The sequence below is a fragment of the Janthinobacterium pasteuri genome (genome assembly GCF_051380775.1).
In the GTDB taxonomy this organism is placed as follows: Bacteria; Pseudomonadota; Gammaproteobacteria; order Burkholderiales; family Burkholderiaceae_D; genus Janthinobacterium.
In genome coordinates this window covers 1-115,343 of record NZ_JBNYXS010000018.1, presented here as the reverse complement: position 1 = coordinate 115,343, position 115,343 = coordinate 1, and the positions used below count along the sequence as shown (strand labels likewise).

The following is a 115,343-nucleotide window of genomic DNA, read 5'->3' as shown; positions in this document are numbered from 1 at the left end:
CAGCTGAACGTACTGACCACCAAGACCAAGGATGCGTATTTGGGCGCGAACTGGGCTTTGGGCGATCATGAAGTCAAGTTTGGTGGCGACTACAGCAAGAACGATGTGTATAACCTGTTTGCCCAAAATATCTACGGCAACTACACATTCAATTGCACGAATAGCTCTGCGACCTATAAGTATTCGTTCGGCAGCGTGTCCTGTGGCGGTGCGACCGCTTCGTCGCCTGAGATTATCCAGCAAGCCATCCTGGAAAACTTCCGCCTTGGCCGTCCTAGCTCGTACCAGGTGCAAATTCCCGTCGCGGGCGGTACGCTTGACGGTGCCGCTGCCGATTTCAGCCTGAAAAATTATGGCTTGTTCCTGCAAGATGTGTGGTCCGTCAACAAACGCCTGACCGTTCAGTACGGCGTGCGCGTGGATAAAGCCGCCATTGGCGAGCGTCCTACGCGCAATGCAGCCGCATCGGCTGCGATGGTGGCAGGTGTGGCAACGGGCGGTCGCACCGGTTTGGGCGGTACTTCGCAAACCGGTGGTTTTGGACTGGACAATACCCAGACGATTGATGGCCAGACCTTGGTGCAGCCGCGTGTCGGCTTCAACTATAAGTTTGACAGTGCCCGTCCGACGCAAATCCGTGGCGGTGCCGGCCTGTTCCAGGGTGCGGCAGCGACCGTCTGGATGTCGAATCCATTTGCCAACTCCGGCATGGCTACCCGCGTCGTTGGTTGCGGTGGCAGCTTCAAACCATGTCCAACTGTAGGTGGTCTGTTTAGCACCGATCCTGACAAGCAGCCAACCAATCTGGGCGATGCCGCAGCCAACGTCGACTTCCTGGCGCCGAACCTGCGCCAGCCATCGATCTGGAAAGCCAACCTGGCATTCGAACATGAATTGCCATGGATGGGTTTGGTTTTCGGCGCCGAGTACCTGCGCACCAAGAACAAGGATGCGATTTACTATGAGCACCTGAACTTGGGCACGCCGACGGCAACTGGCACGGACGGACGTAATCTGTACTATTCGGCTAACGCCTACAATACGGCTTGCTGGACTGCCACGGGTTCGCTGAGCTCATCGGCCAGTCCTGTTTGCTCGGGCGCTGTGTCGCGTGCTTTGAAAAATACGGCTTACAACAACGTACTCGTTGCCAAGAAGACGGACAAGGGCGAAGGCAATCTCGTGACTCTGTCGCTGAGCCAGCCAATGACCAAAGGCTTCGGCTGGTCGGTTGCCTACACCTACACGGATGCAACGGAAGTGTCGCCACTGACGTCGTCGGTCTCGAACTCGAACTTCAACGCCCGCGGTATCTTCAATCCGAATGAAGAAGTGGCATCGAACTCGAGCTATCTGGTGAAAGACCGTTTCAACGCCATGATCAATTGGCAAAAACGCTTCTTCGGCACCTATAAAACAAGCTTCGGCCTGTTCTATGAAGGCCGCAAGGGCAAGCCTTACAGCTGGACCGTCAACAATGACTTGAACGGCGACGGCGTGCAGGGTAACGACCTGATGTACATTCCATCGAAACCAGGTTCGGGTGAAGTGGTGTTCCGTAATGACACCGCTACCAACCATGCAAATGAAGAGCGTTTCTGGGCCTTCGTCAACAGCAACCCGGATCTGAAAAAATCGGCTGGTGGCGTTGTCTCCCGTAATGGCAGTTTCGCGCCATGGACCAACAGCTTCGATATGCGTATCAGCCAGGAAGTACCAGGCTTCTTCAAAGGCAATAAAGGCGTGTTCACGATGGACTTCTTCAACGTCGGTAACATGATCAACCGCAAGTGGGGCCGTATCAATGAAATCGGCTTCCAATCGGGTGGTGGTCAGGCACGCAGCTTTGTTGATTTCGCAGGTCTCGATGCTCAAGGCCGTTACATCTACCAAGTCCGCGATAAAGTGGAAAACTATGATGTGCGTCAAAACAAGGGTGAGTCCCAATGGGCCATCCAGGCTACGGTCAAGTACGAGTTCTAATCTCGACGCTTGACTGACGTTCCGAACGGCTGGTGGCGACACCGGCCGTTTTTTCGTTTATGTTCTGCCTTCCTGTAATGCTCGGATGGGCTTGCGGCGCGCGGCGTCCCCCCCGGAAGAGATAGATTTTTTTTACAACGATAACTATGTGGGGACCATGAAACATCATCTGACACCACTCGCCGCCGCAGCGGCCCTGACCCTGCTGCTGGCAGCTTGCGCCACGCCTGCCGTGGCACCCGTCGATATCAACCTGGTTGCCCTGAACGACTTCCACGGCAACCTCGAACGCAGCAAATTTACCTACACGAGCGCTGCCGATGCCGAGCGCAAGACGGTGCAGGCGGGTGGCATCGATACCTTGTCCGGCGCTCTGACGGCATGGCGCCGCGAAGACGCGCAGCTGATTTTTGTCGGCAATGGCGACCTGGTCGGTGCCAGCCCCGCCATGTCGGCCCTGTGGGCGGACGAACCGAGCATCGTCGCCATGAATATGCTGGGCATGAAGGCCAGTTCAGTGGGCAACCATGAATTTGACCAGGGCAAGGCGGAATTGCTGCGCCAGCAGCGCGGCGGTTGCGAGTCCTCGCGCGCCGACAAGGCATGCAAGTTCACGCCCGACTTCAAGGGCGCCAGCTATTCCTATCTGGCCGCCAACGTGATCGACACGCAAACGGGCAAGTCCCTGCTGCCGGCCTACCGCATCGAAGAGGCACATGGCGTCAAGGTGGGCTTGATCGGCGCCGTGCTGAAAGATACGCCATCCGTGGTGACGGCCGCCGGTATCACCGGCTTGCAGTTCGGCGATGAAGCGGACGCCATCAACGCCACCTTGCCGCAGTTGCGCGCGCAGGGCGTGGGCGTGTTCGTCGTGCTGCTGCACCAGGGCGGCGAGACGAAGGAAGCCGTCGACCAGGCCGATTGCAGGCACCTGAAGGGCGAAGTGGTCGACGTGGTGAAACGCCTCGATCCGGCGATTCAACTGGTCATCAGCGGCCATTCGCACCAGGGTTATCTGTGCCGCGTCGATGGCCGGCTGGTGACGCAGGCACAGATGGGCGGGCATATGCTGACGCGCATCAAGCTCAAGGTAGATCCCGTCAAGAATGCGCTGATCAATGCCAGCGCGCAAAACGTCGTCATGCTGCCAGGCATGTATGAGCCGGACCCGGCCGTGGCGGCTTACCTGGAATCGGTGAAGCAGCGCAGTGCGGCGGAATTGTCGCGTCCCGTCGCCGCCATCGCCGTGCCCACCGTGGGCCGCAGCACCAAGGGCAGCGGCGCTTCCGCGCTGGGTGACCTGGTGGCCGACAGCACCCTGTTCGGCGCGCGCGCTGCAGGTGCGCAAATCGGCCTGATGAACAATGGTGGCATCCGCAAGGACCTGGAAGCGGGCGCCGACCTGATGACGAACGTGGGCCAGAACCAGGCAGTTGTACCATTCGGCAATACCCTGATCGTCGTCAGTCTTTCCGGCGCGCAAATCCGTACCTTGCTCGAACAGCAATGGCCGGGTGCCGAAGCGGAGGACAACAATCTGCTGCAGGTATCGGGAGGCTTCAGCTACCGCTGGGATAGCACGAAGCCGCAGGGCCAGCGTGTGCTGCCGGGCAGCATCATGCTCAATGGCAGCCCTATTGATGACAATCAACAATACCGTATCGCCGCCAATAGTTTCCTCGCTGGCGGAGGCGACCGTTTCACGGTGCTGGCAGCTGGCACGCGCCGCCTCGACACGGGCGTGCGCGACATCGACGCCTTCAGCAATTACCTGATAGCCCGCGCGCGCGCTGGCAAGCCGGCTGGCAGCGCTACGGCGGCCGGCCGCATCGTGCGTGTCAAATAATCTACAAGGAATAACCATGCGTCGTTTATCTGTTTCCCTGCTCGTCACTACCCTGTTCGCAGGCACGGCCCACGCCGATTTCACCATTCCCGGCTTTGAGCTCGTGCACACTTCGCCCGTGGAAACGAGCTTGACCAATCCCGACTTGCGCGAACCCGTCGCCGTGTGGAGCGAGCTGTTTGATTCGGCCAAGAAAGAGATCGTCATCGCCCAGTTTTATGCCGTCAGCAAGCCGGGCACGGCTTTTGAAAAGGTGCTGGCCAGTTTGACGGCGGCCGGCCAGCGTGGCGTGAAAATCCGCTTCCTGCTGGACCAGAAGGGCGTGGGCCTGTCGGACGCGGCGACCATCGCCCGGATCAAGGCGATTCCGAACCTGGACTTGCGCCTGATCGATTTCAATAAAATCACGGGCAATGGCATCGTGCACGCGAAATACCTGGCCGTCGATGGCCAGGTGGCGTACATCGGCAGCCAGAATTTCGACTGGCGCTCGTTCGAGCACATCCATGAGACGGGCTTGAAGATCACGGAGCCGGCCATGGTCAGCCAGGTGCAGGCGATTTTTGAACAGGATTGGCAAGCCCAGGCGCTGACGTCGCAAGGCGGCCGCGCCACGGTGCTCAACAGCAAGGTGGTGCCGGCCAACTACGCGCAAAACGCCTTTTTGCTGGCCAGCCCGAATGCGTATAACCCGGCCGGTGTGGGCGATTCGGAAACGGGTTTGCCCGCCTTGCTGGCGGAAGCGAAAAGCGAGGTGCGCATCCAGCTGCTCGATTACGCGCCGCTGTCGTATGGCCCGAACCGCACGCGTCCGTACTACGCCGTGATCGACAACGCCGTGCGCGCAGCCGCCCAGCGTGGCGTGAAGATCAAGCTGATGGTATCCGCCTGGAACACGGAAGCGCCTGCCATCGCTTACCTGAAAAGCCTGGCCCTGCTGCCGAACGTGGAAATTCGCATCGTGACAATTCCTGCCGCTTCGACCGGTTTCATTCCATTTGCGCGCGTGATTCACAGCAAGACCATGAGCATCGATGGCAAGCTGGCCTGGGTCGGCACGAGCAACTGGGCGGGCGGCTATTTCGACTTGTCGCGCAACCTGGAAGTGGTGCTGCGCAATGATGCCATGGCGCAGCGGATTGCCGCGCTGCATGAACAAACGTGGAGCTCGGTCTATGCACAGCCCATCGACATCAACAAGCAGTATCCAAAGCCGGCGAAGGCTACGCCGCAAGGCAAGGAGTAATGGCAAACATGAAAAAACTGTTGAGCGTGCTGGCGCTGGGCGCCGCTTTTGCTTCCGGCAATGTACTGGCCTGGGGCAACGACGGCCACCGCGCCGTGGGCGCCATCGCCGATCAATTGCTCAAGGGCAGCGCGGCGCAGGCGCACATCAGCCAATTGCTGTTGCCTGGCGAAAGCCTGGAAAAAATCGCCAACTGGCCCGATTGCGTGAAGGGCACGTATTGCGGTCCGCAATCGCCGGAAATGCTGACGTATGTGGCGGCAAACCCCAAGCATGGCCAATACCATTACACGAATGTGCCGTTCCAGAATACGCACTACCATGACCATGGCGTAGGCACGGCGGACGACGATATCGTGCAGACGCTCAAGCAGGCGATCCTGGTATTGCAGGGCAAGGCTGATGCGGCCAGTAATCCGCACGGCTTCAGCCAGCGCGAAGCGCTGATTTTGATCACGCACCTGGTGGGCGATATCCACCAGCCATTACACGTTGGCAATGCGTTTCTCGGCAAGGATGGCCAGTTTTTCGTGCCTGACACGCAGGGGCAGATCGACGACGTCGCCATTTTCAATGCGCGCGGCGGCAACGACTTGCTGCTCGACGATGCGAAGATGACGGCGCTGTCGGACGCCGTGATTCCCGCGCCGCTGCCGGTGGAAGAAGGCATGGCGAAAGCTCCCGCCTATCCGAAGTCGCCCACCAAGCCCCTGCATTCGTATTGGGATACGACCGTGGTCGATTACGCCATGCGCCGCCTGAGCACGCGCACGCCGCAGCAGTTCGCCAGGACGGTGATCGCCAGCGCGCCTGTGGTGAGCGGCAATAGCGGCGACCCCGTCAGCTGGCCGTATCAGTGGGCAGATGCCTCGCTGGCTGCATCAAAGATTGCTTTCACGGACGTGGTGGCCGGTCCGGCCACGCAGCAGACCAGCCGCAAGGGCGATGTCTATCATGTGTGGTCCTTGACGGTGCCGGACAATTATCCTGTGCCCAGCTCGGCGCTGGCAAAGCAGCAGCTGATTGAGGGAGGCTATCATCTGGCCGCCGTGCTGCGGGCGATTTGGCCACAGTAAAGATGTGATTCGAAAGCGGCCTGCGGGCCGCTTTTTTCATGCCAGGGTGATGTTAATTCCCATGTCGCGGTAGGGTGCGACCAGGGCGTCGTCCACGTCGCGGTGCACGATGATGTCGTTGACCTGGCTCAAGGGCGCGATTTGAAATGGCGAAGACGTGTTGAACTTTTCCGGCGAGGCCAGCACGACGGTGCGGTTTGACGCCTCGCTCAGCGCGCGTTTCACGCACGCCTCTTCGTAATCGCCGGTGGTGATGCCCGCTTGCGGATGCAGACTGGCCACGCCCATGAAATACAGGTCGGCGCGGATGCGGCCAATCGCTTCCACGGTGGCCGCACCGACACCCACGATCGAGTGCTTGTACAGGCGTCCGCCCAGCATCAGCACCTCGATGCCTGGGTGATTCACCAGTTCGACGGCAATCGACGGACTGTGCGTGACGATGGTGGCGCGCAAGTCCTGCGGCAGCTGGCGCGCCAGATGCACGGCGGTCGTGCCGCCATCGAGAAACACCACTTGTCCCGTTTGTATCATGGCGCCGGCCGCGCGGCCGATGGCAGGCTTGGCTTCGGGCGAAATCTGTTCGCGGGCCGAAAACGGCGCCAGCGCAGGCGAGCGGAACAGTAAGGGCAGGGCGCCGCCGTGCACGCGTTCCAATAGCCCTTCTTTTGCCAGCTCGCGCAGGTCGCGCCGTATCGTGTCTTCCGACAAGCCCAGGGCGTCGCTGACGGCCCTGGCGACGAGCTGCCCTTCGCGCTGGAGCAGGTCCAGCAGGTATTGTTTGCGTTGATGTGTGAGCATGGGTTTTCTTGAGTATTCTTATATTTTCTTGATGTTGCACGAGTTTGCATGATAAAGTCGACGAAGGCAAGTACATGCAAGCACAAGGGACACTATGCGCGAAGAAAATGCTGAGCAACAACGGGTACACATACAGGGCGTGGTAACCCTGTCGCACGACTGGTATTTATTGCAAAAGACTACGTTCGATTATCTGCGCCACGATGGCCAGTGGCAAACGCAGACGCGGGAAACCTATGACCGCGGCGATGGCGCCACCATCCTGCTGTACAACAAAGCCAAACGCACGGTGATCCTGATCCGCCAGTTCCGCTTTCCAACGTACCGCGAAGGCCACGATGGTTTCCTGATCGAATCAGCGGCCGGCTTGCTGGAAGAGGCCAGTGCGGAGCAGCGCATCCGCGCCGAAGTGGAAGAGGAAACCGGTTACCGGGTGGGGCAGATACAAAAGATCTTCCAGGCTTTCATGAGTCCGGGTTCCGTGACGGAGCGCTTGCATTTCTTCGTGGCCGAGTACGACCCTGCCAGCCGCATCGGCGACGGCGGCGGCCTGGCGCACGAGGGAGAAGACATTGAAGTGCTGGAATTGCCGCTGGCGCAAGCGCTGCAGATGGTGGCCGATGGCCGCATCTGCGATGGCAAGACCATCATGTTGCTGCAGCATGCACAATTGCACTTGATGCCGCGCAAACTTGGCCTGCAAATCCTCATTGCCGGCCCCTACCGTTCCGGTACGGGCGACGATCCCGTCTTGATGCAGCACAATGTGGCGACCATGGAAGCCGTCTGCCTGCCCCTGTATGCCAAGGGACACATGCCTGTGCTCGGTGAATGGCTGGCCTTGCCCATGCTGGCGCTGGCTGGTTCCACCCGGGTGGGCGATGCCGTGTATGAAGACCTGTTCCACGCGCACGCGACGCGCTTACTGAGCCATTGCGATGCCGTGCTACGGATAGGTGGTGCGTCTGGCGGAGCGGACCAGATGGTGACAGTAGCGCGCAGTCTGGGTTTGCCTGTGTATTGTTCGCTGGACGAGATTCCACAGGCATAAAAAAAGCGAAGCCCGCGGGCTTCGCTTTTTTGTCAGCGTAGGCTGAAACTAGCGCGATTTTACAAATGGGATACCAATAGCTTTCGGTGCGATGGATTTCGCCATCAAGCCTGCTAGCACGATCACGGTGACCACGTACGGCACCATCTGGATCAAGGAGCCGGGGATGCGGCCCACGACGGGTAAATCCACGCCTTCGATCTGGATCTGGATGGCGGCGAAGAAGCCGAACATCAGACAGCCGAGGAAAGTGTAGACGGGGCGCCAGTTGCCGAACACCATGGCCGTCAGGGCCAGGTAGCCGGCGCCGGCCGACATGTCGCGCAGGAAGAAGCCGCTTTGCACGATGGCCAGATAGGCGCCCGAGAACGAGCACAGGATGCCGGCCACCAGCATGGCCAGGTAGCGCGTCGCTTCCACGCTTACGCCGGCCGAGTCGGCCGCATGCGGGTTTTCGCCGCAGGCACGCAGGCGCAGGCCGAAACGCGTGTGGTAAAGCAGCCAGTGCACGAGCGGGATCAGCAGGAATGCCACATACACGAGGATGGAATGGCCGCCGATCAGGTGGGCATACACCCAGCCGATGAAGGGAATATGTTCCACATACTGCGTGCCCGGCAAGACGACGTCGAACAGGCGCGCTGAACCGAGGTCGGGCGTGCGGCCACCTTGCTGGAAGAAAAATTGCGCCAGCACAAAGGTCAGGCCGCTCATGGCGATATTGATGGCCATGCCGGCCACCAACTGGTTGCCCTTTTGCGTGATGCTGACATACGCTTGCAGCAGGGCCAGGGCGACGCAGACGAGCATGCCGGCAGCCATGCCGTAATACGGGTTTTGCGTCGTGTAGGCCACGGCGGCGGAAGCAAACGCGCTGGCCAGGATCTTGCCTTCCAGGCCGATATCGATCATGCCGCTGCGTTCGGCAAACAGGCCGGCCATGGCGGCAAAGATCAGGACGGGCGCATTGCGCACGGTCGATACCAGGATGCTGGCGAAATGAAAGTCGTCGAGTGTCATGGTTTAGCCTTTGGTGCGCTTGAGCAGGGCGGAAATGGCCGGAGCATAAAAGTTTTCCATGGCGCCGCAGAACAGGATGATCAAGCCCTGGATGAAAATGAAGGTTTCCGTCGGGATATTCGGTTTTTCCAGCGACAGGTCGAAGCCGCCCTGGATCAGCGCGCCGAACAGCACGGCTGACAAAAAGATGCCGACCGGATGCTGGCGGCCCATCAGGGCGATGGCGATGCCGATGAAGCCGGCGCCACCGACGAAATTGAGCGACAGGTAATGCGTCGAACCCATGATGGAATTGACGGAACCCAAGCCTGCCAGCGCGCCGGAAATCAGCATGACGATGATGATCATCTTGCTGATCGACACGCCCGCGTAGTGTGCCGCATGCTTGTTGAGGCCGGTGGCGCGCAGCTTGAAACCCCACGACGAACGCCAGACCATCACGCCGTAGATGACCAGTGCGGCGATTGCCAGCAGAAAACTGATGTTCAGCGGCGTATCGCCCAGCGACGGGAACCAGGTGGAGAGGCGCGGCATTTCGCCGCTTTCCGCAAACACGCGGCTGGCCGTGTTCTGTTCGCCTGGCGGAATCAGGTACTTCACGATGATGAAGTTCATCAGGCTGGCGGCGATGAAGTTGAACATGATGGTGGTCACCACGATGTGGCTGCCGCGCCTGGCTTGGAGGTAGCCGGGCAGCAAGCCCCACAGCGCGCCGAACAGGGCCGCACCGATCATGGCCGCGGGAATCAACAGCCAGGCGGGCAGGGTCTGGTCGAAGGCCAGCATGGCTACCGTCAAGCCCAGGCCGCCGATATACATCTGGCCTTCGGAACCGATATTGAACAGGCCGGCCTGCATCGCCACGGAAACCGACAGGCCCGTGAAAATGAAGGTGCTGGCGTAGAACAGGGTGTAGCTCAAGCCTTCCGGGTTAAGGATGGCGCTGTTGACGAGGATACCCAGCGATTCGGCCGGGTCTTCGCCCAGCATATAAATCACCAGGGCTGCGACCAGCAAGGCCGACAGCAGGTTTAACATGGGCATGACAAAAGCTGTCGCCCAGCGTGGCAAGTCGTTATTCATGATTTATGCATTCCCCCCATCAACAGACCGATGCGGGTGGTATCGAATTCTTCAATTTTCAGTTCGCCGGTGATGCGTCCGCCGCACATGACCAGAATGCGGTCGGCCAGCGCCCGCACTTCTTCCAGTTCGACGGACACCAGCAGGATCGCCACGCCTGCGTCGCGCAGGGCCAGCAATTGCGTATGGATGCTTTCGATGGTGCCGATATCGACGCCGCGCGTGGGCTGGCCCACCAGCATCAGCTTCGGCTTGGCCAGCACTTCGCGCGCGATCACCACCTTTTGCTGGTTACCGCCAGACAAGAGGCCAATGCGCAAGTCCGGATTGGCCGGGCGCACATCGAAGGTTTTCAGCAGTTGCGCACAGCGCGCGCCGATGGCCTTGAAGTTGAACAAGCCCCAGCGGTTTTTCAGGTGGTCCTGGTAGCCGAGGATGGTGTTTTGCATGACGGAGAAATTTTTCACCACGCCATCGCGCAAACGGTCTTCCGGAATGTGGGCGATGCCCAGCTCGCGGAAGGCCAGCGGCAAGCCATCGGCGTCAGTGCGCTTGGCAAACGGCAAGTCCTTGTCCAGGAAGCGCAGCTTGCCAGACGTCGGCAAGCGCATGCCGGACAGGATTTCCAGCAGCTCGCTCTGGCCATTGCCGGAAACGCCCGCGATGGCGACGATTTCGCCGGCGCGCAAGTTGAAGCCGATGTCGGCCAGCAGCTTGACCTGTTGCCCGTCGGCCAGTTGCAAACCGTCCACTTCCAGCACCGTGGCGCCCGGATTGTAGGGCGCGCGTGGCAAGTGGCTCTGGATGGGGCGGCCCACCATCATATTGGCCAGCTCCTCTTTCGACGTGCCGGCTGTCGCCACGGCGCCCACCACCGTGCCGCCGCGCATGACGGTGACGTTATCGGTGATTTCCAGGATTTCTTGCAGTTTGTGCGTGATCAGGATGATGGTCTTGCCCTGTTCCTTGAACAGGCGCAAGATTTCAAACAGCGAGGCCGTTTCCTGGGCCGTCAGCACGGCTGTCGGCTCGTCGAGGATCAGGATGTTGGCGCTGCGGTAAATCTGCTTGAGGATTTCCACGCGCTGCTGCGCGCCGACGGAGAGGTCTTCGATCTTCGCGAGCGGGTCAACGTCGAGGCGGTAGCGTGCGCAAATCTCGCGCAATTTGGCTTCCGCTTCGGCACGGTGGCTGGCCAGGCGAAAACCGCCTTCCGTGCCCAGCATGATATTGTCGAGGACGGTGAAGTTCTCGACCAGCATGAAATGCTGGTGCACCATGCCGATGCCGAGATTGATCGCTTCCTGGCTGTTGCGGATAGGCTGTACTTTTCCGTCGAGCAGGATTTCTCCGCCGTCGGCACGGTAATACCCGTACAGGATACTCATCAAGGTCGATTTGCCGGCGCCGTTTTCCCCCACCAGACCGTGGATACTGCCCTTGGCGATGGAGAAACTGACATTGGCGTTCGCCTTCACATGTCCAAACTGCTTGGAAATGCTGCGAAATTCTACTGCTGGCTGCATAGGTTCATAACTGGATAGTTTCATGGAAACGCGCCGCGCGGAGACAGGCCCCGGCGGCGCGCTAAAAGATACGGAGAAAAATTAAACCGGGCAGCTGCTGCCGACGCGGTAATCGATCACTTTGATCTTGCCATCGATAATGTCCTTACGCGCACCCAACACGCGCTTTTCGATTTCTGGCGTAATCAGCTTGCGGTTGTTCGCATCGAGCGCCCAATCCACGCCGCCTTCTTTCAAGCCTTTATAGCTGACGCCGCCCTTCCAGGTGCCGTTCTTGACTTCCATGAAGCTGTCATACACCGTGTTGTCGACGCGCTTGACCATCGAAGTCAGGATGCTGCCCGGGTACAAACCGTTCTGGTTCGAATCAACGCCGATGGCCAGCTTGCCTTTTTCCTTGGCCATTTGCAGCGTGCCCATGCCGCTGCCGCCAGCGACGGCGAAGACGACATCAACGCCGCGCTCGAATTGCGAGCGGGCCAGTTCGCCACCCTTGGCCGGGTCATTCCAGGCGCCGGACGTGGTGCCGACCATGTTTTGCGTGATTTCCGTCTTCGCATTGACGGCCTTGACGCCTTGCGCGTAGCCGCAGGCGAAGTTGCGGATCAGGGGAATATCGATGCCGCCGATGAAGCCGACCTTCTTGCTCTTGCTGGCCATGGCTGCAGCCACGCCCACCAGATAAGAGCCTTCTTCTTCCTTGAAGACGACGGAATTGACGTTGCTGCCGGCAGCCTGGCCGTCGATCAGCACGAATTTCACATTCGGGAATTCCTTGGCGACTTTTTGTACGGCTTGCGTTTGCGCAAAGCCGATGGCGGCGATCATGTCGAGTTTCTTGCGGGCCAGGCCGCGCATGACTTGCTCGGCTTGCGTATCGCTCGATGCCTGAACTTCGATGAAGGAAATGCCTGTGTCTTTTTTGAAGCGCGATGCGCCTTCGAAAGCGGATTGGTTGAACGACTTGTCGAACTTGCCGCCCGCGTCATACACGACACCCAGTTTTGGGGTAGCCGCGGACGCTTGAGCAGTCAGAAATATGGCTGCGATCGTCAAACTAAATTGTGTAAGTTTCATGAGTGGCTCCTGGAAGATCGATATTGTATATTTTTTATAGGTGAAACATCTAATTTGGGGCCGATTTAGCCTGTTTTTGATGCACGAGGTGATGATTCCTTATCAACATTACACTGTATTGCACAAGATCATTGCTGGCCTTGTCTGCTTTTATGTCGTCAGTGTGATGCTCATGCAACAGTCGCGCCCCGTCTCTTTTATAGTTACAACATCGAATAGGGCTGCCGGAGCGGACTGGGATGCGCCGTCAGTTGACGGGCAGGGCAGGCACGGAGCCGGCGCCACGATGGGCGTGCGGATCACTATGCATCATGCCAGATATGTATGACAAATACGTTTTTGTTTATGTATTTATATGCGGCGCATATAAATAGGTGGTGCTGCAGATTAGACGGCAGGGGGATTGATGATATTCAGGAAGGCCCGCACGACGGGCGCGTCGTCGAGCGTGGTGTAGCTGATATACAGGTTGGCCGACGGTGGATTGGTCTTGATCGGCAGGAAGACGACGCCGGGCCAGCCGATGCGGCTCGTCGTTTCCGGCACCAGGGTCACGCCCAGGCCTGCACCCACCATGGCCAGCAAGGTTTGCGGTTCGCTCGCTTCCTGGAAAATCACGGGTTCGAAACCGGCATTGATGCAGCATTGCACCAGGTAGCGGGGAAAGGCCGACTTGTCCAGGTTCAGCGTGAGCATGGGCTCGTGGGCGATGTCGATCAGCTCGATGGCCGTGTTTTTTGCCAGCGGATGGTGTTCGTTGACAGCCACGCACACGTTTTCGCGGAAGCATAGCTCCTGGCGTAAATTATCGTGACGCAAGTCGTCGTCGTTGAGTTTCGGTTCGCGCCAGAAACCCACGTCGATCTGCTTGGCACGCAAGGCTTCGTATTGCACCGTGGGACCAAATTCATGGATAGTCCAGCTGACGCGGGGAAATTTGGTCTGGAATTCTTCCAGCAGGCTGGGGATGGGACCCCACATTGCCGAGCCGACGATGCCCACGCGCAAGCGGCCCACTTCGCCGCGGTCGATCTGGCGGATGGTGTCGATGGTCATGCGCATCTTGGCCAACAGGTCGGCTGCCTCGTTCATCAGCGCTTTGCCTGCCACGGTCAGCTCGAAGGTGCGCGTGGTGCGCGCAAACAGACGCACGCCCAGTTCGCTTTCCAGTTTCATGATCTGCTGGCTCAGGGGCGGCTGCGAGATATGCAGGCGCTCGGCGGCGCGGCTGAAGCTTTTCTCCTCGGCAACGGCAAGAAAATACTTTAACTGTTTCAGATCGATGGACATGCTTTCCTTGGCGTTGCGTCTTGCTAGGCGATGGAACTGTGTGCGCACCGCTGGCAGTACGCACACTTCAATACAGCTGTCTTATTATCGTGCCACGACCGCTTGCATGGCAATGGCCAGCTCGGTTCCCACTTGCGCATTGTGCTTGACGAGGGCGATATTCGTCGCCAGGCTGCGCCCGTCTGTCAGTTGCTTGATGCGCGACAACAGGAATGGCGTGACTTGCTTGCCTTTCACGCCGCCCGCGTCCGCTTCCTGCAGCGCCTGCGTGGTGATCGCGTCGATTTCTTCCTTGGGCATGGCTTGCGCGGCCGGTACCGGGTTGCTGACGATCACGCCGCCTGTCAAGCCCAGCTGCCATTTGGTGCCGATGAAGGCAGCTTGTTCTGCAGCCGTATCGAGGCGGAAATCCGCGTTGAAGCCGCTTTCGCGCGTGAAGAAGGCAGGAAAACCTTCCTGGCCCACGCTGATGACGGGCACGCCGTGGGTTTCCAGGTATTCCAGGGTCAGGCCGATGTCGAGGATGGATTTGACGCCCGCGCAGACGACGGCCACCGAGGTTTGCGCCAGTTCCTGCAAGTCGGCGGAAATGTCGAAGCTGGTTTCCGCGCCCCGGTGCACGCCGCCGATGCCGCCCGTGACGAATACGGCGATGCCGGCCAGTTCCGCGCAAATCATGGTGGCGGCCACGGTGGTGGCGCCCAGTTTGCGCTGCGACAAGACGAACGGCAGGTCGCGGCGGCTGACTTTCATGGCGTCGGGCGAAGTGCCCAGCAATTCCAGTTGTTCGGGCGACAGGCCCACGCAGATCTTGCCGTCGATGATGGCGATGGTGGCCGGCACGGCGCCGCCGTCGCGGATGATCTGTTCCACTTCGCGCGCCATTTCCACGTTTTGCGGATACGGCATGCCGTGCGAAATGATGGTCGATTCCAGTGCCACGATGGCCTTGCCGGCGGCGCGCGCGGCTAGGACTTCTTGCGAGAACGAGAGGAAATTATTCAATTGCATCATGTTTCAATCCTGTTGAAAGAGGGTCGGGGGAGGGGGCGCCAGATCGGCGTCGTCGATGTCGTCGAGCGCGCCGGCCGAAATCAGGGGCGAGACGGTGGCGTCGGATTCCAGGGTCATGGCGGCCAGCTTCAGGCCACGCCGGCACGCCAGTTTCAAATCGCTGCTGTCGTGGTAGAGCGACCAGCAGACGGCGGCGGAAAACGCGTCGCCAGCGCCCGTCACGTCGACGGCGTCCACTTCGCGCGCGGCCAGATGCACGACAGGTGCATCCTGGCTGTTGCCATCCGTGAAATACACGCCTTCGCTGCCGCAGGTGACGATCACCTGGCGCGCACCCTGGCGCTGCACTTCGCGGCAGGCGGCACGCACATCAAACGCCGTCGGCAAGGCTCGCGCCACGCGCGTTTCCAGTTCGCCCCTGTTGAGGATCAGCAGATGCAAGCCTGTCAGGTCTTGCGGCAAGTGCGCCATCTTCGGCTGCGAGACGGCGACGATGACCAGCGGCGTGGCGTGGGCCGCGTCCTGGCGCGCGTCGGCCAGCAGTGCCTGCACGCTGTCGTGGCCCAGGTTCAGGTCGCAGACGGTGAGGGCGGCGGCAGCGCGCTGCGGCTGGCGGCTGTGCAAAAAGGCCGGGGTCAGCTGCTCGTAGAGTTGCATGTTGGCCATCGCCAGCAGCATTTCGCCATGTTCGTCGAGCACGGCTGTGTAGGTGCCGCTGCTGGTGTTACTCAGATGTAAGCTGCCGCGCATGTCGATGCCCGCGTCTTCCGCGTGCGCCTGCAGGGCATGGCCGGCCGCATCGTCGCCCAGCGCCGTCAGCAGGGCCACGGGGAGTGACAGGCGTGCCAGGTTTTCCGCGATGTTGCGGCCCACGCCGCCAAACACTTCTTCCGAGCGCACGGGATTCGAGGTGCCCATCTGCAGGGTTGCCAGGGTGCGCATCTTGCGGTCGAGGTTCGCGGCACCGATGCACAGCACGGGGCGGCTGTCGGGCAGCACATAGGCGCGTCCCAGCAGGCGCCGCTCCCGGATGAGGCCGGCGATATGGCCGGCGACGGCCGAGCGCGACAATCCCAGCTCGCTCGCCAGGTCTTGCTGCGAGATGAAGGGGTTGTTGCGGATCAGGGTGTACAGCTGATCTTTTTTATTGGTATCGGTCACAAGGTGTTCGCTGAAGATTTAAACATTTGTTCGGAACTGTAAACATTTGTCCTTATCGTGTCAAGCCGGTGTCCAGCGCATGTCAAAAACCTTCGTATGGAGCATGTATGCATGCATTTCTCAACCATGGCAGGCCTGGGCTAACCTCGACTATAATATCGGCCATTTATATTTGAATTGTATAAATGGGCAAGAAAAATGGTATTTGCCATACATATTCCGTTTGATGCATAGTGGCGGCAAATAGCAGCCATACGCATTTCGATAGTCCCGTAACAGCATACATACCCGATACCTGGGCCGCAGTCCCTCACCGGGCACCGCCGCGCAGGCAGCAACCATCATCATTAGTCAATCAGAGGATAACCATGTCGAACAACACCCCTTTCCACGCCGCCGAAATCATCCGTGCCCGCGCTCCTGAAAATTTCAAGCCGCGCGTGGCGATGATCCTCGGCTCCGGCCTGGGCGTGTTGGCCGAGCAGATGACGGACGCCGTCAGCATCAGCTTTGACGAATTGCCAGGTTTCCCGATCAGCACCGTGCACGGCCATGCCGGCGAACTGGTGGTCGGTACCCTGTCGGGCGTCGCCGTGGTCTGCATGAAGGGTCGTGGCCACTTCTATGAAGGCTATGGCATGGGCGTGATGACGAGCGCCATCCGCACCCTGAAACTGCTGGGCTGCGAAATGCTGTTCGTCACCAACGCCGCCGGTTCCCTGCGTCCGGAAGTGGACGCCGGCAGCCTGGTGGCCATCAGCGACCATATCAACCTGCTGCCAGGCACGCCGATGGTCGGCCCGAACGACGACCGCTTCGGCCCGCGCTTCTTCAGCATGGCCAACGCCTACGATGCGGACCTGCGCAACCTGGTCAAGGAGACGGCTGCCTCGAACGGCATCACCCTGCACGAGGGCGTGTTCGTCGCCTATCCTGGCCCGAACTTCGAGACGGCCGCGGAAATCCGCATGATGGCCCGCCTGGGCGCCGACACGGTCGGCATGTCCGTGGTGCCGGAAGTGGTCTCGGCCCGTCATTGCGACCTGAAAGTGGTGGGCGTGTCCGTCATCACCAACCTGGCCGAAGGCATGTCGCCATTCGCGCTGTCGCACGAGCAAACCCTGAAATACGCGGCCATCGGCGCGAAAGACCTGGTCAAGCTGATCCTGGCTTTCCTGGCGACCGTATCGGCTACGCCGCAAGCCTAAGCACCTTTTTACGCAGTAGCGGCGCGCCGGCCACCGGCGCTGCCGCGCGGCAGGCCGGGAAAATCCGGCCTACACTGTCCGCATCATTCCGCATCACTCCATAAAGCGAGCCTTATCATGTCACGCGCATTTATCCTCCTGCTTGATTCCTTCGGCCTTGGCGCGACGCCAGACGCCGCCAAGTATGGCGACGCAGGTGCCAATACCTTTGGCCACATTGCCAGCACTGTCGCCAAAAGCGGCAAGACCTTGAAACTCCCGAACATGGAACGCCTGGGACTGGGCGCTGCCGCGCACCTGGCTAGCGGCGAATGGGCCACGGGCTTCGACCAGCGCGACGGCTTTACCGGCGCCTACGGCGCGGCGCGCGAGCGCTCCACCGGCAAGGATACGCAGAGCGGCCACTGGGAAATCGCCGGCGTGCCCGTCGAATTCGACTGGGGCTACTTCCCCCGTACCACGCCGTCGTTCCCCGCCGACCTGACCGACAAGCTGAAAGCCATGTCCGGCGTACCCGGCTTCCTCGGTGACTGCCATGCCTCGGGCACGGACATCATCAACAAGCATGGCGATGAACACGTCGCCACCGGCAAGCTGATTATTTATACGTCGGGCGACTCGGTGATGCAGATCGCCGCGCACGAAGAATCGTTCGGCCTCGAACGCCTGTACGCGGTGTGCGAAATGGCCTTCAAGCTGGTGGAACCGTACAACATCGGCCGCGTCATCGCCCGCCCGTTCACCGGCAGCAATGGCAACTACACGCGCACCAGCAACCGCCACGACTACGCTGTCGCGCCACCCGCACCGACCCTGCTCGATCACGTGAAAAATGCTGGCGGCGAAGTCGTCGGCCTGGGCAAGATCAGCGACATTTTCGCCACCCAGGGCATCTCGCGCGTCGTCAAGGGCGTCGACAACATGGCGTTGTTCGAGGCGCTGTTGAAGACGGCCGATGAAGTACAGGACAAGTCGCTCACTTTTGTGAACTTCGTCGATTTCGACCAGGCTTTCGGCCACCGCCGCAACGTCGAGGGCTATGCCGATGCGCTGCGCGAAATGGATGCGCGCCTGCCGGAATTCATGGCCAAGCTCAAAGATGGCGACCTGGTCGTGATCACCGCCGACCATGGCTGCGACCCCACCTGGCACGGCTCCGACCATACCCGCGAACATATACCGATGATCTTCTTCGGCCCCGGCGTCGCCCCGCGCGCACTGGGCATTTCCGAGACCTTCTCCGATATTGGCCAAACCCTCGCCAAGCACCTTGGCGTACCACCACTTGCGAATGGAACCAGCTTGTTATGACACTCATGCACCCCGAATTCAAGCGTAACGAGGCCGTTGGCCTCGACCTGGGCTGGATCAACCAGATCCGCGTCAACCGCGCCGCGACAGACCGCCGCGCCGCCAGCCTGGCGAACCGCCGTACGGTGAAAAAGGAATACCAGGCAGCCTGGCTGGTCAAGGCCATCCAGATGATCGACCTGACCACCCTGGGCGGCGACGATACGCCGGGCCGCGTGGAACGCCTGTGCATGAAGGCCATGCGCCCGCTGCGCGCCGACCTGATGGAAGCCCTGGGCTTGACCGAGTTGAGCACCGGCGCCGTGTGCGTGTATCACGAGATGATTCAACCGGCCGTGAAAGTCATCCAGGGCCGCCTGCCCATCGCCGCCGTGTCGACGGGTTTCCCGGCCGGCCTGACGAGCATGGAAACGAAGCTGCGCGAGATCGAACTGTCGGTCGCCGCCGGTGCTTCCGAGATCGATATCGTCATCACGCGCCAGCACGTCCTGAACGGCAACTGGCAAGTGCTGTACGACGAAATGCTCGCTTACCGCAAGGCTTGCGGCGAAGCGCACGTGAAGGCGATTCTCGCCACGGGCGATTTGCTGACCATGGAAAACGTGGCCAAGGCGTCGTGGGTCTGCATGATGGCAGGCGCCGATTTCATCAAGACCTCCACTGGTAAAGAGGGCGTGAACGCCACCATTCCCGTGGCCCTGACGATGGTGCGCACGATCCGCGAATACCACGAGCAGACGGGCTTCCAGGTGGGCTTCAAGCCGGCCGGCGGCGTCAGTTCGGCCAAGAGCGCGCTGCAATACCTGACCCTGATGAAGGAAGAACTGGGCAACGAATGGCTGCAGCCGCATTTGTTCCGCATCGGCGCTTCCAGCCTGCTGACCGACATCGAGCGCCAGCTCGAGCACTACGTCACCGGCAGCTACTCGGCCAATCATCGTCACGCACAACCTTAAAGAACATTCGTCATGCCTACAATTAACGAGATTCTCACTACTATGGACTACGGCCCTGCTCCCGAAAGTCAAAAAGAAGCACAGGCGTGGCTCGACGGCCACCAGCGCAAATTCGGCCTGTTCATCGACAATGCCTGGAGCGAACCGGCCGAACTGTTCGCTTCGACCAATCCTGCCGACGGCACGCAGCTGGCCGAGCTGACGCAAGCCACTGACGCTGACGTGGAACGCGCCGTGGAAGCGGCACGTCGCGCGCTGCCCGTATGGCAGGGCATGGGCGGCCATGGCCGCGCGAAAGTCATGTACGCGCTGGCCCGTTTGCTGCAAAAGCATTCGCGCCTGTTCGCCGTGCTCGAAACCCTGGACAACGGCAAGACCATCCGCGAAACGCGCGATATCGACTTGCCGCTGGCCGCGCGCCACTTCTACCATCACGCTGGCTGGGCGCAACTGCAGTCGGAAGAATTCGCTGACTACCGCGCCGTCGGCGTGGTGGGCCAGATCGTGCCGTGGAATTTCCCCCTGCTGATGCTGTCGTGGAAAATCGCCCCGGCCCTGGCCGCCGGTAACACGGTGGTCTTCAAGCCGGCTGAATTCACGTCGCTGACCGCCATGCTGTTCGCCGAATTGTGCGTGCAGGCGGGCGTGCCGGCCGGCGTGGTCAATATCGTCACCGGCGATGGCCGCGTGGGCTCGGCCATCGTCAACCACCCTGGCGTCGACAAGATCGCGTTTACAGGTTCCACGGAAGTGGGCCGTTTGATTCGTGTAGCGACGGCCGGCAGCGGCAAGAAGCTCTCGCTGGAGCTGGGCGGCAAGTCGCCGTTCATCGTCTTCGAAGACGCGGACCTGGACGGCGCCGTGGAAGGCCTGGTCGACTCGATCTGGTTCAACCAGGGCCAGGTATGCTGCGCCGGTTCGCGCCTGCTGGTGCAGGAATCGATCCAGGAGCGCTTCCTGAACAAGGTACGCGCGCGCATGGAAAACCTGCGCCTTGGCTCGCCCCTGGATAAATCGATGGACGTGGGCGCGCTGGTCGACCCGGTACAGCGCCAGCGCATCGCCGCGCTGGTCGATTCGGCTAGAGCCGAAGGCTGCGACGTGTGGCAGCCCGCGTGCGAATTGCCGGCGGACGGCTCCTGGTTCCCGCCCACCCTGATCACGGGCGCATCGACGTCGGCTGCTGTGGCACAGGCTGAAATCTTCGGCCCCGTGCTGGTGGCCATGAGCTTCCGCACGCCGCCCGAAGCGGTGCAGCTGGCGAACAACACGGTGTACGGCCTGGCCGCCAGCGTGTGGACCGAGTCGATCAGCCTGGCGCTCGACATTGCTCCCGCCATCAAGGCTGGCGTGGTGTGGATCAATAGCGCGAACCAGTTCGACGCCGCGTGCGGCTTCGGCGGCTACCGCGAATCGGGCTTCGGCCGTGAAGGTGGCCGCGAAGGCATGCTGGAATACATGACGGCCCTGGCCGAAGATGCGCGCCCGGCCCTGCCGGTGGTGGAAGCCAAGGCTAAAGGCAACGCGAAACCGGCGGCAGCCGATCCGTTCGCCATCGACCGCACGGCCAAGATGTACATTGGCGGCAAGCAGGCGCGCCCTGACAGCGCCTACAGCGCACCCGTGTTCGGCGCCAATGGCACGCTGCTGGCCGAAGTGGGCGTGGGTAGCCGCAAAGATATCCGCAATGCCGTCGAAGCGGCCCATAAAGCGTCTGGCTGGACCAGCGCTACGGCGCACAACCGCGCGCAAGTGCTGTACTACATCGCCGAAAATCTGGCAGCGCGCGCCGACGAATTCGCCGCCCGCATCGCCGCCATGACGGGCAGTAAAAATCCGGAGAAGGAAGTGCAGGCATCGATCGAGCGCCTGTTCTACTACGCAGCCTGGGCCGACAAGTACGACGGCCTGGCGCACCAGCCGCCCACCAAGGGCATCACCGTGGCGCTGAATGAAGCGGTCGGCGTGATCGGCATCGTCTGCCCGAATGAAGCGCCGTTGCTCGGCTTCATTTCGCTGGTAGCGCCGGCCATCGCGCTGGGCAACCGCGTGGTGGTGGTACCGTCGGAAGCGCATCCGCTCTCCGCGCTGGACCTGTACCAGGTGTTCGACACGTCCGACTTGCCGGGCGGCGTCGTCAACATCATCAGCGGCAACGCCGATGAACTGGCGCGCACCCTGGCCACACACGCCGACATCGACGCCGTCTGGCGCCATGATGGTTCCGCCGAAGGTTGCGCGGAAGTCGAGCGCCTGTCGGCCGGTACCCTGAAGCGTACCTGGGTCGGTGGCGCCAAAGGCCGCGACTGGTACAGTGCCGCCCAAAGCGGTGGCCGTGCCGTGCTGGCGCATGCGTCGCAAGTGAAAAACGTGTGGATCCCTTACGGCGTCTAATCGATAAGTAGTGCTGGCAAAGCTGGGGTCAGAGCCGTCGGTTCTGACCCCAGATCTCATGATTGGAGTTATTCCATGTTGTTAACCCAAGAAATCATCCGCAAGAAGCGCGACAAGGGTGTTTTGAGCGCCGAGGAAATACAGTTTTTCGTGCGCGGCATCACTGACGGCAGCGTCAGCGAAGGCCAGATCGCGGCACTGGGCATGGCCGTCTTTTTCAACGACATGAACATGGACGAGCGCGTGGCGTTCACCCTGGCCATGCGCGATTCCGGCCACGTGCTGGACTGGCGCTCGCTGAACCTGCCGGGTCCCGTCGTCGACAAGCATTCGACGGGCGGCGTGGGCGACGTCGTCTCCCTGCTGCTCGGCCCCATGGTCGCCGCGTGCGGCGGCTACGTGCCGATGATCTCGGGCCGCGGCCTGGGCCATACCGGCGGCACCCTGGACAAGTTCGACGCCATTCCCGGCTATTACACGGTGCCGGACAATGAATTGTTCCGCAAAGTAGTCAATGAAGTTGGCGTGGCCATCATCGGCCAGACGGCGCAGCTGGCGCCGGCCGACAAGCGTTTTTACAGTATCCGCGACGTCACCGCCACCGTGGAATCGGTGGCCATGATCACCGGCTCCATCCTGTCGAAGAAACTGTCGGCGGGCCTGGACGCGCTAGTGATGGACGTGAAAGTGGGCACAGGCGCTTTCATGCCTACCTACGACAAGTCGGTGGAGCTGGCCGAGAGCATCGTTGCCGTCGGCAATGGCGCGGGCATGCAGACCTCGGCTATTTTGACGGACATGAATGAATCGCTGGCGCCGTACGCCGGCAATGCGCTGGAAGTGCGCGGTGCCATGGATTACCTGACGGGCCGTTCGCGTCCCGCGCGCCTGCACGAAGTGACCCTGGCGCTGTGCGCCGAGATGCTGGTGCTGGGCGGCCTGGCCGCCACCGAAGAGGAAGCGCGCGTCAAATTGATGGCGGCCCTCGATTCTGGCGAAGCGGCTGAACGCTTCTCGCGCATGGTGTCCGCCCTGGGCGGCCCGGCGGACCTGGTCGAAAATCCGGACAAGCATCTGGAACAGGCACCATTCGTCGTGCCGGCGCCAGCGCTCACCGCCGGTTTTGCCAATGTGCGCGATTGCCGCGGCATCGGCCTGGCCGTCGTCGCGCTTGGCGGTGGTCGTCGCCGTCCGACGGACAGCATCGATTTCGCCGTCGGCCTGACGGATCTGGTGGGCCTGGGCGAGCAAGTTGCCATTGGCCAGCCGCTGGCCATGGTGCACGCGCGCACGCAAGCGGCGGCGCAGCAAGCTGTCAAGGAAATCCAGGAAGCGTATGCCATCAGCGCGATCGCGTTGACGGCCAATCCGGTGATTTATCGTACCATTCGACCCTAAGGTTACACTGGTAACACTGGGGTCAGACCCCCGTTTGCGATAGCGCTGAGCTATGCGTCAGCGGCATTGAGGGTCTGACCCCGGCCTTAATGATTTCAAAGGTATTACAGAAAAAATGAACAACCAAGAACTGATCGCGGAAGCCAATGCCGGCCGTGAACTGGCCTACGCGCCGTATTCGCGTTTCAAGGTGGGCGCAGCATTGCTGTGCAAGGATGGCCGCGTCTTCCGTGGCTGTAACGTGGAAAACGCCGCGTATGGCCTGTGCAACTGCGCCGAGCGCACGGCGTTTTTCAGCGCCATCGCGCATGGCTGCAAACCGGGCGACTTCGCCAAGCTGGCCGTCACGGGCGATACGGCGGAACCGATCTCGCCATGCGGCGCCTGCCGCCAGGTGATATTCGAGATGGGCGGTGCCGACTTGCCGGTGATCCTGACGAACCTGAAAAACGATGTCATGGAAGTGACGGCGGGCTGGCTGCTGCCGCACGGCTTCGGCAATTCCGACCTGGACATGAAGTAACAGGATCCGCTTGAACAAGACGATCGACATCCAGGCGGCCGTGGCGATTGCCGCGGCCGAAGCCATGGCAGCCAAGACGCAAGGTACCTTTGGCGTGGGCGGCGTGCTGCTCGATGGCACTGGCAACGTGCTGCAATCGATGCACAACAATGTCGTGCGCCAAGGCCTGGTGTTCGACCCCACCGCGCATGGCGAGCGTCAGCTGGTGGACTGGTATTTCGCCGAGCGCGCCAAGGGCACGCCCTTGCCGTCGCCTGGCGAACTGACTATCGTCACTTCGCTCGACCCCTGCTGCATGTGCACGGGGGCGATTTTGGCGGCCGGTTTCAATGTGGTGGTGGCCGCGCCCGACGTCAAGGCAGGTATCAATTACGATGGCGCTGCCACGTTCACGGCCCTGCCGGCGCCGCTGCAGGCGCAGGCCGGCCGCAGCTTTTGCTATCCGGCCGTGCGCGGCGCCACCGAGTATGCGCGCCTGCCGTCCGGCGCCGCGCCCAAATCTTTTTTCATCGGCAAGAGCATCCACGAGGCGACGCAGGCACTGTGTTCGCTCGTGTTTGAAGCGACATCGGCGCAGGTGATGCAGCTGCTGAACGCCGGCGACGACGTGCACTTGCGCGATCCGGCCACCTTGCCGTCCGAGCATGCCGTGGTGCGCGCCTTGCGCCGCCGCTATCCCGACGCCCTGACTTACCGCTGCGCCCCGCATGCACCCGATGCCGGCCTGGCGCCATTCCTGCAAGCGGCCATGGAGCAAGATGTGCGCGATGGCGGCCAGGGCGACGCGGCCGCCTTGCTCGATTCCTTTGGCAACCTGCTGCTGTGCATGCCGGGGAAATTGGCGCAATCGGCCATCCGCACGCCGTTCATGGAATGCACGCGCCAGTACGCGCAATTGCGCTATGAATTGATGGCCGGCGCCAAGCCGGCGCTGCAGGAAGAAATCAAAAGCTATCTGGGCCACCCCAAGCACGGCACCTTCGTGCTGGCCATCGGCCCGGACGACAGCGCCGCCAGTTTCATGACCCTGGGTGCCTACGGTTCCACCATGGAAGGGGCGCTGCCGGAGAATAATCCGGCGCAATTCCAGTACGTGCGCCCGGCCATGGCGCAGGACGCGCTGCTGGCGCTGTGCGACGCGATGCCGCCGCTCTACCGCAAACTGATACGCATCCGGCCACACCAGGTGGCGGACCACGCCCTGGTCCAGGCGCTAGGCTAGTCTAGGCGTCATCGTCCGGCAGGTTTTTCAGTAAAAAATCGCGCACGTTTTCACCGGCCACGCGGCGGATTTGCGCTTCCGACAGGCCAGCATCGAGCAGCGCCTGCGTCAGGCGCGGCAGGCCGGCCGCGTCGATGGCGGTGGTGACGGCGCCGTCGAAGTCCGAGCCATAGGCCACGTGTTCGACGCCGATCAGTTTTACCGTGTACTTGATGGCGCGCGCGATGGACGCCACATCCTTGCCGCAGACGGCCGTATTCCAGAAACCGATGCCCACCAGGCCACCCTGGGCGGCGATGCGTTTCAATTGTGCGTCGCTGAGGTTGCGGCCGTTGGCGCAGGTGCCGCGCACGCCCGTGTGCGACACCATCACGGGGCGCTTCGCCATGGCTAATACGTCGTCGATGGTGGCTGGCGAGGCATGCGCCAGGTCGACGATCATCTTGCGCTGTTCCATGGCGCGCAACCAATGCTTGCCCAGCGGCGTCAGGCCGCCTTTTTTCAGGCCGTGCTGGGAACCGGACAGTTCTGTATCAAAGAAATGCGTGGGCGCGGCCATGCGGAAGCCCGCCTTGTACAAGGTATCAAGGTTGTCCAGCTTGCCTTCGAGCGCATGCGCGCCTTCCAGTGTCAGCCAGCCGGCCAGCAGGCCGGGCTCCTGTTCGCGCGCGTCGATGAAGCTGCGCAGCTGGGCGCGGCTGCCGATCACCCGGACCTTGCCATTGCTGCTGGCCACTTGCTGGCGCAATGCATCGGCCTGGTAAGTGGCGCGCGCCAGCAGGCTGTTCCAGGTGGCCGGTGGCAAGGCTTGTGCCATCACCAATGCCGTGATGTTGTCCGTGTCGCTGCCATTGCGCTCGATATTCATCTTGCGCGGCGTCTTGGTGACAACGGAAAAGGCTTGCAGTGCCACGTTGCCCCGCTGCAGGCGGGGAAAGTCGACATGGCCACGCTGGCTGTCGCGGTTCAGATTGCGTTGCCACAGCAGGCTGTCGGCGTGCAGGTCGGCGATCCACAGGCGCAGGTGCAGTGCCTGGGTAGTGGCCGTCGGCGCCTTGGCAGCTTGGGAATAGACTTGATTGATTTGCTGGTCGACCAGTCCGGGAGCGGACAGGAAGCCGCCGGCCAGCGCAAGGCTGGCGGCGGTGAGGGTGCTGATAATCATTGTTCTCCGTCTTACCATGGATCGTAGGTGCCCAGGCTCCAGATGTGGCCTTCCGGATCGCGGCAGGTAAAGCCCCGTCCGCCGTAGTCTTCATCCTTGATGTCGAGCACGATCTCGGCGCCGGCTTCGCGTGCGCTGTGATAGACGGCATCGGCATCGCTGACGACCAGGTAGCAGTTTTGCGTGTTGGCGCCGCCGATGTCGCCAGGCAGTTTCATCAGGCGGCCATAGTCGCTGTCGAGGGCCGGTGCCACCATGACCATGCCATTGCCAAAGCTCAGTTGCGCGTGGGCAACGCCACCGTTACCGTCAGGCACGATCAATTGTTTTTCAAAACCGAGTGCGGTACACAGCCATTCGATGGCTGCGGGGGCATCGCGGTAGCGCAGGCAGGGAATGGTCGTACCTGTTGTGGCTTTTGCTGTCGTGGTCATCAGAAAACTCCTATGGCAGATGGGGAGTAGCTTTGATCGATTATCTTGCGCGGCGTTCCGTCTCAAACCCCATCCATCGTGATGGGTTTGATGTCCGTCAGTGCCGCGCGCACTCATAGTGCCATAGAACAATCATTGCACTCTTGCCACGACGAAAATTGTTATTGCGGCGACTGCTGCGAGTCCGGCGTTTTCTCGTCTGCACCGGCATCGTCGCTGTTGCTTGCCCATTTCAGCAGCATGACGAGGGCAAACAGCATGATGGCAAGCGGCAAGATGGTGATCAGGAACGCCAGTCCCAGGCAGCATGCCAGCAGCATGGGCCAGGACATGGCGCGTAACGCGGCCATGCCCTGGCGCGTGTAAGCGCACAGCTCGCTCCAGAACGCGCTGAAGGAAGTGCTGCCCGGTGCCGAATTGATGTCTTTCATGCCGTTCTCCTGTCGTGTGGGTGCCGCCAGCCGTATGCATGCTGGCGATGAAACCACTATAGGCAAAACCTTGTTGCCGGGCATCGCGTATGCGACGAATGGCAGGAATGGCGGACCGAACGGTGACAGGCAAAGACAAACGGTTACTCGAAGACCTTGAGTTTCAGCTGGAAACTGAGGGCGCCATACAGGCGGTCCTTGTAGGAAGGCACGATGGCGATATTCACGCCCACGCGCTGGTATTCATAGCTGATGGTGGGAACCAGGGCCGGGAACCAGCCGCCATCGCGCATCTTCGGATAGCCGCTGAAGCCGCCAACGACGGCGCCGACGCGCAACGGGCCTACCTTGATGGGCTGGTAATACACGCCCACATAGTTCGAGTAGGCGCGGTCGCTATTGTAGAAGCGGCCGGCCGTGGCCGACGCGACCGTGGAAAAACGGTATTCGGCGCCCAGGCCCGGATTGCTGTCGTTCAGATTCTTGTCGCGCTGAAAGTGATACGAATAAAAGCCCGCGTTAAGCCAGGTTTCGCTCAGCGGCTGATTGTCTATCATGCCCACTGTCTGCGCCTGTGCCGTGGATGCCACTGCCAGCAGCGCCGCGCAGGCGGCCTTGCCCAGCAATGACGCGGTGCGCGCCGATGACCATTGTTTCATGCCTGTTCCTTATCCTGTCGATATGGCGTCGCTAGTGCAAACGCTCCAGCGCGTCATGCTATCACTGCCAGATTGTTCGTTGGAAATTTCATCATGTACCAAGCGCTGCCGCAGGCAGGGCGATGGCCGCTTGCACCATGTGGGTGAGCAGGATTTCGGCATCCTCGTAATCCTTGCGCGTGAGCTGCTTGCGTTCCAGCACCAGGGCCATCTGCGCCGAAAAATCCGCATACGATTGCGTCATGGCCCAGATGGCGAACATCAGGTGGGTGGCGTTGACGGGGGCGATCCGACCGGCGGCGATCCAGGCTTCGAAGACGGCGATATCCTTGCGCAGCAGCGGCACGACCCTGTCGCGTATCTGTGCGCCGTACAGGGGCGCGCCATTGATCACTTCGAGCGCATACACGCGCGAAGCCCATGGCTGTTCGCGCGAAAAACGCAGCTTGGCGCCGATGTACGCGCGCAGCACGTCGCCTGGCTCGTCGTGTTCATTGGCCAGCGAATCCATGCGCGCCAGCCAGTCGTCGAGCACGTCGTCGAGCACGCGTTGGTAGAGCTGCTGCTTGGACGGGAAGTAATACATCAGGTTTTGCTTCGACAGGCCGGCTCGCTCGGCGATGGTGGCGATCGACGCGCCCTCATAGCCGCTTTCGGCGAACGCGCGCACGGCTTGCTCGAGGATGTCCGCTTCCAGGCGGTCGCGGTTTTGCAGGCGCCGGCCGCCGGCATTTTTCACGGAAAGGGCAGGGGATTTGTCGCTGGCCATGGCGGATTCTTTAGCGTGGGCGTATCGATTGCAGGAATGCCTGCAGCACGGGGTTGTCGGTGTAGGCCACGTTGAAGCGGAACCACACCGTCTCGGGCGCGCGCAGCATGAAAAATTCGTTCGGCGACAGCAAAATGCCGGCCTTTAATGCCATGTCGGCGATGTTTTTGCCATTCCATTCCGGCGTCTGGATATCGGGCCAGCCGGCGCTGACGAACATGCCACCACGCGGACGCGCCACGGGCGACATGCCCGCCTGCGCCAGGCAGTCGATGCTGCGTTCGCGGGCCGCGTCGAGTTGTGCCACCAGCCGTTCCACCATGCGCTTGTAGGGCCGCGCGGAGATGGCGTGGTAGACGGCGCGCTCATTGATTTCCGACGTCGTCAGGCCCGCCAGCATTTTCACGCGCACCAATTCAGCCACCAGCGGGGGCGAGGCACAGATGGCGCCGACGCGCAGCACGGGCGACAAGGTCTTGGAAAAGCTGCCCACGCGGATCACGCGGCGCAAGCCATCCATTGCCGCCAGCGATGCGTCGCCGCGCGCCGCCAGTTCGCGGTAGATATCGTCTTCCACCAGCCAGAAATCGAATTGCTCGGCCAGCGCCAGCAGGCGGTGCGTCTGCGCCTGGCTCAATGAGGTACCGAGCGGATTTTGCAGCACCGTGTTGACGAACATCAGCTTGGGCTGGGTGCGCGCGGCCTCGCTGGCCAGTGCATCGAGGTCGAGTCCCGCCTCGCCACGCGCTATACCGACGGGGATGCAGCCGTGGTGGCGTATCAGCGACTGCAGATTGCTGTAGCCGGGGTCTTCCACCAACACCGTGTCGCCCGGCTTGGTCAGGCTGCGCAAGATCAAATCGAAGGCGTGCGTGGCGCCGTGCGTCAGCAGGACCTGGTCTGGCTCGACCTGGAACAGCTCTTCCGACAGGCTTGTTGCCAAGTGCTGGCGCAGCGATGCGAAGCCCAGCGGGTGGCCGTAGCCGCGCAGCCGGCTGGCCGGTATGCGCATGGCATGGCGCACGGCATCGAGCACGGTCGCTTCGCCATACATCTCGGGCGGCAGCCAGCCCGCGCCTACGGGCAGGGCATCGGACACGCCCGAATACAGGTCCGGCGTGAGGGCGTCGATGGCGGTGGGGCTGGCATGCAGGGCCAATTGCGGCGAGGCGGCGATATCGTGGCGCGCGACGAAATAGCCGGAGCCACGCCGCGACGACAGCAAGCCCAGGTTGACCAGGCGGTCATACGATTCGACGACGGTGAACGTCGACACGCCATTGCAGCGGGCGAACTGGCGCACGGACGGCATGCGCGTGCCGATGCGCAGGGCGCGGCTGCCCACCATGACGCTGATGGCGATGACGATCTGTTCGACGAGGCCGCCCTTTTTCTGGCGGTCGATGTCCAGCACCGGCCAGCCACTGGCGTTACCTTCGCCCTCGTCCTGCTTCACATTGTGCGTCACCGGTGGGTCCTTTGCTGCCTTGCACAAAACTGTATTGGTTTTTCGACCTGTACGGTTGGGATACTTTGCCGTTTGTGTATCTGTGCCATTGGGAATGTCCTGTCTATTATTACATCAGCTTTTTGCCAACTGGTAAATTATTTTACGCTTCGTCAAAAACGATCCTGGCCCCGCGCCAGCCCATCTCAAGGAGAAGGTCATGAACGAAACAAGGCCGGAATCGATGTCGGCATTCTGGATGCCGTTTACGAATAACCGTGATTTCAAGGCCAACCCTCGCTTGCTGGTGTCGGCCGAAGGCATGTATTACAAGGATGTCGACGGCAACGCCATCCTCGATGGCACGGCCGGCCTCTGGTGCGTGCCGTGCGGCCATGCGCAGCCGAAAATCGTCGGCGCCATCCGCGACATGGTGGGCCAGCTCGACTTCGCACCCACCTTCCAGATGGGTCATCCAGCCGCATTCGACCTGGCGGAAAAACTGATGGATTACACGGGCCACAAGTTCGGCCACGTCTTTTATACCAACTCCGGTTCCGAGGCCGTCGACACTGCCCTCAAGATTGCGCTGGCCTACCATCGCGCACGTGGCGAGGGCGCACGCACGCGCCTGATCGGCCGCGAACGCGGTTATCACGGCGTGGGCTTCGGCGGCATTTCCGTAGGCGGCATCGGCGGCAACCGCAAGACATTCGGCCCCTTGCTGCCCGGCGTGGACCACCTGCCGCACACGCACAACCTGGACAAGAACGCCTATACGGTGGGCGAACCCGAATACGGCACCCACCTGGCCGATGAACTGGAACGCATCGTCGCCCTGCACGACGCCTCGACGATTGCCGCCGTCATCGTCGAACCGGTGGCCGGCTCCACGGGCGTGCTGATCCCGCCGAAAGGCTATCTGAAACGCTTGCGCGAGCTGTGCACCAAGCATGGCATCCTGCTGATTTTCGATGAAGTCATCACCGGTTTTGGCCGCATGACGACGCCGTTTGCCGCTGATTATTTCGACGTCGAACCGGACCTGATGACGACGGCCAAGGGCTTGACCAACGGCATGGTGCCGATGGGCGCCGTGTTCAGCAAAAAGTATATCCACGATGCCTTCATGGATGCGCCACCCGGTATCGAACTGTTCCACGGCTACACGTATTCTGGCCACCCGCTGGCCTGCGCCGCTGCGCTGGCGACCCTGCAGGCGTTCGAGGAACAGGACATCCTCGGTCACGCTAAAGCGATGCAGGCGTATTGGAGCGACGCCGTGCATTCCCTGAAGGGGCTGCCGCACGTGATCGACTTGCGCAGCATCGGCCTGATCGCCGGCATCGAACTCGCCCCCATCGCTGGCAAACCCGGCGCGCGCGCCTTCAACGCCTTCAAGCAGGCCTTCGCCGACGGCGTGCTGATACGCACGACGGGCGATATCATCGCCCTGTCGCCGCCGCTGGTGCTGGAAAAACAGCATGTCGACGAGCTGTTTGGCAAGCTGGCGACGGTATTAAAAAATCTCGACTAAGGAACACCATGAACACTCTCGACACCATCACCCACTTCATCAACGGCGCCACAGCCGACACCAAAAGTGGCCGTTACGGCGACGTGTATAACCCGGCCCTGGGCGTACCCGTCGCCAGGGTCGCGCTGGGCACCGTGGAAGACGTCGACGCGGCCGTGCAGGCCGCCGCCGCCGCCTTTCCCGCATGGTCGGCCACGCCGCCGTTGACGCGCGCGCGCGTGCTGTTTCGCTACCTGCAGCTGTGCCAGCAGCACACGGATGAATTTGCCGCCATGCTCACGCGCGAGCATGGCAAGACCTTTGCCGATGCACAGGGCGAAGTGGCGCGCGGCATCGAGATGGTGGAATTTGCCGTCGGCATTCCACAGCTGTTGAAAGGTGAATTCACGGACCAGATTTCGCGCGGCATCGACGCCTGGTCCATGCGCCAGGCGCTGGGCGTGGTGGCCGGCATCACGCCATTCAATTTCCCCGTGATGGTGCCGATGTGGATGTTCCCCGTCGCCATCGCCTGCGGCAATACCTTCGTCTTGAAACCGTCCGAGCGCGATCCGTCTGCCTCCTTGCTGCACGCGAAATTGCTGAAAGAAGCCGGTCTGCCCGACGGCGTTTTCAACGTGGTGCAGGGCGATAAAGTGACGGTCGATGCCTTGCTCGACCATCCTGTGGTGCAGGCGATCAGCTTTGTCGGCTCGACGCCGATTGCCGAATACATCTATGCGCGTGGCAGCGCCAGCGGCAAGCGCGTGCAAGCGCTGGGTGGCGCGAAGAATCATATGGTGGTGATGCCCGACGCGGACATGGACATGACGGTCGATGCGCTGATTGGCGCTGCCTATGGTTCGGCCGGCGAACGCTGCATGGCCATCTCGGTGGTGGTGGCCGTGGGCGACGCGGGCGACAAATTGATCGCTGCACTGGCAACGCGCACGGCCGCACTGAAAGTGCGCGACGGCATGGAGGATGGTGCGGAAATGGGACCCGTCGTCTCGCTGGCTGCCAAGCAGCGCATCGAAAAACTCATTGCCTCGGGCGTGGAGCAGGGCGCAACTTTGGTGGTCGATGGCCGCAACCATGTGGTGGCAGGTCGCGAGAATGGCTTCTTTGTCGGCGGTACTTTATTTGACCATGTGACGCGCGACATGAGCATCTACAAGGAAGAGATTTTCGGCCCCGTGCTGTGCGTGCTGCGCTGCCCTGACGTGGTGCATGCGGTGGAGCTGATCAACGCCAACGAGTATGGCAACGGCGTGGCCATCTACACGCGCGACGGCGGCGTGGCGCGCGAATTCGTGCGCCAGATCCAGGTCGGCATGGTGGGCGTCAACATTCCCTTGCCCGTGCCGATGGCCTTCAACAGTTTTGGCGGCTGGAAGCGCAGCATGTTTGGCGACCACCATGCCTATGGTCCCGAAGGCGTGCGTTTTTATACGCGCCACAAGGCCGTGATGCAGCGCTGGCCAAACACGGCAAGCGCTGGTGTGGAATTTGCTTTTCCCCAGATGAAGTGACCGTTTAAAACTAAAAGTCCACCGCAGGATCAACGAAGGAAAACGCGATGATCGAGTCTTTGAACTATTTGCCGCATCCCGCCCTGCCCAACGAGGAACTGGCGGGCCATTTCACGGACCTGGCGCCGCCTTTGAGCGCGCGCCAGGCAGCCATCGAAAGCGCCCGCTGCCTGTACTGCTACGATGCGCCGTGCAGCCGCATCTGTCCGTCGGAAATCGACGTGGCCAGCTTCATCCGCAACATCCACGACAAAAACATCAACGGTGCCGCCGCCGGCATTCTGAAACAGAACATCCTGGGCGGCAGCTGCGCCCGCGTCTGTCCCACGGAAATACTGTGTGAAGACGTCTGCGTGCGCAACCACGACGCGGAAGGCCAGCCCGTCAAGATCGGCCTGTTGCAGCGCTACGCCGTCGACCACATGCACTTTGCCAGCCACCCGTTCAGGCGGGCGGCCGCCACCGGCAAGACGATTGCCATCGTCGGCGCCGGGCCGGCCGGCCTGTCGTGCGCGCACCGCCTGGCCATGCTGGGGCATGACGTGGTGATCTTCGAGAAGGAAGGCAAGGCCGGTGGCTTGAATGAATACGGCATCGCCAAGTACAAGCTGACGGACGATTTCGCGCAAAAGGAAATCGACTTCCTGCTGCAGATAGGCGGCATCGAGATCCGATGTCGCCAGGTGTTGGGCGAGAACCTGCAGCTGCGCGACCTGCACGCGCAGTACGATGCCGTCTTTCTCGGCCTGGGCCTGGGGGCCAGCCGCAAGCTGGGCTTGACGGGCGAAGACGCTGCCGGCTTGCTGGCTGCCGTCGACTACATCGCCGCGCTGCGCCAGGCGGACGACCTGGCTGCGCTGCCCGTGCCGAAGCGGGCCATTGTGATTGGCGCCGGCAATACGGCCATCGACATGGCCGTGCAAATTCAGCGCCTGGGCGCGGAGGAAGTCACCCTCGTGTACCGGCGCGGCTTCGACGCCATGACGGCTACCCATCACGAACAGGAGATCGCCAAAGCTAACCAGGTACGCATGCTGACGTGGGCCCAGCCGCAGCAGGTGCTGCTCGACGCGACTGGCCATGTGGCCGGCATGCGTTTCGAGAAAACGCGGATGCAGGGCACGCGCCTGGCGGGCACCGGCGAAACGTTCGACGTGGCGGCCGACGCCATCTTCAAGGCTATCGGCCAGAGCCTGGACACTGACGTGCTGCATGACTCGATGGCGTCGCTGCTGCAGCGCGAAGGCGACAAGATCGCCGTCGATGCTGGCTTTCGCACGGTGCTGCCGGGCATCTACGCGGGCGGCGACTGCGTGGCGCCGGGGCAGGACTTGACGGTGCAAGCCGTCCAGCATGGCAAGCTGGCCGCACTGGCCATCCATTCCGATTTCCTGAATAAAGTGGAGGCTGCATAATGGCTGATCTCAGCATCGATTTTTGCGGCATCAAGGCGCCGAATCCTTTCTGGCTGGCTTCTGCGCCACCCACCGACAAGGCCTACAACGTGGTGCGCGCGTTCGAAGCGGGGTGGGGCGGCGTCGTGTGGAAAACGCTGGGTGAAGACCCGGCCGCCGTCAACGTCTCGTCGCGCTACTCCGCCCTGTACGGCAAGAACCGCGAAGTGGTGGGCTTCAATAATATCGAACTCATTACCGACCGTTCTCTGGAAATCAATCTGCGCGAAATCACGCAGGTGAAAAAGGACTGGCCCGACCGCGCCATGATCGTCTCCCTGATGCTGCCCTGCGAAGAGCACTATTGGGCCGACATTTTGCCGAAGGTGGAAGCGACAGGAGCGGACGGCATCGAACTCAATTTCGGCTGCCCGCACGGCATGCCGGAGCGCGGTATGGGTGCCGCCGTGGGGCAGGTGCCCGAGTATGTGCAGATGGTCACCGCGTGGTGCAAAAAGCACAGCCGCCTGCCCGTCATCGTCAAGCTCACGCCCAATATCACGGACGTGCGGATGCCGGCGCGCGCGGCCAAGGCAGGCGGCGCGGACGCCGTTTCGCTGATCAACACCATCAACTCGATCACTTCGCTGGACCTTGACCGCATGGTGGCCCTGCCCATCGTGGGCGGCGCCAGCACGCACGGTGGCTATTGCGGGTCTGCGGTGAAACCGATCGCCCTGAACATGGTGGCGGAAATCGCCCGCGATCCGCAGACGCGCGGCTTGCCCATTTCAGGCATCGGCGGCATCGGCAACTGGCGCGACGCGGCCGAATTCATCGCGCTGGGGGCTGGTTGCGTGCAGGTGTGCACGGCCGCCATGCTGCATGGTTTTCGCATCGTTGAAGAGATGAAGGATGGCCTGTCGCGCTGGATGGACGAGAAGGGCTACGAACGCATCAGCGATTTTTCCGGCAAGGCCGTGGCCAACACGACGGACTGGAAATACCTGGACATGAATTACCAGGTCATTGCGCACATCAACCAGGATGATTGCATCAAATGCGGCAAGTGCTACGTGGCTTGCGAAGACACCTCGCACCAGTCGATTGCGCAACTGATCGACGCTGCCGGCACGCGCACGTATGAGGTGATCAAGGAGGAATGCGTAGGTTGCAATCTGTGCGAAATCACCTGTCCGGTGCAGGGCTGCATCACGATGGTGCCGCAGGTCACGGACAAGCCATACATGAACTGGACGCAGGATCCGCGCAACCCGCATGCGTTGGTGGAGACGGCATAGGGCACGCATCAAGGCATGTATCTTGCGTGTGTTTATTTTGTAAACGGCAGCGGTCCTTTGCGGTAAGCTAGGCTGCCGCCGTTTCTATAATACCGATCCCCTCCCAACCGATGGAGCATACCTGTGAACCACGACTATTCAGGCAACACGCAACTCTGGAATGAAGACCTTGCGCCCACCACCGCGGTGCAGCGCACCTGGCGCTGGTATCACTTCGCCGCGCTGTGGGTCGGCATGGTGATGTGCATTCCCGCCTACACCCTGTCGGCCAGCCTGATCGACAGCGGCATGTCCGGCTACCAGGCAGTGCTCACGGTATTTCTCGCCAACGCCATCGTGCTTCTGCCGATGCTGCTGATCGGCCATGCGGGCACCAAGTACGGCATTCCGTACGCAGTACTGGCGCGCGCCTCGTTTGGCACCATGGGCGCGCGGCTGCCGGCCCTGATGCGCGCCATCGTCGCCTGCGGCTGGTATGGCATCCAGACGTGGTTTGGTGGCCAGATGATCTACACCCTGATGGGCGTGCTGATGGGGCATGAACTGGGTGGCGAGAAGATCGCGGGCCTGGGCATCAACGGCAGCCAGTTGCTGTGCTTCCTGGCTTTCTGGGCCATTCAGTTCTATTACATCCTGCATGGCATGGAATCGATCCGCAAGCTCGAAACCTATACGGCGCCCTTGAAAATTCTCATCTGCTTCGTGCTGCTGTACTGGGTGCACAGCAAGGCCGGCGGCGTGGCCAGTCTGCTGGACCAGCCATCGCAATTCATCCCCGGCGGTAAGAAGGCGGGCCAGTTCTGGAGCGTCTTCTGGCCATCGTTGACGGCCATGGTGGGTTTCTGGGCCACCCTGGCACTGAACATTCCCGACTTCACGCGCTTCGCCAAGACGCAGCGCGACCAGGTGATCGGCCAGTCCATCGGCTTGCCCGTGCCCATGGGATTGCTGGCCATGCTGGCCGTGATCGTCACGGCAGGCTCGGTGGTCATGTACGGCAAGGCCATCTGGGACCCGGTCGACCTGGCCAGCCGCATGACGGGCGCCGCCGTGCTGATCGCCCTGATCATCCTGCTGATCGACACGGTCAGCGTCAACCTGGCGGCCAACCTGGTGGGGCCCGCCTACGATTTTTCCTCGCTCGCACCCAAGCAGATTTCGTACAAGATGGGCGGCTATATCACGGCCTTCATCGCCATTGTCATGATGCCGTGGAAGGTGCTCGAATCGACGCAGGGCTACATCTTCACCTGGCTGATCGGCTACTCGGCTTTGCTGGGGCCCATTGCCGGCATCCTCATCGTCGACTACTACTTTGTGCGCAAGACGCAGCTCGACGTCAAGCAGCTGTACCGCGATGACGGCATCTACTCGTATGGCAATGGCTGGAACATGGCGGCGCTGATCGCCTTTGTCATCGCCGTGCTGCCGAATATTCCAGGCTTTTTGAACGCGGCCTTCCCCACGGCGTTTCCCGGCGTGGCCGAAGGCTTTAAAACCATCTACACCTACGCCTGGTTCGTGGGCGTGGCCATCGCCGCCGTCGTCTACGGCGTCATGATGAAGGGCAAGGCCGTGGCGCACGTGCAGCAGGCGCCGCAGTCGTAATCACAAAGGAGACAAGATGACTACACTGATACGTGGCGGTACCGTCGTCAACGCCGACCGCGCGTTTCGCGCCGATGTGCTGATCGAGGGCGACATGATCGCCGCCGTCGGCGAGAACCTGCCGGTGCCGTCTGGCGCCACCGTGATCGATGCAGGTGGCCTGTACGTGATGCCGGGCGGGATCGATACCCACACGCACATGAATCTGCCATTCATGGGTACCGTGACGTCGGACGATTTTTTCACGGGCACGGCGGCGGGATTGGCGGGCGGCACCACCACCATCATGGACTTCGTGATTCCCGCGCCGAAGCAGTCGCTGATCGAGGCGTATCATCAGTGGCGCGAGTGGTCGGCCAAGGCGGCCGGCGACTACACGTTCCACGTGGCGATCACCTGGTGGAGCGAGCAGGTACATGAAGAGATGGGAGTGCTGGTGCGTGAGCATGGCGTGAACAGTTTCAAGCATTTCATGGCGTATAAAAACGCCATCATGGCCGACGATGAAACCCTGGTAAAAAGCTTTACCCGCTCGCTGGAACTCGGGGCATTGCCGACTGTGCATGCGGAAAACGGCGAGCTGGTATTCCAGTTGCAGCAAGCGCTGCTTAAAAAGGGCATCACGGGGCCGCAGGCGCATCCCCTGTCGCGCCCGCCCGCCGTGGAAGCGGAAGCGGCCAACCGTGCCATCGCCATCGCCAATGTTCTCAACACGCCCGTGTACATCGTGCACGTCTCGTGCGCAGAGTCGCTCGACGCCATCACGCGCGCGCGCGCCAACGGCCAGCGCGTGTATGGTGAAGCGCTGGCGGGCCATCTGGTGATCGACGACAGCGTCTACCAGAGCGATGATTTCGACTACGTGGCGGGCCACGTCATGAGCCCACCGTTTCGCGGCAAGCACCATCAGGCGGCTCTGTGGCACGGCCTGCAAAGCGGCAACCTGCACACGACGGCCACCGACCACTGCACCTTCTGCGCCGAGCAGAAGGCGGCCGGCAAGCAGGACTTCACGCGCATCCCGAACGGCTGCGGCGGTGTCGAGGAACGCATGGCCGTCGTATGGGATGCTGGCGTCAATTCCGGCATGCTGACGCCCTCCGAATTCGTCAAGGTCTCGTCGACCAATGCGGCGCAGATCTTCAATATGTATCCACGCAAGGGTGTCATCGCCGCAGGCAGCGATGCCGACATCGTGCTGTGGGATCCGCAGGGCACGCGCACCATTTCCGCCGCGACGCAGTTCGCCAAGGGAGGTTTCAATGTCTTCGAGGGGCGCACCGTGCGCGGCATCCCCAGCACCACGATTGCCGCCGGCAAGGTGGTGTTCCACAAGGGCGAGCTGATGGCCGTCGAAGGGGCCGGACGCTATATCGAACGGCCCGCGTTTTCCGCCACCACCGCATAAGGAGTTGACGATGGATGAATTGCGTATCAATGGCGAGCGCCTGTGGGCGGCCCTGATGGAACTGGCGCAGATCGGCGCGACGGCGAAGGGCGGCGTCAAGCGCCTGGCCCTGACGGATCTGGATAAACAGGGCCGCGACCTGGTGGTGCGCTGGGGCCGCGAAGCTGGCATGAGCATTACCATCGACCAGATCGGCAATGTCTTCATGCGCCGCGACGGCACCAATAATAGCTTGCCGCCCGTGATGACGGGCAGCCATATCGACACGCAACCCACGGGCGGCAAGTTCGATGGCAATTACGGCGTGCTGGCGGGCCTGGAAGTGGTGCGCACCCTGAACGATTTGAAAATCAAGACGCAGGCACCCATTGAAGTGGCGTTCTGGACCAATGAAGAAGGCTCGCGCTTCGTGCCCGTGATGATGGGCTCCGGCGTCTTTTGCGGCGCGTTTTCGCTGGAGACGGCTTACGCGGCGAAAGACACGGAAGGGAAAACGGTGGGCGAAGAGCTGGCGCGCATCGGCTATCGTGGAGACCAGGTGCCGGGCGAGCATCCCATCGGCGCCTATTTTGAAACGCATATCGAGCAGGGCCCCGTGCTGGAAGACGCGGACAAGGTGATCGGCGTGGTACCTGCCGTGATGGGACTGTCGTGGTACGACTGCGTCGTGACGGGCATGGAAGCGCATGCGGGACCCACGCCCATGGGGCTGCGCAAGGACGCGCTGCAGGTGGCCACCAGCATCATGCAGGAAGTCGTCGCCATTGCCAACCGCTACCCGCCGTATGGGCGCGGCACGGTGGGCATGGTGCAGGTCTTCCCGAACAGCCGCAACGTGATCCCCGGTGAAGTCAAGTTCAGCATCGACCTGCGCAATGTGAACGATGAACTGCTCAACACCATGCATGGCGAGATCACGGCCTTTATCGACGCCACGCGCACCGGCACGGGACTGGATATATCTCTTGAACGGGTTTCCTATTACCCGCCATGCCCGTTCCACCCCGACTGCGTTGGCGCCGTGCGCAATGCCACAGCAAAGCTCGGTTATTCCGTGATGGACGTGGTGTCGGGCGCCGGTCACGATGCCATCTACGCGGCCAGGCTGGCGCCGGCCGGCATGATCTTCGTGCCGTGCAAGGACGGCATCAGCCACAATGAAATCGAGGATGCCAAGCCCGAGCACCTGGAAGCGGGCTGCAATGTGCTGCTGCACGCGATGCTGGAGCGGGCCGTGGCCGACTAGGTCAGCGGCCCACGTCCCCCACTCAGGGCTTGGGCTGGAAGTTGCGCAAGAACGCCAGCAGCGCGCGTGCCGCGATGTCGGCGTCGTCGGCCGTCATGGTTTCCAGCGGGTTGTGGCTGATGCCGCCATTGCCGCAGCGCGTAAACAGCATGGCCACTTCGGTGACGGCGGCCATGGCCATGGCGTCGTGGCCGGCGCCAGACAGCAAGGTGTATGGTTCGATGCCGACCGATTCCACGGCTTGCGCCAGCTGCGCCATCAGCCACGGCGCACACGGCGCTGCACGCGCCGACAGCAGCAGTTCCAGCTGATAGTCGATCTGGCGCCGCGCGCAGATGGCGGCGATGCCATCGAGGATGTCGTCGACGGCCGCCTGGCGTACGGTATCGCTGGCGGCGCGGATATCGAGCGACAGGGTGCAGGCGCCGGCGATCACGTTGACGGAACCGTTGGGCACCTGCAGCTGGCCCACGGTACCCACCAGCGCGTCGCCCTGGTTGCAGCGCTGTTCCACCAGCAGGATGATTTCGGCAGCCGCGCTGGCCGCATCCTTGCGCATGGTCATGGGCGTGGTGCCCGCATGGCTGGCCACGCCACTCAGGCTGACCAGGTAGCGCGAGCTGCCCGCAATCGCCGTGACAATCCCCAGCGGCAGGTCGCGCTCCAGCAGCACGGGGCCCTGCTCGATGTGCACTTCCACATAGCCGAGCAAGTCGGCCGGATCGCGCGCGATGGCGCCGATGGCGCTCGCCTCGTGGCCGGCGGCAGCCAGCGCCTCGCGCATGCTCACGCCATCCGCGTCAACTTGTTCCAGCAGCGACAAATCGAACTTGCCCGTCACGGCCGTGCTGCCCAGGAAGGTGCTCTTGAAGCGCACGCCTTCCTCTTCGGCGAAGCCGACGATCTCGAAATGAAACGGCAGCTTTTCGCCCCGTTCGTGCAGGTGGCGCACGACGGCGATCGGCAGCACGATGCCCAGCCGGCCATCGTATTTTCCGCCGTTGCGCACCGTGTCGTAATGCGATCCCGTCATCAGCGTCTTTGCGCCTGGCGCGTCGGACAGATAGCGGCCGACCACATTGCCGACGGCGTCGATGTGCACCTGCATGCCCGCCTCCCGCATCCAGTCGGCCAGTTGCGCGGCCGTCTTCTGGTGCGCTGGCGTCAGGTAGGCGCAGGTCAGGTTGTAATCGCTGTCGCTCCAGCCGGCCAGGGTTTCTGCCTGCTGCATGATGGCCGGGCCGAAGTCCAGGCGCACGTCGAACAGGTCGTTCAGGCGCAGCTCGGCGATGCGCTTGATCTGCCGCAGCGATTCGGCCAGTTCATCAGCAGGCCGGTTTTTCAGGCGCCGCGCAAACGTGGCGATGATATCCTGGCGCGTCAATCCTTCGCCCGTCGGGCCCTTCACGGCCAGGATGAAAGGAAAGCCGAACTTGGCGTTGTATTCGCTGTTGAGGCGCTGCAGGGTGGAAAATTCCTCGGGACTGCACAGGTTCAAGCCGGACTTGGCTTGCTCGCGCGTCGACTCCGCCGTCAGCTGCCCCGCGATGGCGGCCTTGCCAGCCAGCTCGGGATGGGCGCGGATCAGCCCCAGCTGCTCATCGGGGGAGGCCAGGGCCAGTACGCGCTGCAGCTCCGTCTTGAGGGCCGTCAGGCTGGCGAACGGCCGGGCGGGCGCCGCGCGCTGGGCGATCCAGGGCGAATGTTCATAGATACCATGCAGGTGGGCGATAAAATCGGCGTGGCTGTTGGCGTTCAGGTCTGAAAGGGTGGTCATGGTTTTCCGATCATGCAAGCGGTAATGATAGCGCCCCGTGCCTGTATCCATTATATGCGCGTGCTGATAGCGGCTATCGCTGCACCAGCGCCTTGGCCGCCGCGCTGACCTGGTCGCGCAGCCATTTGTGTTCGGGCGCCTGGTGCACGCGCTGATGCCACAGCTGGTAAAAGCGCATGGGCGGGAATTTCAATGGCACGGTATACGTTTTCAGCGGCAGGGTTTTTTCATAGAAGCGCATGAATTGCCGGCCCGTGGTGAGCACCAGGTCCGTCTGCGTCAGCATGTAGGGGATCAAGCCGAAATACGCCGATTCGACCACTACGTTGCGCTGCAGGTTTTGCCGTTCGAGGAAGGAATCGATCACGCCATGGTAGCCGGGCATCATCTGCGACGGCGCCACGTGGGGCAGACTCAGATAATCGTCGAGCGTCATGGCGTCGCTGGCCGTGCGCCGGGCATAGGCGTTTTCCGCATGCATGGCGCAGATGATGGGGTCTTCGAACAGCTTCGAGATGTGCAGATGGGCGGGTGGCTCGTCCCAGTTGGCGATGACCAGGTCCAGTCCTCCATCGGACAGTTGGCGGATATGGTCGATGCCCGGCCCCAGGCTGTGCAGCACCACGCGGCTCTTCGGCGAACCGCGGCGCAGCAGCGCCACCACGTTGGGCAAGAACTGGCTGTCCAGGTAGTCGGGCGCGGCGATATGGAAGGTGCGCGCCTCTTCCTGCGCCACGAACGGCGTTTTCTTGACGAACAGGCTTTCCGTCTGGTCGAGGATGCGCTTGGCAGGATTGAGCAGGCTTTCGCCATGCTGGGTGGGCACCATGCCGCGCGCACCGCGCACCAGCAGCGGGTCGCCCGTCAATTCGCGCAGCTTGCGCAAGGAGGCGGAAATCGAAGGCTGCGGCTGATTGAGTTTCAGCGCCACGCGCGAGACATTCTTTTCCACCAGCAGCAGGTAGAGGATGCGGATCAGGTGCAGGTCGAGGTGTTGCGGCAGGCTGGACATGGGGCGGCGGCTCTGTTGTATATCGATTTGAATATGTTAAATATACGATATTTTTCATGTGATGGGCGGTAAATCCGTTTATCTTGTGTAGATTGGCACGAATATAGCTTCGGTCTGACTAGAGGAAATTTATGGAAGTATTTGCCTACCTGATTCCGTACGGCCTTGAGTGGCTGAACCTGATCGTCCGCTGGCTGCACGTCATCACGGGCATCGCCTGGATCGGTGCTTCCTTTTATTTCGTCTGGCTCGACAACTCGATCCGTCCGCCCGCGCCTGGCTCCGAGCTGGCGAAGAAGGGCGTGTCGGGGCAATTGTGGGCCGTGCATGGCGGCGGCTTTTACAATCCGCAAAAATACCTGGTGGCGCCCGCCGAACTGCCAAAGGAACTGCACTGGTTCAAGTGGGAAGCGTATTCCACCTGGCTGTCCGGTTTCGCGCTGCTGACGATTGCCTACTACTTCAATGCCCAGGCCATGATGATCGACAAATCCGTGGCCGATATTTCCAGCGGCCAGGCCGTCGGCATCGGCATCGCCACCCTCGTCATCGGCTGGACCGTGTACGACCTGCTGTGCCGGTCCAAGCTGGCGCAATATGAACTGTGGTTTGGCGTGACGGTGTTTGCCCTGATCGTTGGCGCCGCATATGTGCTCACGCATTTGCTCAGCGGGCGCGCCGCCTACATTCACGTGGGCGCCATGATCGGCACCATCATGGTGGCCAATGTACTGATGCTGATCATTCCCGGCCAGCGCAAGATGGTCGAAGCCATGGCGGCCGGCAAGCTGCCCGACCCCAAGCACGGCATGAAAGCCAAGCAGCGCAGCGTGCATAACAATTATTTTACGTTGCCCGTGCTGTTCATCATGATCAGCAACCACTATGCGATGACCTACCGGAACGATCACGCCTGGCTGGTGCTGGCGCTGATCATGGCGGCCGGCGTCTTCATCCGCCACTTCTTCAACCTGCGCCACAAGGGAAGGGTGGAGTGGCGTTATCCGGCCCTCGGCGTGGCCCTGCTGATGGCAGTGGCAGTGGCCATTGCGCCGAAAGCGCCCGTGGCCGTGGCTGCCGCGCCGGCGGTGGACCCGGCCGCGCAGTTCAAGAGCGTGCATGCCATCATCGCCCAGCGCTGCGCCACCTGCCATTCGGCTCAGCCCACACAGCCCGGCTTCGCCACGGCGCCGGCCGGCATGATGCTGGATAATGAAACGGAAATCCGCCAGCATGCGGCGCAAATCTACAAGCAGGCCATCGAGCTGAAAGCCATGCCGATCGGGAACCTGACCAATATGACGGAAGCCGAGCGCAGTGAGCTGGGCGCCTGGCTACAACAGACCATGCAAGGAGCAAAATGACAACGCACGCGGAACGGATCACGGCCTGGATCGACGAACACTTCGACGAAGAAGTCGCATTTTTACAGCAGGTGGTGCAGCAGCCGACGGATACGCCGCCCGGCAACAACGCACCGCATGCGGAACTGGTGGCGCAGCTGCTGCAGGCGTATGGCTGGAACGTCGAAAAGCATGCGGTGCCTGCGGACCAGGTCGAGGCATATGGCATGCAAAGCATTACGAACCTGATCGTGCGCCGGCCGTATGCGGCGGGCGGGCCGACGGTGGCGCTGAATGCGCATGGCGACGTGGTGCCGCCCGGCGACAACTGGACTTATCCGCCGTATGGCGGCCAGATCGACGGCGGCTATATGTATGGCCGCGCGACGGCCGTCTCGAAGGGCGATTTCGCCACCTATGTGTTCGCCGCGCGCGCGCTCGAAGCGCTGGGCGTTCCATTAAAAGGCCAGCTGGAACTGCACTTCACGTATGACGAGGAATTCGGCGGCTTGCTGGGACCGGGCTGGCTGCTGGAGCAAAATCTGACGCAGCCCGATTTCGTCATCGCCGCCGGTTTCAGCTACGGCATCGTCACCGCGCACAACGCCTGCCTGCAGCTGGAAATCACCGTGCACGGCAAGTCGGGCCACGGTTCCATGCCGGAGACGGGGCATGACGCGCTGCAGGCGGCCAACAAGATCCTCAACGCCATCTATGGCCAGTTGCCTGAGCTGAAAAAGATCAAGTCCAAAGTGGCAGGCATCGATTCGCCGACCATGCTGGTGGGACGCATCGACGGCGGCACGAATACCAATGTGGTGCCAGGCAAGGTGGTCATGAAGATGGACCGCCGCATGATTCCGGAAGAAGATCCGGTGGCGGTGGAAGCGCAGGTGCGTGCGCTGATCGAAGACGCCGTGCGGAGCGAGCCTGGCATCCGCATCGATATCCGCCGTCTGTTGTTGTCGCATGCGCTGCGGCCATTGCCCGGCTCCGAGCAACTGGTCGGCAGCCTGCAAAAGAATGCGCAAGCCATTCTCGGCGAGACGATTCCCGCCGTCGGCACGCCGCTGTATGCAGATGCGCGCCTGTATGGCGAACGGGGCATCCCCGCCGTGCTGTATGGCGCCGGCCCGCGCACGGTGCCCGAGTCGAACGCGAAGAAGGCCGATGAGCGCCTGGCGCTGGACGACTTGCGCAAGGCCAGCAAGATCGTCGCACTGACCCTGCTCGACTTTCTGGCCGCCTGACAGGGCGGCGACTATGCCGCTTGCATCCGGTAAGATGCATGCCTGGAAAATCGAGGAGGCAGCATGGAGTTGACTGGCAGGACGACGATAAGGGAACTGGCGGCCGACCTCGCCGCCGGCCGCATCACCAGCGTGGAACTGACACAGCGCATGCTGGCACGCGCCGAGGCGCACCGGGCCCAGGGTGGCCATGCCTATGTCAGCCTCGATGGCGAACAGGCGCTGATGGAAGCGCGTGCCAGCGACGCTGCGCGCGCGGCCGGCTGGGTGCCTTCGCCACTGGCCGGCGTACCCATCTCGATCAAAGACCTGTTCGACGTCAGGGGGCAGGTCAGCAGCGCCGCCTCGCTGGCGCTGGCCGATGCGCCGCCCGCCGATGCCGATGCGGGTGCCGTGGCGCGCCTGCGCGCGGCCGGCGCGATCCTGCTGGGCCGCACCAACATGAGCGAATTTGCATTCTCCGGCCTGGGCTTGAATCCCCATTACGGCACGCCGCGCAACCCGCACGACCGCGCACGCGTGGCGGGCGGCTCCACCTCGGGCGGCGCCGTCACTGTGGCTTTGGCGATGGCGGCCGGCGCGCTGGGCACGGACACGGGCGGCTCGATTCGTATCCCGTCCGCTTTTTGCGGCCTGACCGGTTTCAAGCCGACGGCGGCTTCCGTATCGCTGGCTGGCACGGTACCGCTGTCGCGCTCCCTCGACTCGGCTGGTCCCATCGCCCACAGTGTCGATTGCTGCGCCATTCTGTATGCGGCCTTGTCCGGCCAAGATATCCCCGATTGCGCGCCAGCCCTGAAAGGCTTGCGCTTCGGTTTTACCTCCGATTACGTAGGGGCGATTGTCGAGCCTCCGGTACAGCAGGCTTTTGAGCGCGCGCTGGAGAAGTTGCGCGCGGCCGGCGCGCAGGTGGAACAGTTCGATTTCCCGGAATTGCTGGAGCTGCCGGCGATCAATGGCGGTGGGGGGCTTGTGGCGGCCGAAGCCTGGCACTGGCACAGGGTGTTGCTTGAAGAGACGGGTGCGCAGTACGACCAGCGCGTGGCGGCGCGCATCCGCCGCGGCCAGCAGCAGGGCGCGTCTGACTACATCGATTTGCTCGATGCACGCGCGCGCCTGATCTCCGTTGCAGAGCGGCGCCTGGCGCCATACGACGCCTGGCTGATGCCCAGCGTGGCTATTCTCGCACCGGAACTGGCGCCGCTGGAAGCCGATGACGCCACCTTCTTTGCCACGAATGGCCTGGTGCTGCGCAACGCCAGCGTGATCAACTTCCTCGATGGCTGCGCGCTGTCGCTGCCGTGCCACGCCGAGGGTGAGCTACCCGTGGGGCTGGGCATTTGCGCCCTGGCCGGCGCCGACGATAAAATGCTGCAAATCGGCCGCGCCGTAGAGACCCTGTTGCAGGGGAGTGGAAAAGAATAGTGCCGTAGTGCAGGAAAATGCCAACTCTGTCATGATGGCTGGCATTGACATGAGATAGTCGCGCTTGCGCGCCGGCAAACTTCAACTGTGCACCGATACGACCTGATTAGCTGTCATGACTGCGGCGTGCTGTATCGCAAACGTCCGCTGCGTCCGCGCGAGAAGGCGCGCTGCATCCGTTGCCGCTCGGTGCTGTACCGGGCCGCCTCGGGCCGGGGCGCGTCCGCTGCCTTGGACAAGGTGGTGGCGCTGACCCTGGGTGCCGCCTTGGTCTTCCTGATCGCCCAGTTTTTTCCCATCGTCGAACTCGACGTCAATGGACTGACCTCCAGCGCCACCTTGCTCGGCTCCATTCGCGTGCTGTGGTCCGAGCAGATGCACATCGTTGCGACGATGGTCTTCCTGTTTACCATTCTCTTCCCTGCGATCGAACTGGGCTCCCTGCTGTATGTGGCGCTGGGCCTGCGTGGCGGCGTCAAGGTCCCGGGTTTTAACCGCGTGCTGCGCGCCGTGCAGACGGCACGCGAGTGGGGCATGACAGAGGTGCTGATGATCGGCATCCTGATCACCGTCGTCAAGATGACCAGCCTTGCCACCGTGCTGCCGCAACCGGGGCTGTTCGCGTTTGGCGCGCTGACCCTGATGCTGGCCATCGTCGTTTCGTTCGATCCCAAGGCCCTGTGGAACCTGGGCGACGACCTGACCCGTCAAGCGCTGCCCGGCATCCGCTACAAGGCCTTCGCGCCCGGCGAGAAGGTAGTGCCTTGCCATGCCTGCGGCTTGGTGGCGCCGCCTCTGGGCAAGGGCAAATACTTGGCGTGCGTGCGCTGCGGCACAGCCCTGCACGTACGCAAACCGGACAGCATCAACCGCACCTGGGCCTTGCTGATCGCCGCCATGATCCTCTACATTCCCGCCAATCTGCTGCCCGTGATGGTCACGTACACGCTGTTTGGCGCGCAAAATGACACCATCATGAGCGGCGTGGTGCTGTTCTGGACCAGCGGCTCGAAGGGCCTGGCCATCATCATTTTCATCGCCAGCGTAGTCGTGCCCATGCTCAAGCTGGGCGTGCTGGCGCTGCTGGCATTTACGGCGCAGCGGCGTTCGCGCTGGCGGCCGCGCCAGCGCACCATCTTGTACCGCATGGTCGAATTCATCGGTCGCTGGTCCATGCTCGACATCTTTGTCGTTACCCTGACGGTGGCGCTGGTGCGTTTCAAGTCGCTGGCCGTGATCACGGCAGGTCCCGGCGCGCTGGCCTTTGGCGCCGTGGTGGTGCTGACCATGCTGGCGGCGATGCAGTTTGATCCGCGCCTGATCTGGGACCCCGTCGACGGGCAGGTGCCGGGAGAGGAAGAACCCGTGATGGTGACAAATACCGGAAACAATACAGTGATTGGAGAACAGCATGGCTGACAAAGAAGCAGGCGACCTTGCCGAAACGGGGGGCCGTCCATTGCCGGAACCCGATGTGGAACAGGGCAGCCGCTGGCTGCCATCGCTGGTATGGCTCATTCCGCTGCTGGCCGCGCTGATCGGGGCCGGCCTGGCCGCCAAGTCCATCCTCGACCAGGGCCCCACGGTAACGGTCAGCTTCAAGAGCGCCGAAGGCCTGGAGCCGGGCAAGACCAAGGTCAAGTACAAGGATGTCGACATCGGCCAGGTACGCGCCATTACCCTGGGCGACGACTTGAGCAAGGTGCTGGTAACGATCGACATGAGCAAGGAAGCGCGGCGCTTCGCTACGGCCGATTCGCGCTTCTGGGTAGTGCGCCCGCAGATCGGTGCCAGCGGCGTGACGGGGCTGGGCACCTTGCTGTCGGGCGCCTACATCGGCGTCGACACCGGCAAGTCGGAGCAGAAGAAGGAGAACTTCGTCGGCATGGAGAGCCCTCCCGCCGTGGCGGGTGACCAGAAGGGCAAGCTGTACACCCTGCATGCGGACAGCCTCGGCTCCGTCGACGTGGGTTCGCCCCTGTTCTTCCACCGCCTGCGCGTGGGCAAGGTGGTCAGCTTTGCGCTGGACAAGGATGGCAACGGCATCACCATGTCGGTCTTCGTGAACGCGCCATACGATCAGTTCGTCGGCAAGAATGCGCGCTGGTGGCATGCCAGCGGCGTCGACGTGCGCCTCGATTCCAACGGTTTCAAATTGAATACGCAGTCCTTGGCCGCCATGCTGGTGGGCGGCATTGCCTTCGAAGCGGAAAATGGCCGCAAGCCCCAAGAACCGGCGCCGGCCGGTACCAATTTCCGTTTGGCGGGCGACGAGGCCAGCGCCATGCGCGAGCCCGATGGGGAAGCCATTACCACCGTATTCTATTTCGACCAGTCCCTGCGCGGCTTGCAACCTGGCGCCACGGTGGACTTCCGTGGCATCGTGCTGGGTGAGGTGCGCTCGGTCGGCATCGAGTTCGACCCCGTGAAGAAGAACTTCCGCATGCCCGTCACTGTCAATCTGTATCCGGCGCGCCTGGGCATGCGCTTCAAGGCGGCCGTCGACGATGCGGAAGGCTCGGCCGGCCACCAGGTGCTCGAACGCATGGTCAGCCGCGGCTTGCGCGCCCAGCTACGCACGGGCAACCTGCTCACCAGCCAGCTGTATATCGCGCTGGACTTCTTCCCGAAAGCGCCGAAGGTGGCGCTGGACTTGAACAGGTATCCACTGGAAGTGCCCACCGTGCCGAATACCCTGGATGAGCTGCAGACGCAGATCGCCAGCATCGCCCGCAAGCTCGATCAGGTGCCGTACGCGGAGATCGGCAACAATTTGAACGCCACCATCAAGCAGGCCAATACCCTGTTCAAGCAGCTCGATGGCCAGGTGGTGCCGGAAATGCGCGATACCCTGACGGCGGCGAAACAGACCTTCGGCACGGCCGAACAGGTGCTGCAAAAGGATTCGCCGCTGCAGTCTGACGTGCGCCAGGCCTTGCAGCAGTTGACGCAAACCCTGCAATCGCTGAACGCGCTGTCCGATTACCTGGAACGGCATCCCGAGTCCCTGATCCGCGGTAAAAAAGGAGATGAAAAAAAATGATGAAAGCGATTTTTTCCGCGCTGCTGGCGGCCAGCCTGCTGGGCGCCTGCTCCACGCCCCAGCCCGAGCATTTCTATACGCTCAGTGGCGGTGCCGACGCGCAGCCGGCCAAACCCGTCAGATACTATGTCGAGGTGCTGGCCGTCAGCGTGCCGCAGCAGGTGAGCCGCAACCAGTTCGTCGTGACGGCACCATCGGGACGCATCGAATTGCTGGAGCAGCAGCGCTGGGCGGGACCGCTGGCTGGCGAGATCGGCCAGGCCCTGTCGACGGCCGTGACGAGCGACCTGGGCGCCATCGATGTGTTCCGCACGCCGCACCCCGACAACCTGCCCGTGTACCGCATCAGCACCAATGTGCAGCGCTTCGAGTCCGTGATGGGGCGGTATGCGCTGATCGATGCCGTGTGGAGCGTGCGCCAGCTTGCCAGCAACAAGGTGCTCACTTGCCGCACGGTCGCCAATGAAAAGGTGGGCGAAGGCTACGATGAACTGGTGCTCGGTCACCGCCGCGCCGTGCACCGCATCGCCGCCGATACGGCGAGTGTGGTGCGCGCTTTTGACAACGGCAACGCTGCCTGCCCGGCCGCCTGAACCGCTTTTCGCTACCCAGTCCCGGCGGCCGCTGGTAAAATGCGGCCATGGGAATGACCTCTTTCACACGCCGCTGCGCCGCCTGGATCGCCTGTTTCGCGATCTTGCTGGCGGCGCTCGCGCCGTCGATTTCCCAGGCCGTCGCCAATGCCAAGCAGGAGTCCGGCTCCGGCTGGGCCGAAATCTGCTCGGTGGCCGGCATCCGGTTTGTCCAGCTTGGCCAGGTCGATGATGGCGCCGCCGATGAAAAATCCGGCGGCAAGGCCATGCAGATGGAGCATTGCGCCTTTTGTTCCACGCATGCGGGTTCCGTGGGCTTGCCGCCCAGTCCCGTGCTGCCGCTGCTTGTGGCCAGCGGCACGGCCATTTTCCCGGCCCTGTACTACCAGTCGCCATCACCGCTCTTCATCTGGTCTACCGCGCAATCGCGCGCACCGCCCACCCTCATTTAAGTCTTTGCATGTTTAGTGCTTGCCCTGCGCGCCTTCCAGTGCGACGGGCGGCATCCGCACACTTAAACGAGAATCACATGAACAAGAAATTATTGGTGCTGGCCGTGGCCATCACCTTGGCCTACCCCTGCGCGCAGGCGCAGCAACTTGATCAAACCGACCACGCCATCGACACCGTCGTCGTTTCCGGCTCACGCGCGCAATCGTGGCTGTCCGAGACGCCGCAGGCCATCGGCGTTGTCAATGCCAACATGCTGGAACGCGACAAGCCCAAGACCATGGGCGATATCCTCAACCGCATCGCCGGCGTGTACTGGAATGACCTGGGCAACGAGCAGCACAGCATGAGCATCCGCCAGCCCATCGGTACGAATGCCGTCTACCAGTACCTGGAAGACGGCATCCCCATCCGTCCGCTGGGCGTCTTCAACCACAACTCGCTCAATGAAATGAACATGGCGGGGGCCAGCGGCGTGGAAGTGGTGAAGGGCGCTGCTTCCTCGCTGTACGGCAGCAATGCCGTGGGCGGCGCCGTCAATTTCCTGACGGCCGGCGCCAGCGCCACGCCGACGGCCAAGGTGGGCGTGCGGCGCGACAACGTGGGCGGCTTCACCCGCTACGACACCTCCGCCAGCGATACCTGGGGGGCGCTGGGACTGCGCTTTTCCCATTACAGTTCGCGCCGTTCACGCGACAACTGGCAAGAGTACAGCTATGGCGACAAGGATTCGTTCTCTCTGCGCGCCGACTATGCGCTCAGTCCCACCTCGCAACTGCGCGCCACCATCGTGCACACGGACCTCGATGCGGCCATGACGGGCAGCCTGTTTGAAGACGATTACCGCAATGCCCCGGGCAAGAGCCTGAACACTTTCACCTACCGCAAGGACAAGACCACGCGCATGAATCTGGCGTGGGAGGGCGCGACGACGGCCGATGGCACGAGCACCGTCACCGTGTTTATGCGCAAGAATGACCATGGACAGATTCCCGCGTATGCCATCGGCGGCTGTGCGGGCATGCTGTGCAAGGGTGTCATTAACAACAACCACGTCGATTCGCTGGGGCTGGACGTGAAACACCAGCAGGAATTCACCTGGCTGCGTTCGCGCCTGGTCGCCGGCGTGTACGTGGACAAGAGCGACAATCCCTTTGTCAGCGATAACCTGTCCATCGTGCGCGATGCCGCCACGGGCCGCTATCTGCGCTATACGCTGGCCAATGCCAGCAATCCCCAGGGCGTGCGCGACTACCAGACGGACATTCTGAACACGGCCGTCTTCGCGCAATGGGAATTTTCTCCACTGGCTGGCACGCGCGTGGTGCTGGGCGGACGCTCGGATGCCATCGGCTACGATTACCACAACAAGCTGGCGCCGGGCGGCAGCGTCAATTACGGCGCACCCGACGAGTCGCGCCGCTTTTCGCATGTGAGCCCGAAGCTGGGCGCCACCTACGCCATCGGCCAGGCGGGCAGCGCGTATGCGAACGTCAGCCAGGGCTTTACGCCGCCCGAGGTCAGCCAGCTGTATGGCAAGACGGGCATCGCCGACCTGCAGCCATCCGTCTACAACAACTATGAACTGGGCCTGCGCTGGGCCTTCCTGCAGGGCCGCTTGAAACTCGACACGGCCCTGTACCGTCTCGACGGGCGTGACACCATCGTCAGCTATACGCTCTCGCCGGGAAACAGCGAAAACCGCAATGCTGGCCGTACGCGCAGCGAAGGCCTGGAGCTGGGCCTGAACTACGACAGCGGCCCGTTCGACGCGCGCTTCGCCACGGCCATCGCGCGCCACCGCTACCTGCGCTACCAGGTGTCCGCAAGCCTCGATTACAGCGGACGGGCCATGCCGCAGGCGCCGCGCGACATCACTTCGTTCGAGATCGGTTACAAGCCCGTGGCCGGCGCCAGGGTGGCGCTCGAAGCCGTGCACCAGGGCCGCTACTGGATGAATAACGCCAATACGGTGGAGTACAAGGGCCACGCGCTGCTGAACCTGCGCGCCAGCTACCAGCTCGCGCGCGGGCTGGAAGCGTGGGCGCAGGTGCGCAACCTGGCCGATAAACGCTATGCCGATTCGGCCAGCAGCAGTTACGCCGGCACGGGCAGCTATGCGCCGAACAGCCAGAACCAGTACACGCCCGGTGCGCCGCGCAGCGTGATGCTGGGCCTGGGCTATACCTTCAACGCCCTGTGAGGATGGCCATGGACGATGCAAAATTTCTTGTTGCACGGCGTAAAAGCCTGTACTGGCGCATCCACTTCTGGGCCGCGCTGATCGCCTCACCGTTTGCCTTGGTGGCCACCCTGACGGGCATTTTGTACGTGTTCACGCCGCAGATCGAGGCAAGGCTGTACCAGCACCTGGATCATGTAGCGCCGCAGGCGTCGATGCTGCCGCTGGACGCCGCCGTGGCGGCAGCGGAACTGGCGGCACCGCGTGGCTGGACGGTGCAGCACGTGGTGCCGCCGTTTCAACAGGACGACGCGGTGCAGGTGGCGTTTGCACCGCCCGGTGGCGCGCAGGATGAACATGCGGGCCATGGCGGACATGCCGCGCCGCCCACGCCCGCCAGGCCGAAGTTCGGCCTGCCCGCGCAAGCCATCGTCGTGTATGTGAATCCGTATGACACGCGCGTGCTCGGCAGCCTGGCCGTTGCGGAGCGCTTCGGTAACTGGGCGAAGAAGCTGCATTCGCGCCTGCTGCAAAACGATGGCTGGCGCTGGATGATCGAGCTGGCGGCCAGCTGGCTGATGGTGATGTTGGTGACGGGTGTGGTGCTGTGGTGGCCGCGCGGCGCCCAATCGGGCTTGCCGAAGCGGGGTGCGCGGGGCCGCAATGGCTGGCGCCAGTGGCATGCCTTCCTGGGCGTGGCGCTCGGCGTCATCAGTTTGGTCATCCTGGCGACAGGGCTGACGTGGAGCCAGCAGGCGGGCGGGCGCATCCGCGCACTGCGCGACATCAGCGGCCAGGCGCCGCCGCCCGTGCCGCGTGGCCTGCACTCAATCGAGGAGGGGGCGGGCGGTCCGCTCGACTGGCAGGATGCCTGGCAGGTGGCGCGCAGCCATGCACCCGCCATCGCCGTGCAGCTGACGGCGCCGGCCAGCCAGGACGATGTGTGGCGCGCCACCATGGCCGACCGTAGCCAGCCCACCTTGCGCTTCGACCTGCAATTCGATGCCTACAGCGGCAAGCCGCTGTATTACGCGGGCTGGGATGCGCAGACGGCGTTCGGCAAGGCGACCGCCATCGGCATTCCGTTCCATCGGGGCGAATTCGGCTGGTGGAACCAGGCGCTGTTACTGCTGTTCGGCGCCAGCGTGCTGTTCTCGCTGGTATCGGGCTGGGTGATGTTTTTCAAGCGGCGCTTGCCTGGCTCGCTGGGCTTGCCCAAGCTGCTGCCGGGCGCCTGGACCTCGCCTTCCGCGCTGGCCTGGGGGCTTGCCGCCGCCATGTGCGCGCTGATGCCATTGCTGCTCATTTCCGCCTGCATGCTGATGCTGCTGGAGCTGGTCCTGGCAAGATGGGGTACGCGTATCGGCAGGATGCGTCTGCGCTAGAATAAGGGGCGCGGCCAGGCTCGTTGCCATGGGCCGCCCTTTTGCAATGGCTAAACCATGGTATTCATCAATTTCCCTGCCTTGTCCACGCTGGCCGCCGCTTCGGCCGGCGTTACTCAAAAATGCAGCTGCTGCACCGTGCCGCTGGACGCCTGGCAGCGTCTTCCCACTTCGCTGGAGCTGGACCGCTTCGAAGAAATTGGCACCCTGCGCGAAGATCCGTACGAGGAACCGACGTTTGCCGAATACCATCCGCACGGCACACGCTATGACAGCAGGGACGCGCCCATCGCACCGCGCTACTATCCCGCGAACCTGAGCCAGGTGGCGCGCTGCCTGAATTGCGGTCGCCACTATCTGCGCTACAACGAGGCGGGCGGCTATTTCACCGAGCTGCGCATCCGCGCGCTGCGTCCCGAATTACTGGCCGACGCTGCCCTCTAGCCGCTACAGGCTTTCCTTGACGTGTGCAATGCCGTGTTCATCGTAGATGGAATACACGGCGGCGAGGATTTTTTCCAGTTCCGGCGAGCGGTCCCTATGGCGCATGCTGAATAAAATGGGCGAGAACGCATGATGAAGGCCAGTGCTGCCAGAGCATCAGGAGAGACATCAGAGCGTACCCCCAGCGCTCTGAAAGTGTTCAAGTGTTTAGTTACACCTCGCGAAGATTCCTGGCCAGCAGGTCGGCGAATGTCACGCTGCGGCCCTTGGCATAGTCCACGAACAGACCGTTGCGACGTTTTAGTTCCAGGCGCTGTTTGATGTCGATAGACTCCTTTTCGCCAGGCGCATAGAGGCATTGGGGGGGCGACCTCGCGCACGCGGATGGCGAAGCCGTCGTCGGTGCGGCCCAGTTTGGATGCGGCATATTCAATATACGAGGTCTTCGCGATTTTGAACAGTGACGATGAAACGGGACCGGTTTTCAATAGATGCCATGAGGCTATGCTCCTAAGTTATGCAGCAAGGTTTAATGACTTCGGCTTATATTTTTCGCGGTCAAACCGCAATTTTTGGCACTAATTTGCCACTAATATGGGGCAAAAAATGTCAAATCATTGGTACCAAAAATTGAAAGCTCCTTGATTTATAGCAGCTGGAGGAGCGGGGCAAGCGCTTGTATCAAAGCTTATTTCTTTTCCTGCTGGGCCTTTTTGATCTGCGCTTCGCTGACTTTTTTTGCCGGTGCATTTGTCGCCGGCGAGGTGGGCGCCTTGCGCGTGGCGTTGGCTTGCGCCATGACGGCGGCGCAGTCCGTGTCGGGGGCTTTGTCGATATTGACCAGCGGCAGCAGGGCGGCCAGCGGCGTGACGATGGTGGCCAGCGCCACGGCGGCGCCGGCTTTCAGGGCCAGCGGGCCTTTTTGCGGGCCCACGTCCGGGTGCTTGAACGTGCCTTTCGCGTACAGCGGCGTGCGCAGGGTGATGATGCGGGCGCCCTTGGTGCGCGGGCGCACGTCGAGGTCCAGGGTTTCGTGCGCCAGGTTGACGTTGCCCGTGACATTCACCACGGCCGTGTCCGTGTCAAGCACGAAGCGGCGCACGTCGGCCTGGCCATTCGTGACGGCGAAATCGCTGGCCAGGCAGTTCAGGTGTACCTGCTTGTCGCCGAAGATTTTCACGAAGACGGCATTGGCCAGGTTCAGGCCGGCCAGTTCCAGCATGAACTGGCTGACGGAGCCTTCGCTGACGGTGGCCGCCAGTTCGCCATTCGCGCTGGCCAGCATGGCCGAGACGGAATTGCCGTGGCCCGTCAGCGCCGCGTCGCCATACACTTCGCCGAAGCTCGCTTGCATCGATTGCAGCTTGGGAAACAGTTCGCGAATTTTGAGGTGGCGCGCCGTCACCTTGGCTTGCGCTGCGATGGTCTTTTGACGGCCATCGAGCGTGATGTTCGAGGTGATGTCGCCACCGGCCATGCCGAAGTTGAGCGGCGTCAGACTCAGCACCTTGTCTTTCATGTGGATGTTGGCGACGACGTTTTTGAATGGAATGTCGTGCGTGCGCACCAGTTTCTTGCCGGTAAATTTCACATCGGCGTCAAGCGCATTCCAATTCGCCGTGTTGAACTGTTCCACGGGCAAGGCTTTGTTGTCGGGTTGCACGGGTGCCTTGCCGCGTGCCTGTTTCTGCGCATTGCTGTCCGCGCCGATGGTGGGGCCAAGGTCTTCCAGGCGCAGCTGCTGTGATGTTACTTCGCCGCGCAGCAAGGGACGGGGCTGGCGCGGCAAATACTGCAGGGTGCCGGCCAGGTCGCTCTGGCCCACCGTGCCCTTGAAATTCTGGTAAGTCCAGGTCCAGCTGGCGCCATCCTTCTTGCCCAGCAATCGACCCTTGGTGGCGTAGTCCGGCGTTTCCGGCAGCAGCACGCCCGTCAGCGGATACAGGTCGGCCATGCTGGCGCCGGCCACGCTTAGCTGTAAATCGATGCCGGACAGCGAGCGCGGGTCCGTCAGGGTGCCATCGATGCTGGCCTTGTTCTTGCCCAGCACGGCGTGCGCCTGCACGGGATAGACCGTATTGTTGTCGGTCAGGGAAAGCACGGCGCCCGCCTTGCCGCCGCCCGTCACGGGCGCCTTGCGGTAGCTGCCGCCCAGGGTGAAGGCGATGCCGTATTTTTCCACGGGCGCGCTGCCTGGCGCATCGCCTGGCGTGGCGTCGGGCGCCGTCGAGCTGACCCTGGCACGCAGGTCGAGGGCGATGCCATCGTCCAGGTAACGGATGGCGCCGTCGCCAAAGGCCATGCGCTGGATTTCCACCTCCCATGGCGAAGGGCCGTTATCCTTCAAGGTCCAGCTATTGCTGCCATCGGCGCGCCGCTGCAGGGCGATGTTTGGCGCGTCCAGGGCCAGGTCCGTCAGTACCACCTTGTGCTGCAGCAGGGGCAGTGGCTGGATGGCCACGTCGATGCGCCTGGCGCTGGCCAGCTGCGGCCCGGCCGTGGCCCAATCCGGGTTGCTCATGCGCACATCCTGCGCGCTGATGTGGGGGCGCGGCACATAGCGGCGCCAGCCCGGCTCCGTCTTCAAGCCTTGCCGCCATTGCACCTGCAGATCGCCGCCGATGACGAATTCGCGGCCCGTGCTTTCCGACACCTTCTGGTTGATGTAGGGGCGGGCGCGGTTCCAGTCGAAAGTCAGCACGAAGATGACCACGATGGCGATGAGGGCCAGCAGGGCGGCCAGGCTCCAGCCAAGGATTTTCAGGGGTGTCGAGCGTGTCATGGGAATGCCAATCGCAGTGATTTTTTCATCAAGGTAGACCGATAGATCATGACAGTCGGTGCGCTGGGTTACGTAAGATACGTAGGTAAGGCATGTCGCTTGAAATGATTCAATAATTCGACTATTATTGAAATATGGAAAATTCAGAGACAATAGCGAGCGGGGCGACGCCGCTGACGAGTGCTTCCGCCATCGTGGCCCTGGCGGCGCTGGCGCAGGAATCGCGGCTGGCCGTGTTCCGCCTGCTGGTGCAAGCGGGACCGCAAGGCATGGCTGCGACGAAAATCGCCGAGGCGCTGGCCATTGCGCCATCCTCGCTGTCGTTTCACTTGAAGGAATTGGCGCACGCCAATCTGGTGACGGCGAGCAAGGCGGGCCGCTCCATCATCTATGCCGCCAACTATGCGGGCATGAATGGCTTGCTGGCCTTTTTGACCGAGAACTGCTGCGCTGGCGCGCCTTGCTGCGTCAGCGAACCACATTTACTCAAGGAAACGACGACATGACGATCACGATCTATCACAACACGGCGTGCGGCACCTCGCGCAACACCCTGGCCCTGATCCGCAACACGGGCGTCGAGCCCGTCATCATCGATTACGTCAAGCACCCGCCTTCGCGTGAAAAACTGGTCGACCTGATTGCCCGCGCGGGCTTGTCCGTGCGCGCCGTCATGCGCGACAAGGGCGCCTTGTACGAGGAACTGGGCCTGGCCAATCCTGAGCTCAGCGATGCGGCCCTGCTGGACGCCATGCAAGCCCATCCTATTTTGATCAACCGTCCCATCGTCGTCACGGAACTTGGCGTGCGCCTGTGCCGGCCATCGGAAAAAGTGCTGGAGATCCTGCCGCTGCCGCAGCAAGGCGCATTTTCCAAGGAAGATGGCCAGGCTGTAGTGGGCGCCGACGGCAAGCCGGTGGCCTGAGATGGAAGAGCTGGCCAATGAGTTGCCGAACATCAGCGCCGCCCACCTGGATCTGCCGAGCCTGGATAAATTGGCGCCGGTCACGGTTTCCACCCATGCGCCGCGCATTTTGCTGCTGTATGGCTCGCTGCGCGAACGCTCGTATAGCAAGCTGCTGACCCTGGAAGCGGAGCGCATCCTGCGTCACTTCGGGGCCGAGACGCGCGTGTTCGACCCGCACGGCTTGCCCATGGTCGACAGTGTTTCGCCCGAGCACCCGAAGGTGCAGGAATTGCGCGCGCTGTCGCTATGGTCGGAAGGGCAAGTGTGGTGCAGCCCCGAACGGCATGGCGCCGTCACTGGCGTGTTCAAATCGCAGATCGACTGGCTGCCGCTGGAAACGGGCAGCGTGCGGCCCACGCAGGGCCGTACCCTGGCCGTGATGCAAGTGTCGGGTGGTTCGCAATCGTTCAATGCCGTCAATGGCTTGCGCGTGCTGGGACGCTGGATGCGCATGGTGACTATCCCGAACCAGTCTTCGGTGGCCAAGGCGTATCAGGAATTCGACGATGCGGGCCGCATGAAACCGTCGCCGTATTACGAGCGCCTGGTCGATGTGATGGAGGAATTGTACAAATTCACCCTGCTGGTACGCGACCGCCGCGATTACCTGGGCAGCCGCTACAGCGAACGGCTGGAAGCGGAGCCGGCCATCGTGCAGGCATTGGCGGGTGCGGCCATGGAGCATGAACGGCAGTAATAGAAACGGCGCCATCGGCGCCGTCGTGTTTGTTGTCGCGCAAACGGCAATCAGTGATTGCGGTCGACGGCAAACGAACACAGTTGCAGCATGGATTGCTTGTAGACGCTGTCGGGCCAACCGGCGATGGCATCGGCGGCGCGCTGGCCGGCGATTTCCGCCTGTTTGCGGGTGTAGTCGAGGGCGCCGCTGCTGGTGATGGCGGCCAGGATGGCGTCGAAATGCTGTTCGTCGCCCTGCTCGATGCAGCTGCGTACCAGTTCGCGTTGCTCTGGCGTACCGTTTTCCATCAGCCAGATCAGCGGCATGGTCGGTTTGCCTTCGCGCAAGTCGTCGCCCACGTTCTTGCCGATTTCGGCGGCGTCGCCTGCATAGTCGAGCACGTCGTCGATCAACTGGAAGGCCGTGCCCAGCGAGCGGCCGTATTCGGCAGCCGCTTCGATATCGTCTTCGCTGGCGCCGGCGATCAGGGCACCCAGTTGCGCCGACGCTTCGAACAGCTTGGCCGTCTTCGAGCGGATGACGTTCAGGTAGCTCTCTTGCGTCACGTCCGGGTCGTGCATGTTCAGCAATTGCAGCACTTCGCCTTCGGCGATCACGTTGGTGGCGTCGGAGAGGATTTGCATGACGCGCATATTGTTCAGCGACACCATCAGCTGGAACGAGCGCGAGTGCAGGAAGTCGCCCACCAGCACCGAGGCGGCATTGCCGAACAGGGCGTTGGCAGTCTGGCGTCCGCGGCGCATCGACGATTCGTCGACGACGTCGTCGTGCAGCAGAGTAGCGGTATGGATGAATTCGACCACGGCGGCCAGTTCATGGTGCGCCGTGCCGCGATAGGCGTGGGCATTGGCCACCAGCAAAATCAGCACGGGACGGATGCGTTTGCCGCCTGCGCTGATGATGTATTCAGCGATCTGGTTGATCAGAATCACATCGGAGTGCAGTTTTTGGCGGATCACCGTATTGACTGCATCCATATCGGCGGCAATCGTTTGCACGATGGTGTTTTGGTTAACGTGTTTGTTAGCGTCAGACAAGGCGAACCTGCATTAGATTGTGGGTGCGGCGATTATACGACAAGGCTTGCGCGCGCGTGATGTTTGCCTATGACTGTAGAGCAATTGTTTGACCTTGTTGGCACTGGCGCACGCTTTTCTGTCCGCCTGGCGCAAGCCTGACATGATGGTCAGGTTGTCGACATACCACGATCGTCAAGCTTTGTGAATAGTTTTTGACGCAATTTATCAGTCCGTGTATAATCGCTGGTTCCCCCTGTTGTGTACGGCTTGCTTTGCGTGACAGTGGGACAAATTCTTTCAACATTTGATGAGGTTTCAAATCATGTACGCGGTCATAAAAACCGGTGGCAAACAATACAAAGTTGTCGCTGGCGAAAAACTTAAAGTAGAACAGATACCGGCAGACATTGGTTCCGAAATCACCATCGATCAAGTGCTCGCAGTAGGCGCGGGCGACAGCATCAAGTTTGGTGCTCCATTGGTCGAAGGTGCAACGGTACTGGTTACGGTTGTGGCGCATGGTCGCCATGATAAGGTCAAAATTTTCAAGATGCGTCGTCGTAAGCATTACCAAAAGCATCAAGGCCATCGCCAGAATTTTACCGAAATCCAAATCGTTTCGATCAACGGCTAATCGCCGCTGTTTGAATTAATCAGCTATCAAGGAGTCTTAAATGGCACATAAAAAAGGCGGCGGCACAACGCGAAACGGCCGTGATTCAGAATCAAAACGTCTGGGCGTTAAAGTCTACGGCGGCCAAGCTATCAATGCTGGCGGCATCATCATTCGTCAACGCGGCACGCCAGTGCGCGCCGGCGAAGGCGTAGGCATGGGCAAAGACCACACCTTGTTCGCGCTGATCGCGGGCAAAGTGAAGTTCGTTGTCAAAGGTGCTGGCTCGAAGCAATTCGTGACCGTTGTACCTAACGCAGCAGTACCAGCGTAATTCATCGCGGAGCGCCAGTTCGCTCCGCTGTGATCGCATGATGTAAGGCGCAAGCCTTCAATCGAAAGGCTCTGCCCAAGGTAGAGCCTTTTTAGTTTTATGGCGGCAAAATTATGAAGTTTATCGACGAAGCAAAAATCGAAGTCATCGCGGGCGATGGCGGCAACGGCTGCGCCTCTTTCTGCCGTGAAAAATTCAGGCCTTTCGGCGGTCCCGATGGCGGCGATGGCGGCAAGGGCGGCACCATTTGGGCAGTCGCCGACCGCAATATCAACACGCTCGTCGATTTCCGCTTCTCCAAAATGCACAAGGCTCGCAATGGCGAGCCTGGCCGTGGCGCAGATTGCTATGGCAAGGGCGCGGATGACATCCACCTGCGCATGCCTGTGGGCACCTTGATCATCGACAACGCGAGCGGCGAAATTCTGGCCGATTTGACCGAACACGGCCAGATCGAAATGCTGGCCAAGGGCGGCGAAGGCGGCTGGGGTAATATCCACTTCAAGTCCTCGACCAACCGCGCGCCGCGCCAAAAAGGCGAGGGCAAGGAAGGCGAGCGCCGCGAACTGCGACTGGAACTGAAAGTACTGGCCGATGTGGGCCTGCTGGGCATGCCGAACGCCGGCAAGTCGACCTTCATTTCGGCCGTCTCGAACGCGCGCCCGAAAATTGCCGATTACCCATTTACCACCCTGCACCCGAACCTGGGCGTGGTGCGCGTGTCGCACGAGAAGAGCTTTGTGATCGCCGATATTCCGGGCTTGATCGAAGGCGCTTCCGAAGGCGCGGGCCTGGGCCATCAATTCCTGCGTCACTTGCAGCGTACGGGTCTGCTGTTGCACATCGTCGACCTGGCGCCGTTTGAAACCAACGTCGATCCTGTCAAGGAAGCCAAGGCGCTGGTCAAGGAACTGAAGAAATACGACGAGTCGCTGGTCGACAAGCCGCGCTGGCTGGTGTTGAACAAGCTCGACATGGTGCCGGAAGAAGAGCGCAAGAAGCTGGTGAAGGACTTCCTCAAGCGTTTCGCCTGGAAAGGTCCCGTCTTCGAGATTTCCGCGCTGAACCATCAGGGTTGCCCGGAACTGGTGAATGCAATTTATCAACATCTGGAAGCGAAGAAACACAGCGAAAGCCGTGCCGAAGAAACGCAGATGACCGAAGAAGCACGCGGTATCTCGTCGATCGACCCGGATGATCCGCGTTTCAAGATTATCGACTAAGGCTGTATCCTGATGTCAGTACAGGCGGTCGCTGTCGCGCCAGCGCGCAAGCAAGCGTGGCAGCGCCGTGTATTGCATCTGATCGCGTATGCTTACGGGCTGAGCGCGGTCGCCTGCCTGCTGTTCGCCGATGAGTTGGCGGCCGGCATGGGCATCTTCCTCAATGGCGTCAATGGCTACAGCCAGTTCTACGCCTCTCATGTCGGTGTCTGGGGCGCTACCGCGCTCCTGGCGCTGTTCGCAGCACGGCCGGGCGAACCGCCCATCCTCGGCGATATCACTGCAATGTTGGTCCTGGCGCAGCCCGCCGGCCGTTTGTACGCGGCCATCAGTTTCGGCTTGCCTCAGGGTTTTGTGTTGTTCATGTGCGCAATGGAGCTGACGGCGGGGCTGGCCTTGCTGCTGCTGCGTCCTGCGCGCTGACGTCTATTAAGTGAAGAGCGCCGCCCCATGGATTCCGTGATTCAAAAAGCTACCCGCATTATCATCAAAGTCGGCTCCTCGCTGGTCACCAATGATGGCCGCGGACTCGACCATGCCGCCATTGCCCGCTGGGCTGCGCAGATTTCCGGCTTGCGCGCTATGGGCAAGGAAGTCGTGCTGGTCAGCTCCGGCGCCATCGCCGAAGGCATGCTGCGCCTCGGTTTCGAGCAGCGCCCCACCGATATCCACGAATTGCAGGCCTGCGCCGCCGTCGGCCAGATGGGCCTGGCGCAAATCTATGAAAGCAGCTTCCGCGCCCACAGCCTCGGCACGGCGCAGGTGTTGCTGACGCACGCCGACCTGGCCGACCGCGAGCGCTACCTGAACGCCCGCTCCACCCTGACGACCCTGCTGCGCCTGGGCGTGGTGCCGATCATCAATGAAAACGACACCGTCGTCACCGATGAAATCAAGTTCGGCGACAACGATACCTTGGGCGCCCTGGTGGCGAACCTGATCGAGGCCGATGCCCTGGTCATCCTGACCGACCAGCACGGCCTGTTTTCGGCCGACCCGCGCAAGGACCCGAACGCTTACCTGATCACGCAGGGCATCGCCGGCGATCCCGCCCTGGAAGCGATGGCCGGCGGCGCCGGCAGCAGCCTGGGGCGTGGCGGCATGCTGACGAAAATCCTCGCTGCCAAGCGCGCCGCCAAGTCGGGTGCACACACCATCATCGCCTGGGGCCGCGACAGCGATGTGCTGAGCAGGCTGGCCAAGGGGGAAGCGATCGGCACGGAGTTGCTGGCACAAACAGGACAACTGACGGCGCGCAAGCAGTGGATGGCCGATCATCTGCACACGGCCGGCGCCGTCGTGCTGGACGCTGGCGCCGTGCAAAAGCTGCGCCAGGAAGGCAAGTCCCTGCTGCCGATCGGTGTGACGGGCGTGAATGGCGAATTCGGCCGCGGTGCCGTGATCACCTGTGTCGATGCTGCCGGCGTGCCTGTGGCGCGCGGCCTGTCCAACTACACGAGCGGCGAAGCGCGCCGCATCATGCGCAAGCCCTCCATCGAGATCGAGGCGATTCTCGGCTACATGGAAGGCCATGAGCTGATTCACCGCGACAATATGGTCTTGCTGTAAACACCAGCTTGCAGTGCGTGACCTATCAAAACGGCCATTGCGGGCCGTTTTTTTTGCTTTACACCACGGCCGGCATCGGCGACTTGTCCTTGTAATCGCACAAGTCGGCAATCATGCAGTTCCAGCATTGCGGTTTGCGCGCCGTGCACGTGTAGCGGCCGTGCAGGATGAGCCAGTGGTGGGCGTCGTGCAGGAATTCCTTGGGTATGAATTTCAACAGTTTTTGCTCGACGATATCGACATTCTTGCCCGGTGCGATGCCGGTGCGGTTCGAGACGCGGAAGATATGCGTGTCGACTGCCATGGTCGGTGCGCCAAACGCCGTGTTCATGACCACATTCGCCGTCTTGCGGCCCACGCCTGGCAAGGCTTCCAGCGAGGCACGGTCGCGCGGCACTTCGCCGCCGTGCTGCTCGAGCAGGATCTGGCAGGTGGCGATAACGTTCTTCGCCTTGGTGCGGAACAGGCCGATGGTGCGAATGTAGCTGGCAAGCTCGTCGACACCCAGTGCCAGTATCGTGGCCGGCGTATTGGCGACCGGATACAGCAAGCGGGTCGCCTTGTTGACGGACACGTCCGTCGCCTGCGCCGATAGCAGCACGGCGATCAGCAGCTCGAACGGCGTCGTGTATTCGAGTTCCGTTTTCGGCGAAGGATTGGCGGCGCGGAAGCGCGTAAAGATTTCCAGGCGTTTGGCAGCGTTCATGCGTCTTTTTTCGGGGTGGTGGGAGCTGGCTGGGCGGTGTCCGTGCTGGCGCCAGCGGCCTTGGCGCGCGCGCGCTCCATGGCGGCGGCGATGATGGCGCGTTTGCGTTCTTTTTCCGCCTGTTCATCGGGGGTGACGGGCACTTCTTGCGTCACTTCCTGCATCTTGGCGACCGCCTTGGCGGCCAGGCGCGCGTCGTTGGCTTCGGCTTCGCGGCGCAGCCGCTGCGTGCGGAAATCGTGGCGCGCACGCGCATCGTCGGCGTCCATCTGGCTCCAGGCATCCCAGCCGGTGGCGTCGCCGCTGACGGGATACATCACGATGCAGTCGACGGGGCAGGGCGCTACGCACAGGTCGCAGCCCGTGCACAGGCTGGTCGCCACCGTATGCATCTGCTTGGCGGCGCCGACGATGGCATCGACGGGACATGCCTGGATACACAGGGTGCAGCCGATACACAGCGATTCATCGATGTAGGCGACAGATCGCGGACGTTCGAGGCCATTGACGGGATTGAGCGGAACGACTTTTTTGCCCAGCAAGCCGGCCAGGCGCACGATGCCTTGCGCGCCGCCCGGTGGGCACTGGTTGATGTCGGCGCTGCCTGCGGCAATCGCTTCCGCATACGGGCGGCAGCCGTTGTAGCCGCATTTGGTGCATTGCGTTTGCGGCAGCAAGTCTTCGATCTGGTCGGCAAGTGAGGGAGGGGCAGGGTGCGGCACGGTCGTCTTCCACGGTAAAACGCCATTATCGGCCATCCGGCGCGCGCACAAGTAAAAACCTGTGTCGTGAAAGGGGGATACCGTACACTGTAGCCGACTGTTGCAGGCGCGTCGCAATCGTATTTTATTTCCCGCTGGAATGTCAAAGTGTAAATAAACAACTTTGCAATTTCTTTTTTTTGTGGGAGCATGATTTTTATCAAGCTTATGATCAAAAAAAGCCGACCGCCAGTCCTGTTACTGCGCTGCCTTGCAAGGCGTGCCAGGCCATAGGAGCAAAACATGCGTTTCCTCCGGACAGTTGGTTTGACCTTCTGTTTGTTCATGCACTCTGCGCTTGCCCTTGCGCACGGACAGGCCAGTTCCCCCATGGCGGCGCCGGGCGCTGCCAGCTCGCGCATCGTCCGCTTCGCGGCGGAAGACTGGCCGCCCTTCATTTCCTACAGCCTGCCTGCCGATGGCATGTCTGGCGCCATGGTCAGCGCTGTCTTCGAACGTCTCGGCTATACGGTCAGATATGAATATTTCCCCTGGAAGCGCGCCATGCAGTTTGGCCTCGCCAGTCCCCGCTACGCCGGCTTTCTGGCCGTCTGGCGCACGCCTGAACGGGAAAAACTCTGTCACTTTTCTGTTCCGGTTGGCAACACACAAGGGGTGCTTGCCTACCTGAAGGAGGATGGCGTGCCCGGTACTAGCCTGGCCGAACTGGGCCAGCTGCGCATCGGCACCGTGGCCGGCTATTCGAATGGCGAGCAGTTCGATGGCATGGTGGCGCGTGGCGAACTGAAGACGGAAGAGGGCTTGAACGACGCGACGAATCTGAAGAAACTGTTCATCAAGCGATATCGCGTGATCGTCATCGAGCGCCACGTTCTGCTGCACTTGCTGATGGGACGCAACTTCAGCAAGGCCGAGCGCGAGCGCATCGCCATCATCGATACCGTCTTCAAGGAGCGCCCCGTGCATGTGTGCTTCCAGCGCACCGCAGACGGCGCGCTGCAGCAAAAGCGCTTCAACGAAGCGGCGCGCGACATCGATACGGCCCGGCTGGAACGCGATTACTGGAAGCGGCTCGACCAGAGCCTGGCGACGGCTCCACCGCATCTCTGACCTGTCGCGCCACTGTTGTTCGTTGCCAAAACGAAATATCTAAATACGAAACCATTCGTTCTTGTTTGTTTGCCCATCCTTTAGTCTGCGACCACTATGTTGACGACTTTGAAAGGATGTTTTCGTATGCTGAAACTGATTCACAAGCACTACCCCGCACCCCACCTGCGGCCACTGGCGCACGCCGTCTCGGTGGCCGTGCTGGCGCTGTCAGCGCCCGGCGTGGCGCATGCGCAAGCCGCGCTGGCCGCCGCACCGCTCGACGCCGTCATCGTCACGGGCGCGCGCGGCACGGGCCGCACCGTAGCCAACAGCGCCGCGCCCATCGACGTGATCAGCGCGCAGCAATTGCTGGCCACGGGCAAGTTGAACTTGCTCGATGCGCTGGACACGGCCTTGCCGTCGTTTAACTTGCCGGCCCGCGTGCAGCCCGACCTGGGCAGCATCGTACGCGCCGGGCAGCTGCGCAACCTCGATCCATCGCACACCCTGGTGCTGCTCAATGGCAAGCGCCGCCATACGACGGCCATCGTCAATGAGGATGGTTTTCCCGGTTCTGTCGCCACCGACCTGGCCCTGATACCCACGGGTGCCATTGCCCGCGTGGAAATCCTGCGCGACGGTGCCTCGGCTATCTACGGTTCCGACGCCATTGCCGGCGTCATCAACATCATTCTGAAATCGGATGACAAGGGCAGCTTTGGCACGCAGCTCGGTTCCACCTACGATGGCGATGGCACGAACGGTTCCGTGCGCATCGATGGCGGCACGCGTCTGGGCGAACACGGCTTTGCCCACTTCGGCGCCGAAGTCCAGCGCCAGGGCATCGCCGTGCGCAATTTCGGCCTGAATTCCGCTTATCTGTCCTATCCAGCCGTGCGCAACAGCGATGGGCAACTGGTGAAATTGGGACCGAACAACAGCTTGCCGGCCGGTGCTTCGCCGAACCCGGCCGAAGCGGGCCGCAACAGCAATCCATGGCGCAATACGGGTGTGCCGCAAAGCACGACCGCCTCGCTCAGCGCCAACCTCGGCTATGACGTGTCGAATGAAGTGCAACTGTACGGCTTCGGCACGTATGCCCACCGCAATGCCCGCTCGGCGCAGAATTTCCGCCTGCCCAATACCATTTTCAATAACAACCGCGGCTTGCTGTCCGTGTATCCCGACGGATTCATGCCGTATGAAACGACGAGCGAAAACGATGTTGCACTGACGGGCGGCATCAAAGGCGAGACGGCCGGCTGGAGCTGGGATATCAGCAGTACCTACGGCCGCGACGATATCGACGTAGGCGTGGAAAACTCGGCCAACTACTCGCTGACTTATCCGGGTGGCAAGACCGACTTCAGCATCGGCAATCAGCGCTACAGCCGCTCGACCACCAACGCCGACGTGCGCCGCCCCGTGTTACTGGGCTTGAGCGAGCCGGCTGACCTCAGCGTCGGCCTCGAGTATTCGCATGAAACGCAGCAACGCAGCCCTGGCGAACCCGCTTCCTGGCAGGGCAGTGGCTCGTCGGCACTGGCTGGCTACCTGCCCGCCGATGCTTCCGACACGGCGCGCCACAGCTATGCGGCATATGTGGGCCTGGGTGCCAAACTGACGCCGCAATTGCTGCTCGACACGGCCCTGCGTGCCGAAAAGTATTCGGATTTCGGCCGCAAGACCACGGGCCGTCTGTCTTCCCGTTATGACGTCACGCCCGCCGTGGCTGTGCGCGGCACTATCAGCAATGGGTTCCACGCACCGAGCCTGGTGACGCAATCGTACTCGAACACTTCGGACCATGCGGGCGTGCCCTACACTCTGGCGCAGCCGAATTCGACCGCCGCGCGGGCCCTGGGCGCGCAAGCGTTGAAACCGGAGAAATCGACGAATCTGTCCGCCGGGCTGACCTTCAATCCTGCGCCTACCCTGCGCTTTGCCGTTGACGCATATCAAATCAAGGTCAGCGACCGCCTGGGTGTGTCGTCGAACATCGGCATCGACCGCAGCTCGGGCGTAGCGCTCGATGGTAGCGGTCGGCCGCTGACGGCGGCGCAAGTGAGTGTCATTGAAAACCTGCTGCGCTCGGCGGGCTTGGCGGTGGGCAATGGCCTGGTGGCGCATTATTTTGCCAACGTGGGCGACACGCGCACGCGCGGCATCGATTTCACGGCCGAGGATGTGCTGCGCGTGGCCGATGGCAAGCTGCGCTGGACGGCGGCCGCAAATATCAACCATACGAGCCTGGTGGGCAAGGCGGAACTTCCCGCCGTGCTGCAAGGCTTGCCGAATATCGGCACCCTGAGCAAAGCGGCCGAGTACGACTTGCTGTACCGCGCCCCGCGTGACAAGGAGATCGTCACGCTGGCGTATGAAAAATCCGGTTGGGTATTCAACGTGCGCGAGACGCGCTACGGCAAGCTCAAGCGCCTGAACGCCATCACGGGCGGCGATTATCAGTTGAAAGCCGCCTTCGTGACGGATGTCAGCGTCGGCTACGACATCGGCAAGCGCGTCAACGTGACGGTGGGTGCCAACAATGTCTTTGACCAGAAGCCAGGCCAGGTGCCGCGCGAAGCGCGCAGCGCATCGAATCTGGCGCAGTACACGGGCGCGTACGACAACTCGGGACCATTAGGCGTCCTTGGCGGTTACTACTACGCCCGCGCCACGATTCACTTTTGATCTGCCATCGCTATCTCCATACTTATAATCAAGAACAGGAAATTCTCTATGTCTGACAAAAATCAACACGCGGCCATGGATCTGGAATGGGCCAATCTCCTCTCTCCGCAACGCCGCACGGTCTTGCGTGGCGGTGGCCTGGTGGCGGCGCTGGCCGCTTCGGGCCTGGCTGGTTCGGCGCTGGCGCAGGATGGCGCAGTCAAGCGCGTGAAAGACGTAAAACCAGCGGCGCCCGGCAAGAGCCCGTGGGGCGAGCATACGGATACGGCACCCACGCCGCGCCCTGTCAGCGTGCGGCCCGGCGAGGAAGCCTTGCCGGGCAAGCCGCGCGCTTACACGGATATCGAGAGTTATCATGCACACATCTATTTTGATGAAGACAGCTATCAGAAAGCGGCGCTGATACGCAAGTGGGCGGCCGAGCGCTTCCAGATCGAACTGGGCGACTGGAACCTGGAGCCGCGCGGCCCGCACGTGACGCCCTCGTTCTATTTCGGCTTTACCAATGATTTGTTGCCCGTGATCGTGCCGTGGCTGCAGTTGAACAGCCTGGGCCTGACGATATTGATCCACCCGAATACGGAAGATCCCCGTGCAGACCATCTGTATTACGCGCTGTGGGTGAACCGTTCGCAGCCCGTGAATGGCTATGCGATGAAAAAGCCGGGGCCAGGCGAGCCGAGAGTCGAGCAAATCTTTGTCAATACGCGCCCGACAGTGAAAATCGAAACATCGCGCGCATGAGGTGGGCATAAAAGAAAACGGCACGCCAGGGTAGCCTGGCGTGCCGTTTTTGTTGAAACAAAGCCTATTAGCCGTGTTTCTGGATGAATTCGCCGATTTTCGGGCAAATGATCTCGCGCCAGCGGCGGCCCGAGAAGATGCCGTAGTGGCCGCATTTCGGCGCCACGAAGTCTTGCTGCATCTCGGCAGGGATGCCGGAACACAAATCATGCGCCGCCTGCGTCTGGCCTGCGCCGGATATGTCGTCCAGTTCGCCTTCTACGGTAAACAGCGCCACATTCGTGATGTCTTGCGGACGCACCAGTTGACCGCCCACTTTCCAGGTGCCCATCGGCAGGCTGAATTCCTGGAAGACCGTTTTGATGGTTTCCAGGTAGTACTCGGCCGGCATGTCCAGCACGGCGTTGTACTCGTTGTAGAACTGGCGGTGGCCTTCCGCCGGCTCGTCATCGCCCGTCACCAGGTGCATGTAGAACTCGCGGTGGCTTTGTGCGTGGCGGCCCGGGTTCATGGCGATGAAACCGGCGTGCTGCAGGAAGCCTGGATAGACCTTGCGGCCAAAGCCAGGGTAGTTCGGCGGTACCGCGTAGATCACAGTGTTTTCGAACCACGAGAATTTCTTTTCCGTCGCCAGGTTGTTGACTTGCGTGGGCGAGCGGCGCGGGTCGATGGGGCCGCCCATCATCGTCATGGTCTTCGGCATGTGGGGATCTTTTGCCGTCGCCATCAGCGAGATGGCAGCCAGCACGGGCACGGTCGGTTGACAGACGGAAATTACGTGCAAGTCAGGCGCCAGCAGGCGGATGAACTCTTGCACATAGTAAATGTAGTCGTCCAGGTGGAACGGGCCTTCCGTCAGCGGTACCATGCGCGCGTCCGTCCAGTCGGTGATGTAGACATCGTGCTCGGCCAGCAAGCCGCGCACGGTATCGCGCAGCAGGGTCGAGTGGTGACCGGACAGGGGGGCAACCAGCAAAACTTTGGGCTGTTGCAAACCAGTGGCTTCTTTTTTGAAGTGAATCAGGCGGCAAAACGGTTTTGTCACGACAACGTGTTCGCGGATGTCGACGCTCTCGCCCTGGACGAGCACGGATTGGATGTCGAATTGCGGTTTTTCGTAGTCTTTGCCAAGGCGGTACATCAGCTCGTAGCCGGCTGCGATGCGTTGCGAAAACGGAGTGTGGGCCAGTGGGGAAACCGGGTTGGTAAATAACTTGGAGGACATGTCTGCCCATTGCATCACCGGAGTGAGGAAAGAGCGTTGCAGTTCGTGCAGTTGGTAAAGCATATAGAGTCCTTGTTTAATTCCAAGCGCCAATATCGGCTCAAATATCATAATCCAATTCTACGATATTTGTTGAGGACAAAATGTGCTTTACAGCGCATAGGTCCATAGTTTGCGCATCGATGTGACAGCGTGCCACACTTGCGTGGATAGACCTGCAACGATGTTTTAAAAGCAAAAAAAGCAGCGTTTCCGCTGCTTTTGGTGCATTTATTTGCCGTCATGCCCCTGCGGGGAGGAATATTCCCGCCGGAAGGGCCGCCGCAACTGCCGTGTGCTTAGCGCACCAGCATGTCGAGTTTGTCCTTGACGTCCTTGTATTGCTCGGCTTCCGGCAAGGCAGCCTTCGTCTTGGTGATCGAAGGCCAGTTGCGGGCCAGATCGACGTTGATCTTGATGAAGGCTTGCTGGTCGCCCGGCACGTCTTCTTCCGCGAAAATCGCGTTCACCGGGCACTCTGCCACGCAGACGGCGCAGTCAATACATTCGTCCGGATCGATTGCCAGGAAGTTCGGGCCTTCCCGGAAACAATCTACCGGGCAGACATCGACGCAGTCTGTATAGCGACAGGCGATGCAGGATTCGGTGACAACGTGGGTCATAACAGTCCTATCAATTTTGGGGGGAGGTGCTGTAGCGCCTGCAGGAACCTCGGCGGCGCATACTAAAGCAAAGCATTGTATTTTAAGGCAATTCGCTATTTCTCACAAATCCCGCTTATATACAATACATATAAGCAAATTCATTTTTTCGCGTTGCCGTTGCCGCGCAGAGAGTGTAATTCAGCGACTATCCGGGACGTTGTCATGACGAACGCGGCAAGAAAGCGACAGTCGCCCGATGCTGCAGGCTGCAGGGCGGGCGGCGTGCTGTCTTGTCGTGTGGTGTTTTTGTTTTACTCAAATCAAGATCGATGCCAAATACGTGCCAGAAAAATCAGGCGCTGGCACGTATTTGCATCAGCAACTGTTGCCAACGTACATTTTCTGCACTGCCATCCTCGGCAAACGTGATGGTGCGGCGCGCGGTGGGCGCATCGACGGTGATCTGCCAGTGGGGGATATCGGCGCCCAACTGTTCGCCCGTGGCTTGCTGGTGCGTGAAAAAGCCGCTACTGGCCAAAGCCGCTTCCAGCCCGGGGCCAGCCGGATGGGCTTGCGTATCGATGTCATATTGTTCACTCAGGCCGGCAAAGCCGCCGCTGCTGCGGGCTGAAATTTTCATGGTGCTCCTTGTTGTCGATGGTGGTCGGCGCGCTATCGCCTGCCGGCAGTCCGGCAGGTTTGAGGCGGGCGTGCTGGTGCGCGGCGATCTAGTGGGCGCCGTAACTGCGGCACCAGGCGGCCAGCGCTTCGCGCTCCGCTTCGAGCAACTGGTCTGACTCGCTGTATTGCGCATGGTTCATGGTACCGCAGCAGGCGCGTCTGTCTTGTACGGCGCCGTCCCCGTCGACGACGTCGGGGGCAAAGGTCATCTGGCCATCTTCTGTCATGGCATTGGTCTTGAGCACTTCGCGCACGGTAAAGCTGTTGCGGATGAAGTCCAGGTAGGCGCCATTGCCATCGGCCTCGGTGATCGCGAGCATGTGGCCAGCCACGTCGGCATACGTGGCGGCTTGCTCGGGCGACGCCACCAGGGCGCGCAAGACCAGGCTGCGCAGGTAGTCGCCGCAGCGGTGCAGCACGGCCGCATCGTCTTCCAGCTGGGGCTGGCGTTCGTGGGCAAAGATGTCGGCCAGGATGTCGTAGATGGCGCCCGTAAACACTTGCGAGATGGCGTGCACTTCCGTGCCTGCTTCCGACAATTTGATGTCGTTGTCGGCATTGCGCAAGCCGTTTGGCCGGCCCAGGGCCAGGCCGAACTGCTCGGCCAGGTCGGCCAGAAACGTTTTGTCGTGCAGGTCGGACTTGGTCTGGGCAATCACCGCTTCTACCTGGTCCAGCTGCGACAGGGCGAGGAAGATGGCTGTCAGATCGCCGAACGATTCGTGCAAGCCGCCCGTTTGCGGTGGATTGCTACTGAGCAGCCAATTCGGCTTGAGGCCATCGAGCACGGCGTGCCCCGTTTCATGCGAGACGATGTCGAGCGAGCGGCAGGTGTAGACGCGCTCGGTGGCGCCGCTGGGGATGAAGTCGCCGAACTTGAGGGCCTTGTCGCTGCGGCTGTAATACGCATTCATGACATTGGGCAAGCCGTGCGGAAACACGCGCAGGGGCGTCGTATTGCTGGCGCTATTCCATTGCCAGGGCAGCGGCGGCGCCGTGTTGTTGCTGGCCAGCGCGCGCTGGTACATGGTGAGCGTCATGCGTACGATGGCAAAGGTGTGCACGGCATCGAACTGGTCTGTGTTGGGAGAGACGATGAAGTCGCCGAAGGCATTCGGGCTGACCTGCGCGATGCCCGGTTCGCCGAACGTGATACGCGCGTCGCGCGGGCCTTGCAGGGTCAGGCCGGGCAGGAAGGCCTTGCGCGTGCCCAGGTCGCTGACGGAGGGGTCTTGTTTCCAGATCAGCACGCGCGAACCGACGGGTACGGCGGCCAGGTTGCGGGCTGTTGCGTCGCTCAGGCGCGGCGGGCCCGGCTGAAGGGTCAGTTGCGCATTCTTGCGGTGCTGGCGGTACGGCGCCGATGGGGTAGGGACATAGCCCACCGGCAGGGACAGGCATTTGGTCAATACGGCTTCGACCGGCACGATGAATTTCTGGTCCATGGTAGCTCTCCAAGACACGCGCAACTGGAACTGGAATAGTCTTCCCGCTTCGGCGTGTCCTGTTTGATTCCGCGCAAACGAGATGCGGGACGGCGGGCGTTTTTTGCCAGGCCAGTGCCTGCCGCGGCCGTGCCTGCCGCATGGCGGCTGGTATGATGCTGGCCGTATTACCCCCGTTTTTATAATAAAAGGATCGTTTGATGGCGGATATAAATATAGTTCAGCAACATAAGCTGACAGCAGCAAAGGCGCGCGAAGCGGCGCAGCAAGTGGCCGACAAGCTGGCCCAGGAGTATGACCTGGCGTGCGCCTGGGATGGCGACGTGTTGCGCTTCGAGCGCAGCGGCGTCGATGGTTCGCTGACTCTGGAAAAAGAGCAGGCGCAACTGCAAATCAAGCTGGGCTTCATGCTCAGCGCCTTTGCCTCCACCATCGAAGGCAAGATTGCCGAGAAGATGCGCAAGGTGTTTACCGAGCAAGTTTGACGCCGGACAGGTACCTTGCCTGGCGCCATGTTTGGTGCTAGGGAGCGTGTCGCAGTGATGGGCGAAAAGACGATGAAAACACGTCGCTTTTCGCCTTTTTCACATCTGAATGTACGTTAGCGAACATTGCTAGCATATTTCTATTTGGAAAGCCATTGGACTTTAGTGTCTTTTTGCGTTATACTTGAGTCATATTTACAACAGCTACACCGCGTTTCACCTTCTGCTTCGCAGTACTCTCCGCTCGCTGAGTGGTGAATAATTCTTCGGGTTTTACACCCGCATCCAGTTAAAAGTAGCTTGATCGTTTTTTCGGTCAAATACATTTGGTGCCATGTATTTGCATGGCGCTAGCGTTGTTAAAAGTCCTGAACCACAGCCTCTTTTAGCACGCACACGGCACCCCGGCATCGGCTTTGGCCATCCGCCGGTAACACGCGTGTCACCCCCTGTTTCCTGTCGCTCCCGTGCGCTTGCTTTTGCGCCGTGGCGTAGCCGACGCAACAGGGTTTGCTGATTCCCGCCGCAAGCTAGCAGCTTGCTGGGTTTCATTCCATTCGTCAAATCGAGGGAGAACCACATCGTGGCAAAACAAATCATTATCGACCATGTGTTCAAAGTGTTCGGCGACAAGCCAGAAGAAGCACTTGAACTCGTCCGCAAGGGCGCCAGCAAGCAGGACATCCTGGCGCAGACCGACTGCACCATCGGCGTCTTCGACGCCACCTTTACCATCGAAGCGGGCGAAATCTTCGTCATCATGGGCTTGTCCGGTTCCGGCAAGTCGACCCTGGTACGCATGCTGAACCGCCTGATCGAGCCGACTGCGGGCCGCATCCTGATCGATGGCAACGACATCAATACCTTGCCGGACGCCCAGCTGCGTGCCCTGCGCCGCAAGGACATCAGCATGGTGTTCCAGTCGTTCGCGCTGCTGCCGCAAATTACCGTGCTCGACAACACTGCCTTCGGCATGGAACTGGCCGGCATGCCCAAGGCCGAGCGCCATGGGCTGGCCCAGCAAGCGCTGGAGCAGGTCGGCCTGGACGGCTACGGCGCCAGCTATCCCGACGAATTGTCGGGCGGCATGCAGCAGCGCGTGGGCCTGGCCCGTGCGCTCGCTTGCGATCCATCGATTTTGCTGATGGATGAAGCGTTTTCCGCGCTCGATCCGATTATCCGTACGGAAATGCAATCGGAACTGCTGCGTTTGCAGCAAATCAAGCGCCGCACCATCGTCTTCATTTCGCATGACCTCGACGAAGCCATGCGCATCGGCGACCGCGTTGCCATCATGAAAGACGGTCACGTGGTGCAAGTGGGCACGCCGGAAGAAATTCTGCGCAAGCCGGCCAATGATTACGTACGCAACTTCGTGCGCGGCGTCGATGCTGCGGCCGTCTTCAAGGCCAGCGATATTGCCCGCAAGAGCCAGATCGTGGTGTCGGAATCGCCGAGCCGCGGCTCGCGCGCCGCGCTGTCGATGCTGGAAGAGCAGGATCGCGCGTTTGCGTATGTCGTCAATCCGCAGCGCAAGTTCCTCGGCGTCGTCTCGGTCGATTCGCTGCGCAATGCGCTTGACGGCCATGTCGGTCCGCTGGGCCTGGCGCATGCGTATCTGCCCGACGTGCAGACCATCAATGCAGATGAGCCAGTCGCCGGCCTGTTCGGCCAGGTGGCGCAACTGCCATACGCCGTCCCTGTGGTGGCCAATGATGGCAGCTTCCGCGGCGCCATCAGCAAGACTACCTTGCTGAAGTTCCTTGACCGCGATACGCCAGCCATTGCCGAGCCACAACAACAGAAAGGACAAGCATGAACCCAAGCACCGTTTCCACAGTAGAACCTGTTGTTGAACAGGCCGCCCAGATCAATCCCTGGGCGCTGACGCCGCCCACCGACGCCAGCACCGCGTGGCTCGATGCCGCCGCGCCTGCCGTGCAGCCGGAACATGCGAGCGGCTTTCACCTGACACAGATTTTCGACGGCTCGCTGCCGCTGGAAAGCTGGATCAACCAGGGCCTGGGCTGGGTCGTGGCGCATTTCCGCCCCTTCTTCCAGGCTGTGCGCGCGCCGATCGACAGCGTGTTGTCCGGCGTGGAAGGCGTGCTGCTGGCCGCTCCGTCACTGACGGTGATCGCCATCATCGGTTTGCTGGCGTGGCAATTTACCAGCCGCACCCTGGCCATCGGCACCGTGCTGGCGCTGTTGCTCGTGTCGATGCTGGGCATCTGGCCGGAAGCCATGACGACCTTGTCGCTGGTACTCACCTCCCTGGCTTTCTGTCTGGCCATTGGTTTGCCGCTGGGCATTTTCCTTGCCAGCAGCGACCGCGCACAGAATATCCTGCGCCCCTTGCTGGACGCCATGCAGACGACGCCCGCTTTTGTTTATCTGGTGCCGGTGGTGATGCTGTTTGGTATCGGTAATGCGCCAGGCGTGATCGTGACGATCATCTTTGCCTTGCCGCCGCTGGTGCGCCTGACCAACCTCGGTATCCGCCAGGTGCGTCCTGACTTGATCGAAGCGGCCCGCGCGTATGGCGCCTCGCCGTGGCAGTTGCTGACCCGCGTGCAGTTTCCGCTGGCCATGCCGTCCATCATGGCCGGTATCAACCAGTCGCTGATGCTGTCGCTGTCGATGGTCGTGATTGCCTCGATGATCGCCGTTGGTGGTCTGGGTCAAATGGTACTGCGCGGTATTGGCCGCCTGGACATGGGCTTGGCCACCGTGGGTGGTCTGGGCATCGTGCTGCTGGCCATCACCCTGGACCGTCTGACGCAAGCGATGGGCCAGCCACGCCGTGGCGTGCGCCACTGGTATCAGACGGGCCCTGCCGGTTTCGTGCTGCGCCTGGTGCGCGGCAACACGGAGAAAAATAATGTTGAACAGCAAGCCACGCTGGCCAACGCACAATAAAGGAACCACATGCATCAAATTGATAATTTTAAAGTGACGCAAAAATCGCAACGCAAGTTCCAGCTGTTTTCCGCCCTGGCGCTCGCCGCCCTGGCCCTGACCACCAGCCTGGCCATGGCGCAGACGCCGGCCGGCCCCGCCGATGCGCTGCCCGGCAAGGGCGTCAAGGTGCAGGCGCTGCAAAGCTCGATCGCGGAAGAAACCTTCCAGACCATGCTGGTCGACAAAGCCCTGGAAAAGCTGGGCTATGAAGTGCAGCCGATCAAGGAAGTGGAGTACCCGACCGCGCATATCGCCATCGCCAATGGCGACGCCACTTTCATGGCCGTGCACTGGGACCCCATGCACAAGGATTTTTATAACAATGCAGGCGGCGACGCCAAGCTGTTGCGCACGGGCCAGTATGCCGGTCCTGCCGCACAGGGTTATCTGATCGACAAGGCAACGGCGGAGAAGTACAACATCACGAATATCGACCAGTTGCGCGATCCCACCCTGGCCAAGCTGTTCGACCATGATGGCGACGGCAAGGCCGACTTGACGGGTTGCAATCCGGGCTGGGGCTGCGAAGCGCTGATCGAGAAGCACATGGATGCGTACAAATTGCGCAAGACGGTGACGCACGTGCAGGGCAGCTATGCGGCCCTGATCGCCGATACCCTGGGCCGCTACAAGCGTGGCGAACCGATCCTGTACTACACCTGGACGCCGTACTGGGTCAGTGGCGTGCTGGTGCCGGGCAAGGACGTGGTCTGGCTGAAAGTGCCATTCTCGGCCAATCCGGACAAGGTGAATACCCGCCTCGACGATGGCAGCGATTACGGATTTGCCGTCAACACGGCGCGCATTGTGTCCAACAAGGCCTGGGCGGAGAAAAATCCGGCCGCAGCCAAGCTGTTCGAGGTGATGCAATTGCCGGTGGCCGATATCAATGCGCAGAACGAGCGCATGCGCCGCGGCGAAAACACGCAGGCCGATATCGCCCGCCATACGGCTGGCTGGATCAAGTACCACCAGCAGACGTTTGATGGCTGGATCGCGCAAGCGCTGGCGGCTGCCAAGAAGTAAATTTTAACGCCGTTCAGTATGTAAAAGTGGCTACCGATTCGGTAGCCACTTTGTCGTTAACGAGCTGTTTTGGTGGTTTTTTGTGAGTTTTTAGCCGTTTTTGGCTAGTTTCAGGTGCAAAATGGGGAAAGGCTTGCCGAACGGGTCGAGTCCCGAGCGGCTTTCCACGATAAAGCCCAGGTGCTGGTAAAAGCCATTTGCCTGCGTGTTGTGTTCGTTGACGTCGACGGCTGTGGCTTGAAGGCTGGCGAGGGCATGCTGCACCAGCGCGCGGCCGGCGCCGTTGCCGCGCTGCTCGGGATGCACGAACAGCATCTCGATCTTGGCGTGCTCGACGCACAGGAAGGCATAGGCGGCGCCGTCATCGGTGCGCAACACGTGCACCAGGCGTTCAGCCGTCACTCTGGCCAGTTCATCGCGCACGAAGGGTATCAGGAAGGCGATATCGCCATCGGCGAGAAAATCGTGGGTGGCGCGTACGGACAGGTGCCAGACGTCGAACAAACGGGGCAGGTCGGCGGCATGTGCCAGGGAAACTCTGGAATTTGGTGATAGTGTCATGCAGAAATTATACTGCCCCGGCAGGTGCCGGGGCAGGGGAGGGAAGATCAGTCCTTCAAGTCTTCGATCAAGTCGATGTATTGCTGTTGCGCCTCTTCTGTCGAGGTGCCGGCCAGGGCCGCCCAGGCGTCGAACTTGGCGCGGTTGACGAAGTCGGTCATGCCAGGACGCTCGCCCGTGGCGTCGCCGCTCGACGCTTGCTTGAATAAGGCGTAGATTTTCAACAAGGTCATATTGTCCGGACGCTCGGACAGGGTCTTGGAATCGAGCTGCGCTTGTTCGAATTGCTCTTGTAAACTCATGATGGCTCCTGTGTGCTGATGGAATCGCTGAAAAAGTGCGGCAGGCCCGGCGGAGTGGCCACCGTGCGTGCTGCAGTGCCTGACATCATAGTGAAAAAAGCGCGCCGTGCATTAGAGGAGATACTCAAAACAAAAGCGCCGCCGCTGAGTGAACAGGGGCGGCGCGTGGCGCAATCGCTTGAGCGCTGCAGAGTCTGTGCTTATACGCCCAGCAGTTCGACGTCGAAAATCAGGGTGGCGTTCGGTGGAATCGCGCCGCCGGCGCCGCGTGCGCCATAGCCCAGTGCTGCCGGGATGATCAACTGGCGCTTGCCGCCCACTTTCATGCCTTGCACGCCTTCGTCCCAGCCTTGAATGACGCGGCCTGCGCCCAGCGGGAATTCGAATGGGTCGTTGCGGTCTTTGCTCGAATCAAATTTCGAACCGGCGCTGCCGTCGTCGTTTTGCAGCCAGCCCGTGTAATGCACGACAACATTGTTGCCAGCTTGCGCTTCAGCGCCTTCGCCGACGACGGTGTCGATGTATTGCAGGCCGGAAGCGGTAGTGATGGTGGTCATGATAATCCTTGTGTAGGCGATGAAAGCTTCAGATTGTAGAGCAATGAGTTGCAAAGCGCCATTCCAGGCACGCGACAGGAAAAAAAGGGGAAATTACGGCGATGTGTGGCTGCCGCTTGCATTTAAGGGGGGATTTAATACAAAAAATACAGTGTTCCACGTAAAATGCCTGTTTTGTGTTTAACAGTGATTTCTTCCATGTTCCGCAGTCTACGCCGCCTTGTTTTTTCCTCGCTGTGCCTGGTTTCCGCAATGACTACGGCGCAAGCCGAAGTGGTGGTGGTGCTCAATTCCCGTGATGCTACGGTGCAACTGCTGGACCAGAAAACCTATGCTCCCTTGTCCACCTTTGCCGTCGGCAAGGAACCGCATCACCTGATGGAAACGCCGGACGGCAAGTCGCTGATCGTCGCCAGTTCCGTCGGTAACGAGTTGATCTTCCTCGACCCCGTGTCGGGCCAGATCCAGCGCCGCATCAGCAATATCCTCGACCCTTACCAGATCGGCTTTTCGCCGGATCAGAAGTGGTTCATCTCGAATTCGCTGCGCCTGGACCGCATCGACCTGTACCGCTACGATGGCAAGAACCTGACCCTGGCCAAGCGCATCGCGCTGCCAAAGCTGCCCAGCCACATGGCGTTCACGGCTGACAGTACCATGGCTTTCATTACGCAGCAGGGCAGCAACCAGGTCAGCGCCATCGATCTGGCCACGCAAACCGTCAAATGGACCATGCCCGTCGGTCCCGCGCCAGCCGGCATCACCATGACGCCTGACGGAAACTATTTGCTGGTGGGCATCATGGGCAGCGATTACGTGGAAGTGATCGACTGGCGCACGCAAAAGACCGTCAAGCGCATCAAGGCGGGCGCCGGCACGCACAATTTCCGCGCGCTCGGCGACAACCGCATGACGTTTGTGTCGAACCGTGTGTCGAACACCATCAACATCATCGACCAGAAGACGCTGGAAAACGTAGGCACCATCAATGTGCCAGGCGGCCCCGATTGCATGGAAATCACGCCCGATGGCAAGACCATGTGGGTAACCCTGCGCTGGATCAAGAAAGTGGCCGTGATCGATTTGACCACGCGCAAAGTGATCAAGACGATACCGGTGGGCCGCTCGCCGCATGGCGTGTATTTCGCCACCCACTCGCCGCGCATGTAATGATGCAGCGTCTTATTCTGACTGGCGGCTTGCCTGCCGTGCTGCTGTGCGCCAGCGCCATGCTGTCGCCCGCGCAGGCGGCGGCAGCGGCATCAGCCGAACCCGCCGCCTGCAAGGGCACCATCTACATGACCTTCGACACGGGCAGCCAGTCGCAAGCGCAGCTGATCGCCGACGTGCTGAATAAACGCCATGTGAAGGCGACCTTCTTCCTGGCCAACGAAAAGACGACGCGCGGCGACTATTCGCTCGACGCGTCGTGGGCGTCGTACTGGAAGGCCCGCGTCGCCGAAGGCCATGCGTTCGGCACGCATACGTTTGACCATGTGTACTGGAAGAAGGATCTGGCCAACGGCTTGATCCAGGTCAAGCCCCAGTTCGGCAAGGAGGGCGGCAAGCTGGCATCGTTGTCCGATCAACAGTTCTGCGAGCAATTGCGCCGGGTTGATACGCGCTTCCAGGAGTTGACCGGGCACAAGCTTGATCCGTTCTGGCGCGCGCCGGGCGGCTACACCTCGCCGCGCACCCTGGCGGCCGGCAGCGCCTGCGGCTACCAGCATGCGGCTTGGGCGCCGGCCGGCTACTCGGGCGACGAGCTGCCCAGCGACAAGTATCCGAATGCCATGCTGCTGAAAAAAGCGCTGGCAAACTTGCGCAGCGGCGACATTTTCATTTCGCACATGGGCATCTGGTCGCGCAAGGACCCGTGGGCGCCCGCCAACCTGGATGCCTTGATTTCTGGCTTGCAAGACAAGGGTTTCTGTTTTGCCACGCTGCGCGAGCATCCTGCCTACGCGCAAAAGAAGGGCCAGCCATGATCGCCGCCGACATCAGCGCCATCGTGCAACCGGCGATCGACGCCGTGGTCGATGCCTTCGGCGTGGCGCAAGGCTGGCTGTTCCAGACCATCGTCAACCCCCTTGTGTACCACCTGGGCTTTGGCGAATTCACGGAAGAGGCGTTCGAGGGCACGGAGTGGCTGCTGATCGGCTTGTGCGAGCTGGTGCTGCTGTTTCTTGTGCTGCGCCCACTCGAAGCCTTGATTCCCGCGCAAAAGATCACCGATGCGCGCGCCCGTTGGAACGACTTCATTTACACGGTGCTGCACCGCATCGGCCTGTTTTCCGTGCTGGTCTTCTTCACGCTCGATCCGCTGATGGATGCATTGGCGGGCGCCTTGCGTTTCGACAACATCCATCCGCTGAACCTGGAGTCGCTGTTGCCCGGCATCAGTCCCTTGCTCAGCTTTATCATTTATTTTGTGATACTGGACTTCGTCGACTATTGCTACCATCGGGCCTCGCACCATGTCGGCTGGTGGTGGGGCTTGCACAGCCTGCATCACAGCCAGCAAAACATGAACTTGTGGAGCGACGACCGCAATCACTTGCTCGATGACTTCTTGCGCGACGTAGTGATGGCCCTGGTGGCGCTCGGTATCGGCGTGCCGCCGGGCCAGTACGTGCTGCTGGTGTCGATTTCGCGCATTCTGCAAAGCTTGCAGCACGCGAATGTGAGGATACACTTCGGCCGCATCGGCGAGCGGCTGCTGATTTCACCCCGTTTCCACCGCACGCATCACGCGATCGGCGTGGGGCACGAGTCGAAAGGCAAGGGCAGCATGGGTGGTTGCAACTTCGGCGTGGTCTTGCCGATTTGGGATATGCTGCTGGGCACCGCGAATTTCTCGGCGGGCTATGCGCGCACGGGCGTGCGCGACCAGCTGGCCCGCATCGACAGCCATGGCGTGGGCCGGCCGGGACGCAACTATGGCCGCGGCTTCTGGCAGCAGCAATGGCTGGGCCTGCGCCGCATGGTGGAATTTGCAAGAATTAAACGAAAAGGACGCCGTTGATGCGTAATGTGTTGAATTCGTATGGCCGCGCCCTGCTGTCGCAATTGCACGGCAGGATATTGCTGCTGAGCGTCGCGCCATTCATCCTGTCGCTGATCCTGTGGGGCGGACTCCTGTATGTGGGCTTGCAGCCGCTGATCGACAGCCTGCATGCGCTGTTCACGCAGTACGACTTCTTCCGCACCAGCGGGCAGGTGCTGTCCACCTTTGGCCTGGGCGTGCTGAAAGCCGTGATCGTGCCCCTGATCGCCATGTTCATGCTGCTGCCGCTGATGATCTTGACGGCGCTGATCTTCATGGGCCTGTTCGCCATGCCGGCCATCGGCCGCCATATTGGCGGGCGCCACTTTCCGCAACTGGAAAAGAAACATGGCGGCAGCTTGGCTGGCAGCGTCGGCACCTCGCTGGCCACGTTCTTGCTTTTCATCGTCATATGGGTAGTCATGTTGCCCCTGTACGCGTTTCCGCCCGCCGCATTGCTGGGGCAAGCCGTGCTGTGGGGCTGGCTGACTTACCGCGTGATGGCGTATGACGCCATGGCCGACTATGCCAGCGTGGAAGAGCGCCACGCCATCATGCGCACGCAGCGCTGGCCCCTGCTGACCATCGGCATGGTTTCCGGCGCGGCCGGCGCCGTGCCGGGCATGCTGTGGATGGGCGGCGTAATGGCTGTGGTGTTCTTCCCCTTCCTGGCGGCGTTCGCCATCTGGCTGTATGTACTGATTTTTATCTTTACGGGTCTGTGGTTCCAGTATTATTGCCTGGAAGCACTGTCGCGTTTGCGGGGCGTACGCGGCATGACCGACGTGGCGCCGGCGGACGCCTGACCTTAGTGAATCCTGACCTTTAATCGAATCGAACGAGGAAGTTCCATGGCTATCGGATTGATCATCATCGGCGACGAAATCCTGTCGGGCAAGCGCACGGACCAGCATTTCCCGAAAGTAGTGAGCATGCTCAAACAGCGCGGCTTGCAGCTGAGCTGGGCGGAATACGTGGGCGACGAACCGGCTCGCCTGGTTGCCTTGCTCAAGCGCAGTTTTGCCAGCGGTGACATCGTTTTCAGCTTTGGCGGCATCGGCGCCACGCCGGACGACCATACGCGCCAGGCGGCGGCCGATGCGCTGGGCTTGCCACTGGTGCTGCATCCGCAGGGCAAGCGCAATATCGAGCAGCGCATCATGGAAATGGGCGATGAAACGGGCGTGCCGGCCGATTTGAACTCGCCGGAAAACCTGCACCGCCTGAAAATGGCGGAATTTGTCGAAGGTGCCGAGCTGATTCCGAATCCGTACAACAAGATTGCCGGCTTTGCCGTGCGCGAACATTATTTCGTGCCGGGCTTTCCCGTCATGTCCTGGCCCATGATCGAATGGGTGCTCGACACGCATTACAGCCATTTGTTCAACCAGGTGCCGCATGCGGAACATGCCTTGCTCGTGTATGAAACGGCCGAATCCCTGCTGACGCCGCTGATGGTGCGCCTGGAAGCAGAGTTTCCGCTGATCAAGGTGTTCAGCCTGCCCAGCGTGGGCGATGCGCAGACGCGCCGGCATATCGAACTGGGCGTCAAGGGCGAACCGGCGCAAGCCGCGGCCGCCTTTGCGGACATGCGCGCCGCGCTCGACGCCGTGCACGCGGAATACACCACCATCTGAGTTGCTGCCAGTCCGGCGCCGGCGGCTTTTTCGCTGGCGTCCAGCCCGCCGTGCATCCATGTACGCAAGCGACCGTTCCAGGACGTTGTTTTTTTGCGAAAATCTTCAATGAAGCAAGATTTTTGTGCGCGCTCGTCAGTCGTTTCCATGCCGATGTGGTGGAATGGTGAACAGGGGCCTTGCGTATCATTGCAGGGCCGCCTGCCTGTGCAGTAACGTGTTTTTTTGATTCACCGGTATGGACATCATGTTAAGCAAGCTTTGTTGTGACCGGCCCTGGCTGGCCCTCGTCTTATCCCGCGCGGAGCGGTATCGCTGCCGCATTTCCCGCGCCGTCCAAACCCAACTTTATCCCAGCATCCCATGAAAGACACAGGCGTCAACCTGGCCGCGCAAGAGCGGCCCCCCTCTGATCCAGCTGCCGAGGCGCCGCCGCCGGCGAGCCCGCCGAAGAAGCGCCGTTCGCGCATCTGGCCGATCTTTGCCATCATTGTGCTGGCGCTGATCGCCGGCGTGGCGTGGTTCGTCATGCGCGAAGTGCGCACGTCGTCCCTGCAGGCCGAGTTTTTCACGCGTCTGGACCGCCAACTGACGTTCAAGGTCGAGCCTGGCCCCGCACCGGCGGGCGCCATCCGCTATCCGCAGCATGGCCCGTATGACGAGCGGCTCGGCTATGCCAGTCTGCCGGACTTTATTAGCAAGCTGAACGCGCGCGACTATGCCGTCACGGCGCAGGCACGCATGTCGCCGAAGATGGTGCAACTGGTCGACCGGGGCATCTTTGCCACGTATCACGAGAACAACCGCGCCGGACTGACCATCCTCGATTGCCGCGCCGCACCCCTGTTCGCGGCCAGTTACCCCGAGCGCATGTTCGACAGCTTTGCCGAAGCGCCGCCCGCGCTGGTGCAAAGCCTGTTGTTCATCGAAAACCGCGAATTGCTCGACCCGGGCACGCCCGAGCGCAATCCGGCTGTGGAATGGGATCGTTTGAGCAAGGCCATTCTCGACAAGGCGCTGAACCTGTTTGGCGGCCACCGGGGCGGTGGCGGCAGCACCCTGGCCACGCAAATCGAAAAATACCGCCATTCGGAAGACGGGCGCACCAGTTCCATGCAGGACAAGCTGCTGCAGATGCTGTCGGCCAGCCTGCGCTCGTACCAGGATGGCGAAAACACCATGGAAACGCGACGCAAGATCGTCCTCAATTACCTCAATACCGTGCCGCTGTCGGCCAAAAGCGGTTTTGGCGAAGTCAACGGCATTGGCGATGGCATGTGGGTCTGGTATGGCCGGCCGTTTGCCGAGGTGAAGACCTTGCTCAAGGGTAATATGGACCAGCCGGACAGTGCGCTGGCCTACAAGCAGGCGCTGAGCCTGCTGATCGCTCAGCGCCGTCCTTCGCATTATCTGGTGGCCGGTGGCGCCGACCTGGAAGAATTGACCAACAGCCATCTGCGCCTGCTGGCGCAGGCGGGCGTGATTTCGCCCCAGCTGCGCAATGCGGCCATCGCCGAAAAGCTGCGTCCGTCGACGGCTTCGGGCGTGCAGTCGGAAGCATCGACCTCGTTCGTCACGCGCAAGGCGTCGAATGCCGTGCGCAACCACCTGGCCAGCATGCTCGGTGATCCGCGTTTGTACAACCTCGACCGCCTCGACCTGAAAGTGGTCAGTACGCTCGATGCGCAGGCGCAAAACGCCGTCACCAAGGTCTTGCGCGAGTTGCGCGACCCGGAAGTGGCGAAAGCGGCCGGCCTGACGGGCAAGGGCATGCTGGGCAATGGCGACCCTGCCAACGTGGTCTACAGCTTTACCTTGCTGCAAAAGGGCGAGCAAGCCAACTTGTTGCGCGTGCAAACGGATAACTTTGACCAGCCGCTGGACATCAACGAAGGCGCCAAGCTGGACCTCGGTTCGACGGCCAAGCTGCGCACCCTGGTCACCTACCTGGACATCATCGATCAGTTGCACCAGCGCTACAGCGGCATGGGCGCCGCCGAGCTGGGCAAGATCGCCGTCGATCCGAAGGACATGCTGTCGCAGTGGGCGATTGCCTATCTGAAACCATTGCCGCTCGGCGAGGCGCGCAACTTGCCCACCATGCTGGCGGCCGCCATGGAACGCAAATATTCGGGCAATCCTGGCGAAGGCTTCTTCACGGGCGGTGGCTTGCATCATTTCGGCAACTTCTCCAAGCTCGACGACAGCCGCATCATGACGCTGCAGCAGGCGCTGCGCCAGTCGACCAACCTGGTGTTCGTGCGCCTGATGCGCGATGTGGCCCGCTACTACATGTTCTCGCGCCCCGATTCCTCGGCCTCGCTGCTGGCGGACGCGGACGATCCGCGTCGGGCCCAGTACCTGAGCCGTTTTGCCGACAAGGAAGGGCGCGAGTTCCTGCACCGCTTCTATCAGAAGTACCGCGGCAAGAGTGTCGACGAGCAGGAAAAGATTTTGCTGGCCAGCATACGCCCGACCCCTGTGCGCCTGGCGAATATCTTCCGCACCGTCAATCCGAAGGGCACGGTGGCGGAGTTTGGCGATTTCCTCAACGCCAACTTGCCGTCGCAAAACGAAGTACCGCCCGAGCGCGTGGCCAGGATGTACCAGCAGTATGCGATGGAAAACTGGTCGCTGGCCGACCGCGGTTATCTCGCCAATGTGCATCCGCTGGAGCTGTGGATGGTGGCGTATCTGCGCCAGCACGAAGGCTCCACCCTGTCGCAGATGGTGGCGGCCAGCGAGAAAGAACGCCAGGAAGTCTATAAATGGCTGTTCAATACGCACCGTAAGCATGCACAGGACCGCCGCATCGCCAATTTGCTGGAAGTGGAAGGTTTCCTGGAAATCCACCGCCAGTGGAAAAAGATGGGCTACCCGTTCGATTCGCTGGTGCCTTCCTACGCGACCACTCTGGGCGCGTCGGCCGACCGTCCCGCCGCGCTGGCCGAGTTGATGGGGATCATCATCAACGATGGCGTGCGCAAACCGAGCGTGCGCATCGATTCCATGCATTTCGCCGCCAACACGCCGTATGACACCATGGTCAAGCGGGGCACGAAGGTGGAGGCGGAGCAAGTGCTGTCGCCGGACGTGGCCAAGGCCGTCGCCAAGGCCATCCGCGAAGTGGTGTCGGACGGTACGGCAAAGCGGGCGAAAACGGCATTCGTCGGCGCCGACGGCGTGCCGATCCCGATGGGCGGCAAGACGGGTACGGGTGACCAGCGCTTCGACGTGTATGGCGCCGGTGGCCGCCTGATCGAGTCGCGCTATGTGAACCGTTCGGCCACTTTTGTGTTCAATATCGGTGAGCGCTTCTATGGCAGCATGACGGCGTATGTGCGCGGACCGGAATCGAAGAACTACGATTTCACCAGCGCCCTGCCGGTGCAACTGCTGGTGTCGCTGGCGCCTAGCCTGATGCCGCTGATCGAGCCGCCTGCGCCGGCCGAGGGCGTGGCCAGGCAGTGCACGAATTAGCAGCTAGCAGCCAGTTGTAGCAAAACGCCGGCGTTCACGCCGGCGTTTTTTTAGCCGGCAAACACGGCGGTTTTATCTTCCAGGCGCGCATGGTAGGCGGCGATGGCAGGGTAGTCGGGGCGTTGCATCGGCGCCATCAGCCAGCGCTTGACGGACAGGCCCAGCACGATATCGGCCAGCGTGAATTGCTCGCCGCAGACGAAGGCGCCCGTGCGCTGCAGCTGCTGCTCGACGATGCCCATCATCTTGTTCCATCCGGCAATACCTGCCGCCAGCTGCGCCGCATCCTGGTGCGCGGGGCTGTGGCGCACCAGCGACATGAAGGCGTAGCGCCAGCTGTTGTTGAGGTCGCCCATTTGCCAATCCATCCATTTTTCCACTTCCGCGCGGGCACGGGGATTACTTGGCAACAAGTCTTCGCGGCCTGATTGCGCACACAGGTAGCGGCATATGGTGTTCGATTCCCACAGCACCAGGTCGCCATCGAGCAGTACGGGCACCATGGCGTTCGGATTCAGGGCCAGGAAGGCGGGGTCGTCGGTGGCGCGAAAGCCGCTGCCCCAGTCTTCGCGTTCATACGGCAGGTCGAGTTCCTCGCACGTCCACAAGACTTTGCGGACATTGATCGAGGCGGCTTTTCCAAGAATTTTCAGCATGCGGGGCTCCGTGGGGCAGGTGGTTGATCTGCCACTGTAGCGGATTTGGCCACGTCGCGCCTGTGAAAGTGCCTTGCATAGTTGCGCTTTTCTTGGCATCGTAGCCACCCATGAAACCTATGCGCCACCACATGTCCAAAATCCTCGCGTTCAGCCGCTTTTCCGTGCGCGATTTCCTCGCCACCGCCGGTCCCACCTTGTTGCTGGTGGGTGCGTTTTGCGCGCTCGCTTACTGGCTGGTCGACCCGGCACCGCCGCGGCAGGTGAGCCTGTCGACGGGGCAGGACAATAGCGCGTATGAAGAATTCGGCAAGAAATATGCGTCCACCCTGGCCAAGCACGGCATCAAGGTGAGCTTGCAGCCGTCGCTGGGGTCGCAGGAAAACCTGCAGCGTTTAAATAGCGGCAAGACCGATATCGCCTTCGTGCAAAGCGGCTCGACGGAGCACGCCGATGCCGAGCGCCATGGCTTGATTTCGCTGGGAAGCCTGTTTACGGAACCCGTCTGGCTGTTCCTGCGCGAAGACAAGGCGGTGACGGAACTGACGCAATTGAAGGGCATGAAGATCAACCTGGGGCCGGAAGGCACGGGCGTGCCCAGCCTGTTCCGCCAGTTGCTGTCCGTGAATGGCGTGGAAGCTAAAGAGTTGACGGTGAGCGACTTGCAGAACACGCCCGCCACGGTGGAGCTGCTGGAAGGGCGCATCGATGGTCTCGTGTTCAGTTCGGCGCCGGAAGCGCCGCTGATCCAGATGCTGCTGCAAACGCCGGGCATCAAGCTGTTTGATTTTTCGCAAGCGGAGGCGTACACGCGGCGCCTGCCTTTCCTCACGCATGTCGTCTTGCCACGCGGTATCGTCGACCTGGGGCGTAACATTCCCGCGCAGGATTATCATTTGATCGCGCCGACCGCCACCTTGGTCGCGCGCGAAGACTTGCATCCGGCCCTGGTCGACCTGTTCGTGCAGGCGGCGGCCCGCATTCATGGGGGCACGGGCTGGTTCCAGCAACAGGGGCAGTTCCCGTCCGCGCGCTATACGGAAATTCCCGTGGCGCCCGAAGCGCTGAAGTTCTACAAGGATGGCGCGCCCGTGCTGCAGCGCTATATGAGTTTCTGGCTGGCCAATTTCTTTGACCGCATGTGGGTGCTGGTGGTGGCGCTCGGTGCTTTGATATTGCCCCTGTCGCGCGTGGTGCCACCCCTGTACGTGTGGCGCATCCGCTCGCGCGTGTACCGCTGGTATGGCCAGCTGCGCACGGTCGAGCAGGCGCTGGAAGATGTGCCGCAAGAGCAGCGCGCGCAAGTGTATGCGGCGCAATTGAAGCGGCTGGACCAGATCGAGGAAATGGTCAACCAGATATCGATTCCCCTGTCGTTTGCCGATGGCTTGTATGGCTTGCGCAGCCACATCAATTTCGTGCGCAAGCGCATCCTGAGCCTGATGGGCGAGCATCCTGCGCTGGAAGCGGGCGAGCCGGCCTGAGCGCTTAACTCGTTTAGACGAGGGTGATCGACAGCTTGCGCCCGACCAGCGCGGCGGCGCGCTCCAGGGTGGAGAGGGTCACATCGCTGCTGGGGTCAAGCAGGCGGTCGAGCTGCGAGCGGCTCGTCTGCAGCAGCGCCGCCATGCGCGTCTTCGACAGTGATTGTTCCTGCATCGCCTGCGTCAGTTGCCAGGCGATCACTTCCTTGATGGCGCGGTTTTGCGTTTGCTCGAAGATGCCTTCTTCCTTGAGGAAGTCGTCGAGACTGCTGCCGAGATGTGGAGCGGTGGCGTTCATGTCAGTTCCTTGTGGCGTTTGCGGGCCAGCGCCAGGTCGTCGTCGGGCGTGGCGCGGGTTTTCTTGATAAAGCCGTGCAAGGCCACCAGGTAATCGCCGTGATGGCAGATCAGCACGCGGGCGATGCGGTTGCCAGGCAAGCTGCTGCGTACTTCCGACAAGCCTTGCCCGAGATGGCGGCACAGGGGCATGCCCACGGGCCAGCGCCATTGCGCATGCATCAAGTCTTGCCCGATCACATGGCGCTACTCGATGGGCAGCGACTTGAGCCAGTCGCGCACGGGTTCGCCGCCATTGCCGTTCGCATAGAACAGCACGGTAATCTGCCGCAAGCCGCAAGCATCCATGACGCACCTCTAAGTTGTACTATATAAGGTACATATTTGCAAGGAGAATTTGCGCCGCAGTTGAAAAATCGGGCGCGCATGGATGGTTGTAGCCGATGGCGGGCCACAGGGTGGCCCGCCAGATCAAACACGGTTCAGATAGTCAGGCGGCCAGCGTCAGGCGCCCAGCCACGGCAAGCCCGCCTTGCACCAGCCGCCGATCTGCTTGCGGTGGCCGTCCGCATCCTTGTCGCCTTCGAAGCCTTCGAGGATGTCGAAGCAGTTGATATAGCCGTGCTCGGTGGCCAGCTTGGCGGCATGGCGCGAACGCACGCCGGAGCGGCACAGGAACAGCAGCACCTCGTCCTTGCCGGCCTGGGCAGCCAATTGCGCGAGGAAGTCGGGATTCGGCACGCCGCCCGGATACGTGGCCCACTGCACCGCGCCATGCTGGGTATCGGCGATGTCGACCCGGCCGACCCAGTCGCGCTCGGCATTCGTGCGCACATCGATGAGCTTGACGGCAGCATCGTGCTGCAGCAGCTCATGCGCTTCGTGCGGCGTGACGGCGCCGGCATATGGCGTACCTTCATTGGCCCGGCTGCGGGCGGTGGTCAGGATGTCGGCGGCGGTAGTCATGGCGTCCTCGATGAAAGTGAAAAGGTGTGGTCGATTATAGTGCGCCGTCCGCGCCCCGCAAACGGGAAGTCGCGCTGCACGGCACATGCACCACAAGAAGGCATTTTTCAGGACTTCGCGCAAAATGCACGATAATGGTGCATTATTTGTTTTTTGCACTTGCATAGTGCATTCTTGATGTGGCGCAAAAGCGCGTGAAAATCGCAGGTATGAAAACTTTCACTGGGATGGCCGGGTTTTGACCTTGGTGGCCACATCCGTCCAGAAGCTGGCATGGAATCTGCTAAGATCCTTATGAGTTTTGGTGGCACGCAATGTTTGCTTCGCTTCATCAGCCCAGACGCATTAAGGTCGGCTCACCCCACATTCATTTAGGAGATACGCATGGCAATGACAGCCGCAGAAGTCTTGAAGATGGTAGAAGAAAACGAAGTCAAATTCGTTGATTTCCGCTTTGCCGATACCCGTGGTAAAGAGCAGCACGTGACGGTTCCCGTGTCGCACTTCGACATGGACAAATTCGAGTCGGGCCACGCCTTTGACGGTTCTTCGATCGCTGGCTGGAAAGGCATTGAAGCGTCCGACATGATTTTGCTGCCGGATCCAAACACGGCCAATATCGATCCGTTCATGGAAGAAACGACGCTGTTCATGCAGTGCGACGTGATCGAACCGTCGGACGGCAAGGGCTATGACCGCGACCCGCGCTCGATCGCGAAACGCGCCGAAGCCTACCTGAAGTCGTCGGGCATGGGCGACACCGCCTACTTCGGCCCTGAGCCAGAATTCTTCATCTTCGACAGCGTGCGCTGGAAGATCGACATGTCGGGCTGCTTCGTCAAGATCGGTTCGGACGAAGGTTCGTGGTCGACCGGCAAGGACATCGAGGGCGGCAACAGCGGCCACCGTCCTACCGTCAAGGGCGGCTACTTCCCGGTGCCACCAGTGGACAGTTTCCAGGACATGCGTTCGGAAATGTGCCTGATTCTGGAATCGCTGGGCATCCCGGTTGAAGTACATCATCACGAAGTCGCCGGCGCCGGCCAGAATGAAATCGGCACCAAGTTCTCGACGCTGGTCGAGCGCGCCGACTGGACGCAAAACCTGAAATACGTGGTGTGGAACGTGGCGCACAGCTATGGCAAGACCGCCACCTTCATGCCGAAACCTATCGTTGGCGACAACGGTTCGGGCATGCACGTGCATCAATCCGTATGGAAAGATGGCAAAAATCTGTTCGCTGGCGACGGCTATGCCGGCCTGTCCGATTTCGCCCTGTACTACATCGGCGGCATCATCAAGCATGCCAAGGCACTGAACGCCATCACCAACCCGGGCACCAACTCGTACAAGCGTCTGGTTCCAGGCTATGAAGCCCCAGTGAAACTGGCGTACTCGGCGAAAAACCGTTCCGCCTCGATCCGTATCCCGCACGTGGCCAATCCAAAAGGCCGCCGCGTGGAAGCGCGCTTCCCGGATCCACTGGCGAACCCGTACCTGTGCTTCGCCGCACTGCTGATGGCTGGTCTGGACGGCGTTGCCAACAAGATCCATCCGGGCGAAGCCGCCTCGAAAGATCTGTACCATCTGCCGCCAGAAGAAGACGCACTGATCCCTACCGTGTGCGCTTCGCTGGAAGAAGCACTGGAAGCCCTGGACAAGGACCGCGAGTTCCTGACCCGTGGCGGCGTGTTCAGCGATTCGATGATCGATGCTTACCTGGAACTGAAAATGCAGGACGTACAGCGCATGCGCATGACCACGCATCCTGCCGAGTTCGACATGTACTACTCGCTGTAATGGCGCCATGCCGGCAACTTGCCGGTAGTGAATAAAAAACGCGGGTGAGGCGATCGGTCTTGCCCGCGTTTTTTTATGCAGTAGGCCAAGGCGGCGCGAGTGCGGTGTTGTATAGTCGGCCCAGGAACGATGCGGCACGAGCCGACAGGAGTGAAGATTGACCAAGCATTACAGAATGGCGCTGATGGCAGGATTGCTGGGCGCGGCGGCACAGGCGCACGGGCAGCTGTATGTGTGCGCCGATGCGCAAGGACACAAGACATACACGGACAAGCGCGCCGGCGCGCATTGCCAGCTGCTCGATTTGCCCGGCGCCATGACGGCGCCGCCACGCAAGACGGCGCCGCTGGCCGGCGCGCCTGCCCGGCCCGCCACGCAGGCGGTGGCCACGGCGGCGCCTGCCGCCGGCGCGTTTCCCAAGGTCGATGGCGCCGAGCAACGGGCGCGCGACCTGGACCGGCGCCAGATCCTGCAGGACGAATTGCGCAGCGAAGAGCAGAAACTGGCGGCACAGCGCCTGGAGTTTAACGCCGGACAACCTGAACGCCAGGGCAACGAGCGTAACTATGCCAAGTATCAGGAAAGAGCGGCGCAGTTGAAAGAGAATATCAACCGGACCCAGCAGAACGTCGAAGCCCTGAAACGCGAGATCGCCAATATCCGATGACGAGACCATGACAATAGACAACCATTCCAGTCGTCCCGCCCACCTGGCCGGCCTTGATTTGCTGGCCTCGGCCGTGATCCTGCTCGATGGCGACGGCCGCATCAGCTATGCCAATGCGGCGGCGGAAAACCTGCTGGAAAGCTCGCTGAAAGCCCTGTCGCGGCAAAAGCTGACGGCGCTGTTCTTGAATCCCGAGGAGCTGGCCGGCATCTGCGCGCAGGCGCTCGAACATCAGTTTTCCGACTTGCGCCAGGACCTGAGCCTGGAGCGCCTGGGGCGCGAACCGCTGCGCGTGCACAGCATCGTCAGCGCGCTCGATGCGCCGCGCGATAGCGTGCTGATCGAACTGCGCGAAAACGTGCAGCAGTTAAAACTCGACCGTGAGGAGCGCATCCTCGACCAGAGCCAGGTCAACAAGGAGCTGATCCGCAACCTGGCGCATGAAATCAAGAACCCGCTGGGCGGCATCCGCGGCGCGGCCCAGTTGCTGGAGCTGGAATTGCCAGCCCTGCACCTGAGCGAGCTGCGTGAATACACGCAAGTCATCATCAAGGAAGCGGACCGCCTGCAGACGCTGGTCGACCGTCTGCTGGCGCCGCACCGCCGCCCGCATATCGTGGGTGACGTGAATATCCATGAAGTATGCGAGCGCGTGCGCAGCCTGATCCTGGCCGAGTTTCCCAGCGGCCTGACCATTTCGCGCGATTACGATGCTTCGATCCCCGAGTTTCGTGGCGACAAGGAACAATTGATACAAACCGTGCTCAACATCGCGCATAACGCGGCGCAAGCCCTGGCCGAGCGCATCGAGGCGGGCGATGCGGAGCTGATTTTCAAGACGCGCGTGGCGCGCCAGGTGACCCTGGCCAAGGTCCGTTACGGCCTGGCATTAGACTTGCATATCATTGACAATGGACCGGGCATCGCACCCCAGATCCGCGACCGGATTTTCTACCCGCTGGTGTCGGGCAGGGAAGGCGGCAGCGGGCTGGGACTGACCTTGGCGCAAACCTTCGTGCAACAGCACCTGGGCGTGATCGAGTGCGAAAGCCGGCCTGGATACACCGATTTCAGGATCGTTCTACCCTTGCCATAAGCGAGGAAGTATCCCACCCATGAAATCCATTGCGGGACGCACACACTAATGAAGCCAATCTGGATAGTTGACGACGACGAATCAATCCGCTGGGTGCTGGAAAAAGCCCTGGCGCGGGAAAATCTCGCCACCAAGAGTTTTGCCAATGCGCGCGACGCCATCGCCGCACTGGAATTTGACACGCCGCAAGTGCTCGTGTCCGATATCCGCATGCCGGGCGCGTCCGGCCTGGAATTGTTGCAGACGGTCAAGTCGCGCTTTCCTGGCTTGCCGGTGATTATTATTACCGCCTTTTCCGACCTTGATTCGGCCGTCGCATCTTTCCAGGGCGGCGCCTTCGAATACCTGGCCAAGCCTTTCGACATCGACAAGGCTGTCGAGCTGATCCGCCGTGCGCTGGAAGAAAGCTTGCGCGAGACCAGCGTCGAATCGGGCCCCTCGGAAACGCCGGAAATCCTTGGCCAGGCGCCAGCCATGCAGGAAGTCTTCCGCGCCATCGGCCGCCTGTCGCAATCGAATGTGACGGTGCTCATCACGGGCGAATCCGGTTCCGGCAAGGAACTCGTGGCGCGCGCGCTGCACAAGCACAGTCCGCGCGCGGCGCAGCCCTTCATTGCCCTGAACACGGCGGCGATCCCCAAGGATTTGCTGGAATCGGAATTGTTCGGTCATGAACGCGGGGCGTTTACGGGCGCGCAGACAACGCGCCGGGGCCGCTTCGAGCAGGCCGAGAACGGGACCCTGTTTCTCGATGAAATCGGCGACATGCCGTTCGACCTGCAGACGCGCTTGCTGCGCGTGTTGTCCGACGGCCATTTCTATCGCGTCGGCGGGCATCAGCCCATGAAGGCGAATGTGCGCGTCATTACGGCCACGCACCAGAACCTCGAGCAGCGCGTGCGCGACGGCTTGTTCCGAGAAGACTTGTATCACCGCCTGAACGTAATCCGGCTGCGCCTGCCCAGTTTGAGGGAGCGGCGCGAGGATATCCCCATCCTGGTGCGCCACTTCCTGGTGCAAAGCGCGCGCCAGCTGGGGGTGGAAGCGAAGCGCATGAGCGAACCGACGATGCAGTTTCTCAGCAGCCTCGATTTGCCCGGCAATGTGCGCCAGCTGGAAAACCTGTGCAACTGGATCACCGTGATGGCGCCAGGCCAGACGGTGGAAATCAAGGACTTGCCGCTGGAATTGACGCAAGGGCAGGGCGATGGGGCTGCCGCGCCAGCGTCTGCTGACGTGGCGCCAGCGAATGGCGGCCAGGTCTTCGAAGCGGCCGCGCCCGCCAACGGCGCGCCGCCGGGCTGGATCGGCTTGCTGGAATTGCAGGCGGCCGGCATGCTGGGTGCGGGACAGCAGGAAGTCATGGCCGTGCTGGGGCGGCAATTCGAGTCGGCCCTGATCAAGACGGCGCTCAAGCATACGCACGGGCGCAAGAACGACGCCGCCGTGCGCCTGGGCATCGGCCGCAACACCATCACTCGCAAGATATCCGAACTGGGCATCGACGGCGCCAAGGACGATTGATCTATCTTCCGGACGGGGCCCCGCTCCGTCCGCTTTCCCTCCCGGCGTCCCTTGCACGCCACAACACCCACAACAATGGCAGGCGATAAGGTAAGCTGGCGCCTGCCGGACTGTTTTGTCCGGTCTTAACTTTCATTGTGGAACTGTATGCTGATTAACTGCGTGGCCTACCAGGATGGCAAAAAACTGGCCGACTTGCCGATTGACGATATCAGCGATTACGTCGAGCGCCCTGACTGTTTCGTCTGGGTGGCCCTGCTTGATGCCACGCCGGCTGAGCTGAAACAGATGCAGCACGAGTTTTGCTTGCACGAACTGGCCGTCGAGGATGCGCAGCGGGGCCACCAGCGTCCGAAGATCGAGGAATATGGCGATTCCTTGTTTGCCGTGGTAAAAACCGTGGAAATGGTCGAAAACGAACTGGTCATGGGCGAAGTCGACATTTTTGTCGGCGCCAATTATGTGCTCTCGTCGCGCAGCAACAGCTCGCAAGGTTTTCTCGGTGTGCGCGCGCGCGCCGAGCGCGAACCGCACTTGCTGCGCCAGGGCTCGGCCTTCGTGCTGTACGCGCTGATGGATGCCGTCGTCGACCGCTACTTCCCCGTGCTCGACGCGCTGGAATCGGAGCTGGAATTGATCGAGGACCGTATCTTCGACCGTGGCACCGAACGCGACAATATCGAACGGCTGTATCAATTGAAACGCAAGGTCATGGTCTTGCGCCACGTGGTGGCACCCCTGATGGAAGCGGTGGGCAAGCTGCACGGCGGGCGCGTGCCGCCGCTGTGCCACGATACCCAGGAGTATTTCCGCGACGTGCACGATCATCTGGCGCGCATCAATGGCACGCTCGATACCATCCGCGACACCATCAGCACGGCCATCCAGGTGAATTTGTCGATGGTGGCCATCGATGAGAGCGAAGTGAACAAGCAGTTGGCAGCCTGGGCGGCTATTTTCGCCGTGTTCACGGCGTTCGCCGGCGTGTGGGGCATGAACTTCAAGTTCATGCCGGAGCTGGACTGGCAATACGGCTATCCCGTGGCCGTGGGACTGATGAGCTGTGTCTGCGGTTATATGTATTACCTGTTCAAGCGCTCCGGCTGGCTATAAAAAAATCCTGTACATCTGTATTATTAAACAATAGCCAGGGGTACAATCGCGGCAGGTCCGCTCGGGCGGGCCATGGCTGAGGGTTGCCACGCCGGCAGGTTGGCTGGCGCTTCCAGTGCTGCGCAGGAGCATTCATGAGTATTCCGTTGTTTGATGTGAATTCGCAAGAGCCCCTGTTCGATCCCGAGCAGCGGCGCACCCTGGCGGAAGCGGCCCTGCGCTCGATTACGGCCTCGACGGCGCACGCCCGAGGCGACGACTTCCTGCGCATCCTCGTCAAGGACCTGGCCGAAGCGCTCGACGTGCACTACGTGATCGCCGGGCGGCTGGTGCACATGGACGATGGCAGTGAAGGCATCCGCACGCTGGCCCTGTGGGGCGGCGATGGCTACCAGCCGAATATTGAATACAGCCTGCAGCACACGCCTTGCCAGGACGTGACCTGCCAGAGCATGTGTTTTCATGGCAGCGATATCCAGCGTCGCTTTCCATTCGATAGCCTGCTGGTCGACATGCATGCGGAAAGCTATGTCGGCATGCCGCTGATCGATACCGAAGGCAAGACCCTGGGCATCCTGTCGGCCATCGACACGCGTCCCATCGATGAAAACAAGCGCTTGCTGGCCTTGCTGTTGCTGTCGATCTTCTCGGCCCGCGGCGCGGCCGAGCTGCAGCACCAGGAGCGCACCCAGCAGCTGGAAGAAATCGTGCGCGTGCGCACCGAATCGCTGCTGGCGGCGCAGGCCAACCTGATCGAGCAGGAACAGATGGCGGCCCTCGGTTCGCTGGTGGCCGGTGTGTCGCATGAAGTCAACACGCCCATCGGCGTGGCGCTGACGGCCGCGTCGAGCATGGGCAGTTATGCCGATCAGCTGGTGCAGTTGCTGGGCGGCGCCAAAGTCAGCCGCACCGAACTGATCGACATTGCCGAATCCCTGAAGGGCGCGGCGGCCCTGATCGAGCGCAACCTGGCGCGCGCCGCCGACCTGATCGGCAATTTCAAGCAACTGGCCGTGGACCAGGTCAGCGAATACGTGGCCGACCTGGCGCTGCACGACTATGTGCACGGCCTGGTGTCGGCGCACAGCCCGGAGCTGCGCAAGGCGGCGCTAGGCGTGGAACTCGATATCGCGCCCGATTGCCAGGTGCGCCTGGCGGCTGGAAAACTGTCGCAAATCCTCTCTAACCTGTTGATGAACAGCGCCCGTCACGGCTATCCGCAGGGCGGGCCAGGACGCATCACGATACGCGCGCGCATCGAGGCGGACGAGGATGAGGCGGCCTTGCGCTGGCTGCTGCTGGAGTTTTCCGACGATGGCGTGGGCCTGGCGCCGGCCGTGCGCGAACATATGTTTGAACCATTTTTCACCACCAAGCGGGGCCAGGGCGGCTCCGGCCTGGGCATGCACATCGTCTACACCATCGTGCAGCAACTGGGCGGCCAGGTCAGCGCCGTCGATCGCACGCCCGGCTGCCATATACAGATCAGGCTGCCGCTAGGCCACTGATCTGACCTGCTGTTGTGCCATCGTTGGTGGAATGCGCATCCAGATTTTCATTTTCACAATGTTGCATGTATGCCATACGCGTCGTGAGTTTTGTTGACATAAAGAATACCCCCGTGATTATATGTAGTTGTCTAGCTAACTTTTAGTTGGCTGGCATCGGCTGTTATGCCGACATCGTGCTACGCCTTCCTTGACGCCGGGGGGGGCGAGGCTGGCGTTGTGTCAAACGCGCGCCTCACGAGGAGTGCCTTTAGGGGAGTGCTTGCAGCCCCGACAGCAGCTTTTTTGCCTACATAATGAAAAAATGAAAAGGGTTTGTCATGCTTAAAGAAACCGTCATCTCCCGTGCCGTTCGCGTTGTTTGCGCTGGTGGCATGGCTGCGGCCTTGTCCGTTGCCTCTCACTCCGCGATGGCTCAAGATGCGCAGATGCAGCGCGTGGAAGTCACCGGCTCGTCGATTAAACGTATCGCCGCCGAGGGTGCCTTGCCGGTTACGGTCCTGACCGCCGAAGCCATCCGCACCTCAGGCGCCACCTCGGTCACCGATTTGGTCAAGAAGCTCTCTTCTGCCCAGGGCGCCACCAGCGAAAGTTCCTCGGTTGGCGGTAGTACCTTCGGCTTCGCCGGCATTTCCGTGCACAACGTGGGTGAGACACGCACGCTCGTCTTGTTGAACGGCAAGCGCCTGGCCCAGTTCGGCGGCCAGACTTTGACTGGCTTTGCTGCCGGTTTCGACTTGAATTCGATCCCCATCTCGGCAATCGAACGTGTGGAATTGCTGACCGATGGTGCATCCGCCCTGTACGGCGCCGACGCCATTGCCGGCGTGGTCAACTTCATTACCAAGCACGATACGACAATGGGCGACGTGAGCATCGGCTACTCCGCACCAAAAAACGGTGCGCGTGAGAAACGTATCAGCGCGACCAAGGGCTTTGGTAACCTGGAGGAAGATGGCTATAACGTTGTGCTGACCTTTGGCCACGACGAGCGTGATAAGCTCGCTTCGGTCGACCGCAAGTTTGCCAGCACGGGCAAGGTGCAATTTTCGGCCAACGGCAAACGCTATCAGAAGCAGCAATTTTCGGCCAGCCCGATTCCGGCCAACGCCACCGATGACAATGGCCAACTGGTCAGCCCTTACCAGAAGACTAACGGCTCTTGCCCCACCAAGACCTTCCGCGTGATCGAGCCCTATAACGATGGCAGCGGCCTGGTCGATGATTACTGCGGCTATGACTTCACCAAGGATCTGGAAATCTATCCGGAGCGAAAACGCGACAACTTCATGGCGTCGGGCACGTTCAAGGTTGCCGGCCACGAGGTGTTTGCGGATGTGCTGTTGTCGCGCACCAAACAAACCTCGCGTATCGCTCCCGTGCCCGGCGCGATTTCCGTCGATGCGGGTACGCCGTTGCATAACAAGTATCTGCTGCCAATCGGCATCACTGGCGATAGCACGGCTTTTTACAGGCTGTTCGACATGGGCCAGCGTACCTCGAAAGATACGGCCGACTTTGCCAGTGTGGTGGTGGGCACGCGCGGTATCGCCGCCGGCTGGGACTACAGCGCATCCTACAATTTCTCGGAAAGCAACGTAAAAGGCAGTATTACCGGCTATCCTGGCGCGATTGCCGTCAAGAATCTCGCGGCGAGCGGTTTGCTCGATCCCTTCGTAGGCCCGGGCAAGCAGTCCGCTGCGGCACAGGAAGCGATCAAGGCGGCTACCTTTTCCGGCTACTGGGATGGCGGCACTTCGCGCCTGCAAACGATTAACCTGAATGGCTCGACCGAAATACGGCGGCTGCCCGGCGGTGCCATGATGCTCGGCGTGGGCGCGAACATCAACCGCGAAGAATTCTCTGCCAAGCCAAGTCCGTTTGCGCAGGGCATCCTGGCCGACCCCGTGAAAGGCACCTTGTGCGGCGGCACGACGGGCCTGAAATGCGACCAGCGTTTCGGCGACGCGTCCAGCAGCCAGCCGTACAGCGCCAGCCGCACCTCGAAGGGCGTGTTCAGCGAAATCATCGCGCCGGTGCTGAAGGAACTGGAACTGGGCGCGGCCTTGCGCTTCGATGATTTCTCGGACTTCGGCGGCGCCACCACTGCCAAGGCCAGCTTCAAGTGGACGCCGGCGCCCACCTTGCTGATTCGCGGTTCCGTCGGCAATGGTTTCCATGCGCCAACGGTGCCACAGGTCAACGCCCTGGAGCGCGGCTATGGCGTCACCAGCGACAAGTACACGTGTACGCCGGCCCTGCAGGCGATAGCCACGCGCCTCAATGCAAAATGTCAGCCTGGCAATCGTCAGTACGATCAGCTGGCTAGCGGCAACCGCAACTTGCAGCCTGAGAAATCGAAACAGGCGACCATAGGTTTCCGCTATGAACCGATCAGCGCCATTACCTTGGGCGCCGATCTGTGGCATGTGCAGATTCGCGATTCTTTCGGTCAGTTGACTGAGCAGTTGGTGTTCGCCAACCCTGCCAACTTCCCGAAAGCCTGGAGCGTCAACAAGGACGTGGGCACGGGCACGACCTACCTGGCCTTCCTGGCAGATAACCAGAACCTGGGTAAATCGTTTGCCACCGGCGTCGATATTGATGTCAGTGCTCGTTATCGCTCCGGCATCGGCTTGTTCACTTCGCAGTTGAATGCGACGCAGATGTTGCGCGAAGATGTGCAGCTGGAACGCAACGGCCAGTATTACTCAGCGCTGGGCAACTTTGACGAACTTGGTTCCGTCACCTTCCGCACGCGTGGTCAGTGGACGAATACCCTGAAAACCGGTAATTGGGCCAATTCTCTGACGGTCAACTTCCTGTCCGGCTACAAGGACAAGGAAACGTCGGTCGATGTGCTTGACGCTTCGGGCGCCGTGACGGGCCAGGAAAAGATCCGCATGCAGGCGGGCTTCTATTCGACTCTCGACTGGCAGACGGTGTGGACACCGAGCAAAAGCTGGGTCCTTACCGCCGGCGTGCTGAACCTGACCGATAAGAGTCCTCCGTTCGTGCCATCGACGGGGGGGGCAAACCGTGGCCAGCAATATGGCTATGACGACCGCTACTACGATCCGCGCGGCCGTACCGGTTACCTGAATGCTTCGTACAAGTTTTAAAAAGCGTATGCAGAAAAAACCGGCACATGTGCCGGTTTTTTTTCGTCCCGCGGCAAGGCGTGGACAGAGTGGCTTAGCCGCGCGCCGCCATCGATAGCGCCACCGCTTCGGCCACCTTGATGCCGTCCACGGCTGCCGACAGGATACCGCCCGCATAGCCGGCGCCTTCGCCGGCCGGGAACAATCCCCGCGTGTTCAAACTTTGCAGGTCGTCGTCGCGGCGCTTGATGCGGATCGGCGACGAGGTGCGCGTTTCCACGCCCGTCAGCACGGCGTCGGCCTTGTAATAGCCCTTGATCTGCTTGTTGAACGCCGGAAATGCTTCACGCAGGGCCGTGATCGCGTACTCGGGCAGCGATGGCGCCAGGTCCGTCAGGTGCACGGCGGGCTTGTACGAGGGCACCACGCTGCCAAATTCCGTCGAGGCGCGACCGGCCACGAAGTCGCCCACCAATTGGCCCGGGGCATCGTAGTTGCCGCCGCCCAGGGCGAACGCGCGCTCTTCCAGTTCGCGCTGCAGGGCGATGCCGGCCAGCGGGTCGCCCGGATAGTCGGCTGGCGTGATGCCGACCACGATGGCACTGTTGGCGTTGCGCTCGTTACGCGAGTACTGGCTCATGCCGTTCGTCACCAGGCGGCCCGGTTCGGAGGCGGCCGCCACCACCGTGCCGCCCGGGCACATGCAGAAGCTGTAGACGGAACGGCCATTGCTGGCATGGTGCACCAGCTTGTAGTCGGCCGCACCCAGAATCGGGTGGCCGGCGCTGGGGCCGAAGCGGCAGCTGTCGATCAAGGATTGCGGGTGTTCCACGCGGAAACCGATCGAGAATGGCTTGGCTTCGATGTACACGCCGCGGCGGTGCAGCATCTCGAAGGTGTCGCGTGCGCTGTGGCCGATGGCCAGCACGACGTGGTTGCTGGCGATGGTTTCGCCATTCTCCAGCACCACGCCGCGCACCTGGCCACCGTCGGCGCCCGGCACGATGTCGAGATCGACCACTTTGCTGCTGAAACGGTATTCGCCGCCCAGCTGTTCGATATTCGCGCGCATTTCTTCCACCATCTTGACCAGGCGGAAAGTGCCGATGTGCGGTTTGCTCACATACATGATTTCCTCGGGCGCGCCGGCCTTGACGAATTCCGTCAAGACCTTGCGGCCGTAGTGCTTGGGATCCTTGATCTGGCTGTACAGCTTGCCATCCGAGAAAGTGCCGGCGCCGCCTTCGCCGAACTGCACGTTCGATTCCGGGTTCAGTTCGCGCTTGCGCCAGAAACCGAAGGTGTCGACCGTGCGTTCGCGCACTTGCTTGCCCCGTTCCAGGATGAGGGGGCGCAAGCCCATCTGCGCCAGGATCAGCGCCACGAACAGGCCGCATGGCCCCGTGCCGATGACGATGGGGCGCGGTTCATTCGTGTGGCCGGCCAGCTGTTCGCCACCGGCGACGAATTTATAGTCGGTGTCGGGCGCGGGCATCAAGTGGATATCGTGGCCCAGGCGCGCCAGCACGGCCGCTTCATTCTTGACGTCCACATGCAGCGAGTAAATCAACACCACGGCGCTGCGCTTGCGCGCGTCGTAGCTGCGCTTGAAGACGGTATAGCCGAGCAGCTCATCCGCGGCAATGCCGAGGCGCGCCAGGATGGCGGCGGGCAGGGCTGCATCGTCGTGTTCGAGGGGGAGTTTTACTTCGTTGAGTCGCAGCATGATGTGTATCCGAAAAGTGCAGGGCTCCGTATCTAGCGGAGAGCGGGCAGCCGGCGCATGGCGCGGCGGAAGGCGGCATTTTACTCCTTCCAGCGGGCAATGTATTGCCTGTGGCGCCCCCGCCGGGAAGCGGATAGGCGTGGGAAACCTCGTGCTGACGCTGGCTGCAGAGCCCATCGGCTGCGTATCGCCATGTGGATGCGACTAAAAAACAACATTTCATCAGGGCCGAAGTCGGCGCCGTCAGGGCGCCGCATACGGACCTCGCCAAATTTCCATATGCTGCATTTGCACAATCGTAATTGGACAGGGGAATACAGTCTATTTCGCGAATAGTAAGGTAGCTAAAAAAGCGTGATTTGGTACAAGTTTGTAACAGTGTTTTAATTAATAAGCACAATATTTTTGCTGCATTGCAAGATAAATATTAATGCACCAAAAAAGGGCAACTGCGCACTATCTTGGATGGTTTTCGCACTATTTCCGAATAAGTTATGGCGCAAAACATATTTATAAAAATTATCCTGTTGTTTTAAAGTTATTGCCGTCGCCTAATAAATTGACATCGTTCCATGCCATATGGTTCCATGTAACGGCTGCATCACATTTGTAACGTGTGGACACATTTATCAGGAAAACCTTTACCCAGGGGTTTCCTTAAAAAAATTCAGGCACATGCCCAGAAGGAGTTTTTTACATGAAGTTACGTATCAAGCCTATGCCAGTTGCCATCTTGCAAGTGATTGCAAGCGGTGCATTCTCCGTCGCCGCCATTGCCCCGGCAATGGCTCAACAAGCAGTCGCCAGTGAGTCTGTGCAACGGGTCATTGTGACTGGTTCGATGATCAGCCGCACCGATACCGAAACCGCCACGCCAGTACAAGTGGTAACTGCGCAGGACATCCAGCGCAGCGGTAAAACATCGATCGCTGAACTGCTGAGCGACCTGGCCTCTAACGGCGCCGGTACCCTGGGCACCGGTTTCAGCGGCGCCTTCGCGAATGGCGCTTCTGGTATTTCGCTGCGCGGCCTGACCGTGGGCGCGACCCTGGTGTTGCTCGACGGCCATCGCGTGGCACCATACGCCTTGGGCGATGACTCGCAACGCTCCTTCGTCGATGTCTCGAACATTCCACTCGACGCTATCGAGAGCATCGAGATCCTGAAGGCCGGCGCTTCGTCGCTGTACGGTTCGGATGCCGTGGCCGGCGTGGTCAACATCAAATTGAAAAAAAGCTTCCAGGGCACCCGTTTCGCTGCTGAAGGCGGTAAGACACAGCATGGCGGTGGCGCAACCCAGCGCGCGTCCCTGAGCACCGGTTTCGGTGATCTTGATACCGATGGCTACAACATCTTCGCTACCGCCGAGTGGCGCCACCAGGGCGCCATCAAGGTGGCTGACCGCGCCAACAACGATTGGGCCAACCGCGACTGGCGTGGCCGTGGCGGTAACGACCTGACGCTGGGTGTGCCAACCGCGCTGAACAGCTTCCTGACGCAGGCTAGCTCGCCTTTCCTGTATAACCCGAGCGGTGCAGGCGGTGCCAGCAATGCAGCCAACTTCGCGTTCCTCGATTCGAACTGCAATTTCGCCAAGTACCGCGCAGGTCAGTGCGCGGTGACCGACAATTCGTCCTTCATCCAGCCACAAGTCGATAACATCAACGTTCTCGTTGGCGTCACCAAGAAACTGGGCGGCGATTGGGAACTGGGCCTCAAAGGCTCTTACTTCAAGCGTGATAGCAGTAACAACCGTGGCGTGCCGCCGGTCTTCTCGACCGCCAGCTTCACCGGCAACAACGCCCTGAGCCCGGATGGCACCTTGCGTCCTGCCGTTGGTGCCATTAGCGCTACCACGTTCGCTCCTGGCGCTGCCGTCGGCGCAGGCCTTACCAATACCTTGCCTGGCACTGCCCGCCTGTACGGCTACATCCCGGGCGCGGCGCCTGCCCAGACTTCGGACAATACGGCCACAGCTACCCGTTTCGCGGTGGACCTGAGCGGCACTGCTTACGGCTGGGATGTTCGCGCCGCTGGCGGCGTGACCGAGTCCAAGGTCGCCATCGACTATAGCGGTTACGTCGACCGCAATGCTTTGTACAATGCGCTGAAGGCTGGCACGTTTAACGTTCTTGGTGGTAACACTCCACAGCAGCTCGCTGCCGTGTCGCCTACCTTCTCGAATACGAACGATTCGAAGCTGAACTACCTGGACGCGACGGCCAGCCGCGAAATGATGCAACTGGGCGCCGGTCCCCTGGTACTGGCAGCTGGTTTGCACTATCACAAGCGTGAGTGGAATGCACCGCCATCCCCGCTGACCGCCAACGGCCAGGTCGCCAGCACCTCGGCTTTCGTGTTCGGTTCGGAAACCAACACCGCTGTCTTCGCCGAGCTGCAAGCAACGCCGATCAAGAACGTGGAACTGGGCGTGGCCGGTCGTTATGATCACTTCGACACCTACGGCAATTCGTTCACCCCGTCCGCCAACATAAAGTGGACGCCGACGAAGCAGTTCGCCATGCGCGGTAACTTCGCACGCGGCTTCCGCGCGCCAAACCCGGCCGAGTCGGGCAGTGCCGGTTCGTTCTTCCAGTACCACGCGATCAATGACCCGGTCCTGTGCCCAACAAGCGACAAAACCGCAGTCGGCAGCGTGCCAGTCTTCTGTGCCTTCACGCCGGCATTCGTCCAGCAAACTTCCAAGAATCTGTCGCCGGAAAAATCCAAGTCGTTTGACCTGGGTATCGTCCTGGCACCGGTCCCTGGTCTGGGCGCAACGCTGGATTACTACAAGATCACGCTGAACAACCAGATCGTCAGCGCTGCAACCAGCGATCCTAGCTACGTGCCAGCTTTCGTTCGCGGCGCTCCTGTTCAGATGGATACCGTGCAAGCCGATGGCACGACCAAGTCGGTACTGTCGCCGGTGGGTCCGATCCTGTATGGTACGTCTGGCTACATCAATGCGGGTGAAACCACCACCAGCGGTATCGAAGCGGCCATCAACTACCGTTTCCGTCTGCCGGGTGAGCTGGGCACGCTGCGCGCCGACCTGAGCGCAGCGCATACCTTCGATTACACCCAGACCGTGAATGGCATCAGCTACCAGCTGGCCGGCACCCAGGGCCCATCGGGCGTGGGCGGTGCAACGGGTAATCCGAAAGATCGCGCTCAGTTCTCGCTGAACTGGAGCCGTGGTCCGCTGGACATTACCACGAGCATGAACTACACCAGTTCATTCTCGACGCTGGATCCATCCGTTGACTCCAACGACTGCGCCAAGACCGGTGTCTCGACTGGCGGCCGCAATTACTTTGCCGGTTTTGTCCAGCCTAGCCAATACTGCCACGTACCTTCGTTCACCGTGACGAACCTGAACGTGCAGTACAAGCTGTCGCCGAACCTGATCTTGAAAGGTACGATCCTGAACGTCTTCGACAAGGCTCCGCCTATCGACGTCGGTACCTACGGCAATGCGGGCGTGCAAACTTCGTACAACGCATCGATGCATCAAGCGGGCGCTGTTGGCCGCTTCTTCAGCCTCGGACTGGCATACACCTTCTAATATGGCAAGGTGAACAAGGCGGCAGCAATGCCGCTGCCTTCTTCCGAAGGGCGGGATGACTGAGAAGTCATCCCGCCCTTTTTTTCATGCGCATGTTTTTGTCATGCCTAAATATTAGATACCGCCCCAAATGGCGGCCAGGATAGACAGCGCTGCCAGGCCGGCTGTCTCGGTACGCAACACGCGCGGCCCCATGGACAGGGGCAGGGCACCAGCGGCGATGGCGGCCTCTTCCTCGGCGTCCGTATAACCGCCTTCCGGACCGACCAGCAGGCAGGTGGCGCGCGGCGGCGTGGCCTTGGCCCATTGTGCCAGCGACTGCCCTGCACGCGGGCTGAGCAAAACGCGCTGCATGTCTTCGGCGGGTGCCGTGACCCAGCGATTAAAATCTTGCACAGATGTAACGCTGGCCAGACGGTTGCGTCCGCATTGTTCCGAGGCGGAAACGATGATGCCTTGCCAATGCGCGAGCTTTTTCTCGGCCCGCTCGCTGGACAGGCGCACCACGCAGCGCTGCGCCGCCAGCGGCACGATGCCGGCCGCGCCCAGTTCGATGGCTTTTTCGATGATCCAGTCCATTTTCGACGCTTCCGGCAGCGCCTGCGCCAGGGTCACGGCATACGGCAGTTCCGCTTCGCGCGCCACGTGCGCCTGTACTTCAGCCGTCACGCTGCGTTTGGCCACTGTTACCAGGCTGGCCTGCACTTCGCCGCCTTCGCCATTGAACAGGGTGATGATGTCGCCCGGCACCAGGCGCACCACCTGGATGTGGTGAGCGACGGCGTCGGGCAGAGCGATAGTGGCGCCTATGGCGAGTGGCTGGGGACAGAAAAAACGCGGCATGCAACATCCTGGCGGAGAGAAATAATGGGAGGTGCCGTGCCGCGCGCTGGTGGGGCGCACGCGGCTGCGACTTGAGGGTGCAATTTTAGTGCCGTCACGCGCGGCCGGGTGAAATTCTTGCCGCTGGGCTTGCGTGCGGCGCATCCGGGGCGGGAAATCGCCTGGAGATAACAACTTGAACAAAAATGAAATGTTGTTTTTTGATCTCATAAACCATTGCATTATTGACGGTGATGCTTTTGGCGTGGTTTTATGACTATACAAGTTGTGTTGAACGACATCAATTGTTTCCGGCAATGTCGTCCGTGATGTGATTCGGTATGTTATTGGGAGACGCCGCACGTTTTAACGCCTGGGCCTATGACCCTGGGCGCGTTGCGGCCAGCTTAAATTAGTTGGAAAAGCATGACACGGTAGCTGTAGCGGGAGGGGCCTTGCAATTTTTCGCAAGGCCATGAGAGATTTAAGTGATTATAAAAATACAAACTAATCACTTATCAAGTGATATCAGGGATCATGAAAAGGAATAAGTTATGATGTTTCGCGAAAAAAAGAGTGTGCAGGTGGTGAGATTGGCGTTGGCTGCGTTCGCCGGCGTCGCAACGATGAGCGTGCACGCCCAGGAAGCGATTGATGCGCCGGTGCCTAAGGTGCAGCGCGTCGAAATCACCGGTTCGAGTATCAAACGCATCCAAGCCGAAGGTATTTCCCCGATCACCGTGATGACGCGCGAATCGATCGCCCGTTCGGGCGCGACGTCGGTGCTGGACCTGATGCGCAACCTGACTTCGGCTGGCGGTAACGGCGGTGAGTTGGCGACGTCGGGTTCCTTCCGCAACGGCGCCACCAGCGTCTCGCTGCGCGGTCTGCCGACCCTCATCCTGTTGAACGGCTATCGCCTGCCGGCGTCCGGTTCGGACGAGTACAGCGGCCAGACCTCGGTCGATCTGAACGCCATTCCACTGTCGGCCATCGAGCGCATCGACGTGCTCAAGGATGGCGCCTCGGCCATTTACGGCACCGATGCCGTCGGCGGCGTCATCAACTTCATCCTGCGCAAGGATTACCAGGGCTTGACCCTCGACGCCAGCACCGGTTCGACCACCTATGGCGACGGGCAAAACCATAAGGTGTCCGTGTCCGGAGGTTTCGGCGACCGCGACGCACAGAAATTCAACGTGACCTATTCGGCCTCGTACGAAAAAACCAAGGCCATCCACGGCGTCGACCGTGATTGGGCGAACAGCACCGATTTCACCGGCCACAAGGGTGGCCTGTATCAGGGAGGTATATACGGTGCCAAGGGCCGCGATCCCGGCACCATGTCGCTGGGCGGTTCGCAGCGCATGCCCGATCCGGAGTGCGACGCAGCCCACCGCAAGCCCTATCCGGATGCGCCGGAATGGGTGCCTGCGCCGAACCGCAACGCCTGCCTGTATTCCAGCGCCGAGTCGATAGACCTGGTGCGCCCGTCCACACGCTACGGCGGTGCAGTCACGGCGAACTGGGATTTGACGCCGGATGTGTCGCTGTTCGCCAATCTGTTCTACAACCACTTCGACACGCGTATCCAAGGCTCGCCAGCCTGGATCCAAAACGCCGACCGCTCGGGCGTGCTGCGTGTGGCGGCGGACAACCCCTTCAACACCTACGGCGTGCCGGTCACCATCCGCCGCCTCTTCCCTGCCGCCGAGGGCGGTACGGGCACCAATGTTGACACCACCTGGCTGGTCGGCGGCGCTACCGGCCGCGCAGCCAACTGGGACTGGACCGTGTCGTTGGGCCACAGCCAGGAGAAGGGCGAAACGCGCGTGTACGGTTCCTTCATGCACGATAAATTGCAGAGTTACCTGGCGCAGGGCAAGTTCAACCCCTTCGGCGGCAACCACAATTCGGAGCAGGTCATCAACGAACTGACTGCCGACCAGTACACCAAGACCAAGTCCACTACGGACTTTGCTAAGGTAACCGCTTCCAGCGAATTTGGCCAACTGCCCGGCGGCAAGATCGGTGTTGCTGTCGGTGCAGAGTATAAGCGCGAGAAGCTCAGCTACGATCCGTCGCAGGCTTGGCGCGATGGCGCGATCGGCATCTACTCGACCCTGCGCGGCATCGACGGCTCCGAGTCGCTCGGCGCCGTGTTCGGCGAGTTGGCCCTGCCACTGCTGAAAAACCTGGAAGCGCAGGCGGCCGTCCGCTATGACCGCTACCAGTTGGCCGGCGGTACCACCAACCCGAAGCTCGGCCTGCGCTGGACCGCCTTGCCGACCTTGATGTTCCGCACCAGCTACAGCACCGGTTTCCGCGCGCCGACGCTGTCGCAGCGCTTTAACGAAGGCCGCGGCGGTTTCGTCGCGACCAAGGATCCGAAGCGTTGCATCGTGGGTGATACGTATTTTGATACCGCTTGCAGCGGTTCGGCGCTGTCTCTGCTGTCCGGCACGAAGGATTTGAAGCCCGAAAAATCGAAGCAGTTCAACCTGGGCGTGGTCGCCGAACCGATCAAGAACCTGACGCTGGGTTTAACCTACTGGAATATCAAGTGGAACGATCGGGTCGAGAATCTTGACAACGAAACCGTGTTGGCGGGCGAGGATGGTCAGTACAAGGACGCCGTCACGCGCTACGCCGTGACGGCGGAAGACCAGGAGAAGTACAACGCGCTGACCGCCGCCCAGCGCGCGACGCTGGGTCCGTTGGTAGGTCGCCTGAAGCAGCTGCAGGTTGGCCTGATCAACCGCAGCAAGGTTGTCACCGACGGTCTGGATGTCGAAGCGTCGTACACGATGCGCACGGCCGAGATGGGGCGCTTCAAGGTGTTCGGCGAGGCGTCCTACACACTGTCCTACAACCGCGTGCTGCTGCCTGACGATCCGGCGATCAATTGCCCCAACAACACGGCCTGCGAGGCCGGTGAGTACGGCTATCCTAAGCTGCTGGCCAAGCTGGGCGTCAACTGGGACCGCGGTGCTTGGGCGGCGACGACGAGCGCCAACTTCACCTCGCATTACCACGTGGACCGGACACCGTCGGAGACGATCAACCTTTACTACGACACGTATGCGAGCGGCCTGATGATCCCGAGCGCGACCCTGGTCGATGCTTCGTTGTCCTACAGCGGCTTCAAAAACCTGGTGCTGCGCGGTGGCGTGAACAACGTGTTCGATCGTGCACCGGCGTTCGATCCATCGTCGAACATCGGCTACGACACCGCCTACGGCAATCCGCGTGGCCGCTACATCTATATGTCGGCATCGTACTCCTTCAAATAACTTGAGGGCAGGCTGACGGGCGGGGCGGGCCGATTGACGGCGCGCTCCGCAGCGGCGGACGCCGCAAAAAACCGGGCCTGGCCCGGTTTTTTTTCGCCCCTACCGGGCGCAGGGGGCACAACCTGCAGCGGCGGCGTCGCGCGGTTTGATTTTTCCCCTTGTTGGTCTGGTAAAATACGCAGTTCTGACTGCGCCCAGCTGCGCTCCAAACGAATTTAAACTCCGCGATCGACCACACACGATGAACTCTACGCTCCCGACTACCAAAATGGCCAATGCGATCCGCGCACTGGCAATGGACGCTGTACAAAAGGCCAACTCCGGCCATCCAGGCATGCCGATGGGCATGGCCGAGATCGCAGTTGCCCTGTGGAGTGGTCACTATCGCCACAATCCCGCGAATCCAAAATGGCAAAACCGCGACCGTTTCCTGTTGTCGAACGGCCACGGTTCGATGCTGCACTACGCGCTGCTGCACCTGACGGGCTACGAGCTGTCGATGGATGACATCAAGGCCTTCCGCCAGATGCATTCGAAAACCCCGGGCCACCCGGAAGTCGATGTCACGCCAGGCGTGGAAACGACCACCGGCCCGCTGGGCCAGGGCATCGCCAACGCCGTCGGCATGGCCCTGTCGGAGCAATTGCTGGCCGCTGAATTCAACAAGCCTGGCCACGACATCGTCAATCACTACACCTACGCCTTCGTCGGCGACGGTTGCCTGATGGAAGGTATTTCGCACGAAGTGTGCGCGCTGGCCGGCACCCTGGGCTTGAACAAGCTGATCGCCCTGTACGATGACAACGGCATTTCCATCGACGGTAAAGTCGAAGGCTGGTTCACGGACGACACCCCGGCCCGCTTCGAAGCGTACGGCTGGAACGTCATCCGCGCTGTCGACGGTCATGACGTTGCCGCCGTGGCTGCCGCCATCGCCGCCGCCAAGACCGCATCGAAGCCAACCTTGATCTGCTGCAAGACCATCATCGGCAAGGGTTCGCCGAACCTGCAAGGCGGCGACAAGGTCCACGGCGCCGCGCTGGGCGACAAGGAAATCGCTGCCGTGCGCGAATACATCGGCTGGGATGCCGCCCCGTTCGAGATGCCGGCCGACGTGTACGCCGCCTGGGATGCGAAGAAACAAGGCGCCCTGCTGGAAGCGGACTGGAACGAGCGCTTTGCCGCCTACGGCCGCGAATTCCCGCAGCAAGCCGCTGAACTGACCCGCCGCATGCAGGGCGAGTTGCCGCAGGCATTCGAAGCGGCCCTGAGCGCCGCCATCGCTTCCTGCGTGGAAAAGAAAGAAAACATCGCCACCCGCAAGGCCAGCCAGAACGCCATCCAGGCACTGGCCTCGTCCCTGCCGGAATTCCTCGGCGGCTCTGCCGACCTGACCGGTTCGAACCTGACCAACTGGAAAGAGTGCGTGGCCGTGCGTTCGGGCCAGCCTGGCAACCATATCAACTACGGCGTGCGCGAATTCGGCATGAGTGCCATCATGAACGGCATCACCCTGCACGGCGGCTACATCCCGTTCGGCGCCACGTTCCTGACGTTCTCCGACTACAGCCGCAATGCGCTGCGCATGGCTGCCCTGATGAAGCTGCGTTCGATCTTCGTGTTCACCCACGATTCGATCGGCCTGGGCGAAGATGGCCCGACGCACCAATCGGTCGAGCACGTCTCGTCGATGCGTCTGATCCCGAACCTGGACAACTGGCGTCCATGCGACACCGTCGAGTCGGCCGCTGCCTGGGGCGCCGCCGTGCGCCGCAAGGATGGCCCGTCGACCCTGATCTTCTCGCGCCAGAACCTGCCATATCAGGAACGCAGCGCCGAACAGATCGAGAACATCTACCGCGGCGGCTATGTGCTGAACGACGTGGCCGACGCCAAGGCGATCCTGATCGCCACCGGTTCCGAAGTGGAACTGGCCGTGGCCGCCGCCAGCGCGCTGGCCTCGGAAGGCATCAATGTGCGCGTGGTGTCGATGCCATCGACCGACGTGTATGACCGCCAGGACGCCGCCTACAAGGCCAGCGTGCTGACGAAAGGCGTGCCGCGCGTGGCCATCGAAGCGGGCGTGACCAGCTTCTGGTACAAATACGTGGGCCTGGAAGGCGCCGTGGTCGGTATCGACACGTTCGGCGAATCGGCCCCGGCCGGCGTGCTGTTCAAGCATTTCGGCTTCACGGTCGAGAATGTTGTCGCCAAGGTGAAAGCCGTTATCGCTGGCTAATATTGATTTTTAACGGTCCTGGCGATGTGCTCGCCGGGGGCGTGCATGTACCTTCTTTTTTAATCAGGAGCAGAGTATGACGATCAAAGTTGCAATCAATGGCTACGGCCGCATCGGCCGTAATGTCTTGCGCGCTTTCTACGAAGGCGGCAAGAAACAGGATATCCAGATCGTTGCCATCAACGACCTGGGCGATGCCAAATCGAATGCCCACCTGACCCGCTACGACACCGCGCACGGCAAGTTCCCTGGCACGGTTACCGTCGAAGGCGACAACATGATCGTCAATGGCGATCCGATCCGCGTGTTTGCACAGCGCAACCCGGCTGAAATCCCATGGGGCGAGCTGGGCGTGGACGTCGTCCTGGAATGCACGGGCTTCTTCACCACCAAAGAGAAAGCTTCGGCTCACCTGAAGGGCGGCGCGAAAAAAGTCATCATCTCGGCACCAGGCGGCAAGGACGTCGATGCAACCGTCGTGTTCGGCGTGAATCACTCGGTATTGAAATCGACCGATACCGTCATCTCGAACGCCTCGTGCACCACCAACTGCCTGGCACCGCTGGTCAAGCCACTCAACGATGCCATCGGCATCGAAACGGGCCTGATGACCACCGTGCACGCCTACACCAACGACCAGGTGCTGTCCGACGTGATGCATGAAGACCTGCGCCGCGCCCGTTCGGCCACCATGAGCATGATCCCGACCAAGACGGGCGCTGCTGCCGCCGTTGGCCTGGTGCTGCCTGAGCTGAATGGCAAGCTGGACGGCTTTGCCATCCGCGTGCCGACCATCAACGTGTCGCTGGTCGACCTGACCTTCATCGCCAAGCGCGATACCACCGTGGAAGAAGTCAACGCGCTGATGAAAGCCGCGTCGGAAGGCGCGCTGGAAGGCATCCTGACGTACCAGACCGAACCGCTGGTCTCGATCGACTTCAACCATAACCCGGCTTCGTCGAACTTCGATTCGACCCTGACCAAGGTATCGGGCCGTTTGGTGAAAGTATCGTCGTGGTACGACAATGAGTGGGGTTTCTCGAACCGCATGCTCGACACCACCGTTGCGCTGATGTCGGCCAAGTAATTCATCAAAACGCTGCAGTAAACGCACCCTGAGGGGTGCCGGGCCGCCCTGTCTGACAGGGCGGTTTTTTTTGGCTCTGTCCCCGATAAGTAGGGGAATTCCGAGAATTTTCCTGGGGCCCTGCTGTCTGACGGTACATAGCAGACAAACGGGAGTCTTCCATGCAGCCAGCCCAGTGGAAAAC

94 protein-coding genes and 1 pseudogene (1 of these 95 running past the window's edge) are annotated in these 115,343 nt (G+C 61.3%); 62 read left to right on the top strand and 33 right to left on the bottom strand.

Going from position 1 to position 115,343, the window contains the following annotated elements:
• The 4 genes from ACQ4WN_RS18290 to ACQ4WN_RS18275 form a co-directional block, all read left to right on the top strand.
• A protein-coding gene (locus ACQ4WN_RS18290; protein ID WP_436552833.1) for a TonB-dependent receptor crosses the window boundary here: on the top strand, positions 1-1,983 show its 3' portion. Its footprint begins 1,464 nt before the window's first position; only the last 1,983 of its 3,447 coding nucleotides appear in the window; its start codon lies beyond the left edge, outside the window; its stop codon occupies positions 1,981-1,983.
• A gap of 157 nt (positions 1,984-2,140) precedes the next feature.
• Positions 2,141-3,829 (top strand): bifunctional metallophosphatase/5'-nucleotidase, encoded by a 1,689-nt coding sequence (locus tag ACQ4WN_RS18285; protein ID WP_436552832.1) that lies wholly within the window; start codon positions 2,141-2,143, stop codon positions 3,827-3,829.
• A 16-nt stretch (positions 3,830-3,845) separates the two neighbouring features.
• Positions 3,846-5,075: a phospholipase D-like domain-containing protein gene (locus ACQ4WN_RS18280; protein WP_436552831.1), complete on the top strand. Its 1,230-nt coding sequence runs from the start codon at positions 3,846-3,848 to the stop codon at positions 5,073-5,075.
• An 8-nt stretch (positions 5,076-5,083) separates the two neighbouring features.
• Complete coding sequence (locus ACQ4WN_RS18275) at positions 5,084-6,151, top strand: S1/P1 nuclease (protein WP_436552830.1); 1,068 nt, start codon at positions 5,084-5,086, stop codon at positions 6,149-6,151.
• 36 nt (positions 6,152-6,187) lie between these two features.
• On the opposite strand, the gene ACQ4WN_RS18270 is transcribed toward ACQ4WN_RS18275, so the two are convergent.
• On the bottom strand, positions 6,188-6,952 hold the full coding sequence (locus ACQ4WN_RS18270) for a DeoR/GlpR family DNA-binding transcription regulator (protein ID WP_436552829.1): 765 nt from the start codon (positions 6,950-6,952) through the stop codon (positions 6,188-6,190).
• A gap of 94 nt (positions 6,953-7,046) precedes the next feature.
• Between ACQ4WN_RS18270 and ACQ4WN_RS18265 the strand changes: the two are divergent.
• A pseudogene (locus ACQ4WN_RS18265) lies at positions 7,047-7,631 on the top strand (NUDIX domain-containing protein); the annotation flags it as partial.
• A gap of 420 nt (positions 7,632-8,051) precedes the next feature.
• Here ACQ4WN_RS18265 and ACQ4WN_RS18260 read toward each other — a convergent pair.
• From ACQ4WN_RS18260 to ACQ4WN_RS18230, 7 genes are all read right to left on the bottom strand, one after another.
• Positions 8,052-9,023, bottom strand: a complete 972-nt coding sequence (locus tag ACQ4WN_RS18260; RefSeq protein ID WP_086145100.1) for an ABC transporter permease — start codon at positions 9,021-9,023, stop codon at positions 8,052-8,054.
• Between the two features lie 3 nt (positions 9,024-9,026).
• The gene (locus ACQ4WN_RS18255; RefSeq protein WP_436552828.1) at positions 9,027-10,106 is read right to left on the bottom strand and encodes an ABC transporter permease; all 1,080 of its coding nucleotides are present in this window, start codon (positions 10,104-10,106) and stop codon (positions 9,027-9,029) included.
• Positions 10,103-11,632, bottom strand: coding sequence for an ABC transporter ATP-binding protein (locus tag ACQ4WN_RS18250; RefSeq protein WP_436552827.1), 1,530 nt, complete (start codon positions 11,630-11,632; stop codon positions 10,103-10,105). The genes ACQ4WN_RS18255 and ACQ4WN_RS18250 overlap by 4 nt, the downstream gene beginning before the upstream one ends.
• 81 nt (positions 11,633-11,713) lie before the next feature.
• Complete coding sequence (locus tag ACQ4WN_RS18245; protein WP_436552826.1) at positions 11,714-12,709, bottom strand: BMP family lipoprotein; 996 nt, start codon at positions 12,707-12,709, stop codon at positions 11,714-11,716.
• A gap of 387 nt (positions 12,710-13,096) precedes the next feature.
• Complete coding sequence (locus tag ACQ4WN_RS18240) at positions 13,097-13,999, bottom strand: LysR family transcriptional regulator (protein ID WP_436552825.1); 903 nt, start codon at positions 13,997-13,999, stop codon at positions 13,097-13,099.
• An 84-nt stretch (positions 14,000-14,083) separates the two neighbouring features.
• On the bottom strand, positions 14,084-15,013 hold the full coding sequence (locus tag ACQ4WN_RS18235; protein ID WP_436552824.1) for a pseudouridine-5'-phosphate glycosidase: 930 nt from the start codon (positions 15,011-15,013) through the stop codon (positions 14,084-14,086).
• A 3-nt stretch (positions 15,014-15,016) separates the two neighbouring features.
• Positions 15,017-16,174, bottom strand: coding sequence for a carbohydrate kinase family protein (locus ACQ4WN_RS18230; RefSeq protein ID WP_436552823.1), 1,158 nt, complete (start codon positions 16,172-16,174; stop codon positions 15,017-15,019).
• Positions 16,175-16,542: 368 nt separating this feature from the next.
• On the opposite strand from ACQ4WN_RS18230, the gene xapA reads away from it, so the two are divergent.
• The 7 genes from xapA to ACQ4WN_RS18195 all read left to right on the top strand — a co-directional run bounded on the left by xapA (position 16,543) and on the right by ACQ4WN_RS18195 (position 25,186).
• Positions 16,543-17,382, top strand: a complete 840-nt coding sequence (gene xapA, locus ACQ4WN_RS18225) for a xanthosine phosphorylase (protein ID WP_436552822.1) — start codon at positions 16,543-16,545, stop codon at positions 17,380-17,382.
• Positions 17,383-17,499: 117 nt separating this feature from the next.
• The gene (locus ACQ4WN_RS18220; protein WP_436552821.1) at positions 17,500-18,693 is read left to right on the top strand and encodes a phosphopentomutase; all 1,194 of its coding nucleotides are present in this window, start codon (positions 17,500-17,502) and stop codon (positions 18,691-18,693) included.
• Positions 18,690-19,649 (top strand): deoxyribose-phosphate aldolase, encoded by a 960-nt coding sequence (gene deoC, locus ACQ4WN_RS18215; protein WP_099665370.1) that lies wholly within the window; start codon positions 18,690-18,692, stop codon positions 19,647-19,649. The genes ACQ4WN_RS18220 and deoC overlap by 4 nt, the downstream gene beginning before the upstream one ends.
• Before the next feature lie 12 nt (positions 19,650-19,661).
• Positions 19,662-22,043 carry an aldehyde dehydrogenase family protein gene (locus ACQ4WN_RS18210; protein ID WP_436552820.1) on the top strand — a complete coding sequence of 794 codons (2,382 nt, stop codon included), beginning with the start codon at positions 19,662-19,664 and terminating at the stop codon, positions 22,041-22,043.
• Positions 22,044-22,118: 75 nt separating this feature from the next.
• Entirely contained in the window at positions 22,119-23,441 is a 1,323-nt protein-coding gene (gene deoA / locus ACQ4WN_RS18205; RefSeq protein WP_436552819.1) for a thymidine phosphorylase, read from the top strand.
• A gap of 115 nt (positions 23,442-23,556) precedes the next feature.
• A complete protein-coding gene (locus ACQ4WN_RS18200) occupies positions 23,557-23,964 on the top strand; it encodes a cytidine deaminase (protein WP_034754695.1) in 408 nt (135 codons plus the stop codon).
• Between the two features lie 4 nt (positions 23,965-23,968).
• Positions 23,969-25,186 (top strand): nucleoside deaminase, encoded by a 1,218-nt coding sequence (locus tag ACQ4WN_RS18195; protein WP_436552840.1) that lies wholly within the window; start codon positions 23,969-23,971, stop codon positions 25,184-25,186.
• Between the two features lies 1 nt (position 25,187).
• Here ACQ4WN_RS18195 and ACQ4WN_RS18190 read toward each other — a convergent pair whose 3' ends face one another.
• The 6 genes from ACQ4WN_RS18190 to ACQ4WN_RS18165 form a co-directional block, all read right to left on the bottom strand.
• Positions 25,188-26,351: a dipeptidase gene (locus ACQ4WN_RS18190; protein ID WP_436552818.1), complete on the bottom strand. Its 1,164-nt coding sequence runs from the start codon at positions 26,349-26,351 to the stop codon at positions 25,188-25,190.
• Between the two features lie 11 nt (positions 26,352-26,362).
• Complete coding sequence (locus tag ACQ4WN_RS18185) at positions 26,363-26,785, bottom strand: VOC family protein (protein WP_436552817.1); 423 nt, start codon at positions 26,783-26,785, stop codon at positions 26,363-26,365.
• 161 nt (positions 26,786-26,946) lie between these two features.
• Positions 26,947-27,216: a hypothetical protein gene (locus ACQ4WN_RS18180; protein ID WP_436552816.1), complete on the bottom strand. Its 270-nt coding sequence runs from the start codon at positions 27,214-27,216 to the stop codon at positions 26,947-26,949.
• Between the two features lie 143 nt (positions 27,217-27,359).
• Positions 27,360-27,875 (bottom strand): hypothetical protein, encoded by a 516-nt coding sequence (locus tag ACQ4WN_RS18175; RefSeq protein WP_436552815.1) that lies wholly within the window; start codon positions 27,873-27,875, stop codon positions 27,360-27,362.
• Between the two features lie 91 nt (positions 27,876-27,966).
• The gene (locus ACQ4WN_RS18170) at positions 27,967-28,644 is read right to left on the bottom strand and encodes a TetR/AcrR family transcriptional regulator (RefSeq protein WP_436552814.1); all 678 of its coding nucleotides are present in this window, start codon (positions 28,642-28,644) and stop codon (positions 27,967-27,969) included.
• A gap of 10 nt (positions 28,645-28,654) precedes the next feature.
• Positions 28,655-30,112, bottom strand: coding sequence for an aminotransferase-like domain-containing protein (locus ACQ4WN_RS18165; RefSeq protein WP_436552813.1), 1,458 nt, complete (start codon positions 30,110-30,112; stop codon positions 28,655-28,657).
• 199 nt (positions 30,113-30,311) lie between these two features.
• Between ACQ4WN_RS18165 and aptA the strand changes: the two genes are divergently transcribed.
• The 7 genes from aptA (at position 30,312) to ACQ4WN_RS18130 (ending at position 40,096) form a co-directional block, all read left to right on the top strand.
• Complete coding sequence (aptA, locus tag ACQ4WN_RS18160; RefSeq protein WP_436552812.1) at positions 30,312-31,628, top strand: omega-aminotransferase AptA; 1,317 nt, start codon at positions 30,312-30,314, stop codon at positions 31,626-31,628.
• A gap of 8 nt (positions 31,629-31,636) precedes the next feature.
• Complete coding sequence (locus ACQ4WN_RS18155) at positions 31,637-33,139, top strand: CoA-acylating methylmalonate-semialdehyde dehydrogenase (RefSeq protein WP_436552811.1); 1,503 nt, start codon at positions 31,637-31,639, stop codon at positions 33,137-33,139.
• Positions 33,140-33,186: 47 nt separating this feature from the next.
• A complete protein-coding gene (locus ACQ4WN_RS18150; RefSeq protein ID WP_436552810.1) occupies positions 33,187-34,554 on the top strand; it encodes an NAD(P)-dependent oxidoreductase in 1,368 nt (455 codons plus the stop codon).
• Positions 34,554-35,834, top strand: coding sequence for an NAD-dependent dihydropyrimidine dehydrogenase subunit PreA (gene preA / locus ACQ4WN_RS18145; protein ID WP_436552809.1), 1,281 nt, complete (start codon positions 34,554-34,556; stop codon positions 35,832-35,834). Before ACQ4WN_RS18150 ends, preA begins: the two co-directional genes overlap by 1 nt.
• Positions 35,835-35,957: 123 nt before the next feature.
• Positions 35,958-37,442, top strand: coding sequence for an NCS1 family nucleobase:cation symporter-1 (locus ACQ4WN_RS18140; RefSeq protein ID WP_436552808.1), 1,485 nt, complete (start codon positions 35,958-35,960; stop codon positions 37,440-37,442).
• Positions 37,443-37,458: 16 nt separating this feature from the next.
• Positions 37,459-38,850, top strand: coding sequence for a dihydropyrimidinase (gene hydA, locus ACQ4WN_RS18135; protein WP_436552807.1), 1,392 nt, complete (start codon positions 37,459-37,461; stop codon positions 38,848-38,850).
• Positions 38,851-38,860: 10 nt separating this feature from the next.
• On the top strand, positions 38,861-40,096 hold the full coding sequence (locus ACQ4WN_RS18130) for a Zn-dependent hydrolase (RefSeq protein WP_436552806.1): 1,236 nt from the start codon (positions 38,861-38,863) through the stop codon (positions 40,094-40,096).
• A 22-nt stretch (positions 40,097-40,118) separates the two neighbouring features.
• On the opposite strand, the gene ACQ4WN_RS18125 is transcribed toward ACQ4WN_RS18130, so the two are convergent.
• Together ACQ4WN_RS18125 and ACQ4WN_RS18120 are read right to left on the bottom strand one after the other, a co-directional pair.
• A complete protein-coding gene (locus ACQ4WN_RS18125) occupies positions 40,119-41,873 on the bottom strand; it encodes an allantoate amidohydrolase (protein ID WP_436552805.1) in 1,755 nt (584 codons plus the stop codon).
• 73 nt (positions 41,874-41,946) lie between these two features.
• On the bottom strand, positions 41,947-42,885 hold the full coding sequence (locus ACQ4WN_RS18120; protein WP_034754583.1) for a LysR family transcriptional regulator: 939 nt from the start codon (positions 42,883-42,885) through the stop codon (positions 41,947-41,949).
• Positions 42,886-43,016: 131 nt separating this feature from the next.
• Between ACQ4WN_RS18120 and ACQ4WN_RS18115 the strand changes: the two genes are divergently transcribed.
• The 10 genes from ACQ4WN_RS18115 (at position 43,017) to ACQ4WN_RS18070 (ending at position 55,000) form a co-directional block, all read left to right on the top strand.
• Positions 43,017-44,249, top strand: a complete 1,233-nt coding sequence (locus tag ACQ4WN_RS18115) for a urate hydroxylase PuuD (RefSeq protein WP_436552804.1) — start codon at positions 43,017-43,019, stop codon at positions 44,247-44,249.
• Positions 44,246-45,478 carry a M20/M25/M40 family metallo-hydrolase gene (locus tag ACQ4WN_RS18110; protein WP_436552803.1) on the top strand — a complete coding sequence of 411 codons (1,233 nt, stop codon included), beginning with the start codon at positions 44,246-44,248 and terminating at the stop codon, positions 45,476-45,478. The genes ACQ4WN_RS18115 and ACQ4WN_RS18110 overlap by 4 nt, the downstream gene beginning before the upstream one ends.
• A gap of 63 nt (positions 45,479-45,541) precedes the next feature.
• Positions 45,542-46,903 (top strand): amidase, encoded by a 1,362-nt coding sequence (locus ACQ4WN_RS18105; protein WP_436552802.1) that lies wholly within the window; start codon positions 45,542-45,544, stop codon positions 46,901-46,903.
• A 126-nt stretch (positions 46,904-47,029) separates the two neighbouring features.
• Positions 47,030-48,322, top strand: coding sequence for a paraquat-inducible protein A (locus ACQ4WN_RS18100; protein WP_436552801.1), 1,293 nt, complete (start codon positions 47,030-47,032; stop codon positions 48,320-48,322).
• Positions 48,315-49,946 (top strand): PqiB family protein, encoded by a 1,632-nt coding sequence (locus tag ACQ4WN_RS18095; protein ID WP_436552800.1) that lies wholly within the window; start codon positions 48,315-48,317, stop codon positions 49,944-49,946. Before ACQ4WN_RS18100 ends, ACQ4WN_RS18095 begins: the two co-directional genes overlap by 8 nt.
• Positions 49,943-50,539: a PqiC family protein gene (locus ACQ4WN_RS18090; protein ID WP_436552799.1), complete on the top strand. Its 597-nt coding sequence runs from the start codon at positions 49,943-49,945 to the stop codon at positions 50,537-50,539. Before ACQ4WN_RS18095 ends, ACQ4WN_RS18090 begins: the two co-directional genes overlap by 4 nt.
• 53 nt (positions 50,540-50,592) lie before the next feature.
• A complete protein-coding gene (locus ACQ4WN_RS18085) occupies positions 50,593-50,991 on the top strand; it encodes a DUF2946 domain-containing protein (RefSeq protein ID WP_436552798.1) in 399 nt (132 codons plus the stop codon).
• A gap of 77 nt (positions 50,992-51,068) precedes the next feature.
• A complete protein-coding gene (locus tag ACQ4WN_RS18080) occupies positions 51,069-53,192 on the top strand; it encodes a TonB-dependent receptor family protein (RefSeq protein WP_436552797.1) in 2,124 nt (707 codons plus the stop codon).
• Positions 53,193-53,200: 8 nt separating this feature from the next.
• Entirely contained in the window at positions 53,201-54,556 is a 1,356-nt protein-coding gene (locus ACQ4WN_RS18075) for a PepSY-associated TM helix domain-containing protein (protein WP_436552796.1), read from the top strand.
• A gap of 57 nt (positions 54,557-54,613) precedes the next feature.
• Positions 54,614-55,000 (top strand): hypothetical protein, encoded by a 387-nt coding sequence (locus tag ACQ4WN_RS18070; protein ID WP_436552795.1) that lies wholly within the window; start codon positions 54,614-54,616, stop codon positions 54,998-55,000.
• 688 nt (positions 55,001-55,688) lie between these two features.
• On the opposite strand, the gene ACQ4WN_RS18065 is transcribed toward ACQ4WN_RS18070, so the two are convergent.
• Complete coding sequence (locus ACQ4WN_RS18065; protein WP_436552794.1) at positions 55,689-57,782, bottom strand: AsmA family protein; 2,094 nt, start codon at positions 57,780-57,782, stop codon at positions 55,689-55,691.
• Between the two features lie 134 nt (positions 57,783-57,916).
• Between ACQ4WN_RS18065 and ACQ4WN_RS18060 the strand changes: the two genes are divergently transcribed.
• Genes ACQ4WN_RS18060 through arsH form a run of 3 tightly spaced genes read left to right on the top strand, consistent with a single transcriptional unit; the run spans position 57,917 to position 59,446 of the window.
• On the top strand, positions 57,917-58,288 hold the full coding sequence (locus tag ACQ4WN_RS18060) for an ArsR/SmtB family transcription factor (protein WP_436552793.1): 372 nt from the start codon (positions 57,917-57,919) through the stop codon (positions 58,286-58,288).
• Positions 58,285-58,707, top strand: a complete 423-nt coding sequence (arsC, locus tag ACQ4WN_RS18055; RefSeq protein WP_436552792.1) for an arsenate reductase (glutaredoxin) — start codon at positions 58,285-58,287, stop codon at positions 58,705-58,707. Before ACQ4WN_RS18060 ends, arsC begins: the two co-directional genes overlap by 4 nt.
• A 10-nt stretch (positions 58,708-58,717) precedes the next feature.
• Positions 58,718-59,446 (top strand): arsenical resistance protein ArsH, encoded by a 729-nt coding sequence (gene arsH, locus ACQ4WN_RS18050; RefSeq protein WP_436552839.1) that lies wholly within the window; start codon positions 58,718-58,720, stop codon positions 59,444-59,446.
• A gap of 50 nt (positions 59,447-59,496) precedes the next feature.
• Here the strand turns inward: arsH and ispB are convergent, their stop codons facing one another.
• On the bottom strand, positions 59,497-60,486 hold the full coding sequence (gene ispB, locus ACQ4WN_RS18045; RefSeq protein WP_436552791.1) for an octaprenyl diphosphate synthase: 990 nt from the start codon (positions 60,484-60,486) through the stop codon (positions 59,497-59,499).
• A gap of 304 nt (positions 60,487-60,790) precedes the next feature.
• On the opposite strand from ispB, the gene rplU reads away from it, so the two are divergent.
• The 5 genes from rplU to proB all read left to right on the top strand — a co-directional run bounded on the left by rplU (position 60,791) and on the right by proB (position 64,207).
• Complete coding sequence (rplU, locus tag ACQ4WN_RS18040) at positions 60,791-61,102, top strand: 50S ribosomal protein L21 (RefSeq protein WP_034754730.1); 312 nt, start codon at positions 60,791-60,793, stop codon at positions 61,100-61,102.
• A 40-nt stretch (positions 61,103-61,142) separates the two neighbouring features.
• Positions 61,143-61,415: a 50S ribosomal protein L27 gene (rpmA, locus tag ACQ4WN_RS18035; RefSeq protein WP_010395157.1), complete on the top strand. Its 273-nt coding sequence runs from the start codon at positions 61,143-61,145 to the stop codon at positions 61,413-61,415.
• A gap of 113 nt (positions 61,416-61,528) precedes the next feature.
• Positions 61,529-62,638, top strand: coding sequence for a GTPase ObgE (obgE, locus tag ACQ4WN_RS18030; protein WP_353658718.1), 1,110 nt, complete (start codon positions 61,529-61,531; stop codon positions 62,636-62,638).
• A 12-nt stretch (positions 62,639-62,650) separates the two neighbouring features.
• On the top strand, positions 62,651-63,061 hold the full coding sequence (locus tag ACQ4WN_RS18025) for a hypothetical protein (protein WP_436552790.1): 411 nt from the start codon (positions 62,651-62,653) through the stop codon (positions 63,059-63,061).
• A gap of 27 nt (positions 63,062-63,088) precedes the next feature.
• On the top strand, positions 63,089-64,207 hold the full coding sequence (gene proB / locus ACQ4WN_RS18020; RefSeq protein WP_436552789.1) for a glutamate 5-kinase: 1,119 nt from the start codon (positions 63,089-63,091) through the stop codon (positions 64,205-64,207).
• A gap of 58 nt (positions 64,208-64,265) precedes the next feature.
• Here the strand turns inward: proB and nth are convergent, their stop codons facing one another.
• Both nth and rsxB read right to left on the bottom strand, forming a co-directional pair.
• Positions 64,266-64,913: an endonuclease III gene (nth, locus tag ACQ4WN_RS18015; RefSeq protein WP_436552788.1), complete on the bottom strand. Its 648-nt coding sequence runs from the start codon at positions 64,911-64,913 to the stop codon at positions 64,266-64,268.
• The gene (gene rsxB / locus ACQ4WN_RS18010) at positions 64,910-65,671 is read right to left on the bottom strand and encodes an electron transport complex subunit RsxB (protein WP_436552787.1); all 762 of its coding nucleotides are present in this window, start codon (positions 65,669-65,671) and stop codon (positions 64,910-64,912) included. The genes nth and rsxB overlap by 4 nt, the downstream gene beginning before the upstream one ends.
• 333 nt (positions 65,672-66,004) lie before the next feature.
• Between rsxB and ACQ4WN_RS18005 the strand changes: the two genes are divergently transcribed.
• The 3 genes from ACQ4WN_RS18005 to ACQ4WN_RS17995 all read left to right on the top strand — a co-directional run bounded on the left by ACQ4WN_RS18005 (position 66,005) and on the right by ACQ4WN_RS17995 (position 70,162).
• Positions 66,005-66,745, top strand: coding sequence for a substrate-binding periplasmic protein (locus ACQ4WN_RS18005; RefSeq protein WP_436552786.1), 741 nt, complete (start codon positions 66,005-66,007; stop codon positions 66,743-66,745).
• Between the two features lie 126 nt (positions 66,746-66,871).
• Complete coding sequence (locus ACQ4WN_RS18000) at positions 66,872-69,418, top strand: TonB-dependent receptor plug domain-containing protein (protein ID WP_436552785.1); 2,547 nt, start codon at positions 66,872-66,874, stop codon at positions 69,416-69,418.
• A gap of 48 nt (positions 69,419-69,466) precedes the next feature.
• Positions 69,467-70,162: a DOPA 4,5-dioxygenase family protein gene (locus tag ACQ4WN_RS17995; RefSeq protein ID WP_436552784.1), complete on the top strand. Its 696-nt coding sequence runs from the start codon at positions 69,467-69,469 to the stop codon at positions 70,160-70,162.
• Between the two features lie 67 nt (positions 70,163-70,229).
• Here the strand turns inward: ACQ4WN_RS17995 and ACQ4WN_RS17990 are convergent, their stop codons facing one another.
• From ACQ4WN_RS17990 to ACQ4WN_RS17975, 4 genes are all read right to left on the bottom strand, one after another.
• A complete protein-coding gene (locus ACQ4WN_RS17990; RefSeq protein WP_070260064.1) occupies positions 70,230-71,450 on the bottom strand; it encodes a polyhydroxyalkanoate depolymerase in 1,221 nt (406 codons plus the stop codon).
• 275 nt (positions 71,451-71,725) lie between these two features.
• Positions 71,726-72,049, bottom strand: coding sequence for a ferredoxin FdxA (fdxA, locus tag ACQ4WN_RS17985; protein ID WP_010395176.1), 324 nt, complete (start codon positions 72,047-72,049; stop codon positions 71,726-71,728).
• Positions 72,050-72,383: 334 nt separating this feature from the next.
• Positions 72,384-72,671, bottom strand: a complete 288-nt coding sequence (locus ACQ4WN_RS17980; protein ID WP_436552783.1) for a protealysin inhibitor emfourin — start codon at positions 72,669-72,671, stop codon at positions 72,384-72,386.
• An 88-nt stretch (positions 72,672-72,759) separates the two neighbouring features.
• Positions 72,760-74,157, bottom strand: coding sequence for a gluzincin family metallopeptidase (locus tag ACQ4WN_RS17975; protein WP_436552782.1), 1,398 nt, complete (start codon positions 74,155-74,157; stop codon positions 72,760-72,762).
• A gap of 200 nt (positions 74,158-74,357) precedes the next feature.
• Between ACQ4WN_RS17975 and ACQ4WN_RS17970 the strand changes: the two genes are divergently transcribed.
• The 4 genes from ACQ4WN_RS17970 to proX all read left to right on the top strand — a co-directional run bounded on the left by ACQ4WN_RS17970 (position 74,358) and on the right by proX (position 78,629).
• Complete coding sequence (locus ACQ4WN_RS17970) at positions 74,358-74,642, top strand: polyhydroxyalkanoic acid system family protein (protein ID WP_436552781.1); 285 nt, start codon at positions 74,358-74,360, stop codon at positions 74,640-74,642.
• A gap of 583 nt (positions 74,643-75,225) precedes the next feature.
• Positions 75,226-76,461: a glycine betaine/L-proline ABC transporter ATP-binding protein ProV gene (proV, locus tag ACQ4WN_RS17965; RefSeq protein ID WP_436552780.1), complete on the top strand. Its 1,236-nt coding sequence runs from the start codon at positions 75,226-75,228 to the stop codon at positions 76,459-76,461.
• Entirely contained in the window at positions 76,458-77,561 is a 1,104-nt protein-coding gene (proW, locus tag ACQ4WN_RS17960) for a glycine betaine/L-proline ABC transporter permease ProW (protein ID WP_436552779.1), read from the top strand. The genes proV and proW overlap by 4 nt, the downstream gene beginning before the upstream one ends.
• 9 nt (positions 77,562-77,570) lie before the next feature.
• On the top strand, positions 77,571-78,629 hold the full coding sequence (gene proX, locus ACQ4WN_RS17955; protein WP_436552778.1) for a glycine betaine/L-proline ABC transporter substrate-binding protein ProX: 1,059 nt from the start codon (positions 77,571-77,573) through the stop codon (positions 78,627-78,629).
• 90 nt (positions 78,630-78,719) lie between these two features.
• Here proX and ACQ4WN_RS17950 read toward each other — a convergent pair whose 3' ends face one another.
• The 3 genes from ACQ4WN_RS17950 to ACQ4WN_RS17940 all read right to left on the bottom strand — a co-directional run bounded on the left by ACQ4WN_RS17950 (position 78,720) and on the right by ACQ4WN_RS17940 (position 80,049).
• Complete coding sequence (locus tag ACQ4WN_RS17950) at positions 78,720-79,190, bottom strand: GNAT family N-acetyltransferase (protein ID WP_436552777.1); 471 nt, start codon at positions 79,188-79,190, stop codon at positions 78,720-78,722.
• 47 nt (positions 79,191-79,237) lie between these two features.
• Positions 79,238-79,492: an acyl-CoA-binding protein gene (locus ACQ4WN_RS17945; RefSeq protein ID WP_436552776.1), complete on the bottom strand. Its 255-nt coding sequence runs from the start codon at positions 79,490-79,492 to the stop codon at positions 79,238-79,240.
• A gap of 200 nt (positions 79,493-79,692) precedes the next feature.
• Positions 79,693-80,049 carry an FKBP-type peptidyl-prolyl cis-trans isomerase gene (locus ACQ4WN_RS17940; RefSeq protein ID WP_101484045.1) on the bottom strand — a complete coding sequence of 119 codons (357 nt, stop codon included), beginning with the start codon at positions 80,047-80,049 and terminating at the stop codon, positions 79,693-79,695.
• 198 nt (positions 80,050-80,247) lie between these two features.
• Between ACQ4WN_RS17940 and ACQ4WN_RS17935 the strand changes: the two genes are divergently transcribed.
• The 6 genes from ACQ4WN_RS17935 to ACQ4WN_RS17910 all read left to right on the top strand — a co-directional run bounded on the left by ACQ4WN_RS17935 (position 80,248) and on the right by ACQ4WN_RS17910 (position 88,212).
• Entirely contained in the window at positions 80,248-81,219 is a 972-nt protein-coding gene (locus ACQ4WN_RS17935) for a YVTN family beta-propeller repeat protein (RefSeq protein ID WP_436552775.1), read from the top strand.
• Positions 81,219-82,037, top strand: coding sequence for a polysaccharide deacetylase family protein (locus ACQ4WN_RS17930; RefSeq protein WP_436552774.1), 819 nt, complete (start codon positions 81,219-81,221; stop codon positions 82,035-82,037). Before ACQ4WN_RS17935 ends, ACQ4WN_RS17930 begins: the two co-directional genes overlap by 1 nt.
• Entirely contained in the window at positions 82,034-83,074 is a 1,041-nt protein-coding gene (locus tag ACQ4WN_RS17925) for a sterol desaturase family protein (RefSeq protein ID WP_436552773.1), read from the top strand. Before ACQ4WN_RS17930 ends, ACQ4WN_RS17925 begins: the two co-directional genes overlap by 4 nt.
• Positions 83,074-83,901 carry an EI24 domain-containing protein gene (locus ACQ4WN_RS17920; protein WP_436552772.1) on the top strand — a complete coding sequence of 276 codons (828 nt, stop codon included), beginning with the start codon at positions 83,074-83,076 and terminating at the stop codon, positions 83,899-83,901. The genes ACQ4WN_RS17925 and ACQ4WN_RS17920 overlap by 1 nt, the downstream gene beginning before the upstream one ends.
• A gap of 45 nt (positions 83,902-83,946) precedes the next feature.
• On the top strand, positions 83,947-84,732 hold the full coding sequence (locus ACQ4WN_RS17915) for a competence/damage-inducible protein A (RefSeq protein ID WP_436552771.1): 786 nt from the start codon (positions 83,947-83,949) through the stop codon (positions 84,730-84,732).
• A gap of 363 nt (positions 84,733-85,095) precedes the next feature.
• Positions 85,096-88,212: a transglycosylase domain-containing protein gene (locus ACQ4WN_RS17910; RefSeq protein WP_436552770.1), complete on the top strand. Its 3,117-nt coding sequence runs from the start codon at positions 85,096-85,098 to the stop codon at positions 88,210-88,212.
• 50 nt (positions 88,213-88,262) lie between these two features.
• On the opposite strand, the gene ACQ4WN_RS17905 is transcribed toward ACQ4WN_RS17910, so the two are convergent.
• Positions 88,263-88,868, bottom strand: a complete 606-nt coding sequence (locus ACQ4WN_RS17905; protein WP_436552769.1) for a glutathione S-transferase family protein — start codon at positions 88,866-88,868, stop codon at positions 88,263-88,265.
• A 131-nt stretch (positions 88,869-88,999) separates the two neighbouring features.
• On the opposite strand from ACQ4WN_RS17905, the gene ACQ4WN_RS17900 reads away from it, so the two are divergent.
• The gene (locus ACQ4WN_RS17900; protein ID WP_436552768.1) at positions 89,000-90,352 is read left to right on the top strand and encodes a TAXI family TRAP transporter solute-binding subunit; all 1,353 of its coding nucleotides are present in this window, start codon (positions 89,000-89,002) and stop codon (positions 90,350-90,352) included.
• Between the two features lie 13 nt (positions 90,353-90,365).
• Here ACQ4WN_RS17900 and ACQ4WN_RS17895 read toward each other — a convergent pair whose 3' ends face one another.
• From ACQ4WN_RS17895 to ACQ4WN_RS17885, 3 genes are all read right to left on the bottom strand, one after another.
• Entirely contained in the window at positions 90,366-90,650 is a 285-nt protein-coding gene (locus tag ACQ4WN_RS17895; protein WP_436552767.1) for a Fis family transcriptional regulator, read from the bottom strand.
• On the bottom strand, positions 90,647-90,889 hold the full coding sequence (locus tag ACQ4WN_RS17890; RefSeq protein ID WP_436552766.1) for a type II toxin-antitoxin system RelE/ParE family toxin: 243 nt from the start codon (positions 90,887-90,889) through the stop codon (positions 90,647-90,649). Before ACQ4WN_RS17890 ends, ACQ4WN_RS17895 begins: the two co-directional genes overlap by 4 nt.
• A 264-nt stretch (positions 90,890-91,153) precedes the next feature.
• Positions 91,154-91,615 carry a rhodanese-like domain-containing protein gene (locus ACQ4WN_RS17885; protein ID WP_436552765.1) on the bottom strand — a complete coding sequence of 154 codons (462 nt, stop codon included), beginning with the start codon at positions 91,613-91,615 and terminating at the stop codon, positions 91,154-91,156.
• A gap of 384 nt (positions 91,616-91,999) precedes the next feature.
• On the opposite strand from ACQ4WN_RS17885, the gene glnA reads away from it, so the two are divergent.
• The 7 genes from glnA to ACQ4WN_RS17850 all read left to right on the top strand — a co-directional run bounded on the left by glnA (position 92,000) and on the right by ACQ4WN_RS17850 (position 102,445).
• A complete protein-coding gene (glnA, locus tag ACQ4WN_RS17880) occupies positions 92,000-93,415 on the top strand; it encodes a type I glutamate--ammonia ligase (protein ID WP_070219258.1) in 1,416 nt (471 codons plus the stop codon).
• A 157-nt stretch (positions 93,416-93,572) separates the two neighbouring features.
• Positions 93,573-94,082 (top strand): DUF4124 domain-containing protein, encoded by a 510-nt coding sequence (locus ACQ4WN_RS17875; protein ID WP_436552764.1) that lies wholly within the window; start codon positions 93,573-93,575, stop codon positions 94,080-94,082.
• Positions 94,083-94,089: 7 nt separating this feature from the next.
• On the top strand, positions 94,090-95,178 hold the full coding sequence (gene glnL, locus ACQ4WN_RS17870) for a nitrogen regulation protein NR(II) (RefSeq protein WP_436552763.1): 1,089 nt from the start codon (positions 94,090-94,092) through the stop codon (positions 95,176-95,178).
• A gap of 48 nt (positions 95,179-95,226) precedes the next feature.
• Complete coding sequence (gene ntrC, locus ACQ4WN_RS17865) at positions 95,227-96,702, top strand: nitrogen regulation protein NR(I) (RefSeq protein WP_436552762.1); 1,476 nt, start codon at positions 95,227-95,229, stop codon at positions 96,700-96,702.
• A 147-nt stretch (positions 96,703-96,849) separates the two neighbouring features.
• Entirely contained in the window at positions 96,850-97,815 is a 966-nt protein-coding gene (gene corA / locus ACQ4WN_RS17860; protein ID WP_101484056.1) for a magnesium/cobalt transporter CorA, read from the top strand.
• Positions 97,816-97,949: 134 nt separating this feature from the next.
• The gene (locus ACQ4WN_RS17855; protein WP_436552761.1) at positions 97,950-99,323 is read left to right on the top strand and encodes an ATP-binding protein; all 1,374 of its coding nucleotides are present in this window, start codon (positions 97,950-97,952) and stop codon (positions 99,321-99,323) included.
• A 428-nt stretch (positions 99,324-99,751) separates the two neighbouring features.
• Positions 99,752-102,445 carry a TonB-dependent receptor plug domain-containing protein gene (locus ACQ4WN_RS17850; RefSeq protein ID WP_436552760.1) on the top strand — a complete coding sequence of 898 codons (2,694 nt, stop codon included), beginning with the start codon at positions 99,752-99,754 and terminating at the stop codon, positions 102,443-102,445.
• Positions 102,446-102,518: 73 nt separating this feature from the next.
• Here the strand turns inward: ACQ4WN_RS17850 and ACQ4WN_RS17845 are convergent, their stop codons facing one another.
• Positions 102,519-104,150, bottom strand: coding sequence for an NAD(P)/FAD-dependent oxidoreductase (locus tag ACQ4WN_RS17845; RefSeq protein WP_436552759.1), 1,632 nt, complete (start codon positions 104,148-104,150; stop codon positions 102,519-102,521).
• Positions 104,151-104,991: 841 nt separating this feature from the next.
• Here ACQ4WN_RS17845 and ACQ4WN_RS17840 point away from each other — a divergent pair.
• The gene (locus ACQ4WN_RS17840; RefSeq protein ID WP_436552758.1) at positions 104,992-107,718 is read left to right on the top strand and encodes a TonB-dependent receptor; all 2,727 of its coding nucleotides are present in this window, start codon (positions 104,992-104,994) and stop codon (positions 107,716-107,718) included.
• A gap of 114 nt (positions 107,719-107,832) precedes the next feature.
• On the opposite strand, the gene ACQ4WN_RS17835 is transcribed toward ACQ4WN_RS17840, so the two are convergent.
• A complete protein-coding gene (locus ACQ4WN_RS17835; RefSeq protein WP_436552757.1) occupies positions 107,833-108,561 on the bottom strand; it encodes a 16S rRNA (uracil(1498)-N(3))-methyltransferase in 729 nt (242 codons plus the stop codon).
• A gap of 533 nt (positions 108,562-109,094) precedes the next feature.
• Between ACQ4WN_RS17835 and ACQ4WN_RS17830 the strand changes: the two genes are divergently transcribed.
• From ACQ4WN_RS17830 to gap, 3 genes are all read left to right on the top strand, one after another.
• Positions 109,095-111,833 carry a TonB-dependent receptor gene (locus ACQ4WN_RS17830; RefSeq protein WP_436552756.1) on the top strand — a complete coding sequence of 913 codons (2,739 nt, stop codon included), beginning with the start codon at positions 109,095-109,097 and terminating at the stop codon, positions 111,831-111,833.
• 241 nt (positions 111,834-112,074) lie between these two features.
• Positions 112,075-114,072: a transketolase gene (gene tkt, locus ACQ4WN_RS17825; protein WP_436552755.1), complete on the top strand. Its 1,998-nt coding sequence runs from the start codon at positions 112,075-112,077 to the stop codon at positions 114,070-114,072.
• 76 nt (positions 114,073-114,148) lie between these two features.
• The gene (gene gap / locus ACQ4WN_RS17820) at positions 114,149-115,159 is read left to right on the top strand and encodes a type I glyceraldehyde-3-phosphate dehydrogenase (protein ID WP_096234037.1); all 1,011 of its coding nucleotides are present in this window, start codon (positions 114,149-114,151) and stop codon (positions 115,157-115,159) included.
• The last annotated feature ends 184 nt before the right edge of the window (positions 115,160-115,343 follow it).

Bases quoted from the DNA above. Each gene is read 5' to 3' on its own strand.
- ACQ4WN_RS18285 (WP_436552832.1), top strand. From the start codon at position 2,141: ATGAAACATCATCTGACACCACTCGCCGCCGCAGCGGCCCTGACCCTG.
- ACQ4WN_RS18280 (WP_436552831.1), top strand. From the start codon at position 3,846: ATGCGTCGTTTATCTGTTTCCCTGCTCGTCACTACCCTGTTCGCAGGC.
- ACQ4WN_RS18275 (WP_436552830.1), top strand. From the start codon at position 5,084: ATGAAAAAACTGTTGAGCGTGCTGGCGCTGGGCGCCGCTTTTGCTTCC.
- ACQ4WN_RS18270 (WP_436552829.1), bottom strand. From the start codon at position 6,952: ATGCTCACACATCAACGCAAACAATACCTGCTGGACCTGCTCCAGCGC.
- ACQ4WN_RS18260 (WP_086145100.1), bottom strand. From the start codon at position 9,023: ATGACACTCGACGACTTTCATTTCGCCAGCATCCTGGTATCGACCGTG.
- ACQ4WN_RS18255 (WP_436552828.1), bottom strand. From the start codon at position 10,106: ATGAATAACGACTTGCCACGCTGGGCGACAGCTTTTGTCATGCCCATG.
- ACQ4WN_RS18250 (WP_436552827.1), bottom strand. From the start codon at position 11,632: ATGCAGCCAGCAGTAGAATTTCGCAGCATTTCCAAGCAGTTTGGACAT.
- ACQ4WN_RS18245 (WP_436552826.1), bottom strand. From the start codon at position 12,709: ATGAAACTTACACAATTTAGTTTGACGATCGCAGCCATATTTCTGACT.
- ACQ4WN_RS18240 (WP_436552825.1), bottom strand. From the start codon at position 13,999: ATGTCCATCGATCTGAAACAGTTAAAGTATTTTCTTGCCGTTGCCGAG.
- ACQ4WN_RS18235 (WP_436552824.1), bottom strand. From the start codon at position 15,013: ATGATGCAATTGAATAATTTCCTCTCGTTCTCGCAAGAAGTCCTAGCC.
- xapA (WP_436552822.1), top strand. From the start codon at position 16,543: ATGTCGAACAACACCCCTTTCCACGCCGCCGAAATCATCCGTGCCCGC.
- ACQ4WN_RS18220 (WP_436552821.1), top strand. From the start codon at position 17,500: ATGTCACGCGCATTTATCCTCCTGCTTGATTCCTTCGGCCTTGGCGCG.
- deoC (WP_099665370.1), top strand. From the start codon at position 18,690: ATGACACTCATGCACCCCGAATTCAAGCGTAACGAGGCCGTTGGCCTC.
- ACQ4WN_RS18210 (WP_436552820.1), top strand. From the start codon at position 19,662: ATGCCTACAATTAACGAGATTCTCACTACTATGGACTACGGCCCTGCT.
- deoA (WP_436552819.1), top strand. From the start codon at position 22,119: ATGTTGTTAACCCAAGAAATCATCCGCAAGAAGCGCGACAAGGGTGTT.
- ACQ4WN_RS18200 (WP_034754695.1), top strand. From the start codon at position 23,557: ATGAACAACCAAGAACTGATCGCGGAAGCCAATGCCGGCCGTGAACTG.
- ACQ4WN_RS18190 (WP_436552818.1), bottom strand. From the start codon at position 26,351: ATGATTATCAGCACCCTCACCGCCGCCAGCCTTGCGCTGGCCGGCGGC.
- ACQ4WN_RS18185 (WP_436552817.1), bottom strand. From the start codon at position 26,785: ATGACCACGACAGCAAAAGCCACAACAGGTACGACCATTCCCTGCCTG.
- ACQ4WN_RS18180 (WP_436552816.1), bottom strand. From the start codon at position 27,216: ATGAAAGACATCAATTCGGCACCGGGCAGCACTTCCTTCAGCGCGTTC.
- ACQ4WN_RS18175 (WP_436552815.1), bottom strand. From the start codon at position 27,875: ATGAAACAATGGTCATCGGCGCGCACCGCGTCATTGCTGGGCAAGGCC.
- ACQ4WN_RS18170 (WP_436552814.1), bottom strand. From the start codon at position 28,644: ATGGCCAGCGACAAATCCCCTGCCCTTTCCGTGAAAAATGCCGGCGGC.
- aptA (WP_436552812.1), top strand. From the start codon at position 30,312: ATGAACGAAACAAGGCCGGAATCGATGTCGGCATTCTGGATGCCGTTT.
- ACQ4WN_RS18155 (WP_436552811.1), top strand. From the start codon at position 31,637: ATGAACACTCTCGACACCATCACCCACTTCATCAACGGCGCCACAGCC.
- ACQ4WN_RS18150 (WP_436552810.1), top strand. From the start codon at position 33,187: ATGATCGAGTCTTTGAACTATTTGCCGCATCCCGCCCTGCCCAACGAG.
- preA (WP_436552809.1), top strand. From the start codon at position 34,554: ATGGCTGATCTCAGCATCGATTTTTGCGGCATCAAGGCGCCGAATCCT.
- hydA (WP_436552807.1), top strand. From the start codon at position 37,459: ATGACTACACTGATACGTGGCGGTACCGTCGTCAACGCCGACCGCGCG.
- ACQ4WN_RS18130 (WP_436552806.1), top strand. From the start codon at position 38,861: ATGGATGAATTGCGTATCAATGGCGAGCGCCTGTGGGCGGCCCTGATG.
- ACQ4WN_RS18125 (WP_436552805.1), bottom strand. From the start codon at position 41,873: ATGACCACCCTTTCAGACCTGAACGCCAACAGCCACGCCGATTTTATC.
- ACQ4WN_RS18120 (WP_034754583.1), bottom strand. From the start codon at position 42,885: ATGTCCAGCCTGCCGCAACACCTCGACCTGCACCTGATCCGCATCCTC.
- ACQ4WN_RS18115 (WP_436552804.1), top strand. From the start codon at position 43,017: ATGGAAGTATTTGCCTACCTGATTCCGTACGGCCTTGAGTGGCTGAAC.
- ACQ4WN_RS18110 (WP_436552803.1), top strand. From the start codon at position 44,246: ATGACAACGCACGCGGAACGGATCACGGCCTGGATCGACGAACACTTC.
- ACQ4WN_RS18105 (WP_436552802.1), top strand. From the start codon at position 45,542: ATGGAGTTGACTGGCAGGACGACGATAAGGGAACTGGCGGCCGACCTC.
- ACQ4WN_RS18095 (WP_436552800.1), top strand. From the start codon at position 48,315: ATGGCTGACAAAGAAGCAGGCGACCTTGCCGAAACGGGGGGCCGTCCA.
- ACQ4WN_RS18090 (WP_436552799.1), top strand. From the start codon at position 49,943: ATGATGAAAGCGATTTTTTCCGCGCTGCTGGCGGCCAGCCTGCTGGGC.
- ACQ4WN_RS18085 (WP_436552798.1), top strand. From the start codon at position 50,593: ATGACCTCTTTCACACGCCGCTGCGCCGCCTGGATCGCCTGTTTCGCG.
- ACQ4WN_RS18080 (WP_436552797.1), top strand. From the start codon at position 51,069: ATGAACAAGAAATTATTGGTGCTGGCCGTGGCCATCACCTTGGCCTAC.
- ACQ4WN_RS18075 (WP_436552796.1), top strand. From the start codon at position 53,201: ATGGACGATGCAAAATTTCTTGTTGCACGGCGTAAAAGCCTGTACTGG.
- ACQ4WN_RS18070 (WP_436552795.1), top strand. From the start codon at position 54,614: ATGGTATTCATCAATTTCCCTGCCTTGTCCACGCTGGCCGCCGCTTCG.
- ACQ4WN_RS18065 (WP_436552794.1), bottom strand. From the start codon at position 57,782: ATGACACGCTCGACACCCCTGAAAATCCTTGGCTGGAGCCTGGCCGCC.
- ACQ4WN_RS18060 (WP_436552793.1), top strand. From the start codon at position 57,917: ATGGAAAATTCAGAGACAATAGCGAGCGGGGCGACGCCGCTGACGAGT.
- arsC (WP_436552792.1), top strand. From the start codon at position 58,285: ATGACGATCACGATCTATCACAACACGGCGTGCGGCACCTCGCGCAAC.
- rplU (WP_034754730.1), top strand. From the start codon at position 60,791: ATGTACGCGGTCATAAAAACCGGTGGCAAACAATACAAAGTTGTCGCT.
- rpmA (WP_010395157.1), top strand. From the start codon at position 61,143: ATGGCACATAAAAAAGGCGGCGGCACAACGCGAAACGGCCGTGATTCA.
- obgE (WP_353658718.1), top strand. From the start codon at position 61,529: ATGAAGTTTATCGACGAAGCAAAAATCGAAGTCATCGCGGGCGATGGC.
- ACQ4WN_RS18025 (WP_436552790.1), top strand. From the start codon at position 62,651: ATGTCAGTACAGGCGGTCGCTGTCGCGCCAGCGCGCAAGCAAGCGTGG.
- proB (WP_436552789.1), top strand. From the start codon at position 63,089: ATGGATTCCGTGATTCAAAAAGCTACCCGCATTATCATCAAAGTCGGC.
- nth (WP_436552788.1), bottom strand. From the start codon at position 64,913: ATGAACGCTGCCAAACGCCTGGAAATCTTTACGCGCTTCCGCGCCGCC.
- rsxB (WP_436552787.1), bottom strand. From the start codon at position 65,671: ATGGCCGATAATGGCGTTTTACCGTGGAAGACGACCGTGCCGCACCCT.
- ACQ4WN_RS18005 (WP_436552786.1), top strand. From the start codon at position 66,005: ATGGCGGCGCCGGGCGCTGCCAGCTCGCGCATCGTCCGCTTCGCGGCG.
- ACQ4WN_RS18000 (WP_436552785.1), top strand. From the start codon at position 66,872: ATGCTGAAACTGATTCACAAGCACTACCCCGCACCCCACCTGCGGCCA.
- ACQ4WN_RS17995 (WP_436552784.1), top strand. From the start codon at position 69,467: ATGTCTGACAAAAATCAACACGCGGCCATGGATCTGGAATGGGCCAAT.
- ACQ4WN_RS17990 (WP_070260064.1), bottom strand. From the start codon at position 71,450: ATGCTTTACCAACTGCACGAACTGCAACGCTCTTTCCTCACTCCGGTG.
- fdxA (WP_010395176.1), bottom strand. From the start codon at position 72,049: ATGACCCACGTTGTCACCGAATCCTGCATCGCCTGTCGCTATACAGAC.
- ACQ4WN_RS17980 (WP_436552783.1), bottom strand. From the start codon at position 72,671: ATGAAAATTTCAGCCCGCAGCAGCGGCGGCTTTGCCGGCCTGAGTGAA.
- ACQ4WN_RS17975 (WP_436552782.1), bottom strand. From the start codon at position 74,157: ATGGACCAGAAATTCATCGTGCCGGTCGAAGCCGTATTGACCAAATGC.
- ACQ4WN_RS17970 (WP_436552781.1), top strand. From the start codon at position 74,358: ATGGCGGATATAAATATAGTTCAGCAACATAAGCTGACAGCAGCAAAG.
- proW (WP_436552779.1), top strand. From the start codon at position 76,458: ATGAACCCAAGCACCGTTTCCACAGTAGAACCTGTTGTTGAACAGGCC.
- proX (WP_436552778.1), top strand. From the start codon at position 77,571: ATGCATCAAATTGATAATTTTAAAGTGACGCAAAAATCGCAACGCAAG.
- ACQ4WN_RS17950 (WP_436552777.1), bottom strand. From the start codon at position 79,190: ATGACACTATCACCAAATTCCAGAGTTTCCCTGGCACATGCCGCCGAC.
- ACQ4WN_RS17945 (WP_436552776.1), bottom strand. From the start codon at position 79,492: ATGAGTTTACAAGAGCAATTCGAACAAGCGCAGCTCGATTCCAAGACC.
- ACQ4WN_RS17940 (WP_101484045.1), bottom strand. From the start codon at position 80,049: ATGACCACCATCACTACCGCTTCCGGCCTGCAATACATCGACACCGTC.
- ACQ4WN_RS17935 (WP_436552775.1), top strand. From the start codon at position 80,248: ATGTTCCGCAGTCTACGCCGCCTTGTTTTTTCCTCGCTGTGCCTGGTT.
- ACQ4WN_RS17930 (WP_436552774.1), top strand. From the start codon at position 81,219: ATGATGCAGCGTCTTATTCTGACTGGCGGCTTGCCTGCCGTGCTGCTG.
- ACQ4WN_RS17925 (WP_436552773.1), top strand. From the start codon at position 82,034: ATGATCGCCGCCGACATCAGCGCCATCGTGCAACCGGCGATCGACGCC.
- ACQ4WN_RS17920 (WP_436552772.1), top strand. From the start codon at position 83,074: ATGCGTAATGTGTTGAATTCGTATGGCCGCGCCCTGCTGTCGCAATTG.
- ACQ4WN_RS17915 (WP_436552771.1), top strand. From the start codon at position 83,947: ATGGCTATCGGATTGATCATCATCGGCGACGAAATCCTGTCGGGCAAG.
- ACQ4WN_RS17910 (WP_436552770.1), top strand. From the start codon at position 85,096: ATGAAAGACACAGGCGTCAACCTGGCCGCGCAAGAGCGGCCCCCCTCT.
- ACQ4WN_RS17905 (WP_436552769.1), bottom strand. From the start codon at position 88,868: ATGCTGAAAATTCTTGGAAAAGCCGCCTCGATCAATGTCCGCAAAGTC.
- ACQ4WN_RS17900 (WP_436552768.1), top strand. From the start codon at position 89,000: ATGTCCAAAATCCTCGCGTTCAGCCGCTTTTCCGTGCGCGATTTCCTC.
- ACQ4WN_RS17895 (WP_436552767.1), bottom strand. From the start codon at position 90,650: ATGAACGCCACCGCTCCACATCTCGGCAGCAGTCTCGACGACTTCCTC.
- ACQ4WN_RS17885 (WP_436552765.1), bottom strand. From the start codon at position 91,615: ATGACTACCGCCGCCGACATCCTGACCACCGCCCGCAGCCGGGCCAAT.
- glnA (WP_070219258.1), top strand. From the start codon at position 92,000: ATGGCAATGACAGCCGCAGAAGTCTTGAAGATGGTAGAAGAAAACGAA.
- glnL (WP_436552763.1), top strand. From the start codon at position 94,090: ATGACAATAGACAACCATTCCAGTCGTCCCGCCCACCTGGCCGGCCTT.
- ntrC (WP_436552762.1), top strand. From the start codon at position 95,227: ATGAAGCCAATCTGGATAGTTGACGACGACGAATCAATCCGCTGGGTG.
- corA (WP_101484056.1), top strand. From the start codon at position 96,850: ATGCTGATTAACTGCGTGGCCTACCAGGATGGCAAAAAACTGGCCGAC.
- ACQ4WN_RS17855 (WP_436552761.1), top strand. From the start codon at position 97,950: ATGAGTATTCCGTTGTTTGATGTGAATTCGCAAGAGCCCCTGTTCGAT.
- ACQ4WN_RS17850 (WP_436552760.1), top strand. From the start codon at position 99,752: ATGCAGCGCGTGGAAGTCACCGGCTCGTCGATTAAACGTATCGCCGCC.
- ACQ4WN_RS17845 (WP_436552759.1), bottom strand. From the start codon at position 104,150: ATGCTGCGACTCAACGAAGTAAAACTCCCCCTCGAACACGACGATGCA.
- ACQ4WN_RS17840 (WP_436552758.1), top strand. From the start codon at position 104,992: ATGATCAGCCGCACCGATACCGAAACCGCCACGCCAGTACAAGTGGTA.
- ACQ4WN_RS17835 (WP_436552757.1), bottom strand. From the start codon at position 108,561: ATGCCGCGTTTTTTCTGTCCCCAGCCACTCGCCATAGGCGCCACTATC.
- ACQ4WN_RS17830 (WP_436552756.1), top strand. From the start codon at position 109,095: ATGATGTTTCGCGAAAAAAAGAGTGTGCAGGTGGTGAGATTGGCGTTG.
- tkt (WP_436552755.1), top strand. From the start codon at position 112,075: ATGAACTCTACGCTCCCGACTACCAAAATGGCCAATGCGATCCGCGCA.
- gap (WP_096234037.1), top strand. From the start codon at position 114,149: ATGACGATCAAAGTTGCAATCAATGGCTACGGCCGCATCGGCCGTAAT.